The sequence below is a fragment of the Devosia sp. J20-27 genome, assembly GCF_055808595.1.
The window spans coordinates 2769493-2883599 of sequence record NZ_CM147875.1; the positions used below are offsets into that span (position 1 = coordinate 2769493).

The 114107-nt window shown below is 64.0% G+C and carries 102 protein-coding genes, 6 tRNA genes and 2 pseudogenes (2 of these 110 only partly in view); 66 read left to right on the forward strand and 44 right to left on the reverse strand.

Going from position 1 to position 114107, the window contains the following annotated elements:
• The 7 genes from AC0L4C_RS13705 to AC0L4C_RS13735 form a co-directional block, all read right to left on the reverse strand.
• On the reverse strand, window positions 1-410 hold the beginning of the coding sequence (locus tag AC0L4C_RS13705) for a sugar ABC transporter ATP-binding protein (RefSeq protein WP_473400207.1). 1162 nt of this gene lie to the left of the window's left edge; 410 of the gene's 1572 nt are visible here — the first part of the coding sequence; the start codon lies at window positions 408-410; the stop codon falls past the left edge of the window.
• Window positions 411-504: 94 nt separating this feature from the next.
• Window positions 505-1452, reverse strand: a complete 948-nt coding sequence (locus AC0L4C_RS13710) for a substrate-binding domain-containing protein (RefSeq protein WP_473400208.1) — start codon at window positions 1450-1452, stop codon at window positions 505-507.
• A gap of 258 nt (window positions 1453-1710) precedes the next feature.
• Complete coding sequence (locus AC0L4C_RS13715; RefSeq protein WP_473400209.1) at window positions 1711-2919, reverse strand: L-talarate/galactarate dehydratase; 1209 nt, start codon at window positions 2917-2919, stop codon at window positions 1711-1713.
• A 147-nt stretch (window positions 2920-3066) separates the two neighbouring features.
• Window positions 3067-3141: transfer RNA gene (locus tag AC0L4C_RS13720), tRNA-Glu, on the reverse strand.
• 54 nt (window positions 3142-3195) lie between these two features.
• Window positions 3196-3270: transfer RNA gene (locus AC0L4C_RS13725), tRNA-Glu, on the reverse strand.
• A 56-nt stretch (window positions 3271-3326) separates the two neighbouring features.
• On the reverse strand, window positions 3327-3791 hold the full coding sequence (locus tag AC0L4C_RS13730) for a D-Ala-D-Ala carboxypeptidase family metallohydrolase (RefSeq protein ID WP_473400210.1): 465 nt from the start codon (window positions 3789-3791) through the stop codon (window positions 3327-3329).
• A gap of 119 nt (window positions 3792-3910) precedes the next feature.
• On the reverse strand, window positions 3911-4330 hold the full coding sequence (locus tag AC0L4C_RS13735; RefSeq protein ID WP_473400211.1) for a VOC family protein: 420 nt from the start codon (window positions 4328-4330) through the stop codon (window positions 3911-3913).
• Between the two features lie 215 nt (window positions 4331-4545).
• Between AC0L4C_RS13735 and AC0L4C_RS13740 the strand changes: the two genes are divergently transcribed.
• From AC0L4C_RS13740 to AC0L4C_RS13755, 4 genes are all read left to right on the forward strand, one after another.
• Window positions 4546-5166, forward strand: a complete 621-nt coding sequence (locus AC0L4C_RS13740; protein WP_473400213.1) for a cold-shock protein — start codon at window positions 4546-4548, stop codon at window positions 5164-5166.
• A gap of 85 nt (window positions 5167-5251) precedes the next feature.
• Window positions 5252-5722: a DUF192 domain-containing protein gene (locus tag AC0L4C_RS13745; RefSeq protein ID WP_473400214.1), complete on the forward strand. Its 471-nt coding sequence runs from the start codon at window positions 5252-5254 to the stop codon at window positions 5720-5722.
• 145 nt (window positions 5723-5867) lie between these two features.
• Complete coding sequence (locus AC0L4C_RS13750) at window positions 5868-6308, forward strand: ArsR/SmtB family transcription factor (protein WP_473400215.1); 441 nt, start codon at window positions 5868-5870, stop codon at window positions 6306-6308.
• Between the two features lie 195 nt (window positions 6309-6503).
• Window positions 6504-6695, forward strand: coding sequence for a hypothetical protein (locus AC0L4C_RS13755; RefSeq protein WP_473400217.1), 192 nt, complete (start codon window positions 6504-6506; stop codon window positions 6693-6695).
• Window positions 6696-6740: 45 nt separating this feature from the next.
• Here the strand turns inward: AC0L4C_RS13755 and AC0L4C_RS13760 are convergent.
• Both AC0L4C_RS13760 and AC0L4C_RS13765 read right to left on the reverse strand, forming a co-directional pair.
• Window positions 6741-6816: transfer RNA gene (locus AC0L4C_RS13760), tRNA-Arg, on the reverse strand.
• Window positions 6817-6849: 33 nt separating this feature from the next.
• Window positions 6850-7935 (reverse strand): LacI family DNA-binding transcriptional regulator, encoded by a 1086-nt coding sequence (locus tag AC0L4C_RS13765; RefSeq protein ID WP_473400218.1) that lies wholly within the window; start codon window positions 7933-7935, stop codon window positions 6850-6852.
• 165 nt (window positions 7936-8100) lie between these two features.
• Between AC0L4C_RS13765 and AC0L4C_RS13770 the strand changes: the two genes are divergently transcribed.
• From AC0L4C_RS13770 to AC0L4C_RS13810, 9 genes are all read left to right on the forward strand, one after another.
• Window positions 8101-9339: an ABC transporter substrate-binding protein gene (locus AC0L4C_RS13770; protein WP_473400219.1), complete on the forward strand. Its 1239-nt coding sequence runs from the start codon at window positions 8101-8103 to the stop codon at window positions 9337-9339.
• A 224-nt stretch (window positions 9340-9563) separates the two neighbouring features.
• The gene (locus AC0L4C_RS13775) at window positions 9564-10403 is read left to right on the forward strand and encodes a carbohydrate ABC transporter permease (RefSeq protein WP_473403523.1); all 840 of its coding nucleotides are present in this window, start codon (window positions 9564-9566) and stop codon (window positions 10401-10403) included.
• Complete coding sequence (locus AC0L4C_RS13780; protein ID WP_473400220.1) at window positions 10400-11323, forward strand: carbohydrate ABC transporter permease; 924 nt, start codon at window positions 10400-10402, stop codon at window positions 11321-11323. Before AC0L4C_RS13775 ends, AC0L4C_RS13780 begins: the two co-directional genes overlap by 4 nt.
• 6 nt (window positions 11324-11329) lie before the next feature.
• Complete coding sequence (locus AC0L4C_RS13785) at window positions 11330-12409, forward strand: ABC transporter ATP-binding protein (protein WP_473400221.1); 1080 nt, start codon at window positions 11330-11332, stop codon at window positions 12407-12409.
• A 133-nt stretch (window positions 12410-12542) separates the two neighbouring features.
• Window positions 12543-13289, forward strand: a complete 747-nt coding sequence (locus AC0L4C_RS13790) for a sugar phosphate isomerase/epimerase family protein (protein WP_473400222.1) — start codon at window positions 12543-12545, stop codon at window positions 13287-13289.
• Between the two features lie 12 nt (window positions 13290-13301).
• The gene (locus AC0L4C_RS13795; RefSeq protein ID WP_473400223.1) at window positions 13302-14045 is read left to right on the forward strand and encodes a sugar phosphate isomerase/epimerase family protein; all 744 of its coding nucleotides are present in this window, start codon (window positions 13302-13304) and stop codon (window positions 14043-14045) included.
• A 3-nt stretch (window positions 14046-14048) separates the two neighbouring features.
• The gene (locus AC0L4C_RS13800) at window positions 14049-15188 is read left to right on the forward strand and encodes a Gfo/Idh/MocA family protein (protein WP_473400225.1); all 1140 of its coding nucleotides are present in this window, start codon (window positions 14049-14051) and stop codon (window positions 15186-15188) included.
• Window positions 15189-15414: 226 nt separating this feature from the next.
• Window positions 15415-16470 carry a sugar phosphate isomerase/epimerase family protein gene (locus AC0L4C_RS13805; protein WP_473400226.1) on the forward strand — a complete coding sequence of 352 codons (1056 nt, stop codon included), beginning with the start codon at window positions 15415-15417 and terminating at the stop codon, window positions 16468-16470.
• Window positions 16471-16480: 10 nt separating this feature from the next.
• Complete coding sequence (locus AC0L4C_RS13810) at window positions 16481-17632, forward strand: Gfo/Idh/MocA family protein (protein ID WP_473400227.1); 1152 nt, start codon at window positions 16481-16483, stop codon at window positions 17630-17632.
• Between the two features lie 56 nt (window positions 17633-17688).
• On the opposite strand, the gene AC0L4C_RS13815 is transcribed toward AC0L4C_RS13810, so the two are convergent.
• Together AC0L4C_RS13815 and AC0L4C_RS13820 are read right to left on the reverse strand one after the other, a co-directional pair.
• Window positions 17689-17994 carry an ETC complex I subunit gene (locus AC0L4C_RS13815; protein ID WP_473400228.1) on the reverse strand — a complete coding sequence of 102 codons (306 nt, stop codon included), beginning with the start codon at window positions 17992-17994 and terminating at the stop codon, window positions 17689-17691.
• A 29-nt stretch (window positions 17995-18023) separates the two neighbouring features.
• A tRNA-Pro gene (locus AC0L4C_RS13820) sits at window positions 18024-18100 on the reverse strand.
• 102 nt (window positions 18101-18202) lie between these two features.
• On the opposite strand from AC0L4C_RS13820, the gene AC0L4C_RS13825 reads away from it, so the two are divergent.
• Window positions 18203-18955, forward strand: coding sequence for a phosphatase PAP2 family protein (locus AC0L4C_RS13825; RefSeq protein WP_473400229.1), 753 nt, complete (start codon window positions 18203-18205; stop codon window positions 18953-18955).
• On the opposite strand, the pseudogene metC reads toward AC0L4C_RS13825, so the two are convergent.
• Window positions 18943-20127: pseudogene (gene metC, locus AC0L4C_RS13830) on the reverse strand (cystathionine beta-lyase). The gene AC0L4C_RS13825 and the pseudogene metC sit on opposite strands and share 13 nt — an antisense overlap.
• A 222-nt stretch (window positions 20128-20349) precedes the next feature.
• Here metC and AC0L4C_RS13835 point away from each other — a divergent pair.
• From AC0L4C_RS13835 to AC0L4C_RS13855, 5 genes are all read left to right on the forward strand, one after another.
• Window positions 20350-21381, forward strand: a complete 1032-nt coding sequence (locus tag AC0L4C_RS13835) for an amino acid ABC transporter substrate-binding protein (protein WP_473400230.1) — start codon at window positions 20350-20352, stop codon at window positions 21379-21381.
• Window positions 21382-21495: 114 nt separating this feature from the next.
• A complete protein-coding gene (locus AC0L4C_RS13840) occupies window positions 21496-22686 on the forward strand; it encodes an amino acid ABC transporter permease (RefSeq protein ID WP_473400231.1) in 1191 nt (396 codons plus the stop codon).
• 9 nt (window positions 22687-22695) lie between these two features.
• Window positions 22696-23820 (forward strand): amino acid ABC transporter permease, encoded by a 1125-nt coding sequence (locus tag AC0L4C_RS13845; protein ID WP_473400232.1) that lies wholly within the window; start codon window positions 22696-22698, stop codon window positions 23818-23820.
• A 2-nt stretch (window positions 23821-23822) separates the two neighbouring features.
• Window positions 23823-24623 carry an amino acid ABC transporter ATP-binding protein gene (locus tag AC0L4C_RS13850; RefSeq protein ID WP_473400233.1) on the forward strand — a complete coding sequence of 267 codons (801 nt, stop codon included), beginning with the start codon at window positions 23823-23825 and terminating at the stop codon, window positions 24621-24623.
• Between the two features lie 78 nt (window positions 24624-24701).
• Window positions 24702-25760 (forward strand): transporter substrate-binding domain-containing protein, encoded by a 1059-nt coding sequence (locus AC0L4C_RS13855; protein ID WP_473400234.1) that lies wholly within the window; start codon window positions 24702-24704, stop codon window positions 25758-25760.
• Window positions 25761-25762: 2 nt separating this feature from the next.
• Here AC0L4C_RS13855 and AC0L4C_RS13860 read toward each other — a convergent pair whose 3' ends face one another.
• Both AC0L4C_RS13860 and AC0L4C_RS13865 read right to left on the reverse strand, forming a co-directional pair.
• Window positions 25763-26473: an alanyl-tRNA editing protein gene (locus AC0L4C_RS13860; protein ID WP_473400235.1), complete on the reverse strand. Its 711-nt coding sequence runs from the start codon at window positions 26471-26473 to the stop codon at window positions 25763-25765.
• Window positions 26470-27522, reverse strand: coding sequence for a cysteine synthase A (locus AC0L4C_RS13865; protein WP_473400236.1), 1053 nt, complete (start codon window positions 27520-27522; stop codon window positions 26470-26472). Before AC0L4C_RS13865 ends, AC0L4C_RS13860 begins: the two co-directional genes overlap by 4 nt.
• A 326-nt stretch (window positions 27523-27848) precedes the next feature.
• Between AC0L4C_RS13865 and AC0L4C_RS13870 the strand changes: the two genes are divergently transcribed.
• The gene (locus tag AC0L4C_RS13870) at window positions 27849-29117 is read left to right on the forward strand and encodes an MFS transporter (RefSeq protein WP_473400237.1); all 1269 of its coding nucleotides are present in this window, start codon (window positions 27849-27851) and stop codon (window positions 29115-29117) included.
• A gap of 76 nt (window positions 29118-29193) precedes the next feature.
• Here AC0L4C_RS13870 and AC0L4C_RS13875 read toward each other — a convergent pair whose 3' ends face one another.
• Complete coding sequence (locus AC0L4C_RS13875) at window positions 29194-30606, reverse strand: cryptochrome/photolyase family protein (protein ID WP_473400238.1); 1413 nt, start codon at window positions 30604-30606, stop codon at window positions 29194-29196.
• Window positions 30607-30805: 199 nt separating this feature from the next.
• On the opposite strand from AC0L4C_RS13875, the gene cysD reads away from it, so the two are divergent.
• Both cysD and cysN read left to right on the forward strand, forming a co-directional pair.
• Window positions 30806-31717 carry a sulfate adenylyltransferase subunit CysD gene (gene cysD, locus AC0L4C_RS13880; protein WP_473400240.1) on the forward strand — a complete coding sequence of 304 codons (912 nt, stop codon included), beginning with the start codon at window positions 30806-30808 and terminating at the stop codon, window positions 31715-31717.
• Window positions 31717-33630, forward strand: coding sequence for a sulfate adenylyltransferase subunit CysN (gene cysN / locus AC0L4C_RS13885; RefSeq protein WP_473400241.1), 1914 nt, complete (start codon window positions 31717-31719; stop codon window positions 33628-33630). The genes cysD and cysN overlap by 1 nt, the downstream gene beginning before the upstream one ends.
• A gap of 435 nt (window positions 33631-34065) precedes the next feature.
• Here cysN and AC0L4C_RS13890 read toward each other — a convergent pair whose 3' ends face one another.
• The 5 genes from AC0L4C_RS13890 to AC0L4C_RS13910 form a co-directional block, all read right to left on the reverse strand.
• A complete protein-coding gene (locus AC0L4C_RS13890) occupies window positions 34066-34443 on the reverse strand; it encodes a hypothetical protein (RefSeq protein WP_473400242.1) in 378 nt (125 codons plus the stop codon).
• A gap of 432 nt (window positions 34444-34875) precedes the next feature.
• Window positions 34876-35172 (reverse strand): hypothetical protein, encoded by a 297-nt coding sequence (locus AC0L4C_RS13895; protein WP_473400243.1) that lies wholly within the window; start codon window positions 35170-35172, stop codon window positions 34876-34878.
• A gap of 685 nt (window positions 35173-35857) precedes the next feature.
• The gene (gene cydB / locus AC0L4C_RS13900) at window positions 35858-36862 is read right to left on the reverse strand and encodes a cytochrome d ubiquinol oxidase subunit II (RefSeq protein ID WP_473400244.1); all 1005 of its coding nucleotides are present in this window, start codon (window positions 36860-36862) and stop codon (window positions 35858-35860) included.
• The gene (locus AC0L4C_RS13905) at window positions 36852-38261 is read right to left on the reverse strand and encodes a cytochrome ubiquinol oxidase subunit I (protein ID WP_473400246.1); all 1410 of its coding nucleotides are present in this window, start codon (window positions 38259-38261) and stop codon (window positions 36852-36854) included. Before AC0L4C_RS13905 ends, cydB begins: the two co-directional genes overlap by 11 nt.
• Window positions 38262-38400: 139 nt before the next feature.
• Window positions 38401-38622, reverse strand: coding sequence for a hypothetical protein (locus tag AC0L4C_RS13910; RefSeq protein WP_473400247.1), 222 nt, complete (start codon window positions 38620-38622; stop codon window positions 38401-38403).
• Window positions 38623-38839: 217 nt separating this feature from the next.
• Here AC0L4C_RS13910 and AC0L4C_RS13915 point away from each other — a divergent pair, with 217 nt between their 5' ends.
• Window positions 38840-40375, forward strand: a complete 1536-nt coding sequence (locus AC0L4C_RS13915; RefSeq protein ID WP_473400248.1) for a cation:proton antiporter domain-containing protein — start codon at window positions 38840-38842, stop codon at window positions 40373-40375.
• Here AC0L4C_RS13915 and sugE read toward each other — a convergent pair.
• From sugE to AC0L4C_RS13950, 7 genes are all read right to left on the reverse strand, one after another.
• A complete protein-coding gene (gene sugE, locus AC0L4C_RS13920) occupies window positions 40364-40684 on the reverse strand; it encodes a quaternary ammonium compound efflux SMR transporter SugE (protein WP_473400249.1) in 321 nt (106 codons plus the stop codon). The two genes, AC0L4C_RS13915 and sugE, sit on opposite strands and share 12 nt — an antisense overlap.
• Before the next feature lie 123 nt (window positions 40685-40807).
• Window positions 40808-42367 (reverse strand): hypothetical protein, encoded by a 1560-nt coding sequence (locus AC0L4C_RS13925; RefSeq protein ID WP_473400250.1) that lies wholly within the window; start codon window positions 42365-42367, stop codon window positions 40808-40810.
• 139 nt (window positions 42368-42506) lie between these two features.
• Window positions 42507-42582: transfer RNA gene (locus AC0L4C_RS13930), tRNA-Asn, on the reverse strand.
• Window positions 42583-42676: 94 nt separating this feature from the next.
• Entirely contained in the window at window positions 42677-43291 is a 615-nt protein-coding gene (gene mobA / locus AC0L4C_RS13935; RefSeq protein WP_473400251.1) for a molybdenum cofactor guanylyltransferase, read from the reverse strand.
• On the reverse strand, window positions 43288-44535 hold the full coding sequence (locus tag AC0L4C_RS13940; RefSeq protein WP_473400252.1) for a benzoate/H(+) symporter BenE family transporter: 1248 nt from the start codon (window positions 44533-44535) through the stop codon (window positions 43288-43290). Before AC0L4C_RS13940 ends, mobA begins: the two co-directional genes overlap by 4 nt.
• Window positions 44502-44575, reverse strand: a tRNA-Cys gene (locus tag AC0L4C_RS13945). The genes AC0L4C_RS13940 and AC0L4C_RS13945 overlap by 34 nt, the downstream gene beginning before the upstream one ends.
• Window positions 44576-44706: 131 nt before the next feature.
• On the reverse strand, window positions 44707-45138 hold the full coding sequence (locus AC0L4C_RS13950; protein ID WP_473400253.1) for a BA14K family protein: 432 nt from the start codon (window positions 45136-45138) through the stop codon (window positions 44707-44709).
• Window positions 45139-45327: 189 nt separating this feature from the next.
• Here AC0L4C_RS13950 and AC0L4C_RS13955 point away from each other — a divergent pair, with 189 nt between their 5' ends.
• The 5 genes from AC0L4C_RS13955 to AC0L4C_RS13975 all read left to right on the forward strand — a co-directional run bounded on the left by AC0L4C_RS13955 (window position 45328) and on the right by AC0L4C_RS13975 (window position 52490).
• Complete coding sequence (locus tag AC0L4C_RS13955; protein WP_473400255.1) at window positions 45328-45984, forward strand: protein-L-isoaspartate O-methyltransferase family protein; 657 nt, start codon at window positions 45328-45330, stop codon at window positions 45982-45984.
• Window positions 45985-46131: 147 nt separating this feature from the next.
• Window positions 46132-47496 carry a TolC family outer membrane protein gene (locus tag AC0L4C_RS13960; RefSeq protein WP_473400257.1) on the forward strand — a complete coding sequence of 455 codons (1365 nt, stop codon included), beginning with the start codon at window positions 46132-46134 and terminating at the stop codon, window positions 47494-47496.
• 264 nt (window positions 47497-47760) lie between these two features.
• A complete protein-coding gene (locus AC0L4C_RS13965) occupies window positions 47761-48522 on the forward strand; it encodes a PopZ family protein (protein WP_473400258.1) in 762 nt (253 codons plus the stop codon).
• Between the two features lie 125 nt (window positions 48523-48647).
• Window positions 48648-51488, forward strand: a complete 2841-nt coding sequence (locus tag AC0L4C_RS13970) for a valine--tRNA ligase (protein ID WP_473400259.1) — start codon at window positions 48648-48650, stop codon at window positions 51486-51488.
• A gap of 3 nt (window positions 51489-51491) precedes the next feature.
• A complete protein-coding gene (locus tag AC0L4C_RS13975) occupies window positions 51492-52490 on the forward strand; it encodes a CorA family divalent cation transporter (protein WP_473400260.1) in 999 nt (332 codons plus the stop codon).
• Window positions 52491-52499: 9 nt separating this feature from the next.
• Here AC0L4C_RS13975 and AC0L4C_RS13980 read toward each other — a convergent pair whose 3' ends face one another.
• On the reverse strand, window positions 52500-52733 hold the full coding sequence (locus AC0L4C_RS13980) for a hypothetical protein (RefSeq protein WP_473400261.1): 234 nt from the start codon (window positions 52731-52733) through the stop codon (window positions 52500-52502).
• A gap of 43 nt (window positions 52734-52776) precedes the next feature.
• On the opposite strand from AC0L4C_RS13980, the gene ilvD reads away from it, so the two are divergent.
• Genes ilvD through AC0L4C_RS13995 form a run of 3 tightly spaced genes read left to right on the forward strand, consistent with a single transcriptional unit; the run spans window position 52777 to window position 55844 of the window.
• Window positions 52777-54501 (forward strand): dihydroxy-acid dehydratase, encoded by a 1725-nt coding sequence (gene ilvD / locus AC0L4C_RS13985; RefSeq protein ID WP_473400263.1) that lies wholly within the window; start codon window positions 52777-52779, stop codon window positions 54499-54501.
• Complete coding sequence (locus tag AC0L4C_RS13990; RefSeq protein WP_473400264.1) at window positions 54488-55327, forward strand: tetratricopeptide repeat protein; 840 nt, start codon at window positions 54488-54490, stop codon at window positions 55325-55327. The genes ilvD and AC0L4C_RS13990 overlap by 14 nt, the downstream gene beginning before the upstream one ends.
• 28 nt (window positions 55328-55355) lie before the next feature.
• The gene (locus AC0L4C_RS13995) at window positions 55356-55844 is read left to right on the forward strand and encodes an NUDIX domain-containing protein (protein ID WP_473400266.1); all 489 of its coding nucleotides are present in this window, start codon (window positions 55356-55358) and stop codon (window positions 55842-55844) included.
• Here AC0L4C_RS13995 and xth read toward each other — a convergent pair whose 3' ends face one another.
• The 3 genes and pseudogenes from xth to AC0L4C_RS14010 form a co-directional block, all read right to left on the reverse strand.
• Window positions 55845-56624 carry an exodeoxyribonuclease III gene (gene xth / locus AC0L4C_RS14000; RefSeq protein WP_473400267.1) on the reverse strand — a complete coding sequence of 260 codons (780 nt, stop codon included), beginning with the start codon at window positions 56622-56624 and terminating at the stop codon, window positions 55845-55847.
• Between the two features lie 38 nt (window positions 56625-56662).
• Window positions 56663-57763, reverse strand: a complete 1101-nt coding sequence (locus tag AC0L4C_RS14005; protein WP_473400268.1) for a serine hydrolase domain-containing protein — start codon at window positions 57761-57763, stop codon at window positions 56663-56665.
• A 73-nt stretch (window positions 57764-57836) separates the two neighbouring features.
• Window positions 57837-58194, reverse strand: a pseudogene (locus AC0L4C_RS14010) (HesB/IscA family protein).
• 49 nt (window positions 58195-58243) lie between these two features.
• Between AC0L4C_RS14010 and AC0L4C_RS14015 the strand changes: the two are divergent.
• From AC0L4C_RS14015 to AC0L4C_RS14070, 12 genes are all read left to right on the forward strand, one after another.
• Window positions 58244-59434: a deoxyguanosinetriphosphate triphosphohydrolase gene (locus AC0L4C_RS14015; RefSeq protein ID WP_473403524.1), complete on the forward strand. Its 1191-nt coding sequence runs from the start codon at window positions 58244-58246 to the stop codon at window positions 59432-59434.
• 58 nt (window positions 59435-59492) lie between these two features.
• Complete coding sequence (gene argS, locus AC0L4C_RS14020; RefSeq protein WP_473400269.1) at window positions 59493-61238, forward strand: arginine--tRNA ligase; 1746 nt, start codon at window positions 59493-59495, stop codon at window positions 61236-61238.
• A gap of 106 nt (window positions 61239-61344) precedes the next feature.
• Complete coding sequence (locus tag AC0L4C_RS14025; RefSeq protein ID WP_473400270.1) at window positions 61345-63849, forward strand: SPOR domain-containing protein; 2505 nt, start codon at window positions 61345-61347, stop codon at window positions 63847-63849.
• 64 nt (window positions 63850-63913) lie between these two features.
• Window positions 63914-64711 (forward strand): segregation and condensation protein A, encoded by a 798-nt coding sequence (locus AC0L4C_RS14030; RefSeq protein WP_473400271.1) that lies wholly within the window; start codon window positions 63914-63916, stop codon window positions 64709-64711.
• Window positions 64711-65385, forward strand: a complete 675-nt coding sequence (scpB, locus tag AC0L4C_RS14035; RefSeq protein WP_473400273.1) for an SMC-Scp complex subunit ScpB — start codon at window positions 64711-64713, stop codon at window positions 65383-65385. Before AC0L4C_RS14030 ends, scpB begins: the two co-directional genes overlap by 1 nt.
• Window positions 65382-66482 (forward strand): ABC transporter ATP-binding protein, encoded by a 1101-nt coding sequence (locus tag AC0L4C_RS14040; protein ID WP_473400274.1) that lies wholly within the window; start codon window positions 65382-65384, stop codon window positions 66480-66482. Before scpB ends, AC0L4C_RS14040 begins: the two co-directional genes overlap by 4 nt.
• Window positions 66483-66534: 52 nt before the next feature.
• Complete coding sequence (tatA, locus tag AC0L4C_RS14045; RefSeq protein ID WP_473400275.1) at window positions 66535-66747, forward strand: twin-arginine translocase TatA/TatE family subunit; 213 nt, start codon at window positions 66535-66537, stop codon at window positions 66745-66747.
• A 41-nt stretch (window positions 66748-66788) separates the two neighbouring features.
• On the forward strand, window positions 66789-67586 hold the full coding sequence (tatB, locus tag AC0L4C_RS14050; protein ID WP_473400276.1) for a Sec-independent protein translocase protein TatB: 798 nt from the start codon (window positions 66789-66791) through the stop codon (window positions 67584-67586).
• 2 nt (window positions 67587-67588) lie between these two features.
• Window positions 67589-68428 carry a twin-arginine translocase subunit TatC gene (gene tatC, locus AC0L4C_RS14055; RefSeq protein ID WP_473400277.1) on the forward strand — a complete coding sequence of 280 codons (840 nt, stop codon included), beginning with the start codon at window positions 67589-67591 and terminating at the stop codon, window positions 68426-68428.
• 15 nt (window positions 68429-68443) lie between these two features.
• Window positions 68444-69769, forward strand: a complete 1326-nt coding sequence (gene serS / locus AC0L4C_RS14060) for a serine--tRNA ligase (RefSeq protein WP_473400278.1) — start codon at window positions 68444-68446, stop codon at window positions 69767-69769.
• Between the two features lie 28 nt (window positions 69770-69797).
• The gene (surE, locus tag AC0L4C_RS14065) at window positions 69798-70562 is read left to right on the forward strand and encodes a 5'/3'-nucleotidase SurE (protein ID WP_473400279.1); all 765 of its coding nucleotides are present in this window, start codon (window positions 69798-69800) and stop codon (window positions 70560-70562) included.
• 510 nt (window positions 70563-71072) lie between these two features.
• Window positions 71073-71906 carry a peptidoglycan DD-metalloendopeptidase family protein gene (locus AC0L4C_RS14070; protein WP_473400280.1) on the forward strand — a complete coding sequence of 278 codons (834 nt, stop codon included), beginning with the start codon at window positions 71073-71075 and terminating at the stop codon, window positions 71904-71906.
• A gap of 55 nt (window positions 71907-71961) precedes the next feature.
• Here AC0L4C_RS14070 and AC0L4C_RS14075 read toward each other — a convergent pair whose 3' ends face one another.
• The 3 genes from AC0L4C_RS14075 to AC0L4C_RS14085 form a co-directional block, all read right to left on the reverse strand.
• A complete protein-coding gene (locus tag AC0L4C_RS14075; RefSeq protein ID WP_473400282.1) occupies window positions 71962-72501 on the reverse strand; it encodes a hypothetical protein in 540 nt (179 codons plus the stop codon).
• 101 nt (window positions 72502-72602) lie between these two features.
• On the reverse strand, window positions 72603-73586 hold the full coding sequence (locus AC0L4C_RS14080; protein WP_473400284.1) for a hypothetical protein: 984 nt from the start codon (window positions 73584-73586) through the stop codon (window positions 72603-72605).
• Window positions 73586-74461 carry an ATP-binding protein gene (locus tag AC0L4C_RS14085; RefSeq protein ID WP_473400286.1) on the reverse strand — a complete coding sequence of 292 codons (876 nt, stop codon included), beginning with the start codon at window positions 74459-74461 and terminating at the stop codon, window positions 73586-73588. Before AC0L4C_RS14085 ends, AC0L4C_RS14080 begins: the two co-directional genes overlap by 1 nt.
• Before the next feature lie 194 nt (window positions 74462-74655).
• On the opposite strand from AC0L4C_RS14085, the gene yajC reads away from it, so the two are divergent.
• The 4 genes from yajC to AC0L4C_RS14105 all read left to right on the forward strand — a co-directional run bounded on the left by yajC (window position 74656) and on the right by AC0L4C_RS14105 (window position 78865).
• Window positions 74656-75012, forward strand: a complete 357-nt coding sequence (yajC, locus tag AC0L4C_RS14090; protein WP_473400287.1) for a preprotein translocase subunit YajC — start codon at window positions 74656-74658, stop codon at window positions 75010-75012.
• A gap of 92 nt (window positions 75013-75104) precedes the next feature.
• Window positions 75105-77645 (forward strand): protein translocase subunit SecD, encoded by a 2541-nt coding sequence (secD, locus tag AC0L4C_RS14095; RefSeq protein ID WP_473400289.1) that lies wholly within the window; start codon window positions 75105-75107, stop codon window positions 77643-77645.
• A 3-nt stretch (window positions 77646-77648) separates the two neighbouring features.
• On the forward strand, window positions 77649-78038 hold the full coding sequence (locus tag AC0L4C_RS14100) for an Mth938-like domain-containing protein (RefSeq protein ID WP_473400291.1): 390 nt from the start codon (window positions 77649-77651) through the stop codon (window positions 78036-78038).
• A complete protein-coding gene (locus AC0L4C_RS14105; protein WP_473400292.1) occupies window positions 78035-78865 on the forward strand; it encodes a phytoene/squalene synthase family protein in 831 nt (276 codons plus the stop codon). Before AC0L4C_RS14100 ends, AC0L4C_RS14105 begins: the two co-directional genes overlap by 4 nt.
• 12 nt (window positions 78866-78877) lie before the next feature.
• On the opposite strand, the gene trmFO is transcribed toward AC0L4C_RS14105, so the two are convergent.
• Both trmFO and AC0L4C_RS14115 read right to left on the reverse strand, forming a co-directional pair.
• Window positions 78878-80263: a methylenetetrahydrofolate--tRNA-(uracil(54)-C(5))-methyltransferase (FADH(2)-oxidizing) TrmFO gene (trmFO, locus tag AC0L4C_RS14110; RefSeq protein WP_473400293.1), complete on the reverse strand. Its 1386-nt coding sequence runs from the start codon at window positions 80261-80263 to the stop codon at window positions 78878-78880.
• A gap of 69 nt (window positions 80264-80332) precedes the next feature.
• Window positions 80333-80893, reverse strand: a complete 561-nt coding sequence (locus AC0L4C_RS14115) for a type 1 glutamine amidotransferase domain-containing protein (protein WP_473400294.1) — start codon at window positions 80891-80893, stop codon at window positions 80333-80335.
• Between the two features lie 69 nt (window positions 80894-80962).
• Here AC0L4C_RS14115 and AC0L4C_RS14120 point away from each other — a divergent pair, with 69 nt between their 5' ends.
• Window positions 80963-81538, forward strand: coding sequence for a glutathione S-transferase (locus AC0L4C_RS14120; protein ID WP_473400295.1), 576 nt, complete (start codon window positions 80963-80965; stop codon window positions 81536-81538).
• A gap of 86 nt (window positions 81539-81624) precedes the next feature.
• On the opposite strand, the gene AC0L4C_RS14125 is transcribed toward AC0L4C_RS14120, so the two are convergent.
• The 4 genes from AC0L4C_RS14125 to uvrA form a co-directional block, all read right to left on the reverse strand.
• Window positions 81625-82299: a hypothetical protein gene (locus AC0L4C_RS14125; RefSeq protein ID WP_473400296.1), complete on the reverse strand. Its 675-nt coding sequence runs from the start codon at window positions 82297-82299 to the stop codon at window positions 81625-81627.
• Window positions 82300-82448: 149 nt separating this feature from the next.
• Entirely contained in the window at window positions 82449-82598 is a 150-nt protein-coding gene (locus tag AC0L4C_RS14130; RefSeq protein ID WP_473400297.1) for a DUF1127 domain-containing protein, read from the reverse strand.
• 207 nt (window positions 82599-82805) lie between these two features.
• Window positions 82806-82952 (reverse strand): hypothetical protein, encoded by a 147-nt coding sequence (locus AC0L4C_RS14135; RefSeq protein ID WP_473400298.1) that lies wholly within the window; start codon window positions 82950-82952, stop codon window positions 82806-82808.
• Window positions 82953-83086: 134 nt separating this feature from the next.
• Window positions 83087-85993: an excinuclease ABC subunit UvrA gene (uvrA, locus tag AC0L4C_RS14140; RefSeq protein ID WP_473400299.1), complete on the reverse strand. Its 2907-nt coding sequence runs from the start codon at window positions 85991-85993 to the stop codon at window positions 83087-83089.
• Window positions 85994-86444: 451 nt separating this feature from the next.
• Here uvrA and AC0L4C_RS14145 point away from each other — a divergent pair, with 451 nt between their 5' ends.
• Complete coding sequence (locus AC0L4C_RS14145) at window positions 86445-86954, forward strand: single-stranded DNA-binding protein (protein ID WP_473400300.1); 510 nt, start codon at window positions 86445-86447, stop codon at window positions 86952-86954.
• Between the two features lie 76 nt (window positions 86955-87030).
• Here AC0L4C_RS14145 and AC0L4C_RS14150 read toward each other — a convergent pair whose 3' ends face one another.
• The gene (locus AC0L4C_RS14150; RefSeq protein ID WP_473400301.1) at window positions 87031-87555 is read right to left on the reverse strand and encodes a hypothetical protein; all 525 of its coding nucleotides are present in this window, start codon (window positions 87553-87555) and stop codon (window positions 87031-87033) included.
• Window positions 87552-89852 carry an efflux RND transporter permease subunit gene (locus AC0L4C_RS14155; RefSeq protein WP_473400302.1) on the reverse strand — a complete coding sequence of 767 codons (2301 nt, stop codon included), beginning with the start codon at window positions 89850-89852 and terminating at the stop codon, window positions 87552-87554. Before AC0L4C_RS14155 ends, AC0L4C_RS14150 begins: the two co-directional genes overlap by 4 nt.
• A 271-nt stretch (window positions 89853-90123) precedes the next feature.
• On the opposite strand from AC0L4C_RS14155, the gene gyrA reads away from it, so the two are divergent.
• From gyrA to AC0L4C_RS14235, 16 genes are all read left to right on the forward strand, one after another.
• The gene (gene gyrA, locus AC0L4C_RS14160) at window positions 90124-92937 is read left to right on the forward strand and encodes a DNA gyrase subunit A (protein WP_473400303.1); all 2814 of its coding nucleotides are present in this window, start codon (window positions 90124-90126) and stop codon (window positions 92935-92937) included.
• A 92-nt stretch (window positions 92938-93029) separates the two neighbouring features.
• Window positions 93030-93647 carry a LysE family translocator gene (locus AC0L4C_RS14165; protein ID WP_473400304.1) on the forward strand — a complete coding sequence of 206 codons (618 nt, stop codon included), beginning with the start codon at window positions 93030-93032 and terminating at the stop codon, window positions 93645-93647.
• Between the two features lie 1035 nt (window positions 93648-94682).
• Window positions 94683-98135, forward strand: a complete 3453-nt coding sequence (gene dnaE / locus AC0L4C_RS14170; RefSeq protein WP_473400305.1) for a DNA polymerase III subunit alpha — start codon at window positions 94683-94685, stop codon at window positions 98133-98135.
• Between the two features lie 177 nt (window positions 98136-98312).
• Window positions 98313-99080 (forward strand): 30S ribosomal protein S2, encoded by a 768-nt coding sequence (gene rpsB, locus AC0L4C_RS14175; RefSeq protein WP_473400306.1) that lies wholly within the window; start codon window positions 98313-98315, stop codon window positions 99078-99080.
• A 77-nt stretch (window positions 99081-99157) separates the two neighbouring features.
• Window positions 99158-100081 (forward strand): translation elongation factor Ts, encoded by a 924-nt coding sequence (gene tsf, locus AC0L4C_RS14180; protein ID WP_473400307.1) that lies wholly within the window; start codon window positions 99158-99160, stop codon window positions 100079-100081.
• Between the two features lie 105 nt (window positions 100082-100186).
• Entirely contained in the window at window positions 100187-100900 is a 714-nt protein-coding gene (gene pyrH, locus AC0L4C_RS14185; protein ID WP_473400308.1) for a UMP kinase, read from the forward strand.
• Window positions 100901-100927: 27 nt separating this feature from the next.
• A complete protein-coding gene (gene frr / locus AC0L4C_RS14190) occupies window positions 100928-101488 on the forward strand; it encodes a ribosome recycling factor (protein ID WP_473400309.1) in 561 nt (186 codons plus the stop codon).
• Window positions 101489-101519: 31 nt separating this feature from the next.
• A complete protein-coding gene (locus AC0L4C_RS14195; RefSeq protein WP_473400310.1) occupies window positions 101520-102281 on the forward strand; it encodes an isoprenyl transferase in 762 nt (253 codons plus the stop codon).
• Window positions 102278-103162 carry a phosphatidate cytidylyltransferase gene (locus AC0L4C_RS14200; RefSeq protein WP_473400311.1) on the forward strand — a complete coding sequence of 295 codons (885 nt, stop codon included), beginning with the start codon at window positions 102278-102280 and terminating at the stop codon, window positions 103160-103162. The genes AC0L4C_RS14195 and AC0L4C_RS14200 overlap by 4 nt, the downstream gene beginning before the upstream one ends.
• A 74-nt stretch (window positions 103163-103236) precedes the next feature.
• Window positions 103237-104346, forward strand: coding sequence for an RIP metalloprotease RseP (gene rseP / locus AC0L4C_RS14205; protein WP_473400313.1), 1110 nt, complete (start codon window positions 103237-103239; stop codon window positions 104344-104346).
• Between the two features lie 345 nt (window positions 104347-104691).
• Window positions 104692-106701, forward strand: a complete 2010-nt coding sequence (gene bamA / locus AC0L4C_RS14210; protein WP_473400314.1) for an outer membrane protein assembly factor BamA — start codon at window positions 104692-104694, stop codon at window positions 106699-106701.
• Between the two features lie 89 nt (window positions 106702-106790).
• Window positions 106791-107813: a UDP-3-O-(3-hydroxymyristoyl)glucosamine N-acyltransferase gene (gene lpxD, locus AC0L4C_RS14215; RefSeq protein WP_473400315.1), complete on the forward strand. Its 1023-nt coding sequence runs from the start codon at window positions 106791-106793 to the stop codon at window positions 107811-107813.
• A complete protein-coding gene (gene fabZ / locus AC0L4C_RS14220) occupies window positions 107813-108295 on the forward strand; it encodes a 3-hydroxyacyl-ACP dehydratase FabZ (protein ID WP_473400316.1) in 483 nt (160 codons plus the stop codon). The genes lpxD and fabZ overlap by 1 nt, the downstream gene beginning before the upstream one ends.
• Window positions 108296-108306: 11 nt before the next feature.
• Window positions 108307-109107 carry an acyl-ACP--UDP-N-acetylglucosamine O-acyltransferase gene (lpxA, locus tag AC0L4C_RS14225; RefSeq protein WP_473400317.1) on the forward strand — a complete coding sequence of 267 codons (801 nt, stop codon included), beginning with the start codon at window positions 108307-108309 and terminating at the stop codon, window positions 109105-109107.
• On the forward strand, window positions 109108-109929 hold the full coding sequence (gene lpxI / locus AC0L4C_RS14230) for a UDP-2,3-diacylglucosamine diphosphatase LpxI domain-containing protein (protein WP_473400319.1): 822 nt from the start codon (window positions 109108-109110) through the stop codon (window positions 109927-109929).
• 4 nt (window positions 109930-109933) lie between these two features.
• On the forward strand, window positions 109934-111049 hold the full coding sequence (locus tag AC0L4C_RS14235) for a lipid-A-disaccharide synthase (protein WP_473400320.1): 1116 nt from the start codon (window positions 109934-109936) through the stop codon (window positions 111047-111049).
• Here AC0L4C_RS14235 and gltA read toward each other — a convergent pair.
• Window positions 111046-112335 (reverse strand): citrate synthase, encoded by a 1290-nt coding sequence (gene gltA, locus AC0L4C_RS14240; RefSeq protein WP_473400321.1) that lies wholly within the window; start codon window positions 112333-112335, stop codon window positions 111046-111048. The two genes, AC0L4C_RS14235 and gltA, sit on opposite strands and share 4 nt — an antisense overlap.
• Window positions 112336-112489: 154 nt before the next feature.
• The gene (gene gltX, locus AC0L4C_RS14245; RefSeq protein WP_473400322.1) at window positions 112490-113905 is read right to left on the reverse strand and encodes a glutamate--tRNA ligase; all 1416 of its coding nucleotides are present in this window, start codon (window positions 113903-113905) and stop codon (window positions 112490-112492) included.
• 87 nt (window positions 113906-113992) lie between these two features.
• Between gltX and AC0L4C_RS14250 the strand changes: the two genes are divergently transcribed.
• Window positions 113993-114107, forward strand: partial view of a ComEC/Rec2 family competence protein gene (locus AC0L4C_RS14250; RefSeq protein WP_473400323.1) — the 5' portion only. Its footprint extends 1988 nt past the window's final position; 115 of the gene's 2103 nt are visible here — the first part of the coding sequence; its start codon is at window positions 113993-113995; its stop codon lies beyond the right edge, outside the window.

A 114107-nucleotide genomic window follows, 5' to 3' on the forward strand; every position in this document is an offset into this window, starting at 1 on the left:
GCGATGATCGTTGCGGCTTCCTCATGCATCTTGCGCCAGTCGATGAGGCCGAAAGCGCCGGTGGGGGCACGGCCAATGAAGATGTTCTCGGCGATCGAGAGCGTCGGGATCAGGCTGAGTTCCTGATAGATGGTGACGATGCCGGCGCGCTTGGCGGCGTCCGGGCTCGATGGCCGATAGGGCGCGCCCGCAAAGGTGATGCGGCCGCTCGAGGGCGGCTGGGCGCCCGAGAGGATCTTGAGCAGCGTCGACTTGCCGGCGCCGTTCTCGCCGAGCAGGCCGAGGATCTCTCCTGCCCGGACATCGAGCGAGACATCGTCGAGGGCGGTGACGCCGGAAAAATGTTTGGAAATGCCGGACACTTCGAGCAGTGCCGGCGTAGGTTGATTGACGGTGGCTGTCGCAGCCATCGGCCCCTCCGAATTCGAGACGACGCCTGACCGGGGCATCAACCGCGGTCTGCTTGCACAGACCGCGGCGACACCCCGACCAGCGGGAGGCGACTTACTGGGCTTCGCCGAGACGCTCGGCCTTGTCCAGGTTGTCCTGACCGATCACGATGGGCGTGAGCAGCACCAGCTTTTCGGCTGGCTCGGTCTTGTCGGTGGCGTAGGCGACGGCGATCTTGACGGCGGTACGCGACTGTTCGCCGGGGAACTGCTCGACGGTGCCGGCCAGCTTGCCGTCGCGGACGGCGACCAGAGCTTCGGGCAGGGCGTCGAAGCCGTAGATCTTGACGTCGGTGAAGCCGCGGGCAGCACAGGCTTCCACGGCGCCGAGGGCCATGTCGTCATTGGCGCAGATGATGGCATCAGGCTTGCCGTTGGCGGCGAGGCCGGCCTCGGTGACCGACAGGCCCTGATCACGGGCGAAGTTGGCCGTCTGCTCGAAGATGATCTGGTACTTGTCCGCCATGCCGTCGAGGACGTTGTGCACGCCCTTGTTGCGGTCGATGGCCGGGCCGGCGCCGGGCTGGCCCTGCAGGTGGAAGATCTTGGCGCCATTGGGGAAGGCATCGACCAGAGCCTGTGCCTCGGCTTCGCCGCCCTTGACGTTGTCGGCGCCGACATGGGCGAGAATGCCTTCGACGCCGTCAACGCGGCGGTCGATGGTGACGACCGGGATGCCGGCCTGAACGGCCTGCTCGATCGCCGGCGCCAGGGCGTTGACGTCGAGCGGCGAGATGACGATGGCATTGACCTTCTGCACGATGGCCGCCTCGATATCGGCCGTCTGCTTGGGCGCAGAGTTCTGGCCATCGCTCTCGATGAGATTGACGCCCGATGCCTCGGCCTCGGCCTTGATCTGGTTGAGCATGTGCACAAAGAACGGGAAGCCCAGGCTCGGCACCGAGCCGAGGATGGTGAGCTTGTCCTGCGCGAAAGCAGCGGGCGCAGCAGCGGCCATAACCGTCAGTGCGACCGAAGACATCAGAAAACTGCGTCTATTCATGGGATTGTCCTCCTCCAAAAACCTGGACGCGTGGCTGAGCTTGGTCGCGTCTGGCCATCACGTCGCGGGAAAGCTAAACCGTAGCAAACGTTTGCGCAAGCACTAACATGTTAGCATTTAGGTGCGGTACGTACGTCAAATGGCGTCCGGGCCAGCCGGCCGCTGGTCCCGCAGAGGCGAACAGCGGACGCCGAACGCAAACCGCTTCACGGTCACATGGCCGGGCCGAGCCGGCGACAGTGCCGCCAGCCCATGCAGCTATTTCCGCTTGCCAGTTTCGCAGCTGTCGACGGTCCAGGCGCGGGCCTGGTCGCTGATGGTGAAGCCGAGGCCGGGGCGGTCGGAAACGATCATGCGGCCGTCCCTGATCTCGAGATGTTCGTTGAACAGCGGGTCGAGCCAGTCGAAATGTTCGACCCAGCTGTCATGGGCATAGGCGGCGGCGAGGTGGAGGTGGATCTCCATGGCGAAGTGCGGCGCCATGTTGAGATAGTTCTGCTCGGCGATGGTGGCGATCTTGAGGAACTGGGTGATGCCGCCGACGCGCGGCGCATCGGGCTGGATGAAATCGACGGACCGGTGCTCGATCAGCGACAGATGTTCCGCGACGCTGGTCAGCATCTCGCCCGAGGCGATGGGGGTGATCAGCTGGGCGGCGAGGCGGGCGTGACCCTCGACGTCATAGGCATCGAGCGGCTCCTCGATCCAGACGAGGTTGAACTCCTCCATGGCCCGGCCGACGCGTTCGGCGGTGGGACGGTCCCATTGCTGGTTGGCGTCGACCATCAGGGCGACACGGCCGTCCACCGCCTTGCGGACGGCGTCGAGGCGGGCGAGGTCGGCCATCGGGTCGGGCTGGCCGACCTTGATCTTGATGCCGCCGATACCGGCTTCGATGGAGGCTTCGCAATTGGCCAGCAGCTCGTCGGTGGGGGTGGAGAGAAAGCCGCCCGAAGTGTTGTAGCAGCGGACCGAATCCCGCCGGGCGCCGAGCAGCTTGGCCAAGGGCAGGTCGGCGCGCTTGGCCTTCATGTCCCAGAGGGCGACATCGAAGGCGGCGATGGCCTGGGTGGCGAGGCCGCTGCGGCCGACCGAGGCGCCGGCCCAGATCAGCTTGTCCCAGAGGCGCGCGATATCGTTGGGGTCCTCCCCGATCAGGCTGGGGGCGATCTCCCTGGCATGGGCATAAAGGCCGTAGCCGCCGGCACGCTTGGAATAGGAAAAGCCGATGCCCTTGTGGCCGCGCTCGCTTTCGATCTCGGCAAAGAGCATGGCCACTTCGGTGAGCGGCTTCTGCCGCCCGGTGAGCACCTTGGCGTCACTGATCGGGTTTTTCAGCGGCAGCAGGATGAGCGAGAGCTTGATCCAGGCGATGCGATCGGTGGTGGCGACGCCGGGTGGCAGGCCCGCGAGACGTGCTGCCGCCGGAATGCCGGACGCTGAAGTGGTCGTGCCGGTATCGGCCATGGTGTGCTCCTCCTCGAGTAGGGCGCTACCGTAGTGGGATGGAGCGCCAATGCGAAATGCGACCTAGGGCTATTTCGAGGATGCTGCACATCAAAAAGGAAATGTGCCCGCAAGGTGTGGTGTAGGCACTGGCAAGAGGGGGGAAGTTGGCGCGCCCAAGGGGAATCGAACCCCTGTTCCCGCCGTGAGAGGGCGGTGTCCTGACCGCTAGACGATGGGCGCGGATCAAGCTCTTCAATGTGCGCAACCTAGCCGCTCTCGATGAGCGAGGGAAGGTGGCGCGCCCTAGGGGAGTCGAACCCCTCTCTGCACCGTGAAAGGGTGCCGTCCTAACCGATAGACGAAGGGCGCTAAGCGCGTGGTCCGTATAGGGGTGCTTCGCCGACGATGCAAGGGGGTTTTGACGCTTAACAGCCAGAGAATGTGACGGGCTTGTTCCAGCCCCGCGGCCGGGCGCGGACATCGATGTGGATGAAATTGCGGCCCGGATAGCAGCCGAGTCCACCGACAGCGCTGGTTCGCTTGGCGAAGGCGATCAGCTTCCGCTTGTCGACGCCGGGGATGTAGAAATCGGCGGCCATGCACTTCATGTGATAGGAGTTGTCGGTGCCGCCGACGCTGGCATTGTGGAACGGGTCGCGGTAGCCGGAGTTCATGACGATCTTCTTGCCGAAGTGGCCCTCGAACTCCCAGATGGCGAAGCGCAGCTTGGGCGTGAGGCAGAAGGCGTTGACCTTGCTGGAGGTGACGTAGGTGCCAAAGCTCTGCTTGAGGCCGCGATAATCCTTGCTGCCGGACGACGCGAACATGGCAAAGGGCAGGCAGCCGCTCAGCATGAGCGCAGCGCCGAGCGCCACGAGCATTTTCTTCATTGTCACTTCCCCGGCGCGACTGCACGCCCTGCTGTGCAAGGCAATGCCCGCCCTGCAACAGGCGGGAAAATAGCGCCGGGGAGGCTAAGGGCAGACTAACCCGACTGGTAAACGGGTGGTTACCAGCTGCCGGTGTTGGGCATGGAGGCCCAGGGCTCGGCGGGGGGCAGGGCGTCGCCCTTCTGCAGGATCTCGAGCGAGATGTTGTCGGGCGAGCGGATAAAGGCCATGTGGCCGTCGCGCGGCGGGCGGTTCACGGTGATGCCGAGCTTCTGCATCTTCTCGCAGAAGGCGTAGATGTCATCGACTTCGTAGGCGAGGTGACCGAAATTGCGGCCGCCGGTATAGACTTCGGGATCCCAGTTGTAGGTGAGTTCAACCGGGCAGTCGGGCTGGCCGGGAGGGGCGAGGAAGATCAAGGTGTAGCGGCCCTTCTCGTTCTCGATGCGGCGGACTTCTTCAAGTCCGACGGCGTCGCGATAGAATCGCAGGCTGGCGTCGAGGTCGGTGACGCGCACCATGGTGTGGAGATACTTCATAACAGGCCTTTCATACGGGATTGCCGGGTGACGAAACGGTCGCCCGATAGATGGATATTCCCGCGCCGTGGCGGCGAGATTTCAACAGGGTGCAAAAGCGACAACTAAATTGCAACGACTCCTTAACTTTTGGAAGTGAATCGGCCAAGGTGCTTTCAGTCTTGTGGGCGTACCTCGTTTAGCGGCGGGGACAGTGTACGAAAAGGCGTAGGGCTATGGGGGCCAAGTTCACAGCCGAGGATGACGAGTCCGCTCGCGCATACGAGAGTGGCACCGACAGTGGTGCCGGGGTCGATGCGGGACATATCGATGCGGGCATGGACGTCATCGAGGTGGTTGGCGCGATCAAGTGGTTCGATGTGGCCAAGGGCTTTGGCTTCATCATTCCCGATGACGGGCGGCCCGATGTGCTGCTGCATGTCACCTGCCTGCGCCGCGACGGCTACCAGACTGCCTATGAAGGCGCCCGCGTTGTCTGCGAGGCGCTGGCCCGCCCAGGCGGCCTGCAGGCCTTCCGCATTCTCTCGATGGACGAATCGACGGCCCGTCATCCGGCGCAGATGCCGGCAGCGCGCACCCATGTGACGGTAGAGCCGACCAGCAAGCTGGAGCGGCTCGAGGTCAAGTGGTTCAACCGCATCCGCGGCTTCGGCTTCCTGTCGGCGGGCGAAGGGGCTCCGGATGTGTTTGTGCATATGGAGACGCTGCGTCGCTTCGGCATTACCGAATTGCGTCCCGGCCAGTATGTGCTGGTGCGTTACGGCAACGGGCCCAAGGGTCTGATGGTGGCCGAGATCCGGCCGGATGGCTGGGGCGACGCGCCAAGCTCGCACTAGGCAAATTCCTTAACCTGCGATTGACTAAGGGGCGCCGCACTTGTCTTGTGGCGGCCCGTGTTGTTGTCGTCTTGGACCCGTTCAAATGCTTGCCTTGTTTGGTCGTTCTGCAGCCTTGGTTCGTGGCCTGGGCATTGTCGTTGCCGTCCTCCTCGGCCTCGTGCCGCTGGCGGCGTGCAGCAGCGACGACCGGCTGGTGATTCACACCTCGACCGGGGACTATCCGTTCACGATCGAACTGGTGGATACGCCCGAGGGGCGGCAGAAGGGGCTGATGTTCCGGCAATCGCTCGACGCCAATGCCGGCATGCTGTTCGACTTCAAGCGCGAACAGGTGACGAGCTTCTGGATGCAGAACACCCTGATCCCGCTCGACATGATCTTTGTGGCGCCCGACGGGGTGGTCAAGACCGTGCATGTCAACGCCAAGCCGCTGGACACGACCTCGATCTCGTCGGAAGTGCCGGTGCAGTTCGTGCTGGAAATTCCCGGTGGCCGCTCGCTGGAGATCGGGCTCCAGCCGGGGGACCGGATCGCGCATCCACGGATGCGCTAGGCGCGACTCCGGCGGCTGCCGCGAAGGGGATGCAGAGGGTTGTGGATGCGCGGCGTGTCGCGCGGCTTTTGCGGCCGGTGCAGCTTGACTCGCATCGGGCCGATCGGGAGTGTTGCTCGCGTAACGAACACGCTACGGGAAGCAGATGACGCCCGCCAAACAGTTCTCCGCGCTTGCCGACCCGACCCGCTGCCGGGTGATCGAATTGCTGACGGACCGGCCGATGCCGGTGCATGTGCTCACCGCTGCCTTCGCGATCAGCCGGCCGGCGATCTCGCGGCATCTGCGCGTGCTCAAACAGGCGGGGCTGGTCAAGGAGATCAAGCAGGGCCGGGAAAACGTCTATTCGCTGCAGCCGCAACGGTTCAGGCCGATGCTGGCCTGGATGGAGCAGCAGGCGGGGCAGGCGAGGGCGGCGCCTGCCGCAAAGACCGCCAAGGCGGCGCGCTTGCCGCGTGCCGTGGTCAAGCCATTGCCCAAGGCCGAGCTGGTCGCCGTCGACATCGTCAAGACCATTGCGCCCAAGGTGCGCCCGAAGCCCGTGGCCAAGCCGCCGGCATCGCATATGCAACTGGACCTTTTCTAGCCGGTTCACGACGTCGCTGCGCCGATTGCTGCATACTGTCGGCTGATCACCGCCATCCGTTCAAGCATGCCGCGACAAGGCGGCGGGCCTCTCGCGCCGAAGCGACGGCGACGGCGCGCTGTCAATCATAAGTTTACCCAATGATTGTCATTGTTGCCGAACGTTGCTAGCCCTCACCGCGGGAGGCGTTGCCAGGTGATTGTTTTACTTCTCGCTACGTTCGTCGTTGCCTTGACTGTGCTCACATTTGCCGCTGCTTGGGTGGCCGACGTGACGGGCATGTTCAGGACGCTCTACATCAAGCTACCGTACCGGCAGGTGTTTCGGGCGACACGCTGGGGTGCTGCCGGCGCGGTCACCTTGCTCGTGGCCGAGATGGTCAGCTAGTGCGGGGTGCTGGCTTGCCTGCGGATATTGGGCAGGACCGGCGGTTGGCGACCTCGGCAGGAATCGAACCTGCGACCAATAGCTTAGAAGGCTACTGCTCTATCCGCTGAGCTACGAGGCCGTGGGGACCGTTTAGCCTATGTCGCGCCGCTTGTCAGCGCAGTGATCTGGTGCTGTCTCGCACAATCAGATCCGAACGCAGCGTAATGCGCCGCGGCGCGCCGGGTGCAGCGGCCCCTTCAAGGATGTCGATCAGGGATTCGGTGGCCAGCCGGCCGATCTGCTCGCGCGGCTGGCGCATGGTGGTCAGGGCCGGCGAATAGTGCTCGGCGATCATGATGTCGTCAAAGCCCATCACGGAGATATCCTCGGGCACCTGGACCCCTTGCTGGTGGAATCGGGAGATCAATCCGATGGCCATTTCGTCGTTGGCCGAGAAGATCGCCGTGGGGCGCTCCTCAAGACGGAGGAACGCGTCGGCGGCAGCGTAGCCGCTGGGCATCGAATACGCGCCGTGCACCAACCACTCGGCCCGTACCTCCAGCCCGGCGCGGCGCATGGCGTTCTTGAAGCCGATAAAGCGCGGATTGGGCTTCTCGTCGCGAGACGGGCCGATGATGTGGCCGATCCGGGTGTGGCCCAGCCCGATCAGATACTCGGTCGCCCGCTCGGCGGCCTCGACATTGTCCATGAGGACCGCTGCGACGTCGGGCTTGGGAATCTCGTCAAAGGAGACCACCAGCGGCACGTGACCCTGGGCATTGGCGAGCACCTGGAGCAGGGAGGTATCGACGCCGCCGTCAAACAGCAGCAGTCCGTCGGCCCGGCTGGAGAGGAAGTAGTCGTTGAGCAGTTGCGTGGCATTGCCGGCAAAGCGATTGGCGACAAGCAGGCCATAGCCGCGCGTCGCGGCTTCGTCGACGACGGCATCGAGCATGGTCGAGTAGAACGGATTGCCGATGTCGGGAAGGGCGATGAGGATCGTCCGCGCGGCGCGCATGCGCAGGGACCGGGCCGCCTGATTGATGGTGTAGCCAGTCTCGCGAACGGCCATGGTGACGCGTTCGCGCGTTTCTTCGGAGACGCGATCGGGGCTGCTCAACACCCGGCTGACGGTTGCGGTAGACACGCCGGCGTGACGCGCAACGTCCTGAATTGTCGGATTTTTCTTCGTCGTCACCATAGTCTGGAGCGCTCCCTCCGTCGTCGCCCCGGGACACATGTAAATCGAACTTGACATGCGTGCAAGGAATGTCTGAAATGCATGCAATCGATTGCAAGGGTCCGAGGGACATTCCGATGTAATCGATTACATAAGATCCGGGCGCAGTTATCGAGGCTGAGACCTGTGGCTGAATCTTTCGCAGGAGCATCCGCTCCACGTGATCGTTGGGAGGACTAACATATGAAGAAACTTGTGTCGGTTGCGGCATTGATGACCGCTGCCCTGCTTGGCAGCACGGCCGTTCGCGCTGCTGACGTTGAAGTCATTCACTGGTGGACGTCCGGTGGCGAACAGGCCGCCGTTTCCGTTTTCGCCCGCGAGTTCGACGCGCTCGGCGAAGACAAGTGGGTCGATACCGCCATTGCCGGCGGCGAGAACGCCCGCTCGGCAACGCTGCAGCGTATTCTCGGTGGTGATCCCCCGGGCGCCGCTCAGTTCAACCCCGGCCGTCAGTATGAAGAACTGATCGCCGGCGGCATGCTGCTCGACCTGACCGACCTCGCAAAGTCGGAAAACTGGGAAGGCATCATTCGCCCGGCCTCGATTTCGGCAGCTTGCCTGGTCGATGGTCACTGGTGGTGCGTGCCCGTCAATATCCACTCGTGGAACTGGGCCTGGGCCTCGGTCCCGGCTTTCGAGAAGGCCGGCGTGCCGCTGCCGAACAGCTTTGACGAGTTCCTTGCTGCCGCTCCGAAGCTCCAGGAAGCCGGCGTGATCCCGTTCGCCATCGGCGGCGAGTCGTGGCAGATCTCGGGCGCCTTCGGCGTGCTGCAGACCTCCATGCTCGGCGTTGAGAAGCGCGAGAAGATCATGAAGGACAAGGACATCGAGCTGGCCAAGGCAGAGATGCCGGCAGTGTTCACCAAGTGGCGTGAGTTCAAGCAGTATAGCGACGAAGGTTCGGCGAACCGCAACTGGAACGACACGACCAATCTCGTCGTGACCGACCAGGCCGCCCTGCAGATCATGGGCGACTGGGCTCGTGGCGAGTTCGGTGTGGCGGGCGAAAAGCCCGGCGTGGACTATGCCTGCCTTGCACTGCCGACATCGCAGCCGACGGTGACCACCGGTGGCGACATCTTCCTGTTCCCCAAGCAGTCGGACCCGGCTGTTGAAGCGGCTCAGCTGAAGATGGCTTCCATGATGATCAACCCGCAGGTCCAGGCGCTGTTCAACAACGCCAAGGGTTCGATGCCGGTCCGTGCCGACGTCGACATGTCGCTCGCCGACGACTGCATGAAGAAGGGTCTCGAGATCATCGGCAATGAAGCCAATGTGGCTCAGGACGCCGGCCGCTGGCTGTCGAACGACACCACCGGCCAGATGAACGACCTTGCAGCGCAGTTCTGGGCCGACGACTCCATGTCGGTCGATGACGCGGTCTCCAAGTACGTCGAAATCCTGCAGAACGCCGACTAATCGGTCTATGCTGACCGGGTGGCGCCAGAAATGGTGCCGCCCGGTTGTTTTTATCCGCGTTACCGGTTGCGCAATCATTCCGGGGCCGGGCCGTTCAATCAGGCGGGGAGTGAGCCATGACCCAGATCGCCCAATCCGGCGATAGCGCTGCCGAGTACGTGGCTGGAAGCAAGCCGCGCACGCGCAGACGCTTCAACTATCAATCCGTGATCGGAACGACGCCGATGATCGCCACGGCGGTCGGCGTGTTTGTGATCTGCATCATCTTTTCGATCATCTGGTCGTTCACGAACTCCAAGCTGTTCCCGAACTTCAATTTCATCGGCTTTGATCAGTACGAGCGCCTGTGGCGCACCGACCGCTGGATCATTTCGGTCCAGAACGTCTTCGTTTACGGCGTTCTGTCGATCGGCCTGGGCATGGTGTTCGGTTTTCTCCTCGCAGTGTTCATGGACCAGCGGATCAAGCAGGAAGACCTGTTCCGTTCGATCTTCCTTTACCCGTTTGCCATGTCGCTGGTGGTGACCGGACTCGTCTGGCAATGGATGTTCGACCCCAACCTGGGCATCCAGTCCGCCGTGCGCGAACTGGGCTGGACCGGCTTCGAATTCGCGCCGCTGGTGAAGTCGGAGACGGCGCTTTACGGCGTGGTTCTGGGCGGCATCTGGAACGGCGTCGGCGTGACCATGGCGATCATGCTGGCAGGTCTGCGCGGCGTGGACTCCGAGATCTGGAAAGCCTCGAAGATCGACGGCATTCCAGCCTGGAGAACCTATCTGTTCATCGTCCTGCCGATGATGCGGGGCGCCATTGCGACCTCGTTCGTGCTGCAGGCCACCGGCGTGGTTCGCGTGTTCGACATCGTCATCGCCATGACCCAGGGCGGGCCGGGCGTCTCCACGCAGATGCCGGCAATCTACGTCATTCAACACATTACCGACCGCGTGAACGTGGGGCAGGGCATGGCTGCAGCCACGATGATGCTGGTTCCGGTCATGGTCCTGATCTCCCTGCAGTACTTCCTGCGGTGGCGGTCCAATCGCAAGGCGGCCCGGGCATCATGAGCAGCGAAGCCATTTCTTCAGGCGCCATGGGCGCCACGCAGGCGACCGGGCCCAGCGGTCCGCGCCCCACAAAGATCACGATCTCGCGCATCGGCGTCTACGCCTTCCTGGTGCTCGCGGCGCTGTTCTTCCTGATGCCGCTGTGGGTGATGGTTGTCACCTCGCTCAAGGGCATGCCGGAAATCCGCCTCGGCCATCTGTTCAACTGGCCGTCCGAGATCACCTTCGAGCCATGGCTCAAGGCCTGGGATACGGCCTGTACCGGACGCGACTGCAACGGCCTCAAGCCCGGGTTCTGGAACTCGGTCAAGATCACGGCCCTGTCGGTGCCGGTATCGATCGTGATCGCCATGATCAACGGCTACGCTCTCAGCTTCTGGCGCTACAAGGGATCGGAACTGCTGTTCGGCGTGCTGATCTTCGGTGCCTTCGTGCCGTACCAGGTGGTGATCTATCCGCTGATCATCGGCCTTTCCAAGGTCGGCCTGTTCGCCACGCTGCCGGGCATCGTGATCGTCCATACCATCTTCGGCATGCCGATCCTGACGCTGCTCTATCGCAACTTCTTCGCCTCGCTGCCGGCCGAACTGTTCAAGGCGGCACGTGTCGATGGCGCGGGATTCTGGGGGATCTTCTTCCGCATCATGTTGCCGATGTCGGTGCCGATCACCGTGGTGGCGATCATCTTGCAGACGACGGGCATCTGGAACGACTTCCTCTTCGGCACGGTGTTCGCCGGGCGCGAAAACATGCCGATGACAGTCCAGCTCAACAATATCGTCACCACGACGACGGGTATCCGCGAATACAACGTGAACATGGCAGCGACCATTCTCACGGCTGCGGTGCCGCTCGTGGTCTATTTCATCTCAGGAAAGTGGTTCGTACGCGGCATCGCTGCCGGTGCGGTCAAGGGGTAATCAGCGATGCAGCACAGTGTTTCCATCAAGGACCTGAGTCTCAGCTTCGGGCATGTGAACGTCCTCAAGTCACTCGATCTCGACATCGCCCAGGGCGAGTTCATCGTGTTGCTCGGGCCGTCGGGCTGCGGCAAGTCGACCTTGCTCAACTGCATCGCCGGCCTGCTGGATGTGTCGGAAGGGCAGATCTTCATCGGTGGCAAAAATGTCACCTGGGAAGAGCCCAAGGACCGTGGCATCGGCATGGTGTTCCAGTCCTACGCGCTTTACCCGCAGATGACGGTAGAGCGGAACCTCAGCTTCGGCCTGCGCGTGGCGCGAATGAAGAAGGAAGAAATCGATCGCCGCGTGAAGCGGGCGGCCGAGATCCTGCAGATCGAACCGCTGCTAGAGCGCAAACCGGTGGAACTGTCGGGTGGCCAGCGCCAGCGCGTTGCCATCGGCCGGGCCCTGGTGCGTGACGTCGATGTCTTCCTCTTCGACGAGCCGCTGTCGAACCTCGACGCCAAGCTCCGCTCGGATCTGCGCGTCGAGATCAAGCGGCTGCATGCGCGGCTCAAGAACACCATGATCTACGTGACGCACGACCAGATCGAGGCGATGACGCTGGCCGACCGGATCGCCATCATGAAGAACGGCGTGATCCAGCAGCTGGCTGATCCGCACACGATCTACAACAAGCCGGTCAACCTGTTCGTTGCCGGTTTCATCGGATCGCCGTCGATGAACTTCCTCAGCGGCTCGCTGGACGGCACGGCCTTTGCCACCGAGAACACCTCGATTCCGCTGGGCGGCTACCAGTTCGCCAAGGCGGCGAGCGGCAAGACCGACGTAGTGCTGGGCATCCGGCCGGAGCATATCGCGGTGGGCGAGGATGCCCGCAAGATGCCGTTCCAGTTCGAGAGCGAGATCGAGATCGTCGAGCCGATGGGCGCCGACACGATCGCCTGGACCAAGCTGGGCGGGCAGTCGATCACCTTCCGTGCGGCTTCGGAAGTCGCGCTGGCTCCGGGCCAGAAGGTGACGATCGGCTTTGATCCGGCGCGTGGCTCGGTGTTCGACAGCAAGAGCGGCGATCGTCTCTGATCGGTGTGAGGGGCTCACCTTACCCCGCGCGTGGATCACTGGTTGAGACGCGTGCGAGCGTCGCATCATGTCAGCTTTCGACCCGCCCCGGCCCTCAGCCCGGGCGGGTCACTTTCAACTTAAGAGGCAATCCATGGATTTCTCATATCAGCTCTACAGCTCGCGCAATTTCCCGCCCATCGATGAAGCGCTCGGGCGCGTTGCCAGGATTGGCTACAAGCAGGTCGAGGGATTTGGCGGACTGTACGAGGATGCCGCCGGGCTTGCCGCCAGCCTGAAGAAACACGGGCTCAGCATGCCGACCGGCCATTTCGGCCTGGCACAGCTCAAGGATACGTCGACCGCGCTCAAGACGGCGGAGACGCTGGGCATGAAGGTGCTGTACTGCCCCGCCATCCCCAAGGAAGAGCGGTCGCAGGGTGAAGCCAAGTGGGTGGAGCTGGGCGAGACCCTGGCCGAGCTGGGCGAGACCTTCCGCAAGAACGGCTTCGGCTTCGGCTGGCACAACCACGATTTCGAGTTCAAGGCGACCGAGAACGGCAAGCTGCCGATGGACATCCTGCTGGCGACCGCGCCCAACAACGACTGGGAAATGGATGTCGCCTGGGTGGTGCGTGGCGGCCACGACCCGATCGAGTGGCTGAAGAAATACGGGGCGCGGATCAATGCCGTGCACGTCAAGGACATCGCACCGGCCGGGCAGAATGCCGACGAGGATGGCTGGGCCGATGTCGGCCACGGCACCATCGACTGGCCGGCCCTGCAGGCGGCGATCAAGTCGCACACCAATGCGCGCTACTGGGTGATGGAGCACGACAATCCGTCTGACGACAAGCGGTTTGCCGAACGCTCGTTCGCCGCTGTCAGCGCCTGGAAGTAAGAGGAAACGAAAATGGATATCGGATTTCAGCTGTTTTCCGCGCGGAACTATCCGCTGGCGGACGTGCTCAAGAAGGTTGCGGCCCTCGGCTACAGCCATGTCGAAGGCTATGGCAGCCTCTACACCGATCCGGCTGCGCTCAAGGCGATGCTCGACCAGAATGGCCTGACCATGCCGACGGCCCATGTGGGCCTCGACGATCTGGCCGACAGCGCAAAGTCGCTCAAGCTCGCCGAGACGCTGGGGATCAAGGTGATCGTCTGCCCGTGGCTGGCGCCCGATCAGCGACCGACATCGGCGGATGGCTGGAAGGCGTTCGGCGAGAAGCTGCAGACGATCGGCAAGCCCTATCAGGATGCCGGGCTGACCTTTGGCTACCACAACCACGACTTCGAGTTCGCGACCTATGACGGCCGCTACGCGATGGACATCCTGCTCGAGGCGGCCCCGGCCGTGAATGTCGAGGCCGACGTCGCCTGGATCGTCCGCGGCGGTGCCGATCCGGCGCCGTGGCTGGAACAGAACGGCGACCGCATCGTCGCCATCCACGTCAAGGACATCGCCCCTGCCGGCGAGAACAGCGACGAGGACGGCTGGGCGGATGCAGGGCAGGGCGTCGTGCCGTGGAAGAGCTTGTGGCAGATCGCCCAGACCAAGACCAAGGCGCGCTATTTCGTCGCCGAACACGACAATCCCAACGATATCGACCGGTTCGCCAGGCGTTCGATCGCGTTCATCAAGTCTCTCGGAGCATAAATCATGGCCAAGACCTATGGCGTCGGCATCATGGGCGCCGGCAATATTTCGGCTGCCTATCTGCGTCTCGCACCGCTGTTCAAGAATCTGGAAGTGCGCGGCGTTGCCGACGTGGTTCCGGCCGCGGCGCAGAAGCGGGCGGATGAGTTCAACGTGCCGGCGCAGACGCCGGACGAACTGCTGAAGAACTCGGAAATCGACGTTGTCGTGAACCTCACGGTGCCGGCGGCGCACTACCAGGTGACGACGGACATCCTGTCGGCCGGCAAGCATGCCTATTCGGAAAAGCCGTTCGTGCTGTCGGTCGAGGAAGGCAAGGCAATCAAGAAGCAGGCCGACGAGCGCAAGCTCAAGGTCGGCTCGGCGCCGGACACCTTTCTGGGCGGCGCGCACCAGCAGGCGCGTGCCATCATCGACTCGGGCAAGGTCGGCAAGATTGCGTCCGGCACCATGCACGTGCTCAGCCGCGGCATGGAGCACTGGCATCCGAACCCGGACTTCTTTTTCCAGGTGGGCGGCGGACCGATCCTCGACCTCGGGCCGTACTACATCACCGACCTGATCAGCCTCGTCGGACCGGTCAAGCGGGTGACCGCCTTTACCGGCATGGCGCGGGCCGAGCGCGAGGTGACGGCCGAAGGCCCGTTCAAGGGAACGATGATCAAGGTCGGCACGCCGACCACGATCCATGCCGTGCTGGAACTTGCGAACGGCGCCATCATCACGCTGGGCACCAGCTGGGACGTGTCGAGCCACGGGCACCACAATATCGAGCTCTACGGCACGGAAGGCTCGGTCTATGTGCCCGATCCGAACTTCTTCAACGGCGAAGTGACCATCACTGACCGCGCCGGGACCAAGGAGATCGTGACGCCCTGGGATCACCCGTTCGGCAAGGCCAACCAGGATCTCGACAAGCCCAATCCGCGAGCCAACTACCGCAATGCCGGCCTGAGCGACATGATGGATTCCATCGAGACCGGCAAGAAGGCGCGTTGCGACATCGACGTGGCGCTGCATGCGATCGACGTGATGACGTCGATCCTGAAGGCTGGCGAGACCGGGCAGGTGATCACGCTGTCGACGACCTGCGAGCGTCCGGCGGCGCTCGGACCGGACGAGGCGCGGGCGCTGCTGCGCTGAGCCTGCAAGACGTATGGAGAGGTCCTCGGCGTGCCACGCGCGAGGGCCTTTTCTTTCCGGCCAACATCTTGCCCTGCCTTGACAGTTCGGAGGGCGCGGTGAAGGTTGTCACTGACATGTTAGCGGCCTTGGCCGCAATGCAAATCCCTGCCTTGCGGCGGGTGAGGTACGTACACATTCGAACCGGCGCAAAGCCGACAAGCGTCATGCGAGGAGGATCGTTTCCATGAAGACAATCAAGGGCCCAGCCATTTTCCTGGCGCAGTTCGCCGGCGATGCGGCGCCGTTCGATACACTGGACAATATCTGCAAGTGGGCCGCCGACCTTGGCTACAAGGGCGTGCAGATCCCGACCTGGGTGTCGAGCTTCATCGACCTGGAAAAGGCGGCGACGTCCAAGACCTATGCGGACGAGCTGAAGGGACGCGTTCAGGCAGCGGGTGTGGACATCACCGAGCTGTCGACCCACCTGCAGGGCCAGCTGGTTGCCGTGCATCCTGCCTATGACCACGCCTTTGACGGCTTTGCGGCGCCCGAAGTGCGCGGCAACCCGAAGGCGCGGACCGAGTGGGCTGTGCAGCAGCTCAAGTGGGCGGCGCAGGCCTCCAAGAATCTCGGCCTGACGGCCCATGCGACGTTTTCGGGCGCGCTGGCCTGGCCCTATCTCTATCCGTGGCCGCAGCGCCCGGCAGGGCTGGTCGAGGAAGCCTTCGACGAACTGGCGCGCCGCTGGCTGCCGATCCTCAACGAGTTCGACACGAACGGCGTGGATGTCTGCTACGAAATCCACCCGGGCGAGGACCTACACGATGGCGTCACCTACGAGATGTTCCTCGAGCGGGTGAAGAACCATCCGCGCGCCAACCTGCTGTACGATCCGAGCCATTTCGTGCTGCAGCAGCTGGATTACCTGCAGTACATCGATTTCTACCACGAGCGGATCCGGATGTTCCACGTCAAGGACGCCGAGTTCAATCCGTCCGGCAAGCAGGGCGTCTATGGCGGCTTCCAGTCCTGGGTGAACCGGGCCGGGCGCTTCCGGTCGCTGGGCGACGGGCAGGTGGATTTCGCCGGCATCTTCTCCAAGCTGAGCCAGTACGGCTTCGATGGCTGGGCGGTGCTGGAGTGGGAATGCGCCATCAAGTCGGCGGAGCAGGGCGCGGCCGAAGGGGCACCGTTCATTGCCAGCCACATCATCGAAGTCACCGAGAAGGCGTTCGACGATTTTGCGGCATCGGGCACCGATACGGCCGCCAATCGCAAGATGCTCGGCCTGAGCTAAGGGGGACAAAATGGCAGAGAACGGATCGCCCCGCATTCGGCTGGGCATGGTGGGTGGTGGTACGGGCGCCTTTATCGGCTACGTGCACCGGGTGGCGGCGCGGATTGACGGCGACTATGACCTCGTGGCGGGGGCGCTGAGCTCGAACCCGCAGACGGCGCTGGAATCGGGCAAGAATCTCGGGCTGGCGGAAGATCGCATCTACACCAGCTACGAGGACATGGCGGCCAAGGAAGCCGCTCGTCCGGATGGCATCCAGGCGGTGTCCATCGTCACACCGAACCACGTGCACTTCGGTCCGGCCAAGGCCTTTCTCGAGGCCGGCATTCACGTCATCTGCGACAAGCCACTGACCTCGACGATCGAGGATGCGCGGGCGCTGGCGGCGATCAAGCCGAAGAATGGCGCCAAGTTTTTGCTGACCCACAACTATACCGGCTACCCGCTGGTGCGGCAGGCGCGCGACCTGATCAAGTCAGGCGCGCTCGGCAAGATCCGCGTGGTGCAGGTTGAATATCCGCAGGACTGGCTGACCGAGGCGGCCGATCCCGGTAACAAGCAGGCATCGTGGCGCACCGATCCGAAGCGTTCCGGCGCCGGCGGGGCCATTGGCGATATCGGCACACATGCCTACAATCTGGCGCGCTATGTCACAGGGTTGCAGACCGAAGCGGTGAGTGCCGACCTGCAGAGCTTCGTCGAGGGCCGCGAGCTCGACGACAATGTGCATATCCTGCTGCGTTTTGCGGGTGGTGCGCGTGGCATGCTGTGGGCCAGCCAGGTGGCGGTGGGCAACGAGAACGGCCTGCAACTGCGCGTCTATGGCGAAAAGGCCGGCCTCGAGTGGCGGCAGGACAATCCGAACTACATGTGGTTCACCGAGTTCGGGAAGCCCAAGCAGTTGCTGACGCGGGGCGGGGCGATTTCGGCGCCGCCGGCTGCCTCGATGAACGTGCGCATTCCGGGCGGCCACCCTGAGGGCTATCTCGAAGCCTTTGCCACGCTCTACAGCCAGTTCGCGGCGATCATTCGCGGCGATGGCCAGGACTATGCGGACCTGCTGCCGACGATGGCCGATGGCGTTGAGGGCATGGAGTTCATCATGGCGTCGGTGAAGTCGAGCCAGAACGATGGCAAGTGGACCAGGTTCAGCGAAGTCTAAGGCCTACCGCAGTGCGAAAACACGAAGGGCGCCGATGGCGCCCTTTTTCATTTCCGTCAGTGCGTCCAGGGTGACTTGCGGTCGGAGCGGAAATTGTCGGTGTAGCTGGAGCGCTTGGGCGTAGGGATGTGCTCGGGCTGGACCGAGTAGGCGAGACCGTTGCGCTGGGCGTAGGCCTCGGCCTCTTCGAGCGTATCGAAGGTGAGGCGGACCTGCTGCCGGGTATCGGTGGAGGAGGTGTAGCCCATCAGCGGCTCGATCTGCTTGGCCGTTGCCGGCTCATGAACGAGAACCCAAAGGCGGGAATTGCCGCGGCCGGACTGCATGGCATTGGGTGCCGGGCGGAAGATACGTGCGGTCATGACCGAGAGATCCTCGTCTTTATCCAAAATGGTCGGGGCAGAGTGATTCGAACACTCGACCCCCGGTTCCCAAAACCGGTGCTCTACCAGGCTGAGCTATACCCCGAACATGATCCATTCCGTTACCCAGTCGCGCGGCAAAGGGCAAGCGAAAGCGCGGCAAATTGCGTGAGTTGACGCGGTTGCGGAAAGCGGTGAGTTAAGGATCATGTTCGATCTGTCCAAACCCTGGCCCTGGGGGCTCAATCGCGCCACCTGGTGGCAATTTGCGATTGCCTTCGTGCTGGTGCTGGGTGTGGTGGTGTGGTTCGACCCCGCAATATCGGCGTTTATCCGGGGCTGGCCGGAGCCGGTCATCGCTTTCCTTCAGGCAGTCACCGACTATGGGAAGTCGGACTGGATTCTCTATCCGGCGCTGATTTTCACCCTGCTATGCGGCGGGCTGGCGCTGCTGATCCGGAAGCGGGCGCCTGGACTGGCGCTGCGGCAGATGACCGGTGTTTATGCGTTCATATTCGTCGGCGTGGGGCTGCCCGGACTGCTGTCCAACCTCATCAAGCGGGGAATCGGCAGGGGGCGGCCGGAGCTGTTCGACGAGGTGGGGCCGCTGCATTTCACCAATTTTATCAACGACTACACCGCGCAGAGCTTTCCCTCCGGGCACACGACGACGGCATTCGCCTTCGCCTTCGTGGTCGGGTTCATGAGCCCGAGATGGTTTCCCTGGCTTTTGCTGGCGGCGATGGTAGTCGCCCTGTCGCGCGTTGCCGTGGGCGCGCATTACCCCACCGATGTGCTGGCGGGAATCATCGTCGGGACGCTCGGGGCCTATGCGGTGCGCGGGTTCTTTGCCTCGCGCCGCTGGGTGTTCGCCTCCCGCCCGGACGGGACCATCACGATGCGTCGCCTCTCCGGTGTGCTGCGGCTGATGCGGTCGCGCCGTCGGGGTCAGGCGAAATAGCGGGCCAGACCGGCCGCCAGATCGGCCCGTAGATCCTCGAGCCCTTCAAGGCCCACATGCATGCGCAACATGGTGCCTTCAATGGTCCATTCGACCGCGGTGCGCGCCTTTTCCGGGTGGATGGGGAGCAGCAGGCTTTCGTAGCCGCCCCAAGACCAGCCCATGCCGAACAGGTTCATGCCGTCGACCATGGCCGCGAGCTTTTCGCGCGGGCGGGATTGCAGGGTGAACGAGAAGACGCTGCCCGAGCCGGTGAAGTCGCGCTGGAACAGCGCGTGATCGGGATGGGTGGGGAGGGCAGGGTGGAAAACCTCGAGAACGCCCGGCTGAGCCTGCAGCCAGGTGGCGAGAACCAGAGCGTGCGCGCCATGTTCCTTCATCCGTACCGCGAGTGTGCGGAGGCCACGGGCGGCGAGATAGATGTCATCGGGCGAGGCGCAAATTCCCAAAGCGAGCTGGGTTTCGCGCAGCTTCTTCCAGCTGCGCTCGTTGGCCGACACGGTCCCGAACATGGCGTCGGAGTGCCCCACGAACATCTTGGTGCCGGCATGGCATACCAGATCGGCTCCCAGATCGAGTGGACGGTGGTTGAGCGGCGTGGCCCAGGAGTTATCCACAATTACATAGGCGCCGGTTTTTCTGGCCGCCGCGACAATGGCGCGCAAGTCCTAAATCTCGAACGTCAGCGAGCCGGGGCTTTCGACAAAGATGGCCCGGGTCTTTTCGGTGATCAGTGCTTCAATGCCGGCCCCGATGCGCGGGTCGTAGTAGCGCGGCGTCACGCCGAGCCGCGACAGGACGCTGTTCGAAAAGCGGCGTGTCGGCTGGTAGGCGCTGTCGGTGATCAAGATGTCGTCACCGGCCTCGACCACGGACATCAAGGCGGTCGAGATGGCCGCCAGGCCTGAGGGGCAAAGCACTGTTCCGGCTGCAGATTCGAGCGCGGTCACGAGGTCGGCAACGGAACTGTCCGAGGGGTTGCCGGTGCGGCCGTAGTCGTAGCGCGGGGCGGAGTAATCCTCGAGGGCGTCGAGGGTTGGGAAGAGGATCGTGGAGCCGCGGTAGACCGGCGTGTTGACGAAGCCAAACTGCTGTTCAGGGTGGCGACCGGCGTGGGTCAGAAGGGTCTCCAGCGACGGCTTGGAGGTGCCGTTCTTGTTCAATTCAGTCATGCGTCAACCCCTGCCCATAATATGTCCATGCTGCAAATCTGACCAAAACTTGGTCACAATCGCTGCCCTAATCCAGCCATAGTGCTTGACGTTAGCGTCGTAAGCCGCTTCGATGCATACCAGCATCACTCTCGCCGTCCAAGGCGGAGGTGCCTCCGGGGCAGTTGAACATTATTCAATTGCTGTCCGTTCATAGGTTCAGAAACAAAAAAGGCAGGCTAAATGTCAAAGGTTCTCCTCTCGATCGCGCTGGCTGCAGGGCTGGGCGTTACAGCCACGGCTGTACAGGCTCAGACAGCGACGTCGGCAACCCTCGATGCCGTAAAGGCCAAGGGCTACATCCAGTGTGGCGTGACCGGCGGTGTGCCGGGCTTCTCCGCGCCGGACTCGAGCAACAACTGGACAGGCCTGGAAGTTGACTATTGCCGCGCTCTTGCAGCTGCGATCTTCAACAATCCGGACAATGTCCGTTACACCCCGCTGACCTCGCAGGAACGCTTCACTGCGCTTTCGGCCGGTGAAATCGACGTGCTGTCGCGCACCACGACCTGGACGATGAGCCGCGATACGCAGCTGGGCATCAGCTTTGTCGGCACCATGTTCTACGACGGCCAGGGCTTCATGGTCCGCAAGGCCGACGGCATCGCCTCGGCGCTCGACCTGAGCGGCGCGGCCATCTGCATCGAGTCCGGCACCACGACCGAGCTCAACGCAGCCGACTACTTCGCGGCCAACAAGATGGAATTCAACACCGTCGTGTTTGTCGACCAGGACGAAGTCGTGAAGGCCTACGAAGATGGCCGTTGCGACGTCTACACCACTAACTCGTCGGCTCTTGCTGCCGAGCGTTCCAAGTTCGCCAACCCGGCCGATCACATCATCCTGCCGGAAATCATCTCCAAGGAGCCGCTCGGCCCCGTGGTGCGTCAGGGCGACAGCGGCTGGTTCAACATTGCCCGCTGGACCTATTTCGCACTGCTCGAGAGCGAGGAACTGGGCGTGAGCCAGGCGAATGTCGACGAAATGCTCGGCTCGGACAATCCGGCCATCAAGCGCCTGCTCGGCGTTGAAGGCGACTTCGGTACGCCGCTTGGCCTGACCAAGGACTGGGCTTACCAGATCGTCAAGCACATCGGTAACTACGGCGAGTCCTATGACCGTCACGTCGGTCCGGCAACGGCCATTGGCCTCGAGCGCGGCCTGAACGCCCTGTGGCGCGACGGCGGCATCCAGTACTCCCCGCCGATCCGCTAAGAACGACTCTGGCCCGGTGTCACGTTGATGCCGGGCCACCTCGTCCGAATATCGAGACAGCCTGCAGCGGTCCCGATCCTAAATTCGGTCTCTTGGGCAGAGGACTGAGCGAGCATGGCAGCTATTGAAGGCGGGCGTGATACACCGCCGCGGACTAACTTTCTCAACGATCCGGTCATTCGCGGGATCTTCTATCAAGTACTTGTCGGCGCGCTGGTCGTCGGCTTTCTCGCCTGGATCGTGAACAATACGGCGGTCAACCTCGCCGCACAGAACAAGACAACCGGGTTCGACTTCCTGTGGAAGACGGCCGGTTTCAACATCAGCTTCTCGCTGTTCCCTTTCGACCGGACGTCGTTCTACTGGCAGGCCTTCCTCGTCGGCCTGACCAATACGATCCTCGTGGCGATTGTCGGCATCTTCTTTGCGACCATTCTCGGGTTCACGATCGGCATTGCGCGCCTGTCTTCGAACTATCTGGTGTCGCGGCTGGCGACCGTCTACGTCGAGACGATCCGCAACATCCCGCTGCTGCTGCAACTGTTCTTCTGGTACTTCGCGGTGCTCAAGGCGATGCCGGCGGTCCGGGATTCCTTCGAACTGCCGTTCGATATCTTCATCAATCAGCGCGGGCTGTTCGTTCCCAAGCCGCTGGTGGATGACCAGTTTGCCTTTGTCTGGGTGGCGCTGCTGGTCGGCTTTGTCGGCTGGTATCTGCTCGGCCGCTGGGCGAGGCTCCGCCTCGAAAGTACCGGCAAGCGCTTCCCCGCGTTCATCACCGGCCTTTTCGGGCTGATCGTGCTGGTGGCGCTGGTCTGGCTGCTGAGCGGCGCGAGCATCTCGTTCGAGCCACCCGAACTGAACCGCTTCAACTTCAAGGGCGGCATCGAGCTGCCACCCGAACTGGTAGCGCTGGCATTCGGCCTCTCGATCTATACGGCCTCGTTCATTGCCGAGACGGTGCGCGGTGGTATCCAGTCGGTCAGTCATGGCCAGACCGAAGCCGCCGCCGCGCTGGGGCTCAAGGATGGCGACCGCCTGCGTCTGGTGGTGGTGCCGCAGGCCATGCGGGTGATCATTCCGCCGCTGACCAGCCAGTATCTCAACTTGACCAAGAATTCCTCGCTGGGCGCGGCTATCGGCTACCCGGAACTGGTGAACGTGTTCACCGGGACGACGCTGAACCAGACGGGCCGCGCGATCGAAGTCATTGCGCTGACCATGCTGGTCTATCTCGTGCTGTCGCTGGGAACTTCGGCGATCATGAACTGGTATAACGCCCGTGTGGCGCTGGTCGAACGGTAGGAGCGCGCCATGACAGACTTTGCTTTCGTGCGCTCCGAGATGTCGGAGGCCAAACCGGCCCCCGGGCGACAGAGCGGTGCCATCGCCTGGATGCACAAGAACCTGTTTGCGACGGTGTCGGATTCAGTGCTGACGGTGCTGGCAGTGCTGTTCCTGCTCTGGGTCATTCCGCCGCTCTACGGCTTCCTGATCGGCAGTGCCGTGCCGCCGGGCGGGACAGTGGAAATGTGCCGCGTCGAAAATGTCGGCGCGTGCTGGGCCTATATCGCCAGTGAAATCGAGTTCTTCATCTACGGTTTCTATCCGATGGCGGAGTACTGGCGGCCGAACCTGGTGTTCGCGCTGCTGGCCGTGCTCGGGGCGCCGCTGCTGATCCCGAAGGTGCCGTACAAGGTCCTCAACGCCATCCTGTTCTTCGTGGTGTTCCCGATTGCGGCCGTGGTGCTGCTGAGCGGTGGCGTGTTCGATCTGCCGTATGTGCCGACCGAACAGTGGGGCGGCCTGCTCGTGACACTGATCATCTCGGTGGTCGGCATCTCGGTGTCACTGCCGCTGGGCATCCTGCTGGCACTCGGGCGGCAATCGCAATTGCCGATCATCAAGACGCTCTGCATCGCCTTCATCGAACTGGTGCGCGCAGTGCCGCTGATCACGGTGCTGTTCATGGCCTCGATCATGCTGCCGCTGTTCATGCCGCAGGGCATGACGGTGGACAAGCTGGTGCGGGCGCTGGTCGGCGTGACGCTGTTCTCGTCGGCCTATATGGCGGAAGTCGTGCGCGGCGGCATGCAGGCTATCGGGCGCGGCCAGTACGAGGCCGGGCAGGCGCTTGGGCTCGGCTACTGGAAGCGGACGGCGTTCATCATCCTGCCGCAGGCCCTCAAGCACGTGATCCCGGGGATCGTGGGCAACTTCATCGCACTGCTCAAGGACACCTCGCTGGTCTACATCGTGGGCATGAAAGACCTGCTCGAGGCGGTCAAGACCAAGAACGACGCGATCGAGTGGTCGTCCCCGACGCAGTCGGTCACGGGCTACATCTTCGCAGCCTTCGTCTTCTGGGTGATGTGCTTTTCCATCTCACGCTATGCCCGTTTCTGGGAAAACCGGCTCAACACCGGGCACAAGAGGTAGTTATGACAGACGTTTCCTCATCTGCGGCCGACCGCAATATCGACCGCCAGAAGATGACGGTCAGCCAGACCGAAGTCGCGATCGAAATCATCGGCATGAACAAGTGGTTCGGCGAGTTCCACGTGCTGCGCGACATCGACCTGAAGGTGATGCGGGGCGAGCGTATCGTCATTGCCGGGCCCTCGGGCTCGGGCAAGTCAACGCTGATCCGCTGCATCAACCGCCTGGAAGAGCACCAGCAGGGCCAGATCATCGTCAACGGCATCGAACTGACGTCCGATCTCAAGCGGGTCGACGAGGTGCGGCGTGAAGTGGGCATGGTGTTCCAGCACTTCAACCTCTTTCCGCACCTGACGATCATGCAGAACCTGACGCTGGCGCCGATCTGGGTCCGCGGCATTCCCAAGGCGGAAGCCGAGGCAACTGCCATGAAATATCTGGAGCGCGTGAAGATTCCGGAGCAGGCCCAGAAGTTCCCGGGCCAGCTCTCGGGTGGCCAGCAGCAGCGTGTGGCGATCGCCCGCTCGCTCTGCATGAACCCGGAGATCATGTTGTTCGACGAGCCGACGTCGGCGCTTGACCCGGAAATGGTCAAGGAAGTGCTCGAAGTGATGATCTCGCTCGCCGAGGACGGGATGACCATGATCTGCGTGACACACGAAATGGGCTTTGCCCGGCAGGTGGCCAATCGCGTCATCTTCATGGACCAGGGGCAGATCATCGAGCAGAACGAGCCCGAACAGTTCTTCTCCAATCCGCAGCACGAGCGGACCAAGCTGTTCCTCAGCCAGATCCTGCACTAGTCACATCTTCCTGAGCCCGGGGCGCCTTGACCCGGGCACCGTCCGCCGAAATAGTGCCGGCGCGACAGGGAGATTTGCGTGCAGGGAAGACGGGCAGCGCTGACGGGCGCCAGGACACTGGCCGCCATGTGCTTGATGACCATGATGTCCGGGACACAGGTGCTGGCGCAGGACGTGGCGCCGGCCGGCCCGACACTGGCCGATGTGCAGTCCCGCGGTCACGTCATCTGTGCCACCAGCGATCCACTACCGGGTTTCGCGCAGGCGGGAGCCGACGGGCTGTGGTCGGGGTTTGACGTCGATTTTTGCCGCGCAGTGGCGGTGGCCATATTCGGCGATCCGACCAAGATGGAGTTCGTGCCGCTGTCAGGCGACAGCCGGTTCGCACAGTTGCAGACCGGCGAGGTAGACCTGATCGCCCGCAACGCGCCGTGGACGATGCGGCGCGACACGGGGTACGGTGCCAACTATGTCGGCACCTCTTTCTTTGACGGGCAGGCCTTCATGGTGCCGCAGTCGCTCGGCGCCGTATCGGCCTACGAACTCGACGATGTGCGGGTCTGCGTCCTCGACGGACCGGAAGAACTGGCGGCCATTCGCGAGTTCTTTTTTACCACGCAGGCGACCTACTCGGAGGTGCTCTATGAGGACCGCGAGGACCTATCCGTCGCCTACCAGTCGGGTCTGTGCAACGCGGTGTCGGCGCCGGCGAGCTGGCTCAACGCCATCCGCAAGAGCCTGCCCGAGCCAGCGACGCACCGCATCCTGCCGGAGCGCATTTCCAAGGGCGGCTTCGGGCCGGTGGTCCGGTCGGGCGACGACCAGTGGTTCAAGATCGTGCAGTGGACGCTGTTCGCCTTGATCGATGCCGAGGAAGCCGGCGTCACCAAGGACAATATCGGCTCGCTGTCGGCGGCCAAGACGCACCGGATCCGCAGGTTATTGGGGCTCGAGGGCGTCTATGGCCCGGGTATTGGCCTGCCGCCAAAGTTCATGGCCAACGTGATCCGCCAGGTCGGCAATTACGGCGAGATATTCGACCGCAATTTCGGGCCGGATACCGGGGCCGCCGTGGTGCGGGGGCAGAATGCGCTGTGGAGCAATGGCGGGCTGCTCTATGCGCCGCCGGTCGAGTAGCGTCAGGCGAAGAGCAGGCTGACGCGGCGGTTCTGGGCGCCCTTCTTTTCGATCTTGCCCAGCTTGAGCGGCCCGATTTCGCGGGTGTTGCGCACATGGGTGCCGCCGCAGGGCTGCAGGTCGACATCGCCGATGCGAATGAGCCGGACGCGCCCCTGACCCATGGGCGGTTTCACCTTCATGGTCTTGATCAGAGCGGCGTTTGCCGCCATTTCGGCGTCACTGATCCACTCGGCGGTGACATCGTGATGGCCCGCCACCATGGCGTTGAGCTGATCTTCAAGCGCCTGCAGGTCGGCCGGCACTTCGGGCATGTCGAAATCGAGGCGGCCTTTTTCTTCGCCAATTGAGCCACCGGTCACCGGGAACGGGAAGACAACGGAGAGCAGGTGCAAGGCGGTGTGCATGCGCATCAGGCGCAGCCGGCGGTCCCAGTCGAGATGCAGAGTGACTGACTGGCCGGTTTGCAGGCCATGGTCGGCGTCCGCCGGGACATGGACGATTGCCGTCTTGTCGCCGTCAGGATGGACGACAGAGGCAAGGCTCAGCGCGCCACCGATCCACTCGATCCGGCCGGTGTCGGCGGGCTGGCCGCCGGATGCAGCATAGAAGATGGTCCTGTCGAGGACGATGCCACCTTCGGGCGTGATCGCCGTGACGGTGGCATCGAGGGTCGTGGCGTAGGAATCGTCGCGAAAGACGAAGTCGGTCATGCAGCAGGCTCGGGCTCGATAACGGACTGCCAGTCTATAGCCGGCGCTTCCTCCAGCCAATGCGGCACTGGCAGGTCCTTGGACTTCAGAAATTCGGGGTTGAACAGTTTCGACTGATAGCGATTGCCGTAGTCGCAGAGGATGGTGACGATGGTCTTGCCAGGCCCGAGGTCGCGGGCCATGCGGACCGCGCCGGCGACATTGATGCCGGATGAGCCGCCGAGGCAGAGGCCTTCGTGCTCAAGCAGATCAAAGACGTAGGGCAGGGCTTCGCTGTCCGGGATCTGGTAGGGATTGTCGATGGTCAGGCCTTCGAGATTGGCGGTGATGCGACCCTGACCGATGCCCTCGGTGATCGAGTTGCCGGCGGATTTGAGCGCACCGTGAGCATAGTACTCATAGAGCGCCGCGCCTTCGGGGTCGGCGAGGCCGATCCGGACATCGGGGTTTTTGGCACGCAGCGCGGTGGCGACGCCGGCGAGCGTGCCGCCGGAGCCGACGGCGCAGATGAAACCGTCGATCTTGCCACCGGTCTGTTCCCAGATCTCGGGGCCGGTGGACTCGATATGGGCCTGGCGGTTGGCGACGTTATCGAACTGGTTGGCCCAGACGGCGCCATTGGGCAGCTCCCGCGCCAGCTTGTCGGCAAGGCGGCCGGAGATGCGGATGTAGTTGTTGGGATTGCGGTAGGGCTTGGCGGGCACCTGGATGAGTTCGGCGCCGAGCAGGGTCAGGGCGTCCTTCTTTTCCTGACTCTGGGTTTCGGGGATGACGATGACCGACTTGTAGCCCAAGGCGTTGGCGACCATGGACAAGCCGATGCCGGTATTGCCGGCCGTGCCCTCGACGATGGTGCCACCCGGCTTCAGCAGGCCCTTCTTTTCGGCATCGCGAATGATCCAGAGCGCCGCCCGGTCCTTGACCGACTGCCCGGGATTGAGGAACTCAGCCTTGCCCCAGATATCGCAGCCGGTCGCGTCGGAGACGCGGTTGAGGCGGATGAGCGGGGTGTTGCCGATGGCCGAGATGACGTCGCGATGGTTGGTCATGAAATTCCAAGCGTGGCTGTTTGAGCCTGGAAACTAAGGTCATGACGGTGTCGTGCCAAGGCCGAAGCAGCGGAATGGTAAGGCGTTTTCCAGCAGGGCAGCGCCGGGGCATGAAGCTGCAAGGTCGGGGTGGAATCGAGAATGACGTGGCTTGAGATGAGCTGAGGAGGGGCTGGGGATCGGGAGCATCGGCAAATAGTCGTACTTACATATCCACTACCGCGGCTATCATAGTCACCTGGCGGTCCAAAAACTCCTTTCCGCACCTTCGACCATTTCTCTGACTTCGACAGCTGGCTCTGGTTGTCGCCATTGTTCCGGCACGCATGTCCACTTCCCGCAAATCGCCGCCGCTTTCAGAACTGACGCCCCGGCAGGTGCAGTGGATTCTCGGCGGGGCGGCGATGACCCTGTCCACCATGCCCGGGCAGACCAATTTCATCGCTCAGTTCAATACGTCGATCCGCGAGACGTTCGGGCTGTCGCATGGGGAGTTCGGCGGCATCTACACGATTGCCACGCTGACCAGCGCCTTCTGCCTGATCTGGGCGGGCACGCTGGTGGACCGGTTCAGTTCGCGGCTGCTGGCGTTGATCTCGATTGCCGGACTGGCGATCACTGCGCTGGCCATGGCCGGACTGGGGCACGTGGTGCTGCTCGTCGTGGCACTGGCGGCCCTGCGGTTTTTCGGCCAGGGCATGCTGGCACATATCGCGATGACGACGATGGCACGCTGGTTCAACCGTTTTCGTGGCCGGGCACTGTCGTTTGCGGGGCTTGGCTTCACCATCGGCGAGGCGGCGCTGCCCTTCACCATTACCATTGCCATCCTGACGTTTGGCTGGCGCGAAGTCTGGTTCGGGACGGCCTGTGTCCTGCTGGCAGTGCTTGCGCCGCTCATCTGGTTCCTGTTGCGCGATCCGCCGGACGGCAAGAAGGCCATTGCCAGCGGCAAGGTGAACCCGGACGGGCCGGGCGCGACCCTGTTGACGGGCGGCGGCTGGACGCGGGGCAAGGTGCTCAAGGATCCGCTGTTTTATGCGATCATTCCTGGGATCATGGCGCCACCGGCCATCGGTACGCTCTTTATCTTCCATCAGGCGCATCTCACCGATCTCAAGAGCTGGGACCTGACGGTGTTCACCGCCTCCTTTGCGTTCCTGTCGCTGACCAACGCCACCACCAGCGTCTTCGCCGGATTCCTGGTCGACCGTTTCGGTGCGTGGCGGCTGATGCCGTTCGTGCTGCTGCCGCTGGGGGGCGCCTGCATCCTGATCGGGACGCTGAACGCGCAGATTTATATCCCGCTGATCTTTGTGAGTTTCGGCCTGACCATGGGCATGATGGGCCCGATTGTCGGTTCGCTCTGGGTGGAGATCTACGGCACCACCCATATCGGTGCTATTCGCGCCGTTGCTTCGGCCGCGCTGGTGGCTGCCTCAGCGGTGGGGCCGGGGATCGCCGGGGTGCTGATCGATGCGGGGATCGATCTGGATGCGCAGGCCTTCGGATACGCTGTCTATTGCGTGCTCGGCGCCGTCGCCTACTGGCTGCTGCAGCCCACGTTCGGCAAGCGTTCGGCCGCCTTGAGCTGAGCGGCGACGGAGCTGTCGGGCGGTCTGCCGGTGCTTGGCACAGACCTTCGAAGAAAGGTGTGCCGGATATCTGGTGCTACAGGGCTTGGAAGGCATCCAGCGCCCGTTGCCGGGAGGACTTGAGATCGACGATGGGCCGTGGATAGGTGGTTCCCAGCGCGACGCCGGACTTGCGGAGCACATCAGCAGGGGCGGCGGCCGGGTCCTGAATGAACTTGTCCGGCAGGTTCGCCAGTTCCGGGACCCATTGGCGGACATAGGCACCGTCGCCGTCGAAGCGCTCGCCCTGCGTGACCGGATTGAAGATGCGGAAATAGGGTGCGGCGTCGAGCCCGGATCCGGCGACCCATTGCCAGTTCCCGGGATTGTTGGCGATGTCGGCGTCGAGCAGGCAATCCCAGAACCAGGCCTCGCCCTTGCGCCAGTCGACCAGCAGGTTCTTGGTCAGCAGTGACGCGGTGAGCATGCGGACGCGGTTGTGCATATAGCCAGTCTGCCAGAGCTCGCGCATGCCGGCATCGACGATAGGGAAACCGGTCTGGCCGCGCTGCCAGGCGCCAAGAGCGGCCGCCTCGTTCTGCCACTGGAACCCGGCGAACTTTGGCTGCATGGGTGCCGTCGCGATGTCCTCGCGGTGATAGAGCTGATGATAATTGAAGTCCCGCCAGGTCAGCTCCTTGAGGAATTTCTCGACGGCGCCGGCCGAGCGAGGCGAGCGATGGGCGTGCAGTTCGGCGGCGTGCCAGAGCTGGCGCGGCGAGACTTCGCCAAAGGCGAGGTGCGGCGACAGTCTTGACGTCACGTCGCGGGCGGGAAGATCGCGGCCGTCGGGATAGTGGACGATGTCGTCAGACAGAAAATCGGCCAGCTTGTCCTGGGCAGCGGCGCTGCCGATCTGCCAATGTGCGCCCAGCTTTGCGGTCCAGGCCGGCTCCTCGTAAGCAGCATCGACCGGTTCGACTTCGGTTACCGGTCGGCTGGCCGGCCTTGGCGCGGGCAGGGGCCGTGGGATGGGCTTCTGCCGCAGGGTGTTCCAGAACGGGGTGTAGACCGAATATGGCTTGCCCTGGCCGGTTGCGATATCCCAGGGCTCGACCAGAACATTGGCGCCAAAACTGGTTGCGCCGATGCCGCTCGCCAGGCAGCGTGCCTTGATAGCGGCGTCGATAGTGCATTGGGCCGGCGCGTAGCGACGGTTCCAGAACATGGCAGCGCCGTTGTGCCTCGCAAGGGCGTCGAAGACCGTTAACTCGGCAGGGCCGCGGCGGACTTCGAGGCTGATGCCGAGGCTGGCGAGATCAGTCGAGAGCGATTTGAGGCTGTGGTGCAGCCACCACCGCGAGGCAGCGCCGGGCCGGCGGAGGATCTCATCGGTTTCTTCGACATAGAGCGCGTGCACTGGCAGGCCGGTGTCGATCGCGGCGCTCAGGGCGGGGTTGTCGGCGATGCGGAGGTCATTGCGGAACCAGACAAGCGCAGATTTGGCCATGAAATAGTTTTCCGTTCCTCGGGACTTGTGGGCGCAGTCGATCCTAGCGGAGGAGCCGGGGCCGAACACGTTTGCTGTGCCCGGTAGGTACGCGCAAAGCTTCGAAAAAGTTCACCTTTTCCGCACCGGGGCGGGTCTTGCTGGCACCGTTTGCACGGCGTATTTGCAGGTCTTCGATCCGATTGGAAGTCATAGCCGCATGACCGCGACGCGCACGCTCAGCCACCTCAAGGCCCTCGAATCCGAGAGCATCGAGATATTCCGAGAGGTCGCGGCGAGCTTCGAGCGCCCGGTGATGATGTACTCGATCGGCAAGGATTCCTCGGTCCTGCTGCACCTGGCGCGCAAGGCGTTCTTCCCCAGCCGCATCCCGTTTCCGCTGCTGCACATCGACACGACGTGGAAGTTCAAGGAAATGATCAGCTTCCGCGACCGGATGGCGGAAGAGCACGGCTTCCAGCTGCTGGTGCACACCAATGCCGAGGGCAAGGCCAACAATATCAATCCGTTCGATCACGGGTCGTCGCGCTATACCGACATCATGAAGACACAGGCGCTGCGGCAAGCGCTGAACGCCGGGCGCTATGACGCGGCGATCGGCGGCGCGCGACGTGACGAGGAAAAGAGCCGCGCCAAGGAGCGCATCTTTTCGCACCGCAATGCCAGCCATGCCTGGGACCCGAAGAACCAGCGCCCGGAACTCTGGCGCGTCTATAATACGCGGCTGGCGCCGGGCGAGAGCATGCGGGTGTTCCCGCTCAGCAACTGGACCGAGCTCGATATCTGGACTTACATCTATTCCGAGGGGATCGAGATCCCTTCCCTCTATTTCGCACGCAAACGGCCGGTGGTGCAGCGCTCGGGAACGCTGATCATGGTCGATGACGGACGCATGCCGCTGGAGCCTGGCGAGACGCCGGTCGAGGACATGGTGCGGTTCCGGACGCTTGGCTGCTATCCGCTGACGGGCGCGATCCGGTCCGATGCGTCGGACCTGCCGTCGATCATCATGGAAATGCAGGCCAGCCGTACATCGGAGCGCGAGGGCCGGCTGATCGACAGCGACCAGGCCGGGTCGATGGAAAAAAAGAAGCAGGAGGGGTATTTCTGATGACGACCGCGAGCGCCATTGCCACTCCCAATACCGATCTCGACCTGTGGCTGAGCCAGCAGACCGACAAGGGGCTCCTGCGCTTCCTGACCTGTGGCTCGGTGGACGACGGCAAGTCGACGCTGATCGGCAGGCTGCTCTATGACAGCCAGTTGATCCTCGATGACCAGCTGGCGAGCCTGCGCAAGGAAAGCTGGAACCGGACCACCGGCGACGAGGGCATCGACTTCTCGCTGCTGGTGGACGGGCTGACGGCCGAACGCGAGCAGGGCATCACCATCGATGTGGCCTACCGGTTCTTTTCGACCGACAAGCGCAAGTTCATCGTTGCCGATACGCCGGGCCACGAGCAATACACCCGCAACATGGCGACCGGCGCCTCGAACGCCGACCTCGGCATCGTGCTGATCGATGCGCGCAAGGGCGTGTTGACGCAAACACGACGCCACAGCTTCATCCTGAGCCTGATCGGCGTCAAACACGTGGTGCTGGCGGTCAACAAGATCGATCTCGTCGACTACGACGCCGATGTGTTCAACGCCATCGAAGCGGAATACCGGGCGTTTGCCAAGGATCTGGGCTTCGAGACGCTGGCGGCCATCCCGGTATCGGCCCTGCGCGGCGACAACATCCTCACCAACAGCACCCAGACGCCCTGGTTTTCCGGCCTGCCGCTGGTGCCCTATCTCGAGACCATCGAGGTGGCGAGCGATCGGACCAGCCAGCAGATGCGGTTCCCGGTGCAGTGGGTGAACCGTGCCAGCCTCGATTTCCGCGGTTTCTCGGGGACGGTGGCGTCGGGCATCGTCAAGGTCGGTGACGACGTGCTGGTGGCAGCATCACGCAAGCCGGCCAAGATCGCGCAGATTGTCACTATGGACGGTGAGCAGAGCGAGGCGATTGCCGGCGAGGCCGTGACGGTGGTGCTCGACCGGGAAGTCGATATCTCGCGTGGCGACGTGCTGACGCATCCGGGCGAGACGCCCGAAGTCTCCAATCAGTTCCAGGCGCGGGTCGTCTGGATGGCCGAGGAGCAGGCGTTGCCCGGCCGATCCTACCTGCTCAAGATCGGCTCGCAGGTGGTGCCGGCCTCGATCACGTCGCTGAAATTCCGCACGAACGTCAATACGCTCGAGCAGAGCCCGGCCAAGACGCTGGACCTGAACGAAGTCGGGACGGTGACCATCGCCACCGACAAGCCGCTGGTCTTCGACAGCTATGCGACGAATGGCCAGACTGGTGCCTTCATCCTGATCGACCGGATTTCCAACGCCACGCTGGGCGCCGGGGTGATCGATTTCGGGCTGCGCCGGGCGCAGAATCTCTCCTACCAGTCGTTCGACGTGAACCGGCAGGTGCGCGGCCGGATGAAGGGACAGGAGCCGACGATCGTCTGGTTCACCGGGCTTTCCGGCTCCGGCAAGTCGACGATTGCCAACCTGATCGAGAAGCGACTGACGACCGACGGGCGGCATTGCTACATTCTGGATGGCGACAACGTGCGGCACGGGCTCAACAAGGACCTTGGCTTCACCGACGAGGCGCGGGTGGAAAACATCCGGCGCGTCGCCGAAGTTGCCCGGCTGATGGCCGATGCCGGTCTGATCGTCCTCTGCTCGTTCATCTCGCCCTTCCGCAACGAGCGCCGGCTGGCGCGCGAAGTGGCGGGCGATATCACCTTCCGCGAGGTGTTCGTCGATACGCCGCTCGAGCTGTGCGAGGCGCGCGATCCCAAGGGCCTCTACAAGCGGGCACGGACCGGCGAGATCAGGAATTTTACCGGCGTCTCCAGCCCCTACGAAGCGCCAACCGACGCGGACATTGTGCTGGACGGGCGGACGAAGGGCCCGGCGGAGCTGGCCGAGGAGCTCTACGAGCAGTTGTTCGGCTGGGAGTCGAGCTACTCGATCTAGGGGTTGGGGCGAAATATCGCGCTGCGGCCGGCGCTCGCACTGTGGGGGCGGCTGCGACTGATGCCGGACGGCCTGAAATGGGGACAGATATGACGGCTGCGATATGGTCGCTAGGATCAATCGCGGCGGCGAGATCGAAGTGACGATCGCTGCGGCTCTGGCGTTCGCTGAAAAATGCCAAGGACAATTTTGCCGGCGCCATGGACAATGCCGAACCTGAGGTGACGGTGGGATCGGGGCCGACCGGAGCGTTTTACGAGGTCCGGCTGCCGGTGGCATCAAGCGAGAACGCCAACGCCATTTGTGCGGCGATCAGGTCGGCGGGCGTCGGGTGCTACGTGGCTGCTGGAGGCTGATGTCTAGCCTCACCTAACCCTCGGTGGACCTCGGTCGGCGCGGGAACTCTTCCGCGCCGATCGAGCTAGCGCAAGCAGATTACCTGGACATGCCGCCCCAGGACTTCTTCTCGGGGCAGGATCCCGGCGAGGTGCTCGAAACTTCGACCTTGCCGCGGATTCCGTCGCCCCGTACCCGCTTCCACTCGGTTGTCGTGCAGTAGCCGGCGTCGTTGACGGAGCCAACGATCGAGCCGAACGGGAGGCAGAAGCCGTCGGCGCCCGCGTTGCCCGCTTGCTGGAAGCCCGCCAGATTCAGGCAGGTACCGAAATATGTCGTACCGTCAGGACCGGCTCCACCGGGGGACTGGTAGGTGTAGGTCTTCTCGTGATGGTGGTGGTGATAGCCGCCCGCCATCGCCGGGATGGCAACCGACACGAGCCCCAGTGCGACAACCGCCCCGGCAATCAAACTCATATTACGCATCTTACTTACCTCAGAGTTGCTAGGCGGCCGCCGCTTCCGCCCTCCTCCGATGTCCCGAAATGGAACATCTGCGTGTCATTTAAGGACGTAAATCTGTGGAAAACAAGTGAACAAGTAATGAATAGTTAACCAGCGGCCGAATCGAGGCCAGGCTAAGGGCCTGGTGTGACTTGGGAGTTCCGCAGGAAAGCGGTGTCAAGCCTCTGTGACGTGATACGCTGGGCCAGCTGCAAGCTGCAGCAGCCGTGTTTTGGGTCGCATTGCTGAATCCAGCATGGCGGTCGCAGGTGCGAGCAAGGGGCGGACAGGCCGGCGCAATGACTGGCCGATAACGTGCGATGAGTCTCGGGCGATCGATGAAAGGCCCCACGAAGGGAGCCTTTCAAACTGATGGTTTTGCGTCGCTACAGGGGTACTTGAACCCTAGGGGCAGGAACTGCCCTGGACTGGTGCATGCCAATCGACAATTTCGACGATCACGACATGGGGGGTCCACTCCCAGAAGGGCTTATTTTGGTTCTCTGGGGCGTTCTTGGTGGCTGCCAGGGAGGCTTTGGCTGTCTCCTTGGCGGTCTCCTTCAAGTCAAGCTTTCCGGTCTGGTGCACGGCGATGTCAGGGACATCGCCGTCGAGCGTTACATAGGTAAATTTGTTGGTCGAAACAGGCTGGGCGAGTGTGGCGAGATTGCCTGAGCTTGCGCAGAGGCCGTTGGCCTGCATGGCGTCATGCCATTTGTGCTCGGGGTTCGAGCAGAGTCCCAACTGCCGGCCGCCGCCAAGGAAGCCTGATCCAACCCCCGTTGTGGCGATGCCCGTTCGGCTGACGGGTGCGTCATTGGGAGTCACAATTTCTGGAAGATTCTGGCAACGCTAGAGATTGGTGGCGAAAGAAGCGGACGTCGAGAGCAGGCTGACAACAAGGGCCAACGCCAACGTGGACTGAATACGCATAGTTACTACCTCAAATAAACAATGAGGCAGCCGCCGCTTCTGGCCTCCTCCAATGTCCCGATATGGAACATCTGAGTGTCATTTAGGGACAGATTTTTGTGGAAAACAAGTGGACAAGTAACGTTTGGTTAGTCCTGAGCCGAATCGGCGTGCTGTTAACCACGTGATCTGATGCGTGTTTTTGTGTGAACTGAGCGTCAAGCGCTTTCGGTGACGCACGGGAGCCGAGTTCTGGGAGCTGTTGAAAAGCAGGCCTTTGCGGCACGCACGCGCGGTCTGGCCCGCCAAGTCAAACCGGGCCGGCACTACATGGCATTACTGATGCGGTGGATGGCGCTCAGGCGCCGAGCGCGAGCTTGATGGCGTAGCCGACGAGGGTGACGCAGAGGACCCCGGCGGCCCAGAGGGCGACGAACCAGAGCAGGCGCCGGGGCAGGGAGGGGCCGGCCGCCATCTAGTGGTAGCCTTCCTCCGGGTCGACCTTGCCGCGGAAGACCCAGTAAGCGTAGCCGGTATAGGCGAGGATGATCGGCACGAGGACCAGGGCGCCGACGAGCAGGAAACTCAGGGACGAGTCCGGTGCCGCCGCCTCGGCAATGGTGAGGGCGCCCGGCACGATGTAGGGGTAGAAGCTGATGCCGATGCCGACAAAGCTCAGCACGAAGATGCCCAAGGCCGAGAGGAACGGCAGCAGGTGCCTGTCGTTGTTCAGGCCCCACCAGAGCGCCGCGGCGCATATGGCGAGCAGCAGCGGGACCAAAGCCGAAAAGAAGGCGGTCGGAAAGCTGAACCAGCGGTCGAAATAGACCGACCGCAGGAATGGCGTCCAGAGGCTGACGGCGGCAATGGCGACCAGAGTTGCCACACCGGCAATCAGGGCGATGCGGCGCGATTTCTCCTGCAGCGCTCCGGTGGTCTTGAGGTTGAGCCAGGTGGCGCCGAGCAGGGCGTAACCGACGGCGACCGCTACGCCGGTGAGGATTGAAAAGGGCGTCAGCCAGTCCCACCAGCCGCCGGCATAGCTGCGGTCGGCGATCTGGATGCCCTGGACGAGCGCACCCAGAGCAATGCCCTGCATGACGGCCGCAACGGTCGAGCCGCCGGCAAAGCCCCATTCCCAAAGAGCCTTCCAGCGCTTGGTACGGAAGCGGAACTCAAAGGCGACGCCACGGAAGATGAGGCCGAGCAGCATCAGGATCAGCGGCATGTAGAGCGCCGGCAGGACAGTGGAGTAGGCCAGCGGAAAGACCGCCATGAGGCCGCCGCCGCCCAGCACCAGCCAGGTCTCGTTGCCGTCCCAGACAGGGGCAATCGAGTTGGTCATGATGTTGCGATCACTGTCTTCCGGAAACAGCGGAAAGAGGATGCCGATGCCGAGGTCGAAGCCGTCGAGGACGACATAGGCGAGGACGGCGAAAGCAATCAGGCCGGCCCAGATGGTGGGGAGATCAATGGGCATGGCCGGGCTCCGCGTCTTCGATCTGCTGGGCAGGGGTGATGCCGGAGGCGCGATGCGGCCCCTCATGTGACGATCCGTCGTCGCCTTCGGGGCGTCGGCCAAACAGGCGGAACAGGTAGAAGACGCCGGCGCCAAAGACGATGAAGTAGACGATGATGAAGGCCAGCAGCGAGGCGCCGACGGCCGGGGCGGCGACCGGCGACAGGCTGTCGGAGGTGAGCAGCAGGCCATAGACCGTGAAGGGCTGGCGGCCGACCTCGGTGGTGTACCAGCCGGCGAGGACGGCGATGAAGCCGGAGGGGCCCATGGCGACGGCCGCACGGTGCAGCCAGGGGCTGGCATAGAGCGTCTTCTTCCAGCGGGCCCATAGCGACCAGAGACCGACACCCAGCATCAGAAGGCCTAGGCCAACCATGATGCGGAAGGTAAAGAACGGGATCAGCGCGGGTGGCCGTTCGTCGGCCGGGAAGGCCTTCAGGCCCTTGACCTCGGCGTTGAGATCGTGGGCGAGGATCAGTGAGCCGAGCTTGGGGATCTCGATGGCGTAGCGGGTTTCCTCAGCCTGATCGTCGGGAATGCCGAAAAGGATCAGCGGAGCGCCAACATGCGTCTCGTAGTGACCTTCCATGGCCGCGATCTTGGCCGGCTGGTGCTCGAGCGTATTGAGGCCGTGCATGTCGCCGGCGAGGATCTGCAGCGGCGTAACGAGCGCGGCCATCCACATGGCCATCGAGAACATGATCTGTGCCTGCCGGTTGGTGCGTTCCCGCAGGAGATGCCAGGCGCCCACGGCGCCCACGGCAAACGCCGTCGTCAGGAACGCGGCGAGCACGGTATGCACGAGGCGGTAGGGGAAGCTGGGGTTGAAGATGATGGCCAGCCAGTCTTCGGGGACGAAGTTGCCGTTGGCGCCGATGCCGTAGCCGGCGGGCGTCTGCATCCAGCTGTTCGCCGAGATGATCCAGGTGGCCGAGACCAGCGTACCCAACGCCACCATGGCGACGGCGAACATATGCAGCCCGTCGCCCACGCGCTTGCGGCCAAACAGGGCAATGCCGAGGAAACCAGCCTCGAGGAAGAAGGCGGTCAAAACTTCATAACCCATCAACGGCCCGATGACGGCGCCGACACGTTCCGAGAATACCGACCAGTTGGTGCCGAACTGGTAGCTCATGACGATACCGGAAACGACGCCCATGCCGAAGGTGACGGCAAACGGGGTTTTCCAGTATTCGAAGAGTTTGAGGAAGGCGGGTTCCTTCTTCCACAGCCACAGCGCGTTGAGCACGGCGAGGAAGCTGGCAAGCCCGATAGAGAATGCCGGAAACAGGAAGTGGAACGAGACCGTGAAGGCGAACTGGATCCGGGCCAGCAGCTCTGCGCTGAAATCAAACGGCATAGTACCACTCCATGCTTTGAGTGAAGCATAGGCCGATTACTTAAGTCGTGGCAGTTGCCGGTTGGTCGCGCGACAGGTTGACGCTGCAGGTGACTGCAGGTGTCGGAGTATAGAGCTGCAGCGGCGGGAGGGCAGGCCGCTACAGCTTGTCCTTGATCAGCACACCAATGGCGATGCCGACGAGCAGGGCGCAGCCGGCAACCGGCAAGGGCCAGCCATAGGCGAGCAGGGTGACCAGCAGGCCGGCCACACTGACGGGCAGCAGGTAGAAGCGAAACAGGTTGCGCGGCGGCTTGCGCACGCGGCGCACCTGGTCAGGACCAAGCTCGAGGACGATGGGGTCGGTATGGGCGTCAGTCATGGCTTGATGTTTCGGAGCGCAATGCGGGGAAGTTGTGGCGAGGCGGCTCTACAATGACAATCGGCATCGGGGAGGCTAACGTTGCTCGAGAGCCTAGCCCGACCAAGCGATTCCGAGGAAACCGCAGCTTGAGATCAGTCACGCAGCCGCCGAAGTCATCTGTCTGCCGTCATAGCCGGCGCACCGCCTCAACTCGGCTTTTCGGGCTTCGGCACTGATGGACGGCGTGCATGCTGCATTTCCGCTGGTTCAGGTGGCGGCAATTATCGTGATCGCGGTTCTGGCAGGCCTGGGGCTGCGGCACCTGAAACAGCCGCCTCTGGTTGGCTATATCCTGGCCGGCGTGATCCTCGGCCCCACGGGCGTCGGGCTGATCGGCGACAGCGAGGGCGTGTCGGCCCTCGCCGAGATGGGCGTGCTGGTGCTGCTGTTCTTTATCGGCACGGAGCTGTCGCTGAAGGCCTTCGTGGCCACGCTGCGACCGGCGCTGACGGTGGCAGCCGGGCAGCTCGTCGCGGCCATGATGATTGCGGCGCTCATCATGCTGGCGACCGGATCGACCCTGGCGGAAGGCGTGGTGCTCGGGTTCATCCTGGCGCTGTCGAGCACCGTGGTGGCCATGAAAATGCTCGACGAGATGGGTGCCTTGCGGCGCACGCCGGGCCGGATCGCGGTGGGCGTGCTGATCGCGCAGGATATCGCGGTGGTGCCGATGCTGATCCTGGTGTCGTCGCTGGGCGACGGGGGGACGCTCGACCCCGTTCAACTGGTGCTCAAGATCGCCGTGGCCGTGGGGCTGCTGGTGATGCTGCTCTGGTGGCTGGGACGCACCACCAAGGTCAAGGTGCCGTTCGACAAGCAGATCGGCGACGATGTCGAGTTGCTGGCCCTAAGTGCGCTGGCGCTGTGTTTCGGAGCGGCAGCGATTTCCGGCGTGCTGGGGTTGTCACCGGCCTATGGGGCGTTCGTGGTCGGGCTGGTGATCGGCAATTCGACGCTGCGCAACCGGGTCATTCCGGTGATCGAGCCAATCCAGAGCGTGCTGATTGTGGTGTTCTTCCTCTCCATCGGCCTCTTGATCGACCTCGACTTCGTCTGGGCAAACCTGGCGATGGTGGCCGCTTCGGCGGTGCTGGTGATCATCGCCAAGACGGTGCTCAACGTGCTGCTGCTGCGCGGCGCCGGGTTCGACCGCGAGACGGCGCTGATCGGCGGCCTCTCCATGGCCCAGATCGGCGAATTCTCGTTCGTGCTGGCGGCGGCCGGGCTGGCGGCCGGGGCGATGGGCAGCGACATCTATCGCCTGTCGATTGCGGTGACGGCGATTACGCTGCTGATCTCGCCGGCCTGGGTGTCGCTGATGCACCGGCTGGAACAGTTCCGGCTGGGCGACTACGCGTCCTATCGTGACGCGCTGTCGACTGCCTATGCCGATGAAATCGGCAATGTGCGCAAGGGCCTCTGGTGGGTGCGGGTGCGCTACCGGGCGTGGCGTGCGGCGCAACAGGCGCGGAACGCGGCGCAGACCGAACTTGGCGACATGCCCAATCTCCCGCCGGACAGTGCCCCGCCGCAGCCGCCGGCCGACGATCTGCCGGACGACATTGTCGCGGAGACGTCAGAGCCCCCGGAGCTGTCAGAGGTGCCGGCCGTGCCGGAGCCAGCCTCCAACGGTCCGGCCGCTCCGGAAAAGAAGCCGGCCCGGAAGCGGCCGGCGGCGCGCAAGCCATCGCCGGGCGCTTCAGGTCGCTGACGACACCTGCATCAGCACAAGGCCGGCCACGATCAGCACGGCCGCAAGGATGCGTGTGAGGCTGGCCGGCTCGCCGAGCACGGCGATCCCGACGATGAACGCCCCGACGGCGCCGATACCGGTCCAGATGGTATAGGCGGTTCCCAGTGGCAGGGTCCGCATGGCGATGGAGAGCAGTCCAAAGCTGCCGATCATGGCGACAAGGGTGACGACGCTGGGCAGCAGGCGAGAGAAGCCGTGCGACTGCTTCATGGCAAAGGCCCAGACAATTTCGAGTAGGCCGGCAACGACAAGATAGATCCAGGACATGCTGATCTCCTGATGGAAATCGGGCCGTCCCGCATGTTGCCCAGAGGTGGGGCAGGTCGTCCTGCGTGGCTCTGGATACAGGAAGTCTGGCGGGGCACAAGCCCGGTCCCGCTCACAAAGTGGCTATTGACGGTACATGCCGGCAGCGGCCCGGAGGGCCGTAATGTGGTCAGCGGGGCGGTCCCAGGCGTCGCTGGTTTCAGCCCAGTAGAGGCTGTGGGTGAAAAAGCGCGAGTTGAAGGGGCCGTGCCGGATCTCGACCTGCCGGTCGAGGATGGCGTCGCCAAATCGCTCGACGCCGGATACCGGACCGCCGATCGGGTCCCCAAACAGGAACAGCAGCGGATCGAAATCGTCGTAGATGTTGGTCCAGCGGACGGCGCTGAACACCGCGGCATGATGGGCGACCCGGTGTCCGGTCTCGTCAGTGTAGATGGCGAGGTGCCGGTCATTGTAGGGCTGGGGCGGGGCGGTGGGCAGGACCCGCTGCTTCTTCATGCGATCGAAGTCGGCTTCGCTTTCGGTCAGCAGGAACTGGGCGCTCGAGAGCGGCGAACCGAGCGCCACGAAGTCGCTGACCTTCCAGCCGGCTGGGGTTGCGGGACGATCATCCGTTGCGGAGCGGGCAGCTTGCTGGCGGAGCGCGTTGAAAGCCTGCCATTGCATGGCCTGATAGGTGGCGACGCTCTCGGCCGTCCACGCGCCCGGCGTCTGGTCCGCAGCAAAGCGGTCGACGGCCTGCAGGGCATCGGCAGCGGCTGGGGAAGGCGGATTGTCCTTGGTCGGGCCGACGGTGCGCCACAGGATATGCAGCAGGTCATAGGCCAGCACAGATCCAAGCGAGTGCCCGATGACCACGACGCGGTCATATTTGGGATCGTCATGCAGGGCCTGCAGCAGTTGCAGGCCGCGGTTGCGCACCACCTGACGGCTTTGCACCGTCTCGGTATGCGCGCTGAGATAGCTGGCAGCGTCACCAAAGAACGGCAGCAGGAAGTGCGTCGCGAGGTAAAAGAGGATCAGGATGGCGATGGCGGCCCAGGCCGCCGGGTTCTCGGAGTAAATGCCGATCACCGCAGCGGCGGTGATCGCGAGGCTCAGCGGTGCTGGAACACGTCCCAGTACGGCGAGGCGCCGCGAAAATTTCGGCAGCAGCAGGACGAGGAGCGCCAGCATGGCTGTCGAGATCCAGGGCAGGGCCCGGCGTTCCGCCAATGGCCCGTACCAGTCGCCGTTCAGCAGTGATGGCACAGCCAGCGCCAGCATCAGGGACAGCAGAATGACCACCAGCGACATGACCCAGAACAGCGTCCACGGCCAGCGCATGCGCGCGGGGACCTCGGCGGGGTCGATCCAGAGCAGGCGGCGCATCCAGCGGATCAGATTGCGCCAGGGTGAGTCGTTGAGCAGGTCGGCGTAGTAGAGTTCGAAGAAATCGGTGCGGCGGCCACGATGTTCGGGCGTGGTGAAGCGTTGCAACTCGAACAGGCCGCCCTTGTCGTCGGGGACAATCCAGGCGTCGCGGCCTTCGCCGGCAATCTCCTCTAGCGGCCCCAGTTCGGGATTGTGTCGCCACAGCACCTCGACGAAGTCGCGGATGGCGCCCATCGGGCGATGTGCGCCCTGGCCATGGACGACGACCACGGCCTGGCGGCGGATCGGTGCGCCACCGTTCGCCGTCATCTCTGGTTCTTCGGCAGATGCCTGCAACGCTACAGTTCCCCGTCAGCCGAAAGCTGGTGCTTTCCGGAGCATAGACCAAGCATGGCCATATGCACCCCGTGAAGGGTGGTGCGCCAACTCATTTCTCTGGGAAAATGAATGGCTCCGCGAGTAGGACTCGAACCTACGACCCAGCGGTTAACAGCCGCTTGCTCTACCAACTGAGCTATCGCGGAACACGATAGCCTCTCGACGAGGCAGCGCCCGTTTAGCGGGTTGAGTTTGGTTTGCCAAGCCCGAATTTGTCCGAGACCGCAGCTTGTTGGTTTCTCAGGTGTCGCGGGCGCGGCGCTGCAGGGCGAAGAGGTCGTCCGGAGTATTGGCATTGGCGAACGGATCGCCGCCGGCATGGGGCGGGAAGGGGACCTCGCCTGCGCCAAGGCTGTGCGCCAGGCGCTTGAGGCTGTGCGGGGCGGTGCCGGCGCGCACGGCGGCGGGAAGGGTGGCCACGGCGTCGAATCGCCAGACCGAGCTGGTGGGGTAGGGCTGACCGGCATGGGTGGCGATGGCGGCCGGGGCGGCGCCAAGGCCGGCGCGGAGGCGCTGCAGGTAGTCGGGCGGCAGGAAGGGCGTATCCACGGCGGCCAGAATCAGCTGATCGGGTGGACTTTGCTGCGCCGCGGCCCAAGCCACGGCAGCAGCGAGGCCAGCCAACGGTCCGCCATAGGTCGAGTCGAGGTCGGCCAGCGCGATCTGGCCGGGCAATGGAACGAGACCGGTCGGCACAGCGGGACCGTGTGACAGCAATTTGGTGTCGGCACCCTCAAGGACGGCGGCGACGCGGTGCAGCAGAGGGATGTCGCCGACCAGCAGGTTGGCCTTGATGACGCCGCCCATGCGCTCGCCACGGCCGCCAGCCAGGATGACGGCGACCGTGCCGCTCATTGTCTCGATTTCCAGCGGAGCAGCAGCAGAAGGGCAATGCCGGCAACGAGGCCCCAGAAGGCGGCGCCGACGCCGAGGATGGTGATGCCCGAGGCGGCCGTGACGAAGGTCAGGATCGCCGGCAGGCGATCGTCCTCGCTGGCCAGCGCATTGCCGAGTGCGCCGCTGAGGCTGGAGAGCAAAGCGAGTCCGGCGACCGCCTGGATCAGAATGGGTGGCGAAGCCGAAATGAAGGCGGCGGCGACACCGGCCAGCAGGCCGAGGACGAGGTAGACGACGCCCGCCGCCACGGGGGCGACCCAGCGGCGGGCGGGATCGGCATGGGCTTCGGGACCGGCGGTAATGGCGGCGGTAATGGCCGCCAGGTTGACGGCATGGCCGCCGAACAGCGCCGTCACGGCACTGGCGAGACCGGTTATGACGAAGAGCGGCGCAGGCACGACGGGATAGCCGTTGGCCTTCATGACCGCGATGCCCGGCAGGTTCTGCGAGGCCATGGTGATGACAAACAGCGGCACGGCAATGCGGACAAAGCCATCGACGGTGAACACAGGCGGCACCAGTTCGAGGCCGGGCATGCCGCTGTCGAGGGCGCCGGGCGGCAGATTGGTGGTCAGCGCCAGAACGATGATGGTCACGAGCACGGCGAAGGGCACGGCGTAGCGGCGGAAAAAGACAACGCCGAGCGCCCAGGCGAGGACGATGGGCAAAGCCAGGGCCGGCTCGGCCTCGACGGCCTTCAACGGGGCGAGACAGAGGGTGAGCAGAATGCCGGCCAGCATGGCATTGGCGATGCTGGACGGGATGGCGGACACGGCCCGGGCGAAGGGTTTCCAGATGCCGGCGAGGATGACCAGCACCGCGGCCATCAGGAAGCCGCCCGTGGCGACGCCAAAGCCGCCGTCGAGGGCGCCAAGCGACAACAGAAACGCCGCGCCGGGCGTCGACCAGGCAAAGCTCAGCGGTGTGCGGGCGCGCCACGCAATGACGATGTTGAGCAGGGCCGCGGCAAGCGACAGGGCGAAGAGGCCGGAGGCAGCCTGCGCCGGACTGGCGCCGATGGCCGCAAAGCCGGCGAGCAGCAGGGCAAAGCTGCTGGCATAGCCGACGAGCGCGGCAAGGACCCCGGCGAACACTGGCTGCAACGCATCCACCCGACTGGTGTTGGCGCTGTGCTGGTCCATGATCCCTGCATCGATATGGAAGAAGTTGGAGGCCACGTCCGGAATCGAACCGGAATACACGGATTTGCAATCCGCTGCGTAACCACTCCGCCACGTGGCCTCAACGACGGGGGGTCTTATGGCAGATGAAGTGTTTCTGCAAGCTTACTGCCGTGGAACCCGCCGCAAAAAAAGCAGGGCCCCACAATACGCGGGGCCCTGCCTGTCTCGCCTGGGTCGCCAGTCCAGAGATCAACGCCAGTAGGGTGAAACACACTCCCGGCGCGGCCCGTTGTAGGGCTGGAAGGTGTTGTCCGAAGCCCGGTAGGAGCGGTAGTGGTCCTCGCACCAGCGGACATGCGACGAGGACGAGTGGTAGCCACGATCCCCGCGCGTGCCAAAGCTGAAGGAGAAGGCGGCCTGCGGGAACCAGAAGCCGTTGTAGAACCGGAAGCCGGGCCGGCGGTCGCGATAGCCGCGGTGGCCGTTGTAGTAGTACGAGTTCCCGCGACGCTGGAAGTGGTCGCGGCCGCGGTCGTAGCTGTTGCCGGTGCCAAAGCTGAAGCTGAACTGGGCATTCTGGATCTGAGCCGTATTGTTCCAGGATGCCGCCTGCGCGGGCAGCGCGCTTACGGCAAGGGCGAGCACTGCTGCGGTGCAGGCCGATACAAAGAGGTTTTTCATTGGAAGCGTCCTTGTTGTCGTTTCTTTCCGCCAGGAAAGGAAACGCAGCCGGATAAAGTTCGATCCAGGGCTCCATTAAATGTTGGTAACGTTGGCAAGCGGAGGCAGCTGGCAGGTCGCAGTGGCTTGAACGAGGGGCGTAGCGGGCGTAAGGGACGAGCAACAAATGAGTGCCAGGGGTGGTAGAGAATGGTCGACTTCGAACGTGCGCGCAAAGCCATGGTGGACAACCAGTTGCGGACCAGCAACGTCACCGACCGGCGCGTGCTGACTGCCATGCTGACGGTGCCGCGCGAGGCTTACGTCCCTGCCGACCGGCAGGCGCTCGCCTATATCGACGAGGCGCATGAGCTTGGACACGGCCGCGCGCTGCCGGCTCCCGCGCCATTTGCCAAGCTGGTGCAACTGGCCGACATCCAGGCGACCGATGCCGTGCTCGACGTGGGCGTGGGGACGGGTTACTCGGTCGCCGTGCTGGCCGAACTGGCGCACGAAGTGGTGGGCGTCGAGAGCGATGAAACCCTCGCCGCGCAGGCCCGGAAGACGCTGGCGGACGCCAATGTCGATAATGCCGAGATCGTCGTCGGCCATTTCGACGCGCTGGCACCGGGGAGCCGGAACTTCGACGTCATCATCCTGGAAGGCGCCGTCGACGATGTGCCGCCATCGCTGTTCAACCTGCTGGCCGACGGCGGACGCCTGGCGGCGCTGATCCGGCGTGGCCCGGCAGCGGTCGCGCATCTCTTCGTCAAGAGCGGTGACAGCGTCAATTCCCGCGCCGAGTTCAATGCCAGCCTGCCGCCGCTGGTGGCGGCGACGGAAAAGACCGAGGCGTTTGTATTCTGACTGTCCGTAACTGACTGCAGCACTGCGAGTGTTGCGGTGCAATCACGGTGGCGCCGAATTTGTACATGAAAACGTCGCACGCCTTGTCCATTCATATTGTTAACCCCATTTGCCCGGCTTAGGGTCCGTGGGTCGGAGGTTGTGACTATGAAGTTTTCGGGGGCGTTGCGCGCTAGCGCACTGGCGTTGGTCCTGGCTGCGGTGCCGTTGACGGCTCAGGCCGAGACATTGAGGCAGGCCCTCGAGTCCGCTTATTCGAACAATCCCAACATCATGTCGGCGCTGCTGAGCGTGAAGGCTTCGGCCGAGAGTATCGCTCAGGCCAAATCGGCCAAGCTGCCGCGGCTGGATTTCAATTCCACCCTGGGCACGTCGATTGCAGTCACCAAGGGCACATCGATAGTGTCGGATCCGGCGCTGAAGCTCAGCCTGGGCTACTCGCAGAACCTCTTCGACAACTTCAAGACAGAAGCGAATATCGAAGGCGCCCGGGCGTTGACCGAGGTGTCCAAGTATACGCTGAGCAACGAAGTCCAGAACGTGCTGCTGTCGGCCGTGCAGGCCTACATGAACGTGGTCCGCGACCAGCGGCTGGTGCAGTTGCGGCAGGACAACGTGGCGTTCTTCCAGGCGCAGGTGGACAGTTCCGACAACCGGCTGCGGCTGGGCGAGGGCACCAAGATCGACGTGTCGCAGGCGCAGACGCGGCTTGCTGCCGCACTGGCATCCTACAAGTCTGCGCAGGCGTCACTGCAGACCAGCGAGGCCAGCTACGAGCGCTGGATCGGTCACAAGCCCAGAAACCTCTCCACTGATTTCAAGTTCGGCGGCGTGCTGCCCAAGTCGATCGAAGACGCGACGATGTCGGCGGACGAGAACCATCCGGCCATTCTGTCGGCGCGTGCGGCCATCCGCGCGGCACAGGCCAGCACCGACGCGGCACAGGCCGCGTTCGGCCCGTCGCTGGGGCTGTCGGCTTCGGTCTGCGGCTATGGCTGCTTTGCTGCCGATCCGCTGCAGGGCGGCTTTACAGGCAGCGTCGGGCTTTCGCTGTCGGTGCCGATCTACCATGGCGGCAATCTCGGGGCGACCGTCCGCAAGGCCAACATCAACCAGATCAAGAGCGAAGTGGATGCGCTGTCGGCCCGCGACCAGGTGCGGGAAGCAGTGATTTCGTCGTGGAGCACGCTGCAGAACGCCACCGCCCAGATCGAGTCGGCCAATTCGGCCGTGGCCTCGGGGCAGCTGGTGGTCGAAGGGACCGTGCAGGAGCGCGATGTCGGGCAGAGAACGACGCTGGACGTGCTGAACGCCCAGGCCGAACTGACCTCGGCGCGCGAGGGCCTGATTTCGGCGACGACGAGCAAGGTCATCGCGTCATTCGCGCTGGTGGCGGCCGCCGGCCGTCTGACGCCCGGCGAGCTTGGCCTCAATGTCGAAGTCAAATCGGCTGACGGCTATATCGCCACCGTCGAGGACGTCTGGCAGGAACTGCGCGCCATCGACGAGTAAGCTGACGGTTACGCAATTGTGACGAGGCGCTGGCCAAGGCCGGCGCCTTTTGCGTGTCCGGCAGGCCTCACGGGCCGATGAGGCCACAAAGTTCTGGGGAAGAGGGCTTTGAGGGCAGGCGACCGGTTCGCAATGGCGGCCGTCTCGGCTTACAGTGATCACTGACGAATCAGCTGTTTAGCCCTGCAAGGTGATCGCAGCCTTGACCGTCGCGGCAGAAGATGTGAGGCCTTTATGAACAAGCCGGCGCCCAAAGAGCCCTCGATGGACGAAATCTTGTCGTCCATTCGGCAGATTATTGCCGATGACGATGCGGCCGGGACGCCGAAGAAGCCAGCCGGCCTGGGGACGTCTCCACTGGTGGCGCCGTCGCCGCCGGTCCGCCCCGCGCTGACGCCCCGTCCGCCAGTTGCCGTCGAGCCGGAGCCCGATCCCGAACCGCTGGCGCTCTCGGCTGAGCAGATCGTGACCGAGGACGACGAGGAGGAGGCGCCGGGCGCACTCAGCTTCGACCAGATCATGGGTGGCGCTGCGGCCGAGGCGGCTGACACGCCTGCCATGGGTCGCGCCGAGCTGATCGATCCGGATGACGTGTCGTTCGAGAGCGAGCCGGAGCCGGAACGCGAAGAGGATCCGATGGCGATGTTCTCTGTCGGGATGGATGACGAGCCGGAAGCGCCTGCTGAGGTCGCGGTGCCGGAGCCGGAGATGCCGCCACCGCAGGCCGCAGCACGCCCGGCTCCCAGACCGCAGCCCACGGCCGCACAGGCCGCGCCCATGCCGGATCCGACGCTGTCGAGCGACATGGCAGACGAGTTGCTCGATACGACGACGCAGTCGGCCGTCAAGAGCACGCTTTCGCGTCTCAATGGCATGTCGATGATCGGTTCGGGCGTCACGCTCGAGGCGATGATGCGCGAAATGCTGCGGCCAATGCTCAAGGAATGGCTCGACGAGAACCTGCCGTCGGTCGTCGAACGCATGGTCGAGCGCGAAATCTCCCGGATCTCGCGCGGCGGAGAGTAGGCGCTGGCCGCGACGTGGCCGTTGACTTTGGGTCTGCGCCTTTGCTTTAGACCATTACCGAATTCTGGAAGGCCCGACCGGCACCGCAGGGTGTCGCGCGACGGGCCATTGCTGCTGGACAGATCATGCTCGAGAAAACCTACGAACCCGCCGCGGTGGAAGATCGCATCTACCAGAGCTGGCAGGACGCCAAGGCGTTCGTCGCCGGTGCAGGCGCCAAGCCGGGGGCGGAGACGTTTTCGATCGTCATTCCACCGCCTAATGTGACCGGTTCGCTGCACGTCGGGCACGCGCTCAACAATACGATCCAGGACATCCTGATCCGCTTCGAGCGCATGCGCGGCAAGGATGTGCTGTGGCAGCCGGGCACGGACCATGCCGGCATCGCCACGCAGATGATCGTCGAACGCAAGCTGATGGAGCAGCAACTCCCCAGCCGACGCGAAATGGGACGTGAGGAATTCCTGCGTCGGGTGTGGGAATGGAAGGCCGAAAGCGGCGGCACCATCCTCAACCAGCTCAAGCGTCTCGGCGCCTCGGCCGACTGGTCGCGCGAACGCTTCACCATGGATGAGGGCCTCAGCGAGGCCGTGCGCAAGGTGTTCATCACGCTCTACGAGAAGGGCCTGATCTATCGCGCCAAGCGGCTGGTGAACTGGCATCCAGGGCTCGAGACGGCCATCTCGGACCTCGAGGTCGAGAACATCGAGACCGACGGCAAGATGTGGCACCTGAAATACCCGATCGAAGGGTCCGACGAAAGCATCGTGGTGGCCACGACGCGACCCGAGACGATGCTCGGCGACGCGGCGGTTGCCGTGCACCCGGATGACGAGCGCTACAAGGGCCTGATCGGGAAATATGTCATCCTGCCGCTGGTGGGCCGGCGCATCCCCATCGTGGGGGATGAGTATGCCGATCCCGAGTTGGGGTCGGGCGCGGTCAAGATCACACCGGCACATGACTTCAACGACTTCGAGGTGGGGGTGCGCCATCACCTCAAGCCGATCAACATCCTGACCACGAATGGTCGGATCAACGGCATTGCGCCCAAGGAATACCGCGGGCTCGACCGCTTCGAGGCGCGCGACCGGATCGTTGCCGATCTCGACGCCATGGGCGTGCTGGTCTGGGTCGAAGAAAAAAAGATCATGGTGCCCTATGACGAGAAGAGCAAACAGATCGTCATCGAGCCGTATCTGACCGACCAATGGTTCGTGAAGGCCGAAGTGCTGGCCGAGCCCGCGCTGGCATCGGTGCGCGAGGGCCGCACCAAGTTCGTGCCGAAGGCCTACGAGAATACGTTCTTTGCCTGGATGGAGAACATCAAGCCGTGGTGCATTTCGCGCCAGCTGTGGTGGGGCCACCAGATTCCGGCGTGGTACGGCCCGCGGGTCAATACCGACCCCGATTTCGGCAAGCTCGATGCCGGTCCCAAATGCTTCGTCGCGGCGAGCGAGGACGAGGTCAAGGATCTGGCACGCGCCTACTATGGCAAGGCCGTGGAAATCCACGACAGCGGGCTGACCTCCACCGCTTACCAGCAGCTCTTTGTCGGCTTTGAAGCGGCGCAGCGCGACCGTCTGGATGCCGCCAAGTGGGCGCAGCTCAAGCAGAACGACCCGTTTGCCGAGCTGCGCGACAGCAAGGTGCCCCTGCATCGCGACGAAGACGTGCTCGACACCTGGTTCTCGTCGGCGCTGTGGCCGTTCTCGACCATGGGCTGGCCTGGCGATACGCCGGAGCTAAAGAAATACTACCCCACCGACGTGCTGGTCACCGGCTTCGACATCATCTTCTTCTGGGTGGCCCGGATGATGATGATGGGACTGGAGTTCACCGGCACCGAGCCGTTCCATACGGTCTACATGCATGCGCTCGTTCGTGACGAGAGCGGGCAGAAGATGAGCAAGACCAAGGGCAACGTCATCGACCCGCTGGTGCTGATCGACGACTACGGCGCCGACGCGACGCGCTTCACGCTGGCGGCCATGGCGGCACAGGGTCGCGACATGCGGCTGGCGATCACCCGGGTCGAGGGTTACCGCAACTTCGTCACCAAGCTCTGGAATGCCGCGCGCTTCATGGAAATGAATGCCTGCCAGCGCGTCGCCGGATTTGACCCGAGAGCTGCCCAGCTGCCGGTCAACCGCTGGATCGTCGGCTCGACATCGCGCGCGGTGGCGGCAGTGACCCGCCAGCTCGAGGACTACAAGTTCAACGAAGCGGCCAATGCGGCCTATGACTTTGTCTGGGGCACGTTCTGCGACTGGTACCTGGAACTGGCCAAGCCGGTGCTGCAGGGTGAGGACGAGGCGGCGAAGGCCGAAACGCAGGCGACCGCGGCCCATGTGCTCGACGATATCCTCAAGCTGCTGCATCCGTTCATGCCGTTCGTCACCGAGGAGCTGTGGGCCGAGACCGGCAAGATCGGCCCGGCGCGCGAAAACCTGCTGATCGTCTCGGACTGGCCGGTCGGCGGGTTCGAGGATGCGGCGGCCGACGCCGAACTCAGCTGGCTGATCGAAGTCGTTTCGGCCATCCGGTCGGTGCGCACCGAGATGAACGTGCCGGCAGGCGCGAAGATTCCGCTGATGATCATCGGGGCCGGCGCCGATACCGGTACGCGCGTCGAAAGCCAGTTGCAGACGCTGATGCGGCTCGCCCGGCTCGACAGCGTCGACTACGGCACCGATGCGCCCAAGGGATCGGCGCAGATTATCGTCGGCGAGGCGACCTTCGCCCTGCCGCTGGCGGGGGTCATCGACATTTCGGCTGAGCAGGCCCGGCTCACCAAGGAAATCGGCAAGGAAGCCAGCGAGATCGAAAAGATCGACCGCAAGCTGGGCAACGAGCAATTCGTCGCCAAGGCCCCGGCCGAGGTTATCGAAGAGCAGCGGCAGCGCCGGCAGGACGCGGTCGACCGGCAGGAGCGGCTGGGCGCCGCCCTCAAGCGCCTGAGCTAGGCCATGGCCACCCAGCCGGCGAGCAACGCGCGTCCGCCGGTGACGGACTGGATGACCGTGGTCGTGTTCGACGGCCGGGGCGGAGTGCGGGAGCTGTCGGAGACCGAAGAGGCTGATTTCACGGTGCCGGCGCGTGGCTATGCACTGGTAGCGGGCAATCTGCGCGCCCCAGAATTCAAGGTCTGGCTGCGCAAGGAGATCGGCGACTTCAATGCCGAACTGCTGATCGTGCCGAGTACGCGGACGCGCTGCACGGTGCTCGACGACCGCGCCATGGTGGTGCTGCGGGTGGCGCGGCCCGGCGCCGAACCGGAAGATGTCGGCCGGCAGTTGCTCAGCCTGATGATCGAAAAGGGCAGGGTGATCGTCGCATCCGAGCTCAACATCATCGACCTGCTCGGACTGAGCCAGTGGCAACAAACGCATCATGCGCCGCAATCGCCGGCGGACCTGGTGGCCCGGCTGGCGCTGCGGGCGGCCGATCGCCTCGAACCGCTGATCGAACGCATGGGCGACAATCTCGACAGCGTCGAGGAAGTGCTGATGATCGGCAGGCGGGAGAATGTGGGCGGGCGGCTGGCCCGGCTGCGGCGCACCCTGATTCAGTTGAGGCGTCTCGTATCGCCGCAGCGCGACGTGCTCAATACACTTGAAATCGAAGAGCTTTCCTTCCTCTCCACGCGCGACCGGGCGCGACTGCGGGAGGCCTCGGCACGCACGGCCCGGCTGGGTGACGAGTTGCAAAGCCTCTCCGAGCGCGCCGTGCTGGTGCACGAGCAGATTCTCGACACCCGCGCCGAGCAGATGAACCACACCATGCTGGTGCTGGCAGCCGTCACGGTGGTGTTCATGCCCTTGACGGTGATCAGCGGCATCCTGGGGATGAACGTGTCCGGCATTCCGTTCCAGGAGGGCCCATGGGGCTTCTGGCTAGTGACAGCGGGCCTTGTCGGTCTGGCCGTCGGACTGGTGCTGTGGATGCGACGGCGGAAGTGGCTCTAGCCTCGCCGATCACATGCTCGTGTTGTTTTTGCCACACCGCCATTGAATCCGGCTTGCCTTGCCCGGGATCAACCATTTGCTGACGACCATCGCCACAATCTCACCTGAAACGGGGACGAGGACGGGTGTCATCGGGCGGGAGAGTTCAGCAGACAGTGGGTCAAATGGCCGGCTGCCGAACGAAAACTGTGCTCTCTGCCCTTGTGCCTTGACCGGTGCGCCGACAATAAGAACGCTTCTCATCTGAGCGTCATAGATAGCGCGATCCGGCAAGGGGAACGGGAATATGGATAGCAATTACGTCGACAAGTCGCGGCTTCCGAGCCGCCATGTGACCGAAGGGCCGGAGCGCGCGCCGCACCGCTCGTATCTTTATGCAATGGGTCTCACCGACGTACAAATTCACCAGCCGCTGGTCGGCGTGGCGACGGCCTGGAACGAGGCGGCGCCCTGCAACATCTCGCTGCAGCGCCAGGCGCAGGCCGTCAAGAAGGGCGTTGCCGCAGCGCGTGGCACGCCGCGCGAATTCACCACGATCACCGTCACCGACGGCATCGCCATGGGCCATGCCGGCATGAAGTCTTCGCTGGCATCGCGCGACGTCATTGCCGACTCAGTCGAACTGACGATGCGCGGCCACTCCTATGATGCGCTGGTGGCCATGGCTGGTTGCGACAAGTCGCTGCCGGGCATGATGATGGCGATGATCCGCCTCAATGTGCCGTCGGTGTTCATCTATGGCGGTTCCATCCTGCCTGGCCGCTTCCGCGGCCGCGACGTGGTGGTGCAGGACCTGTTCGAGGCTGTCGGCCTGCATTCCGTGGGAAAGATGGATGACGAGACGCTCGACGAGCTCGAGCGCGTCGCCTGTCCGTCGGCCGGATCCTGCGGTGGCCAGTACACGGCCAATACCATGGCAATGGTCGCCGAGGCGATCGGCCTGGCGCTGCCCTACAGCTGTGGGGCTCCGGCGCCCTACGAAATCCGCGACGCGTTCTGCTCGGCTTCGGGCGAACAGGTCATGGAACTGCTCAAGCAGAACCTGCGGCCGCGCGACATCGTCACCCGTCGGGCATTCGAGAATGCGGCGATGGTTGTGGCCGCGACCGGCGGCTCGACCAATGCGGCGCTGCATCTGCCTGCCATGGCGCACGAGGCCGGTATCGATTTCGATCTCTTCGACGTCGGCGAGATCTTCAAGAAGACGCCCTATATCGGCGACCTGAAGCCGGGCGGGAAGTATGTCGCCAAGGACATGTTCGAAGCCGGCGGCATTCCGCTGGTGATGAAGGCGCTGCTGGATGGCGGCTATCTGCACGGCGACTGCATGACGGTGACCGGCAAGACGATTGCCGAAAACCTCGAGAAGGTGAAGTGGAACGAGAACCAGGACGTCATCCGTCCGACCTCGAACCCGATATCGCCGACGGGCGGCGTGGTGTCGCTGCGTGGCAATCTCGCGCCAGATGGCGCCATCGTGAAGGTGGCGGGCCTCAAGAACCTGCGCTTTGTCGGTCCGGCGCGCGTCTTCGACAACGAGGAAGCCTGCTTCGAGGTCGTCAACAAGCGTGAGTACAAGGAAGGCGAAGTGCTTGTCATCCGCTACGAGGGCCCCAAAGGTGGTCCGGGTATGCGCGAGATGCTGTCGACGACGGCGGCGATCTACGGCCAGGGCATGGGCGACAAGGTCGCGCTCATCACCGATGGCCGGTTCTCGGGTGCAACGCGCGGCTTCTGCATCGGCCATGTCGGGCCGGAGGCTGCCGTATGCGGGCCGATCGCGCTGGTCGAGGACGGCGATATCATAACGCTGGATGCCACGACCGGAGAGATCTCGGTCAACGTCACCGAAGAAGAATTTGCCAAGCGCAAGACGCGCTGGGCGCCGCGCGAGACCGAATATGGCTCGGGCGCAATCTGGAAATATGCCCAGCTGGTAGGGGCAGCGCGTTACGGCGCGCTGACCAATCCCGGCGCCAAGGGCGAAAAGGAGCAGTATGCGGACATTTAGGGCCATCACCCTGAACTCCGTCGCGGCGGGGCTGGCGATCGCTTGGGCGATCGCGGCCCAGCCGCTCGCGGCGCAGGAGGCGATCGTGAATGCGGCCGCCCCTGCCCAGACGGCGGTCGACGCCGCACTGAACATGGCCAATATTCTCGATGGTGCCGGTGGTGGCATCTCCAGCTCCGATCTGATGTCGGTGCTGGAAGAGGCGGCCGCGCAGGGCCAGCCGACGGCGCTCTGGCAGCTTGGCCTGATGTACGAGAACGGCGAGGGCGTGCAGCAGGACAGGGTCCGGGCCTTCGGCTACTTCAACAAGATTGCCGCCGAACATGCCGATGCGGCACCCAAGGGCGTCGATTCCGACATTGTGGCGCAGTCCTTCGTCAAGGTCGGCGAGTATTATCGCGACGGCCTGCCGGAGGCCGGGCTCAAGCCCAACCGCACGGAATACGAGCGGCGCGTGCAGCACGCGGCCACCTATTTCGGCAATGCCGATGCACAGTATCTGCTGGGCGAACTCTATACCGATGACCAGGCCCTCGGCGATATCCCGAAGCTCTCCTATCGCTGGCTGACCATGGCCGCCCGCAAGGGCCAGGCGCAGGCGCAGGCACGGCTGGGCGACATGGTCTTTAATGGCGAAGGCGTCGCCGCCAACCCGGAAGAGGGCCTGATGTGGCTCACCGTGGCCAGCCGCCGCGTCGCCGGGACGATTGACGAAGCATGGGTCAACGAACTGCTGCAAAATGCGATGTCGGTCGCCACGCCGGAGCAGCGCACCAAGGGCATCGAGCTGGCCGACACACTCGGTCCGAGGTTTGGCGGCCTTTGAGACGCCTGGTCCGGGTAGTCCTGGGCGCATGACCGATTTCTCGGAAAGCTGGCTGGGGCAGATGCGCCAGCTGATCGGCAGCCGGCTGGTGCTGATGCCGGGTACGCGCGTGGTCATCGAGCGCGATGACGGTACGATTCTGCTCGATCACCGCGCCGACTTCCGCATCTGGGCGCTGCCCGGTGGCGCCGCCGAGGTTGGCGAGGCACTTGAAGACACGATCGTCCGGGAAGTCGCCGAGGAGTGTGGCCTTGTGCTGCATGCGGTAACGCCGTTCGGCTTTGCCAGCGACCCCAGGAGCGAAACGACAACGTTCCCGAACGGCGATGTCACCCAGAATTTCTCGCTGATGTTCACGACGCGACATTTCGCGGGTACGCCGGTGCCGCTCGACGGGGAATCCATCGGTTACCAATGGTGCGATCCTCGGGCTTTGCCGGAGATGGTGCCGAACCACCGGCGCAGTGTCGAAGCCTGGCTGCGCTGGAAGCACAGCGGCGAGTTCCAGCTGATCTAGCTAGAAGGTGAATTCGCCTTCGACCGGGACATGGTCGCTCGGGCTGTCGAGGCCGCGGACGTCGCGGTGCACGGTGACATCCTCGAGGCGGTCGGCGGCCTGCGGCGAGAGCAGCAGGTGATCGATGCGGATGCCGGCATCACGGCGCCAGGCACCGGCCTGGAAGTCCCAGAACGTATAGCTGGGCTCGTCGGTGACGGCACGCACGCCATCGGTGAGGCCAAGATTGGTCAGCGCCCGCCATTTAGCCAGGCTTTCTGGACGGTAGAGAGCATCGCCCCACCAGTTCTCGGCATTCTTGGCGTCGATAGCGGCGGGTATGATGTTGAAGTCGCCCAGCAGGATGAAGGGTTCCTCGAGCTTCAATCGCTCCTCGACGAAGGCGATCAGGCGGTCCATCCAGCGCAACTTGTAGGGAAACTTCTCGCTGTCGACCGGATTGCCGTTGGGCAGATAGATGCAGCAGACGCGAATGGCGCCGCCCTCGACCGAGAAGACGCCCTCGATCAGGCGGGACTGTTCATCGGTGTCGTCCCCGGGCAGACCACGGGTGACTTCGTCGAAGCGGATTTTGGAGAGGATGGCGACGCCGTTCCAGCTCTTCTGGCCAAAGGTCTCGACATTGTAGCCAAGCGCCTCGATTTCGGCGCGCGGGAATCCCTCGTCGATCGACTTGATCTCCTGCAGGCAGACGATGTCCGGGTCTTCCTGCTTGAGCCAGTTGAGCAACAGCCCGAGTCGGGCCTTGATTCCGTTGATGTTCCAGGTGGCAATGCGCATGGTGCCGACCCTAGCCGGGGCAGCGCCATGCAGCAATATCAGCCATAGACCGCATCACGGATATCTTCGCGGAAGGGGCCGTTGCAGCCTTCCGGCGCGGTATTGGTGCAGACGAGGACGGTGAGGCGATTGGTGGGGTCGATGATCCAGTTGTGGCCCCAGGCGCCGCCCCAGTCGAGCGTGCCCACGGGGCAGGGGCTTCTCGCCGCTGCCGGATCGTCGATCATGGCGCCGATGAGGGTGAAACGCTTGCCGGCGTCGCTGTCGCGGCGCGGCAGATCGCCGATCTGGTTGGTGAAGGCTTCGGCAACGGTGGCAGGCTTCAGGAAGTTGCTGTTGCCGTTGTAGACTTCCAGCATCTTCATGACGTCGTCGGCGGTGCCGCAGGAGCCACCGCCGCCCGACTGCGGGGCGTCGGCGCGGAAGATGCGATCGACGTGGAAATTGGTGCCCTGCAGATTGTCCTCGGTAATGCGGGCCGGCGGGACGACCGGAGCGGCGGGCGGATTGCCGTTGGCGTAGTTCGCGGTGACGCGGGTGGCATCGGTCGGGGTGAAGCGCCAATCGACCATGCCCAGTGGGCCGGCGACATATTTCTGCACGGCTGCCTCAAGCGTCGATCCGTTGATCGCGGCGACAACGCCGCCGAGGACGTCGATGCTGGTGCCATAGGCCCAGCCGGTGCCGGGAGCAAAGAGGAGAGGCGCCTTGGCCAGACGGCGCAGATTTTCTTCCAGAGAGATGAAGGGGCCCGACATGCCCGGCGACACGTCGGCCGGCACGGTATCGTAGGAGAGGCCGGAGGAGTGGCTGAAGAGCTGGCGAAGCGTGATGGGCCGGACGGTACCGTCCGGGCTCGCCGGCGTGAAATAGGGCAGGTACTCGGTGACCGGATCGTCGAGCTTGAGCAGTCCCTCTTCCATCATCCGGAGCGCCGCGGTGGCGACGATGGGCTTGGTTACCGAGGCCAGGCGCCAGATAGCGTCACGCTCGAGTTTGCGGTTCGTATCGCGGTCGGCAAGGCCGGCCGTACGGGCGTAGACCTCTTTGCCATCCTTGTTGACCAGAATGACGCAGCCGACGATGCGATTGACCAGCGCAGCGTCGATTGCTGCGTCTACACGTTCCTTGAGACCCATGAAGCTCCCCCTCGTTGCAGTCGAGGCTAGAGCGCAATGCCTTGAAACTCAATAAGACTTGTGAATCGATCGATCAGGACGCGACGGCAAAGCTGGTGCCGCAGCCACAGCCGGCGACCGCATTGGGATTGCGGATTTCGAAGGACTGGCCGATCAGGTCGTCGACATAATCGATCTCCGAGCCGCCCATGAATTCCAGAACTCAGGGCATCGATCAGCACCGTCGCCTCATCCTTGGACAGCACCAGATCATCGGCGGCAGGGGTTTCCTTGACCAGCTTGTATTCGTACTGGAAGCCCGAGCAGCCACCACCAGAAACCTGGATGCGCAGCACGGTGCCGGCGCCTTGCTTGGCCAGCACCTTGGCGATGCGGCGGGCGGCACGGTCTGTCAAAACGACATCTTTTGGTGCTAGAGCAGCTTCGGTCATAAGGGGCCTTTCTTCGCGACGGGAAAAGCGGCGCGATCCGGTAAATCTAATATCGTCGAGTGACGATGAAAAGGGTCTAGGTTCGGAAATGGGCGAACAGGCGATTTATGCCTCCGATCCTGCGCAAAGCCGCGGGCGGCTTCATGGCACTTCGCAGAGCCCGACACGCTCGGAATATCAACGGGATAGAGACCGGATCATCCACTCTACGGCGTTCCGGCGGCTGCAATACAAGACCCAGGTATTTCTCCACCACGAGGGGCAGCATTTCCGCACCCGGCTGACGCATACGCTCGAAGTGAGCCAGATGGCGCGGTCGCTGGCGCGGGCGCTGCGGCTCAACGAAGACCTGGCAGAGGCTGTCGCGCTGGCCCATGACCTCGGGCACACACCTTTTGGCCACGCAGGTGAACGCATTCTGGACGACAGAATGGCGCCGTTCGGGGGCTTCGACCACAACATGCAGGCGCTCCGTGTGCTGACCATGCTGGAGAACCGCTACGCCGAACATGACGGGCTCAACCTCACCTGGGAAGCGCTCGAGGGCATCCTGAAGCATAACGGGCCGGTTACCGATCCGGCGGGGCTGGCAGAGCTGCCGACGCCGGGCGATCTGGAGCCGTCGACGCATGCCAGCCTCGAAGCGCAGGCGGCGGCGATCGCCGACGACATTGCCTACAACGCACATGACATCGACGACGCGCTGCGGGCCGGGCTGATCACGCTGGACGAACTGCGCGAGGTGCCGCTGGTGGGGCCGCTGGTGCAGGAGGTGGAGGTGCGCTGGCCGCAAATCGAGCCCAATCGCAAGGCGCACGAAGTGCAGCGCCGACTGATCACCAGGGCCATCGAGGATGTCATTGCGACGACCGAGGCCGGGCTGGCCGAGGCGAGACCACAGACTGTCACCGACGTCCGGCGGGCCGGGCGAACCTTCGTGCGGTTCTCGGACCAGCTGGCGGCAGACGAGAAGCGGCTCAAGGCCTTCCTCATGCATCGGGTCTATCGCCACGAGGTGGTGATGGCGCCGGTACGGGACAGCCAGCAGGTGGTTGCGGACCTGTTCGATGCCTATCTGGCCGACGGCGCCATGCCGGGACACTGGGCCGAGGCCTACCGAAGCGCCCCGGACCGGACGGCGCAGGCCCGCATCGTCTGTGACTTTGTCGCGGGCATGACCGACCCCTACGCCATGGAGCAGCACGCGGCGCTGTTTGACGGAAATGGCCGTATAGGCTAGGGCGACGTCGGCTTTTCATCGGTGCCTGTGGCGCCGGGTTGTTGGAAGAAACAGATCAATGGACGTCTTCGCCATCTTTGCCGGCCGGGTTTCGGCCGCCCTCACGTCGCTCTATCCCGAAGTGACCGAGGAGGCGCTGGCCCGCCTGGTGGTGGAGCCGCCGCGCGACCTGGCGCATGGCGACCTGTCGAGCAATGCGGCGATGGTGGTGGCCAAGCCGTTGGGCAAGAACCCGCGCGAGATCGCGACGGCGTTGGCCGGTGCGTTCAAGGACGATCCGGATGTGGCGTCGGTCGAGGTGGCGGGCCCGGGATTCCTCAATTTCCGGCTGGCCGGACCAATCTGGTACGCCGTGCTGCGCTCGATCGCCGAGCAGGGTGGCGACTATGGCCGCTCGAATGTCGGCAAGGGCGAGCGGGTCAATATCGAGTATGTCTCGGCCAACCCGACCGGGCCGATGCATGTCGGCCACACGCGCGGCGCCGTTTTCGGCGACACGCTGGCCGCGCTGATGGAATATTCCGGTTACGATGTGACGCGCGAGTACTACCTCAACGACGCCGGCAGCCAGATCGATACGCTGGCCCGGTCGACGCTGCTGCGCTACCGCGAGGCGCTGGGCGAAAGCATCGAGATACCGCCCGGATTCTACCCGGGTGACTATCTGGTGCCGGTCGGCGCAGCGCTGGCCGCGGAGTTCGGCGATAGCCTCAAGAACAGGCCCGAGACCGAGGTGCTGCCGCTGGTCAAGGAGCGGGTGCTGGTGGCGATGCTGGCGCTGATCAAGGCAGATCTGGGCAAGCTCAATATCCATCACGACGTGTTCTTTTCGGAGCGGACGCTGCACGGACAGGGCAAGGAGATCGACACCACGCTCGACTGGCTGCGCAGTGAGGGCATGGTCTACCAGGGCCGGCTGGAGCCGCCCAAGGGCAAGACGCCGGACGAATGGGAAGATCGCGAGCAGACGCTGTTCCGCGCCACCGATTATGGCGACGACGTCGACCGGCCGCTGATCAAGTCGGATGGCAGCTATACCTATTTTGCCGCCGACATTGCCTATCATCGCGACAAGTACCTGCGCGGTTTCAAGCACATGATCAATGTGCTGGGCGCCGATCACTCGGGTTATGTGTCGCGGCTGAAGGCTGCGGTGAAGGCTGTGTCGCAGGGCGAAGCCGACATGGACGTCAAGATCTGCCAGCTGGTGCGGCTGATGAAGAACGGCGAGCCGTTCAAGATGAGCAAGCGCTCGGGCGATCTGGTGACGCTGGCCGATGTGGTCGAGGAGGTCGGGGCCGACGCTGTGCGGTTCATGCTGACCTATCGTCGCAACGATGCGGCGATGGATTTCGACTTCGCTCTGGTCAAGGAGCAGACCCGGGACAATCCGGTGTTCTATGTGCAGTACGCGCATGCCCGGGCCTGCTCGGTGTTCCGCAATGCCGAAAAGGAGATGCCGGGGCTGGATCAGTCCGCTACGGCGCTCAGGGATGCCGAGATCGAATTGCTCAGTTCGCCGGCCGAGGCGGAGCTGATCCGGGTGCTGGCACAGTGGCCGCGGACCGTGGCGCAGGCGGCGGTTTCGCACGAGCCGCACCGGGTCGCATTCTATCTTTATGAGGTGGCCGCCGCGTTCCACGGCTTCTGGGCAAAGGGCAAGGAAGATGTTGGCTTACGCTTTGTTAACGTCGACAATCCAAAACTGACAATTGCTCGACTCGCACTGGTAGGGGCAGTGCGTCAGGTTCTCGTCAACGGGTTGGGAATACTGGGGGTATCGGCGCCAGCCGAGCTTTCATAATTCCGGCGCATTGGTGTGATGTCTGGCCCGCTACGCTCGGCGGGGGTCGTGCGGGGACCGCTTAAATAGAGGGCGCTGCACGCTTGTGACAGCGATACCGCAACCGATGTCTGACAGCCAGGAAAAGTCCGACGACCTGATTGCCGAACTGGCCAAGCTCATGGCCAGCAACGCGCAGAGCGGCGAACCAGAGGCCAAGCCCGCCCTGAAAATGACGCCGCTCAGCCAGGCGGCGACGGCCCCGGGTCCAATCCGTATCCCCGGAATGGCGCAGCCGAGTGCGCCGACGACGCCGGCGCCTGCCGCTGCACCTGCCCCGGCAGCGAGCGCAGCGCCGGCCGAGAGCAAGCCCGCAGTATCCCCCATTCGCATTCCCGGCATGAGCCAGGCAGCGCCGCAGCCGCAGGTCGACCGGCCGGCGCCTTCGGCTCCGACAGGTTCGTCGCCGGCAAGTTCCTCGCCGGCAGGTCCCGCACAGACAGCCTCCACACAGTCAGGTCCCGCGCAGTCAGGTCCCGCGCCGGTCAAATCTGCCGGGTCGCAGTTCGATTTCGGCAAGCCGCCCGGCGTGGCGCCGGTGTCGACCGAGCCGATGAGCAACTGGCAGAGTCGTGAGGCTCCCAAGCCGGCCCCGCAGCCGCAGAACGAGCCACTGCTGAGCGTGCCGCTGAAATCCGCGCCAGCCGAACCAAGAGCAACGGACGAGCATTCGGCGGATTCTCCACCGGTTCAGCCCCAGACCCGGCCGGAGCCGGCGCCTGCTGCGCCAGCGGAACGTCCGGCAGCACCGGTACATGCGCCGATTCCGACCCCCGCCGCGCATTCGACCACGCCCAACAACGCGCCAGCGGGCGACAGCTTCGATTTCGACTTCGGCTTTGGCAGCGATGCGGAGCAGGCCGAGCGACACGAGCCCGAGCAGAGCCAACCGTCGCCTCAGCCGCGGCCAGAGGCGCCTGCACATGATCCGATCGCCGACCTGATCACCGCCGAACTCGACGGCGACGAGTCGTCCGACACGGTAGAGTACGAGGATGTGAAGCCGGAAGAGCCGGCCAAGCCGGCCGCGCCGACACCTGCTGTCGCGCCACCGATCCGCACCTATTCCAGTCCGCAGCAGGCGCCCGTGCTGGTGGCCAAGCCCGCCGGGACGCGACCGGCGGCTGCGCCGGCAGCCAATCCGGCCCCGGGCGCGACGCCACGCAAGGAGGGCGAGCGCTTTGCGGTTGCCCCCGTGTTCGGGCTGGGCAGCAAGCTGGCCGCCCCGCAGCCGGCAGCACGTCGCGAGCCCGATCCGATGGACGAGATCGAGAGCCTGATCGGCGAGGCCGTGCGCGTCGAACTGACGCCCAGCGAGAAGGCGCCGACCGTTACCCCGGCCGCGCCGCCGCCGCAGAGCAAGGCGACCCCTGTGGTGCCGCCGCTCAATACGGCGTTTGCGCCGCGCCGCACGCAGATCAAGGACCGCGAGCCGCAGGTGCAGTCGGCCGAAGACGCCATCATGGCTGCCGCGGCGGCTACCGGCGCCAATGTCGACCATCTGGAGGCGGAGGACCGCCGCCCGGTCAAGCGGATGAAGGTGAAGCCACCCAAGTCGCGCCGGGCATCGAGCGGGTCGCGTCAGCTGATCGGTCTGGCCGTTGCCGGCACGTTGCTGCTGGCGGCAGGGCTTGGTCTCTACTGGGTGCTCGGCATGGGCCGGAGCGACCCGGGTTCGGCACCGGTGCTCACGGCAGATGGCGAGTCGGCCAAGCAGCCGGCGCCGGTAACAACCACTGCGGAAACGGCGGAGCCGGCAAGTTCGGGGCTGTTCGACCAGTTGCAGGGCACGGTCGATCCGGACCCGGCCGAAACGCTGGTATCGCGTGATGAAACGGCCGGTGCGACGCCGACAGAGGTAACCCGCGTTGTGGGCGAAGTTGCTCCCGAGGATACCGAGGGCGGACTGGCCAACCGCAAGGTGCGGACCGTGACGGTGCGGCCGGATGGCACGATCGTGCCGGGTGACGAAGCCGTTGCCGGCAACGAAGTGCTGCCGGTGGATCGGCCGACTGTCCCTGATCTGCCCGGTGGCGATGCAGAGCCTTCCGCCTTGCTGGCCGATACGCAGACGGCATCGATCGAGCCGGACGCCATTGCGGCAGCGATCACCGGTGAGACGCCGGTGACGGCAGAGGTTGATCCGAACGTTTCGGCCCTGGTGGCCAATACGCCGCGCACCGTGGATCCGACGATTACCGCACCGGTGCCGATGCCCCGGCCGACCGACCGCAGTGCCATGGTCGGTGGCGGCAACCAGCCGGTCGAGCTGACCCCGCTGGCGGCTGCGCCGCAGGTGCAGACATCGTCGAGCTCGGATGGCAATGCTGCGGCCTATGTGCAGCTGTCGTCGCAGCGCAGCGAGGGCGATGCCCAGGCGGCCCTGCGGAATGCGCAGTCGCGCTATGGCAGCCTGATGCAGGGCAACAGCCTCGAAATCCAGCGGGCCGATCTGGGACAGAAGGGCATCTACTATCGCGTCCGTCTGCCGGCATCGTCGCTGCAGGAAGCAACCTCGATCTGCGCATCGATCAAGGCGAATGGCGGCGACTGCTTCGCCACCGGCAGCTGACGCCGTCAACTTGACGCTGACAGGGCGAGGGGCCAAGGTCCCTCGCGACAACTAGGCAGCGGCAATGGCTACTCCCCCCACCGACTGGTTCGAGCCGCCGGCTGAAACGCCTGCCGACGAAGTGCTCTATGTCGATGTCACCGGCTATGAAGGTCCGCTCGACCTGCTGCTCGACCTGGCACGGCGGCAGAAGGTCGATCTGTCGCGCATTTCGGTACTGGCACTGGCCGAACAGTATCTGAGCTTTATCGAGACGGTGCGGGAAAAGCGCATCGAGGTGGCGGCGGACTATCTGGTGATGGCGGCCTGGCTTGCCTATCTCAAGAGCCGTCTGATGGTACCGCAGGCGGCCAGCGACGACGAGCCGAGCGGCGAGATGATGGCGGCGCTGCTGCAGTTCCGGCTCAAGCGGCTGGAGGCAATGCGCAACGCCGCCAACCAGTTGATGAACCGGCCGCGCCTCGGGTTGCAGGTGTATGTGCGCGGCATGCCCGAGCCGATCACGGTGGAGCGGCGCAATCTCTGGGACGCCAGCCTCTACGACCTGCTCAAGGCCTATTCGGTGCAGCGCGAGCGCGGCATTCCGCAGGACTATCATCTGACCGAGCGCACCGTATGGTCCTTGCAGGAGGCGCGGGACATCCTGAAGCGGCTGATTGGCGATAGCATGGACTGGGTGCCGCTCGATGCCTATCTGACACAATATCTGGCGACGCCGGAGCAGCGGGTGACGGCCATGGCCTCGAGCTTTGCCTCCAGCCTTGAACTTGTGCGGCAGGGCCACGTAGAACTGCGCCAATCTCTGGCTTTCGGCCCGCTGTTCGTACGGCGGCGCCAGGATGAGCGCAAGGACGAGAGTTGATGGCCGACGACGAGACCGATGAGGTCGAGCACTACGAGATTGCCGAACGCAATGTCCGCATTGCGGAAGCGTTGCTGTTCGCCTCGGCCGAACCGTTGGGCAGCAGCGACTTCGCCACGTATCTGAGCGAGGGCGCCGACATCGAGGCGGTGATGGAACAACTGGCGCGGCGCTACGAGGGCAGGGGCGTCACGCTGGTGCGGCGCGGCGACAAGTGGGCGTTCCGGACGGCTGAGGACCTCGGGTTCCTGCTGCGGCGCGAGGAGAGCGAGAGCCGGACACTGTCACGGGCGGCGCTCGAGACGCTGTCGATCATTGCCTATCACCAGCCGACGACCCGGGCCGAGGTGGAGGAGGTGCGCGGCGTGGCCACGGGGCGCGGCACGCTCGACCTGCTGATGGAGGCAGGCTGGGTGAAGATGCGTGGCCGCCGCCGTACGCCGGGACGGCCGGTGACCTACGGCACGACGGACGGTTTTCTCGACCATTTCGGGCTGGAGAGCCTCTCGGACCTGCCGGGGCTGGATGAACTCAAGGGCGCCGGGCTGTTGTCGAACCGGCTGCCGCCGTCCATGCAGGTACCGCTGCCGTTCGACGGTCCGCTGCGCGACGACGAGGATCCGCTCGATCCGGACGATATTTCGGGCGACGACGAGACCGAAGAGACGGCATGACCAATCCCAATGAATTGACCGGCTGGGGCCCACGCGGCACGTCCGGCGTCAGCTTTGCTGCCGGCATCAGCTTCGAGAATGTCGACGTGGCGCTGGGCGACCGGCCGGTCCTCGACAGGTTCCAGCTGGCGCTGAAGCCCGGCGAGATCGTGTGTCTGCTCGGCGAGTTGGGTTCGGGCAAGTCGACGATCCTGCGGGTGGCATCGGGCATCCAGCGGATCGATGGGGGCGTGGTCAGCATCAACAATCGCGTGGTGTCGGGTCCGGGGGTGCATGTGCCGCCGGACCAGCGCGGCATCGGCCTGATGTTCCAGGATTTTGCGCTGTTTCCGCATCTGAGCCTGCTCGAGAATGTGACGTTCGGGCTCAAGAAGCTGGGCAAGGCCGCGGCACTGGCGCAGGCGCGGGCGGCGCTCAAGCGCGTCGGGCTCGAGGACCGGGAGGCCGACTATCCGCATATGCTGTCGGGCGGCCAGCAGCAACGGCTGGCACTGGCGCGTACCGTGGCGCCGCGGCCGGGTATCCTGATGCTGGACGAGCCGTTCTCAAGCCTGGACGCACGATTGCGTGAGAGCGTGCGCAGCGAGACGCTGGCAGTGCTGCGAGAAACCAACGCCACGACCATCATCGTCACGCACGATCCCGAGGAGGCGATGCTGCTGGGCGACCGGATTGCGCTGCTGCGGGCCGGGCGGATCGTGCAGATCGACAAGGCGACGTCGATTTATGCACAGCCGATTGATCTCAGCGCCGCCCGTTTCTTCTCGCCGCTGAGCGAGATCACGGCAACGGTGCGGGGCGGACGGGCGGTAACGCCGCTGGGCGACGTGGCGGCGCCGGGCCACCAGGACGGCAGCGAGGTCGTCGTGGCGATCCGGCCCGTCGGGGCGCTGGAAATGGCGATCGGCGGCACCGGGGTGCCCGGACGCGTGGTGGCCAAGCGCGGCGCCATCGGCATCGATCTCTGCGAGGTGAAGGTGGCCGGGATTGACCATCCAATCGGCATCCGGCAACCATCCGACCGGCAACTGGTGCCTGGGTGCGACGTTTTCCTCACCCTCAATCGGGAACACGTCCTTGTGTTTGCCAAGGATTGAACCTATTTCTGCCCGTTAGTGATAGCGTACGTCTTTCTGGAGGAATTCTGCCATGCACGCGCCAGGCATTTGGGGCATCATCGTCGTCGCCGTCGTCGTCATTCTATTGTTCGGACGCGGCAAGATTGCCGGAATGATGGGTGAAGTCGCATCCGGCATCAAGTCGTTCCAGAAGGGGATGCGCGAAGAGGACAAGCCCTCGCCGCAGCTCGACGCGAACGCACAGGTCAACGCCACGCGCGAGACCGAAAAGAAAGACGTCTGACCTACCGGGTCAACGTCAGCCGCATCTAGGGGTAATCGTCGATGCTGGGTGTCGGCTGGACTGAAATGCTCTTGATCGGGGTGGTGGCGCTTATCGTCATCGGCCCGAAGGAGCTACCTGCTGTCATGCAGAAGATCGGCAGGTTTGCCGGTTCAATCCGCAAGATGGGGCAGGATTTTCAGCGTGAGCTGAACAAGACGACCGGCCTCAACGAGGTCAAGAATCTGCGCGCCTCGATCACGGCGCCGCTCAAGGCCACCACGGACGCCATCCGCAAGGAATTCAACGCGACGACCGCTGCGGGCGCCGTTGAACCGTCGGGAGCGCTCAAGCCGACCGATCCGAAGTCGGAGAGTGTCGTCGACGAGATCCATGCCGCCGCCGGTATGAAGACGCCACCGCTGACGCCGGCTGCAGCGATGAAGGCCGCCGTCGCCAAGTCGATCGAATCCGCTCCGGTGCCGGCGGCTGAGCCCGTTGCTGCCGCAGCGACTACAGCGGCGGCTGCCAAACCGGCACCGAAGGCGAAAGCCAAGACTGCGTCCAAGGCCAAGGCACCGGTCAAGGCAGCCGCGGCGACCACCAGCGCACCTCCGAAGGCCGCCAAGGCCAAGGCCCCGGCAAAGCGGGTAGCCAAGCCCAAGGCGACGCCGGCCCCCAAGGCCGAGGTGGCGGCCAAGCCGGTGGACAGCCCCGCTCCAGTCGAGGCCATTGCGCCGGTCAAGAAGCCAGCGCCGCGCAAGACTGCTGCAAAAACCGCTGACACGGGCGCCGTGCCCGCCAAGGCGCCGGCCAAGCCGCGCGCCCGGCGGACGCCTGCTGCCGGAAAGACGACCTGATCATGGCCGAGCAACCCAAACTCACCGGTCCTGCGACCGAGGAGGAACTCACCGGCAGCGAAGCGCCGCTGCTCGATCATCTGATCGAACTGCGCAAGCGGCTGATCCGGTCATTGCTGGTGCTGTTCGGGCTGCTGATCCTGTGTTTCTTCTTTGCCAGCGGCATTTTCGATGTGCTGGTGCAGCCCTATCGCGAAGCCGTGGCGCCGCAGCCGGTGGAACTGATCTACACCGCGCCGCAGGAATTCTTCTTCACCCAGCTCAGCCTTGCCTTCTTCGGGGCGCTGTTCCTCGGCTTCCCGTATCTGGCGGTGGAAGTCTACGGCTTCGTGGCGCCGGGGCTCTACAAGAAGGAACGCCAGTCCTTCATTCCCTATCTGATTGCCACCCCGATCTTTTTCCTGCTGGGCGCGGCGATGGTCTATTTTGCCGTGCTGCCAATGGCGTTGCGCTTCTTCCATTCGATGGAGACCTCAGAGATCAACATGCTGGTCAAGGTCAGCGAGTATCTCGGGCTGGCCATGACGCTGATCCTGGCGTTCGGCGTCTGCTTCCAGCTGCCGGTGATCCTCACTCTCCTGGCGCGCATCGAACTGATCAATTCCGGCCAGCTGGCCAAGGGACGGAAGTACGCCATTGTCGGCATTCTGGGTGTGGCGGCGTTCATCACGCCACCCGATCCGATCAGCCAGATCGGTCTTGCGATGCCGATGTACCTCCTCTACGAACTCTCGATCCTGTCGGTGAAGTGGGTGGAGCGCTCTCGCGCCAAAGCCGAAGCCGCGCAGGCGACAGACGTAGCCACAACGACCGAAGAGCCGGCTGAGAAGACCGGCGCCTAACGCCGGGACTTTCCCATGTTCGACATCAAGTGGATCCGAGCCAACGCCGAGGCGTTCGACGCTGCACTGGCGCGCCGCAAGGGCGTGGCCGTACGCGCCCAGGACCTTATTGAGCTCGACGAGCGCCGCCGCGCCGTCATCACCGCCCTCAACGAGATGCAGGAGAAGCGTAATGCCTCCTCCAAGCTGATCGGCCAGGCCAAGGCGCAGAAGGACGAGGCCAGGGCGCGGGCGCTGCTGAGCGAAGTGGCCGGGCTCAAGGACGGCATCCAGGCCGGCGAGGCCGAAGAGCGGGCGCTCGAGGCCGAGCTCAAGTCGCGGCTGCTTGAGATTCCGAACCTGCCGCTGGACGAGGTGCCGACCGGTGCCGACGAGCACGACAATGTCGAGTATTTCGGCCGCAACGGGGCGCCGCAGACGGCGGCGCAGGTGCGCCCGCCCAAGCCGGCCTTCGCGTTCGCGCCCAAAGAGCATTTCGAGACCGGCGAGGCCATGGGCCAGATGGACTTCGAAGTCGCCGCCAAGATCGCGGGCAGCCGCTTCGTGGTGCTGAAATCGCATCTGGCGCGGCTGGAGCGGGCCATCGGCCAGTTCATGCTCGATCTGCATGTGGACGAGCACGGCTATACCGAAGTGCTGCCGCCGCTGCTGGTCAGGGACGAGGCGCTCTATGGCACCAATCAGTTGCCGAAGTTCGAGGAAGACCTGTTCTTCACGCCGCATGGCGAGAGCCGGCTGGCGTTGATCCCGACGGCTGAGGTGCCGCTGACCAATTTTGTGCGCGAGTCCATTCTGGCGGCCGAAGACCTGCCGCTGCGGCTGACGGCGCTGACGCCGTGCTTCCGTTCGGAAGCCGGATCGGCGGGGCGGGATACGCGCGGCATGCTGCGCCAGCATCAGTTCAACAAGGTCGAGATGGTGGCGATCACCACGCCCGAGGCCTCCGGCGACGAGCATGAAAAGATGCTTTCGGACGCCGAGGACGTGCTCAAGAAGCTCGGGCTGCATTATCGCGTGATGACGCTGTGTACCGGCGACATGGGGTTCGGCAGCCAGAAGACTTACGATCTCGAGGCATGGCTGCCCGGGCAGGGCGCCTATCGCGAAATCTCGTCGGTTTCGACCTGCGGTGATTTCCAGGGCCGCCGGATGGATGCACGCTTCCGTGATGCGGATGGCAAGGTCCGTCATGTTCATACGCTCAACGGCTCCGGTGTAGCCGTTGGCCGGGCGCTGATCGCGGTGATGGAGAACTACCAGCAGGAGGATGGCTCGATTGCCATCCCCGAGGTATTGCAGCCCTATATGAAGGGCCTCACGTCCATCGGGGCAAAGTCCTGACCGGCACTGTGCGGAGGGGGAGAAGTGCATGCGCATCCTGATCACCAATGATGACGGCGTCGACGCGCCGGGCATAAAGGTGATGCAGGAAATCGCCCGCGAGCTCTCCGACGACGTCTGGGTGGTTGCTCCGGATGGCAATCAGAGCGGGGCGGCGCACCGCTTCACCTTCGGGCGCGAACTCAGCCTCGACAAGCGCGGCCCCAAGGTCTTTGCCGTGGTGGGCGGCTCGCCGGCCGACTGCGTGGTCGCCGGCATGACCCATATCTGCGAGGATCTGCTTCCCGACCTCGTGCTTTCGGGCGTCAACAACGGCCAGAACCTGGGCGACATCATCAATTGCTCGGGCACCGCGGCAGGCGCGCGCGAAGGCGCGCTGCAGGGGGCCGTCGGCATCGCCATGAGCCAGGCCTTCGACTATCAGGCCGGTGGCGACCTGAAATGGGACGTGGCCCGGCGCCACGGCGCTCAGGTGGTCCGGACGGTGCTGGCAGCCAAACCCGACGGGCAGAGCTACTTCAACGTCAACTTTCCGTTCTGCGCGCCCGAGGCGGTCAGCGGCATCCGGGCGGTGCCGTACCAGCGCTTCTCGCGCTCGCCGATGCGCTACTATCCGAGCGACAATGGGGGCGGGAAGTTCTTCATCGCTATTCCCGAGACGCCGATGCCGCTCGATGACGACCGCGATTTCAAGCTGGTCATGCATGGCACCGTGATCTCGGTCACGCCGGTCGGCCTGCAGGCCAGCGATATCGGCCTTGCCGAGGCTCTCGACGGCACGCTGAAGCTCTGACTTCCGGCGGTTTCGGCTGCCTGACCGGTAACCTTAGCGCTTCCTGAATTGGTCCTTCGAAAAAACGTGCAATTCGCATCGCACTTAAGTCAGTTTTTACCTTAACGCCGCATAGTCGCTTCCATTGAGTACCTGCGTACGAGTGGATTGATGTGTGATCGCGTGACGGGTAAGGCCCTGAAAGTTGCTGCAATAGCCGGAATGTTTGCCGGCGCTGCAGCGTTGTCTGGATGTACTGCCCTGGGGACCCAGGCGTTCGGTGACCGAACTGTTACCGGTTCGGTCAGCCAGAGCAGTTCCGGGAACCTTGCCCAGCCAATGCCCAAGAGTTTGGGTGCGAGTTCGGCGCGAGTGGCATCCGGTCCTTTTATTCCACCCTCCAATATTGGCGGCGGTTCGCCGGGCACCCTGGTGACCGGAGTTGCCGGCTCGTCCGGCGGTGGAACGATGGGCTCAGTTTCGACCGAAGATTTGCCTGTGCTTGCGTCATCAAACAGTGGGAACGCTCAAATGTCCGCTCAACCCCAACTCGCCCCCGCCGCTGTGGCGCCGAAAACCGTGCTGGCGAGCACATCGGCATCCACGTCGACACCCGGTCTGGTGTCGGTACCGAGCGATGCCTACGTCCACGTCATTGCCTCAGGCGAGTCGCTCTATACGATCGCCCGGCTCTACAATGTCACGGCGCAAGGCCTGGTCTCGGCCAACGGCCTCGCATCGCCCGACAAGATCTTTGTCGGACAGAAGATCATCATTCCGGGCATGAAGGGCAGCGGAAGCGGCAATGGCGCCGTCAGCCCGACGATAGCCGCCAAGCCGGAGCAGAAACCCACTCAGGCCGCCAGCAAGTCGCCGACGGTGGTGGCCGAGGTCACGTCGAACGACTCGACGCCGATCGCCAGCCCCAAGCTGCTGGAGACCAATACCCCGGTGAACAAGCCGCTGGTGCAGCCCAAGGCCGAGCCGAAGCTGTCGGGCGCCGACAAGTTCCGCTGGCCGGTCAGTGGCCGCGTGATTACCGATTTCGGCAATTCCAAGGGCACCGGCATCAATATCGAGGCGCCGGAAGGCGCGGCGATCCGCGCTGCCGAGAACGGCCAGGTCATCTATGTCGGCTCGGGCGTCGAGGGCTATGGCAATCTGATCCTGATCCGGCACCCGAACGGTTACGTGTCGGCCTATGCCCACCTCCGGGACATGAGCGTGGCCAAGGGCGATGTCGTCAGCCGCGGCGACAATATCGGTTCTGCCGGAACCACTGGCGGCGTCTCCCGCCCGCAATTGCACTTCGAGTTGCGCAAGGGTGCGACCCCGGTCGATCCGGTGCCGCTGCTGGCCAGCTGATCCATCCAGACTGCAGATACAAAAAAGGGCGGCTCCTGCGAGCCGCCCTTTATCGTTACTGGGCTGCCGGCGCTTCGGGCGGGGCCTCTGCATCGGCCGCCGGGGCATCTGCGGCAGGAGCCTCGGACGCAGCCGCGCCGGCGGCAGCCTGTGCTGCCTCGACGAAGGCCTTGGCCTCCGGCACGGCGGCCTCGCAGACGTCCTTGGTGTAGCTGTTTTCGGCGCGGGCGAACGGATCGAGGACGCGCGTCGTATATTGCGTGGTCAGCTGGTTGAACTGCTGTTCGCTGAAGTTGGCGGCCTTCATCGAGGTGACGATGGTGGCAAACAGGATCTGGCTCTTTTCGGCCTCGGCAGTGGCGCCGGGCTTGTCGCCGGCCATGTCGGCGGCGCGCGAGGTCAGGCTGAAGGCAATTGCACACCAGAAATCGCGGTCACCGGTCGGAGAGATCGACTCGATGGGCGGCAGCTCGACGGGCGCTGCCGCTGTGGCAGCCGGAGCCTGATCGGCAGGTGCAGCCGGGGCTGCGTCCTGCGCAAGGACGGGGGCTGCCCCCAGCAGCGTGGTGAGGACGAGGGCTGACACGAGGCGCATTTGGCGCTCCTTCTTGTTGGATCGGACGCGACGCTATCGGGTTCGGCCGACGAGCGCCACCTTGGCTTGGCAACTCGGCAGCGCCTGACCTGTTCCCGACCTCAGACGACGAAGGCGCGCACCGAGTGACGCACGACCAGCGGTTGCGCCGGATCGATGGTGATGGCAGTGGCCACGCCACGGCTGTTGATCGGGTTGGGGCCGGCCGAGGTCGCGGTGTTGAGATCGAAGGCGGAGGCCAGCGGTTCGAGGCCGATGCCGCGGAACTGGTTGTTCCAGGGTTCGCCACCAATGCCGCCATCGGTGTGCCAGATGTGCAGCGAGGGCAGCAGGCTGCGGTCCCAGTCCAGTTCGAAGCCGGTGCCTTCGTCGAGATAGGTGCCGGTCAATGGGCCGCGCATGCCGCAGAGCTGCACCAGCCGGTCGGCGCGGGGCGAGAGCGGGACGTGGCTGAAGTCGATCGTGCCGCCGTCGCGCTGCGGCACGGCAGACAGGTCGGAGAATTCGGTGTTGCCGTGCGCGGCCTGGCCGGGATGGACGATGCCGAAGGCGAAATCGGCGTCCAGCTTCAGACGGCCGGGCGTTTCGGGCAGGCGGAAGTTGGGATGCAGGCCCAGCGACAGCGTCGCGTTGTGGCGGGCAAAGATGCGCAGGGTGAAGTCGATGGCGGCCTCGCCATCGCGGCCGGCGACCGTGCGCTCGAGGCGCAGCACGGGACTGTCGGGGGCGTAGTCGAGCGACAGGGTGACACTCTCCCCGGTGGTGTCGGTAATGGTCCAGTCCGCATCGCCGGAGGGACCGTGCAGCGGATGCTGGACGGGATGGGTCATCAGCCTCGCCCATTCGGGCGGTGCATCGGCAATCGGCCGGCCACCGCCGAAGGGAATGCCGACGAAATCGCCGCCGAGCTCGCGCAGGTGTCCAATTATCGAGGTGTCCGTGACGGTGCCCATCCACGGGGCGCGGGCAAAGGGGGTGAAGGCGCCGTTCGGCAACTGGAAGAAGCAGCTGTCGAGCATGGCGGCGGTGGCCAGTACCCTGGCCTCGCCGTGCGACCAGCGGAGGGTATGGGAGGAGTTGGTCATCAGACGGACTTTCCTTGTTCACCGGCGAGATTGCGCACGAACTGAATGGCGACGCGGCCGGAGCGGGCACCGCGGGTGGCGGCCCATTCGATGGCTCGGGCGCGCAGTGTTTCGTCGTCGATCGCGAGGCCGTATTCGTCGCAATAGCCGCGGATCATGGCCAGGTAGGTGGGCTGGTCGCAGTTGTGGAAGCCGAGCCAGAGGCCGAAGCGATCCGAAAGCGAGACCTTTTCGTCGACGGCTTCGCCGGGGGTGATGGCGGTCGAGCGCTCGTTTTCCACCATGTCGCGCGGCATCAGGTGGCGGCGGTTGGAGGTGGCGTAGAACAGCACATTGTCCGGCCGGCCCTCGAGGCCGCCGTCGAGGATGGTCTTGAGCGACTTGTAGCTGGTCTCGTCCTTGTCGAAGGACAGATCGTCGCAGAAAATGATGAAACGGGCGTCCTCGCGGGAGATCAGGCGCATCAGCCGGGGTAGGGCCTCGATATCCTCGCGGGCGATCTCGATGAGGATCAGCCGGCCGATGCCGGGTTCGCCAAGGCCGTTGATGTGGGCGTGCACGGCCTTGACCAGCGAGCTCTTGCCCATGCCGCGGGCGCCCCACAGCAGGGCGTTGTTGGCCGAAAAGCCGCGGGCGAACTGCAGCGAGTTCTGCAGCAGGATATCGCTGACGTCGTCGATGCCCCTGAGCAGGTTGAAGGGGACGCGGGAGACCCGCGGCACCGGCAGCAGGCTGCCCGCGGCGGCGTCCCAGTGATAGGCGTCGGCATCGCCAAGGGCAGGGGGTGGCGCCGCCGTGGCGGGCGAAAGGGCTTCCAGGCTTTGGGCAATGCGGGCCAGCGAGGCGGCGATGGCTGCCAGGGTTTCGTCGCTCATGTTCGGTGGATAATCCCGCGGCGAAACAGGCCCGATTTGCCGCATTGAATGCCTTTGCAATCGCGGGGGGCCAACTGTATAGTCCGCGCGATTTTGTGCCGGGTGGGCCTGCCCATAGCCGGAACGGTCCCCTATATGGGGCAATCTCCGGCAATTTGACAAGCCGAAGCAACTCGACAGCAAGGAGTGACTATATGTTCGTGACTGCAGCCATCGCGCAAGAAGCAGGGGCCGGTGCGCCGGGAATGGGCGCAGGTGATCTGATCGTGCAGTTTGCACCGATCCTCCTGCTTGTGGTCATCTTCTGGTTCCTGATCTTCCGCCCGCAGCAGAAGCGGATGAAGGCACAGCAGGCCATGCTGGCCGCGATCACGCGTGGCGACACCGTCGTCACCAGCGGCGGCATCATCGGCAAAGTGACCAAGGCTGTCGACGGCGAGGACCTGGAAGTGCAGATCGCCGATGGCGTCCGCGTCAAGATGGTCCGCGGCATGGTGACCGACGTGCGGTCGAAATCGACCCCGGTCAACGACAACGCCGCCAAGTCCTAGGGGCTGGCGCAGCTCTGATCGAACGTCTAGAAGCGCCCCAAAAGGGCGCTTCGTTTCATTGCCCCTATGCCGTTTAACAGGACCTGTTCCAGATGCACTTCTCCCCGGTTCGTACAGCGATCATCCTAGTCGTCGCGTTGTTCGGGGTGCTGCTCGCGGTGCCCAACTTCCTGTCCAAGGATACGCTGTCGGCCTGGCCGGACTTCCTGCCCAAGCAGCAGATGGTGCTGGGCCTCGATCTGCAGGGCGGTTCGCATCTGCTGCTGCAGGTCAACCGCGAGTTGATCATCACCGAGCGGATCAAGGAAGTGCGGCGCGATGCGCGCAGCAAGCTGGCGAACGAAAACGGCATCGGCAACATCATCACCACGCTGGACAACGGCATTGCGGTCGAACTGACCGACCCGACCCAGCATGACGCAGCCATGGCTGCGCTGCAGACGCTGCAGAACAACATCAATGGCGGGCTTGTGGGCGGCGGGGTGCCGGAACTTGCATTCGCCGACGGTGCTGACGGCAAGATCAACGTCACACTGACCGACGCCGGCGTGGTCGAGCGCATGTCGGCGCTGGTGTCGCAGTCGATCGAAGTGATCCGCAACCGTATCGACGAACTGGGTACCACCGAACCGACGATCCAGCGGCAGGGCCAGGATCGCGTGCTCGTGCAGGTGCCGGGCTTCGGCGACTTCGAACGGCTGAAGGAAATCATCTCGCGCACGGCGCGGCTGACCTTCCACCTCGTGCATCCGACGATGTCGGCGGCGCAGGCGGAGGCGCAGGGCGTTCCGGCCGGCTATTACATCTTGCCCAGCGCCGACGGCGGCAATGAACTGATCAACGAGAATGTCGAACTGGGCGGCGAGTTGCTGACCAATGCGCAGCCGGGATTTGACCAGCAGACCTCGCGGTCGGTGGTCAGCTTCCAGTTCGATACGCGCGGCGCCATCACGTTCGGCCAGATCACCTCGGCCAATGTGGGCAAGCGCTTTGCCATCGTGCTCGACAACCAGGTGATCACCGCACCGGTCATCCAGCAGGCGATCACCGGCGGTTCGGGGCAGATCTCGGGCAATTTCACACCAGAGACGTCCAACGACCTCGCCGTGCTGCTGCGCGCAGGCGCGCTGCCGGCAACGCTCGATATCGTCGAGGAACGCTCGGTTGGGCCGAGCCTGGGTGCCGACAGTATCCAGTCCGGCGTGATCGCCGGCATCATCGGCGCCATCGCCGTGCTGACGTTCATGATGATCGCCTATGGCCTGTTCGGCGTGTTTGCCAATATCGCCGTGATGCTCAACGTCGCCCTGATCCTCGGGGCGCTGTCGATGCTGGGCGCGACGCTGACCCTGCCGGGTATTGCCGGCATCGTGCTGACGGTGGGCATGGCGGTCGACTCGAACGTGCTGATCTACGAGCGCATCCGCGAGGAACTGGCGGCCGGCCGATCGGTGGCTTCGGCCATCGACACGGGTTTCCAGCGTGCCATGGGCACCATTCTCGATGCGAACATCACCACGCTGATTGCAGCGGTGGTGCTGTTCTTCCTCGGCTCGGGGCCGGTGCAGGGCTTTGCCGTGACGCTGGCGCTCGGCATTCTGACGACGCTGTTCACCGCCTACCTCATCACCCGCATGCTGGTGTCGCACTGGTACCGCTGGAAGCGCCCGAAGAAGCTTAAGGTGGCGCTGTTCCGGTTCATTCCCGATGGCACCAAGATCCCGTTCATGGGCTGGCGACGGTTTGCCATCACCTTCTCGGTGGTCACGTCGATCCTGTCGCTGGGCTGGTTCGGCATTCACGGGCTCAATCTGGGCATCGACTTCAAGGGCGGCTCGGCCATCGAAATCCGCTCCACCAGCGGCGAGGCCGACCCCGGCAAGGTTCGACAGCTGCTGTCGGGTCTCGATCTGGGCGAAGTGCAGGTGCAGGGCTTTGGTACGCCCGAAGACCTGCTGGTCCGCGTGCAGACGCAGGAAGGCGGCGACCAGGCGCAGCAGGTGGCCGTCACCAAGGTGGTCGATGCGGTTACGGCAGAAGGCTACGAGAGCCGACGAACGGAAACGGTTGGGCCGACAGTGTCGTCCGAGCTCGCCTGGACGGGTATCATCGGCCTCAGCGTGGCGTTGCTGGGCATCCTGATCTACCTGTGGTTCCGCTTCGAGTGGCAATTCGCGGTAGGGGCGATCGTGGCCACGGCGCATGACGTGGTGCTGACCGTTGGCCTGTTCGCCTTCAGCGGGCTGGAGTTCAACGCGTCCAGTATCGCGGCGATCCTGACCATCGTCGGTTATTCGCTCAACGATACCGTGGTGGTCTATGACCGGGTGCGGGAATACCGGCTCAAGTACAAGAAGATGAACCTGAGCGAACTGATCGACCTGGCGATCAACTCGACGCTGCCACGCACCATCATGACCTCGGTGACGACGTTCATCGCCCTGATGGCACTGGTGATCTTCGGCGGCGAGGTGATCCGCAGTTTCACCGTGTCGATGGCCTGGGGCGTGTTCGTGGGTACCTACTCGTCGATCTTCATTGCCGCGCCGATCCTGATTTTTTTCAACCTGAAGTCGCGTGCCGACGTGGCCGAGACGTCAGTTGAAAAGCGCGCGGACGGAGCCTCAGTCTAGGTCGTGGCTGAACCGGGCGAGGGGTTCTACCCCTACCAGGCGCAGATCGACGCCTATGGCAATGGCGGCTTCCGCTTTGCCGAGATGTCGCATCGCGGCAGCCTGCTCTGCCTGCCGACCGGGATGCATGCCTGGCCGGTGACCCGGTTCTCGGACATCTCGCTGGAAAATCTGCAGCCGGTGTTCGATGCCGCCGACGAGATCGACGTGCTGCTGGTCGGGCTGGGCATGGAGATTGCCGGTTTCGATCCGGCAATTCGGGCTGCGCTGCGGGAGCGCAGGATCATCGTTGAAGCGGTGGCGACCGGCGGAGCGGTGCGGACCTACAATATCCTGCTGGGGGAGAAGCGGGCCGTCGCCGCGGCGCTGATCGCCGTGGACTCGGTGCGATGAGCCACGTCGCCGAGTATCTCAAGGCGAACGACAGGGACCGCTACTTTGCGACGCTGGTGTTGCCGGAAGCGTCGCGCGAGGCCGTGCAGGCGCTCTACGCCTTCAATGCCGACGTCGCGACGGTGCGGGACCGGGCGCGCGAGCCGGCGCCGGGTGAAATCCGGCTGCAGTGGTGGGTGGATGCTCTGAAGGGCGATGGCCACGGTGCTGTCCTGCAGAACCCCATAGCCGAGGCATTGCTGACCGCCATCGAGCGCTACAGCCTGCCGACGGGGCCGCTGCAGCGACTGGTGGCGGCGCGGCGTTTCGATCTCTATGACGATCCGATGCCGGACATTCCGACTTTCGAGGGCTATGCCGGCGAGACGGCCTCGGTGCTGTTCCAGCTCGCGGCGATGATCCTCAACCAGGGCGAAGAGATCGAGACCGGCGATGCGGCAGGGCACCTGGGCGTGGCGCAGGCGCTGATCGGCCATATGCGCGCCTTCGGGCTCAATGCGGCGCGCAGCCGGATTTTCCTGCCGTGGTCGATCTTTGCCGCCAATGGCGTACGTGAGGGTGAACTGTTTGCCGGACAGGTGAGCGAGGGACTGCTGGCCGGCTATGCGCAGGTGATCGATCTCGCCCGCGAGCATCTGGACAAGGCCACTGCGGCGATTGCAGCATTGCCCAAGCGGCTGCGGCCGGCGTTCGCACCGCTTGCGCTGCAGCGGCTCTACCTCCGGCAGGTCGAGAGGCAGGCGGAGACGCCGCTGGCGCCGCCGCTCGAGACTGCCGACTGGCGCAAGATCGCGGCGCTCACCTTCTGGACGTTCCGCAACGGCTGAGTGCCGGGTGCATCAGGCCCAGGTCATGATGTCGGCGAGAGCGCGGTCGCTGACCGCCTTCTTCTTGGCCAGGGTCTTGTCGGTCGATTTCCAGCGGCCGACATGGCCTTCGGGCTTGGACACCGAAACCGGCGGCAGCAGACCGAAATTGACATTCATGGGCTGGAAGCTGCGCGGACCGGGGTCGCCGTCGGCGGCGAGATGCCCGCCGGTGATGTGCTCGATCAGTGCGCCCATGGCCGTGGTCGGCGGCGGCGCGGCAAGGCTCTGGCCATGGAAGTCGGCAGCGGCCATGCGGCCGGCCATCAGGCCCATGGCCGCACTCTCCACATAGCCCTCGACGCCGGTGATCTGGCCGGCGAAACGCAGCCGTGGATCGGCCTTGAGGCGCATTTCTCTGGTCAGCACTTTGGGCGAATTCAGGAACGTGTTGTGGTGCAGGCCGCCCAGACGGGCGAACTGGGCGTTCTGCAGGCCCGGGATCATGCGGAAGATCTCCGCCTGCTTGCCGTATTTGAGCTTGGTCTGGAAGCCCACCATGTTCCAGAGTGTGCCTAGGGCATTGTCCTGCCGCAGCTGGACGATGGCATGGGACTTGATAGTCGGGCTGCGCGGGTTGGTGAGGCCGACGGGCTTGAGCGGCCCGAAGCGCAGCGTTTCACGGCCGCGTTCGGCCATCACTTCGACCGGCAGGCAGCCGTCGAAGTAGGGGACGTTCTCCCACTCGTGGTAGACGTGCTTTTCGCCGGCCAAGAGGGCATCGACAAAGGCATTATACTGCGCTTCGTCCATCGGGCAGTTGATGTAGTCGGCGCCGTTGCCGCCGGGCCCGACCTTGTCGTAGCGCGACTGCTTCCAGGCGATGTCCATGTCGATGCTCTCGGCATGGATGATCGGGGCGATGGCATCGAAGAACGCCAGCTCCTCCTCCCCGGTCAGCGACTTGATGGCTTCGGCCAGCGCCGGCGAGGTGAGCGGGCCGGTGGCCACGACGACATTCTGCCAGTCGGCCGGCGGCAGGCCGGCGATCTCGCCCAGTTCGATGGTGATATTGGGATGGCCGTGAAGGGCCGCCGTAACGGCATCGGAAAAACCGTCACGGTCGACGGCGAGCGCGCCGCCGGCAGGCAGCTTGTGCTTGTCCGCTGCGGCCATGATCAGCGAGTTGCAGCGCCGCATCTCTTCGTGCAGGAGGCCGACAGCGTTGTGCTGGTGGTCGTCCGAGCGGAAGGAGTTGGAACAGACCAGTTCGGCAAAGCCGCTGGTGTGATGGGCTTCGGTCATGCGCTGCGGGCGCATTTCGTGCAGGATGACGGTGGCGCCGGCATTGGCGGCCTGCCAGGCCGCTTCCGAACCGGCCAGACCGCCACCGATGATGTGTATGGGTTGATTGTGCATGCGCGGCAGATAGCAAGGGCCGGTCTGCCGCGCAATGCGGCTCTATGGTCTGGAGCGATCAGCGCCGGTTCAGGCGGCCTGACGCTGGTGCGGCCCCTCGAGCAGTTCTTCGGCAATCTTGTTGCAGAAGGCCTCGAGATCGTCGGGTTTGCGGCTGGTGACCAGACCCTGGTCGGCCACCACTTCGCGATCGTGCCAGTTGCCGCCGGCATTGATCACATCGGTCTTGACCGAGGGGTAGGACGTGACGTCGCGGCCGCGAACGATGCCGGCTTCGACCAGTAGCCACGGCGCATGACAGATGGCGGCCACGACCTTGCTCTGGTTCCAGAAGCCCTTGACGAAGTCGATGGCAGAGGTCTCGACACGCAGCAGATCCGGGTTGATCTGGCCGCCGGGAAGCACCAGCCCGTCGTAGTCGTCGGGCGTCACCTCCGACAGCACCTTGTCGACGTCGACGGCGCGGCCCCAATCGTCCTTGTCCCAGCCCGTGATCGAGCCGGACTTGAGCGACACGACGTCCACCGATGCGCCGGCCTGTTTGAGGCGGGACAGCGGGACTTCCAGTTCGGACTGTTCGAAGCCGTTGGTAGCGAGGATGGCGATACGTTTACCGGTGAGGTCTTGCATGATGGTCTCCATTGCTGATGGGATAGATGGGCAACGAGGCGCGTGGCGCCCGGTTCCGGGACGTGTGCAATGACGATCACGCTGTGGGGACGTCTGAACTCTGCGAATGTGCAGAAGGTGGTCTGGGTGCTCGAAGAGCTTGGCCTTGCCTATGAGCATGTGCCGGCCGGCGGCGCGCATGGCGGGACCGACGGCGCGGCATTCCTGGCAATGAATCCCAACGGGCTGGTGCCGGTGTTGCGGGATGGTGACCTGACCTTGTGGGAGAGCCACGCCATCGTCCGCTACCTGGCGGCGCAGTATGGCAGCGGCCTGCTATATCCGCTGGCGGCGGCGGAGCGTGCCATAGCCGACCAATGGACGGACTGGACGGCGACGACCTTTCAGCCCGCCTGGATCAGCGTCTTCTGGCTGCTGGTGCGGACGCCTGAAGCGGACCGGGACGCCGAGAAGATTGCCAGCGCCGTCGCGGCCACGGTGCGTTGCCTCGAAATGATGATGCGCGGCTGGCAAAGTCGCGGTTCCTGGGCGGCGCCGACTTCGGCTATGCCGATATCGTGGCGGGAACGGCGATGTACCGGTGGGCGACCATGCCGATTGAGCGACCCAAGCTGGTCCATGTCGATGCCTGGCATGGCCGGCTGAAGCAACGGCCGGCGTTCCAGACGGCGATCTGCCGACCCTATGACGAGCTGGTGGGGCGGCTGGCGTTCTAGGCGCGGCGTCCGGAGCTATTCCTCGAGCCAGGGGAAGCCATCGGGGTTGGCCCGGGCGCGGTCGAAGGCGTCGTCACCATGGCCGCGGATCCGCGAGAGCAGGGGGAAGTCCTTGGGTCTCACCGCGAGCCTGGCCAGTGGCGTAACGCTCGTGGGGCTTGCCCACTGGGCGATCTCGACAGCTCTTCCGTCGAGCGTCGCCGTGGCTTGTTGCACGAACGAGTCGCGTGGCAGGAAATAGAGCATCCCGGCGCTGAAGGGCTCGCGCAGGCGCGCGGCGCGGCTGACGGAGAAGAAATAGTACGGATCGCCTGCGCGGCCCTCATCTGGAAAGCGGACGCAGGAATTGATCAGCGACATCTGGTGCGCCTGCCGATCGAGAATGGCGAAGTACATCGGCCACAGCCCGTCGGAGGCAGCGTAGACGGCGTTCTGGTCGCCGAACGGCTGCACGTCGTCGGCCTTCCGCGTCTCGAACCTCTTGATATCGGGATTGCCGGAGCCGTGCAGCAGCACCGGGCGGGTGTCGGCGATGTGGCAGGCAAACTCCCAGCGTGGCGCCTCGAGGCGGTAGTCGATGAGTTCACCCGTGCCGGCAACGCTGTCGAACAGGCGGTCGAACGCTGCGCGCATGGCAGAATCGGCCATCATGGCCGGACGCGGTTCCAGAAAATGGGGGATGCTTGCCATGCCGAACTCCTGCCGCAGGTGGGCCGGACGCTAGCAATGGGGCCGGTGCGGGGCAATCGGTGTGCCTGCCCGGAAAACCAAAACACCCGCTAGCTGTTCAGCAAGCGGGTGTTCGGAGCGGTGTTGTCTCGCAGTCAGGCGTCGAACCGTTAGATGGTCCGGGCATGATCGCGGGCAATACGCTGAATGTCAGTGCGGCTGATGCCCAGATCGGTCAGCTGACGATTGTCGAGCGAGGCGAGCTCACGGACGGTCTGCTGGTAGGCGGCCCACTTTTTCAGTGTCGTGCGAATACCCATTGGAATTCTCCTTTCGTTTACAAGACCAGAGATAGTGCTGTTCGAGAGCAATGAGCAGGGGTTGTTTCAACACAACCCGTCTGTCGTGGACGCATAGCTCATTGTGGCGGCGTTCATCGGGAATTAAGAATCGCTCCGGAGGCCAAAAGCAAAGCGGCCGCTGCGGTGGGGTCGCAACGGCCGCTCTCGAATTTGGGCGCCTTGGCGTCAGCGATCGAACAGGCCACGGGTCATCTTCTGGAAGTCCGTGCCGGAAAGCCCTAGAGCTTCGCGGGTTGTGGGGACTTCCATCTCCCGCAAGGTCTGTTTGATGTCGACCAGCCGCTTGACGCGCCAGACCGCTCGCACAAACATTTGCGTATCCCTTCCGTCGTTCACGACGCCCGGAAGATGGGTTGATTTGGCGGGCAGCGCTACGCCCTTAGTCTCATTCAAGCCATGCGCTGGACGCAGAGCGCGCCCCTCAATCCGTCACAATCGAGGGTTTGTCACTCCGCCGCGCTGCGCTGGGGGCGGCGTTCCATGATCTCCTTGAGGAAGCGGCCGGTGTGCGAGCGCGGGTTGGCGGCGATGTCCTCGGGGGTGCCGATGCCGACCACTTCGCCGCCGCCATCGCCGCCTTCGGGTCCCATGTCGATGACCCAGTCGGCGGTCTTGATGACCTCGAGATTGTGCTCGATGACCACCACGCTGTTGCCGGTATCGACCAATTCGTGAAGCACTTCCAATAGCTTGGCTACGTCATGGAAGTGCAGGCCGGTGGTCGGTTCGTCGAGCATGTAGAGCGTGCGGCCGGTCGCGCGCCGGGACAGTTCCTTGCTCAGCTTGACGCGCTGCGCCTCGCCGCCCGACAGGGTGTTGGCCGGCTGACCGACCTTGACGTAGCCGAGGCCGACACGCTGCAGGGTGGCAAACTTGTCGCGGATCGAGGGGACGGCCGAGAAGAAGTCGACCGCCTCGTCGATGGTCATGTCGAGCACGTCGGAGATCGAATTATTTTTGAATTGTACTTCCAGCGTCTCGCGATTGTAGCGTTTTCCTTTGCAGACATCGCAGGTGACGTAGACGTCGGGCAGGAAATGCATCTCGATCTTGAGGACGCCGTCGCCCTCGCACTTCTCGCAGCGGCCGCCCTTGACGTTGAAGGAGAAGCGGCCGGGGCCGTAGCCGCGCGACTTGGCCTCGGGCAGGCCGGCGAACCACTCGCGCATCGGGGTGAAGGCACCGGTATAGGTGGCCGGGTTGGAGCGCGGCGTGCGGCCAATGGGGGACTGGTCGATGTCGATGACCTTGTCGAGCAGTTCGAGGCCGGTGAGGTGGTTGTGCGGTGCCGGATTGACCCGGGCGCCGTTGAGGCGCCGGGCAATGGCCTGGTACATGGTGTCGATCATCAGTGTCGACTTGCCGCCGCCCGAGACGCCGGTAATAGCCACGAACAGGCCGAGAGGCACGTCGACGGAAACGTCCTTGAGGTTGTTGCCGGTGGCTCCGTCGAGATGCAGCTTGCGCGCCTTGTTGGGCTTGCGACGCTCGGCCGGAACCTCGATGCCCATGCGGCCCGAAAGGTAGGCGCCGGTGATCGACTCGGGATTGCGGATGACGTCCTCGGGCGTCCCTTCGGCCACGATATGGCCGCCATGCACACCGGCGCCGGGACCGATGTCGACGACATAGTCGGCGGTCAGGATGGCGTCCTCATCGTGCTCGACGACGATCACCGTGTTGCCCAGGTCGCGCAGTCGCTGCAGCGTTTCGAGCAGGCGGGCATTGTCGCGCTGATGCAGGCCGATCGAGGGCTCGTCGAGGACGTAGAGCACGCCGGTGAGGCCCGAGCCGATCTGGCTGGCCAGGCGGATACGCTGGCTTTCGCCGCCCGACAGGGTGCCGGAATTGCGTGCCAGGGTCAGGTAGTCGAGGCCGACGTCGTTGAGAAAGCCGAGACGCTCGCGGATTTCCTTGAAGATGCGCTCGCCGATCTGGCGCTGCGTATCGGTGAGCTTGGCCGGCAGTTCGGCAAACCATTCGGCGGCGGCGCGGATGGATTTCTCGCTGACCTGGCCGATATGGATGCCATCGATCTTTACCGCCAGGGTTTCCGGCTTCAGCCGATAGCCGTCACAGGCGACGCAGGGCGCCGAGGACATGTATTTTTCGATTTCCTCGCGCATGCCGGCACTCTCGGTCTCCCGGTAGCGGCGTTCGAGATTGCCGATGACGCCCTCGAAGGGCTTGGAGTTCTTGTAGGTGCGCAGGCCATCGTCATAGACGAAGTTGATCGATGTCTTGCCGGTGCCATAGAGCACGGCGTTCTTGACCTCGTCGGACAGGTCTTCCCAGGCGGTGCCGGTGGAGGCGCCGTAATGCTTGGTCACCGCCTGCAGCGTCTGCAGATAGTATGGCGCCGAGGTTTTCGACCAGGGCACGATGGCGCCATCGCGTAACGACAAGGTTACGTCCGAGACGATCAGATTGGGGTCGATCTTGGCTTCCGTGCCCAGGCCGTCGCAGACCGGGCAGGCGCCGAACGGGTTGTTGAACGAGAACAGGCGCGGCTCGATCTCGGCAATGGTGAAGCCTGAGACCGGGCAGGCGAACTTTTCCGAGAAGGTGATGCGGCGGGGAACGCCGTCGGTGCCGGGATCGTCGGCAAACTCGGCCAGAGCGATGCCGTCAGCCAGCTTGAGCGCCGTCTCGAAACTCTCGGCCAGCCGCCCGGCGATGTCGGGGCCGACGACAATGCGATCGACCACGACCTCGATGTCGTGCTTGAGCTTCTTGTCGAGGGCAGGGGCCTCCTCGATGTCGTGGAACTCACCGTCGATCTTGATGCGCTGGAAACCGCGGCGCAGCAGGTCGTTGAGTTCCTTCTTGTACTCGCCCTTGCGGCCGCGCGCGATCGGCGCCAGCAGGTAGAGGCGTGTGCCCTCCTCGAGCGCCATCACCTTGTCGACCATCTGGCTGATGGTCTGGCTCTCGATGGGCAGCCCGGTGGCCGGGGAATAGGGTACGCCGACGCGGGCGAACAGCAGGCGCAGGTAGTCGTAGATCTCGGTAACGGTGCCGACGGTGGAGCGCGGATTGCGGCTGGTGGTCTTCTGCTCGATGGAAATCGCAGGCGACAGACCCTCGATGGTCTCGACGTCGGGCTTCTGCATCATCTCGAGGAACTGGCGGGCATAGGCCGACAGGCTCTCGACATAGCGGCGCTGACCCTCGGCGTAGATGGTGTCGAAGGCGAGCGAGGATTTGCCGGAGCCGGACAGGCCCGTCATGACGATCAACTGGTCGCGCGGCAGGCGCAGGTCGATCGACTTGAGGTTATGTTCCTTGGCGCCGCGAATGACGATTTCGCGGTTCGGATTGGCGGGGGCAGCTTTCGGCGAGGCTTTGGCCATAGAAGTTCCATCGGTTGGCGCGCCAGCATACAGCCGGAAATGTGCCAAGGCGTGTCAGGGTTTCACAGAAGGGACGGTTCGCATCCAGAAAATGGTGACCTTCGATCCGTTCTGCAAGCTAAACACACGCAGCCCGGCCTTGTCACCAGAGCAGAACTGCACCGGTCCGTGAGGCTGCAGAACATAAACAGAACGAACGAGAGTCGGTCAAGCGCGCTGCCGCTGGACGCCCCACTGTACGGGTTGCATCCTGGACGCGTGTGCGCATCTCAGGCCTTGACTTTTGTCTGCCGGATGAGAACATTTGCGGAACATCATGAAGCTGTGGGCGGCGCTGTTTGTGACGCGCGGCACGCGGTCAATCTCTATAAGATGCGCCCATCAGTGAGGTAGGACGTGCGTGACCGGTTGGAACCGGAACGCCGGTCCGGAAAAGTGAAAAGGACAGGCCATGGCTGGCAGTGTGAACAAGGTCATTCTCGTAGGCAATCTGGGCAACGAGCCGGAAGTGCGCAACCTGCCGTCGGGCGGCAAGGTGGTGAACCTTTCCGTGGCGACGTCGGAGAGCTGGCGCGACCGCAACACCGGCGAGCGCAAGGAACGCACCGAATGGCACCGGGTGGTGATCTTCTCGGAAGGTCTGGCCAAGGTCGCCGAGCAGTATCTGCACAAGGGCTCCAAGGTCTATATCGAGGGTCAGTTGCAAACCCGCAAATGGCAGGATCAGTCCGGCCAGGACAAGTACTCGACCGAAGTGGTGCTGCAGGGCTTCAACTCGAACCTGACCATGCTCGACGGTCGCGGCGACGGCGGCGGCGACAATGCAGGCTATGGCGATCGCAGCGGCGGCTTCTCCGGTCCGCCGGCGGCCCGCAATGAAGGTGGTGGCGGCGCGCGTCGTCCGTCGGCCAATGCGCCGGCGTTCGAGTCCGGCGGCATGGATGACGACATACCGTTCTGATCGGCAAAACCGAAGAGAATGCGAAAACGGGCGGCCATGGGCCGCCCGTACTTGTTCCAGCCGATGCAACCGGCGCTTACTTGGTGAAGGGCACCGAGGCGCGCATGCTGTCGCCGGTGGCGTTGAACACGACATTGAACTCGACATTGATCTTGCCGCTGTTGAGCGCGATCTGGGCCGAAATCGTCATGTCGTTGCCCTCCTTGTCGGTCTCTCGCTCCTTGAGGTTGAAGACCAGGCCCTTGCCCGACTTCTTGCCGATAGCAAGGCCGTTGAAGGTGGCGTTGGAGGTCATGGCAGCCTCGAAACGGCGGGCGCTGTCGTTGTAGGCGAGCGTGCCGCTCACCGAGAGCGCCGTACCGGCCAGCGAGCAGCGGCCGGAATAGTTGACCTTGTCCGAGTTGCCGGGCGTCAAAGCGAGGCGGCAGACGACCGTCTCCTTTTCGGCGCCGATCAGCTCGCCGCGGCCCTTCCAACTGCCGATATAGGATTGCAGCAGTTCCACGTCTGCCCTGGCCGCCATGGCCGGGGCCGAGAACAGTGCCGCGGAAAACAGACCTGCGAGCGCGAGAGAACGCGACAGGGGTCCGAATGACTTCATTTCTTTAGGCCTCCAAGCGGGTGAAAGAATCGCCCCCCGGCGACGAGCAAAGCCGGGAGGATAAAAAGATCCCCGAGCAGAGCAAGAGCGAGGGTTATCACAAACAACGAACCAAACAAAGCAACCTGCGGCAGTTCCGAGAACGCCACGATGGCGGTGCCGGCGCACAGGATGATGGTTGTAGCAATGATGGCGCCCCCAATCCGTTCCAGCGTGCGCTTGACCGCGTCCAGGTGGTTGAGGCCCTGCTCGCGCCGCTGGCTGACATAGTGGGAGAGGAAGTGGATGGTGTCATCCACGGCAATACCAAAGGCAATGGTCAGGGCCAGCACCGTTGTCAGTTGCAGCCCGGCGCCGCTCAGCCAGAGATAGGCTTCGGTGCCCAGGATCGGGAAGATGTTGGGCACTATCGACACGAGGGCGATGCGCCACGACCCGAAGGCGAGGCCGATGATGATGAGGTTGACCAGCACGCTGCCGGTCAGCGCCATCTGCAGATTGCGCACGATGTTGTCGGTGGCAAAGGTGGTGAGGATGCGGAAACCGCCGATCTCGGCGTCCGGCATGTTGGCGGCCGCGAGGTCGGCATTGACGCCTTGCACCAGCACCTTGAGGTCGTCGGACGAGATGATGGTGGGCATGAAGCCGGTCACCAGCGCCTGGGTCCCGTCATCGGTGACGAAGCGGCGCTTGAGGAAGGGCCCGACGGCGTTGAAGATTTCGTCGCGGCTGAAGCCGGAATCCGAATAGTGCCGGAACGCTGCGGCCGAGATCACCTTGTTCTCGCCGAGCCGGGCCTCAAGGATGTTGTGCACCGTCTCGATACGGGCGAAATCCTCGTCGCCGACATCCGCCAGCCCCTGCTTGAGCGGGACACGGACATAGAGCGGCGCGACACCACCCACACCTTCATCGATCTGCTCGGCGGCCGTCAAAGCCGACGAATCCTGGGCCATGACCTCCTCGAAGGAGAAATGCGGCTGGATCAGGAAATAGGGGATGATGAAGAGGATCGTCGTGGTGATGCCGAGGATCGAGACCGTGCGGCCGAAACGGGTGGCCAGGAACCAGGAGAGCGGCACCGGGGCCATCAGCGCCATATTGGGCGCCTTGGGCGCCTTGAAGCCGAGCCTGAGCGCCAGACGCAGCAGCAGCGGCAGGAAACACATGATGCCGACAAAGGCGAGGATACAGGAGATGACGCCGGCGATGGAGAACTCGGTGGTGCCCTGGCCGGGGGTGAAGCCCAGCGATCCGAAGGCGATCAGCGTGGTCAGCAGGCTGAGCGAGGCCGCGGGGCCGACATGGCTCAGGGTATGGGAAATGGCGGCCTTGGGGTCCATGCCGTCCCGCCAGTAGGCGAGCCAGTTGAAGATGAAGAACAGGCTCTCGGCAAAGCAGATCACCAGCACCAGCGTGGTGACGATGATGGTGAGGAACGAGAACGAGCCGAAGATCGTGAGCACGATGCCCATGGTCCAGACCACGGAAATGAAGGGCGTCGCGGCGACCAGCAGCGCCGCCCAGATGGAGCGCAGGCTGAAGAGCGCGATCAATGCGCCGAGGCCGAAGCCGTAGACGGTGAACTTGATCTGGTCGTCGACGGCGGCATTGAGCATTTCGCCGGTCCAGATCGGCGGGCCGGTCAATTCGACGTGGATATCGTCGCTGTCATACTGCGCCTTGAGCTCGTTGAGGCCGGCGATCATCGACTTGATGCCGGCGCCCTTGGTGAGTTCGGGGTCGGGGAAGACGATCATCACCACGCCGGACAGGTCCGGGTTGATGAGATTGCGCATCATCGGGTCGTTCTGCTGCAGATCGGTCATCGCCGCAGCGACCTGTTCGGGCGTGGTCATGCCCTCGGGAACGGCCGGCTCGGTGCCGCCCGACCCGTTCGGCTTGCGCAGGGCGAAGGGCGACAGGGTCCCCGCGGCATATTCGTTCAGCGCCAGCTCGAGCGCCATTTCCCGCATCGTTTCAAGTACCTGCGGGTCGGTCATGTTGGGTGACTGGACGAGCAGATAGATGTCGTTCTCGAAGGTGCCGAAGGTATCGGCCATGCGCTTGTAGGCGTCGTATTCCTGGCCCGAGTTCTTGTAGACGCGCAGCAGGTCGCCATCGACGCTGGCGCGCGGCACGTTCCAGACCGCGATCATGGTGAGGATGATCAGCAGCGCCGCGACGATACGCGGATACTTCAGGGTCAGGACGCCCAGGCGGTCGAGGCCAAAGCCGATCGAGTGGCCGGTCGAGAGTCGCTCGCCGAGCCGCTTCATCATGCTACCAGTTGTCAAAGACTCTTCCCCGTCGTCGTCCGAATTGCCGCGGGATTACTAAGGCGTCGGGGTGCTTTCGTCCAGTTACGGGCACAGAATAGGGCGTCCGGAGCCGATTTTCGTCTGTCAGCGGCAAAAACTGCGGCGATTTTGCTGCCTTGGCGGTATGATTGGCCCTGCAAGTCACCTAAATGTGTGAGTTGCCGAGAGCCGGCGGCGGCAGGAGTCGCACGGCGCAACGGAATCAAGTAAGCCCGGCGAAACAGGGCCAGACCCGGAAAAGGTTCGCGTGACAGACAAGCCAGAAGACCAGGCGGGCGCGCCGCCGCCGCCGTCCGATATCGTTCCGATCTCCATTACCGACGAGATGCGCAAGTCGTATCTCGATTACGCCATGAGCGTGATCGTCAGCCGGGCGCTGCCCGACGTGCGCGACGGGCTCAAGCCGGTGCACCGGCGTATTCTGTTCTCGATGCACGAGCAGGGCTACGAGTGGAACCGGCCGTATCGCAAGTCGGCCCGCGTGGTCGGCGATGTCATCGGTAAGTACCACCCGCACTCGAACGATGCGGTCTACATGTCGCTCGTGCGCATGGCGCAGGAGTTCTCGCTGCGCGTGCCGCTGATCGACGGGCAGGGCAATTTCGGCTCGGTCGACGGCGATATGCCCGCCGCCATGCGCTACACCGAAGTGCGCATGGAGCGGGTGACCGGCTCGATGCTCGAGGACCTCGACAAGAACACGGTCGATTTCAAGGACAATTACGACGCCTCCGAGCGCGAACCGACAGTGCTGCCGGCGCGCTTCCCGAATCTGCTGGTCAATGGCGGCGGCGGTATCGCCGTGGGCATGGCGACCAATATCCCGACCCACAATCTGGGCGAGGTGATCGACGCCGTGCTCATGATCATGGAGCAGCCGGGCGCCACGGTCGAAGAACTGATGCAGGTGATTCTCGGCCCCGACTTCCCGACGGCGGGCATCATCCTGGGCCGCTCGGGCATCCGCCAGGCCTATGAGACGGGCAGGGGCTCGATCCTCATCCGCGGCAAGGTGCATACCGAGGAGCTGCGCAAGGAACGCGAAGCGCTCATCATCACCGAGATCCCGTATCAGGTGAACAAGCTCACCATGATCGAAAAGATCGGCGAACTGGTGCGCGAGAAGCGCATCGAGGGCATCTCCGACGTGCGCGACGAATCCGACCGTCACGGCATGCGCGTCGTGATCGAGCTCAAGCGCGACGCCGTGTCCGACGTGGTGCTCAACCAGCTCTACCGTTTCACCCAGCTGCAGGATTCGTTCGGCTGCAATTTCGTGGCGCTCAACGGCGGCAAGCCGGAGCTGATGAACCTGCGCGGCATGCTGACGGCGTTCATCGACTTCCGCGAGGTCGTGGTGACGCGGCGCACGCGCTTCCTGCTCAACAAGGCGCGCGACCGCGCCCATATCCTGGTCGGCCTGGCCGTGGCCGTGGCCAATGTGGACGAGGTCATCGCCCTGATCCGCACCTCGCCCGACCCGGCGACGGCGCGCGAACGGCTGATGGCGCGCGACTGGCCGGCCCATGACGTGGCGCCGCTGATCGCGCTGATCGACGATCCACGCCACAAGATCCAGGACGACGGGACGTTCAAGCTGTCGGATGAGCAGGCCCGCGCCATTCTGGCGCTGACGCTGTCCCGGCTTACCGCGCTTGGCCGCGACGAAATCGGCGAGGAGCTCAACGGGCTCGGCACCGATATTTCCGAATATCTGGACATCCTTCGCTCGCGCGAGCGGGTGATGGCGATCGTGCGCGAGGAACTGGTGGCCATTCGCGACCAGTACGCCACGCCGCGCAGGACCTCGATCGACGAGGCGGCCGGCGACTTCGACGACGAGGACCTGATTGCCCGCGAGGACATGGTGGTGACCGTCACGCATGGCGGCTACATCAAGCGCGTGCCGCTCTCGACCTACCGAGCGCAGCGCCGCGGCGGCAAAGGCCGCTCGGGCATGTCGACGCGCGACGAGGATTTCGTCGCCCGGCTATTCGTTGCCAATACGCATACGCCAGTGCTGTTCTTCTCGTCCAAGGGCCTCGTCTACAAGATGAAGGTCTGGCGGCTGCCGATCGGCGAGCCGCAGGCGCGCGGCAAGGCACTGATCAACCTGCTGCCGCTCGATCAGGGCGAACGCATCACCTCGATCATGCCGCTGCCCGAGGACGAGGGCGACTGGCAGAAGCTCGACATCATGTTCTCGACACTGCGCGGGACGGTGCGCCGCAACTCGCTCGCCGATTTCGTCGACATCCGGCAGAACGGCAAGATCGCCATGAAGCTCGATGACGGCGACGGCATTGTCGACGTGGCCACCTGTTCGGCCAGCGACGACGTGCTGCTGACGACGGCTCTGGGCCAGGCCATCCGCTTCCAGGTCGATGAAGTGCGCGTCTTCAAGGGGCGCGATTCGACCGGTGTGCGCGGCATCCTGCTGGCCGAGGGCGACAAGATCATCTCGATGGCGATCATCCATCACTTCGACGCCGATTCCTCGGAACGGGCGGCCTATCTCAAGATGAGCCGTGCGGTGCGCGGCGAAGGCGAGAGCGAAGAGACCGCTGCTGATGATGCCGAAGAAGCGGTGGCCGGTGAACTCGACCAGGAGCGCTACGCGGCCATGTCGGCGGCCGAGCAGTTCATTCTCACCATTTCCGAGAATGGCTACGGCAAGCGCACGTCCAGCCACGAGTACCGGATCACCGGGCGCGGCGGCAAAGGCATCGTCGCCATGGCGGTCAACAAGCGCAATGGCCCGCTGATCGGCTCGTTCCCGGTCGAGGATGCGGACCAGATCATGCTGGTGACCAATGGCGGCCAGGTGATCCGGGTGCCGGTCGATGCCGGCCCGGACAACCGCATCCGCATTGTCGGCCGCTCGTCGCAGGGCGTCACGGTGTTCGATACCGCTGACGGCGAGAAGGTCGTCTCGGTCGAGCGCATCGTCGAACCGGAGGCCGATGACGAGGAACTCGAGGCGGGAGCGGACGGCGCGGGCACTGCCGATGGCGAGGCCCCGGAGGCACCTGACGCGCCGGAGACACCGCCGTCGGAGTAACCGTTCAGTCAACGGATAGTTCTTTCAATTTCCGTTGAAATGGTGGAATGATCTCAGGCGAGCACATTGCTTGCCTGAGGCTGGAGGCCGCCATGATCGATCCTGGACTTCTCCTTCCCTATCTGCTGGCCTGCCTGCTGTTCTCCATCGTCCCGGGGCCATCGGTGACCGTGGTGGTGGCCAATTCGCTGGCCGGCGGCACACGCGCCGGCCTGCTGACCATCCTGGGCACCGAGATCGCCATGCTGGTGATGGTTACCATTGTGGCGCTCGGGCTGGAGGCTGTGATGACGCTGGTCTCCGAGGCCTTCATGGTGATCAAGCTGGTGGGGGCGGCCTATCTGATCTGGATCGGCTGGAAGATGTTCACGACGTCGGGCCGGCTGCATCTGCAGGCGGGCGAGCGCCTGCCGACCTCGAGATATCTCTGGCAGGGCGCGGTGGTGAACCTTTCCAATCCGAAGACGCTGCTGTTTCTCGGCGCCTTCCTGCCGCAGTTCATCGATCTGTCGCGTCCCGCCTTCGAGCAGATCATGGTGCTCGGGCTGATCGTCATGGCCGTCGCCACGGCATCGGACAGCGTCTATGCCGTACTGGCCGGCAGCGCCCGGCAGGTGCTGACTGCCGCACGGGTTCGGCTCGTCAGCCGCGTCTCCGGCGCGATCCTGATGGCCGGCGGCGTCTGGCTGGCGCTGCTCAGGAAGGCGTGACCGAGGTCGGAGGGTGACGATGGCTGCCGCCGTCTGCCCGTCTGTCGCGCCGTACATCTCTCTCACCCCTCATGGTGGGCCTCCTCGTGGTGAGCCTGTCGAACCACGAACCACGAGGGGCTGCATCGGAGCCCGACCCTGCGGCACACCCGACCTCGTCCTTCGACAGGCTCAGGATGAGGTCTCTCTGCTAAGGTTGCACATGGTCTACCCCCCACCGCCGTCATCCCGGCGCCGGCCGGGACCCAGTAGACGCCAGCGCCTCCATTATTCACCAGCCTCACCGTCACCCTCCCCCTCGCGGGGGGGGGGGGGAGGGCCGGGTGGGGGGGCGAGAGCCACGATGGGTCATTCATCCCACCGATATCACTCGCGCGCCGACGACAGCGGCAAGCCACTGACGCAGCAGGATGATCCAGCCCCATCATCAAACTTGTCCCCGCTCTCACCGCTCGGCGTAATCTCCTCCCATCTCCCCGCGACGGACGGGAAGCGCGACGAACGCTTGCGGAGGGGACTGCCGGGAGGGGGAAGGGAGTCGTCTCACGCCCCTGGGCCAGGCGCACGGAGTTGAAAAGGGGCGGCAAGTCGGGCTCCAGTCTCCCGAAGCGCGGGACAATGCCACAAAACCCGGTTCCCCGAGGCGGCTACCGTCTCGTTATTATCATACCCAGAGACGGCAAGCGCCTCGGGGCCCGATCCACCACACACCAACCGGAGGCGGCAACGCCGGCCGGGCGGAGAGGCATGCGCAACAGCAAGGATAACGGGCACAAGCGAGGCGCATTAACGGTTGATTTACGGTTACACCGATGTCGCTCGACATGAACAGAAAGAGAACATATAAGAACGGAATAGCAACTGTGGAGGTTCCGATGCTCTCTTTCGTCAAAGATCTGCTGGCATTCCTGGTTCTCGGCGGCTTTTCCGTCGGTTCGCTTACATGGATGGATATTGCCGCCCGACTCGTGTGACGGCTGTGGATTGACACCCTCGTGAGTTGGCCGCGGCCTGCACACGGACTAGGAACGGTACATGGCTGGCCCCGGATTCATTCACCTGCATGTTCACTCCGGCTACTCGCTGCTCGAGGGCGCCCTGCCGCTCGAAAAGCTGATCGCGCTGGCCAAGGACGACAAGCAGCCGGCGATCGGCATTGCCGACACCAACAATCTCTTCGGTGCACTGGAATTCTCCGAGAAGGCCTCGGGGAAGGGCGTGCAGCCGCTGATCGGCACAGAACTCGCCATCGATTTCGGTGGCGAGGAGGGGCGGCCGAACGAGCGCGGGCCAACGGCCAAGAACGCTGTGGTGCTGATTGCGGCGACCGAGAGGGGCTTCGGCAATCTGTCGCGGCTGGTGAGCAAGGCGTTTCTCGAAAGCGAGAGCGGCCAGACGGCGGCGAGGCTCGAGTGGCTCGACCGCGACAGTCTCGAGGGCATCATCTGCCTCTCGGGCGGGCCGGAGGGGCTGGTCGATCCGTACTTTGCCAACGGGCTGGACGGGCACGCGCATCTGCGTCTCGATACTTTGCGCGACCTGTTCGGGGACCGGTTCTACATCGAACTGCAACGACACGGCCGGCCGCAGGAAGCGATCAACGAGGCCAAGCTGATCGACTACGCCTACCGGCACGGTGTGCCGCTGGTGGCCACGAACGAGCCCTATTTCCCTGCCGCCGACGATTTCGAGGCGCATGACGCGCTGCTGGCCATTGCCGGCGGCACGGTGCTGGCGCAGACCGAGCGCCGCAAGCTCACCGACCAGCACTACTTCAAGAGCCGCGCCGAGATGATGGCGCTGTTCGCCGACCTGCCGGAAGCGCTCGAGAACTCGGTGGAGATCGCGCAACGGGTCAGTTACCGGCCGAAAAAGCGTGATCCCGTGCTGCCGAAATTTGCCGCCGCGCCCGGTCTCGACGAGCAGGAGGCGCTCGATGCGGAAGCCGCCGCGCTGGCCGACATGGCACGCGAGGGGCTCAAGAAGCGCATTGCCAGCAGCGGCATTGCCGCCGGCTGGACCGAGGAGCGCTACTGGGAACGGCTGGAGTTCGAACTCGGCATCATCCAGAAGATGAAATATCCGGGCTACTTCCTGATCGTGGCCGACTTCATCCAGTGGGCCAAGCAGCAGGGTATTCCCGTCGGCCCCGGCCGCGGCTCGGGTGCCGGGTCGCTGGTGGCGTTTGCCACCACCATCACCGATCTCGATCCGCTGCGCTACAACCTGCTGTTCGAGCGCTTCCTCAATCCGGAACGCGTGTCGATGCCGGACTTCGACATCGATTTCTGCCAGGACCGGCGCGAAGAGGTGATCCGCTACGTCCAGCGGAAATACGGCTTCGACCAGGTTGCCCAGATCATCACCTTCGGAACGCTGCAGGCCCGCGCCGTGCTGCGCGACGTCGGCCGGGTGCTGCAGATGCCCTATGGCCAGGTGGACCGGATCTGCAAGCTGGTGCCGGCCAATCCGGCCGATCCGTGGTCGATCGAGCGGACGCTCAAGGAAGTGCCGCAATTGCGGCAGATGGCCGACGAAGACGAGATGGTGGCGCAACTACTGGCCGTCGGGCAGAAGCTGGAAGGGCTGTTCCGGCATGCCTCGACCCACGCTGCCGGCATCGTCATCGGCGATCGGCCGCTGCAGGATCTGGCGCCGCTCTACCGCGATCCGCGTTCGGACATGCCGGTCAGCCAGTACAACATGAAGTGGGCGGAGGCTGCCGGGCTGGTCAAGTTCGACTTCCTCGGTCTCAAGACGCTCACCACCATCCAGCGGGCCGTGGCGATGGTGAACCGTAACCATCCGGGTACCGATCTGCGGATCGAGGATATCCCGCTCGACGATCCCGACACCTACAAGCTCTATCAGCTTGGTGACACCGCCGGCGTGTTCCAGGTGGAAGGGCAGGGCATGCGTCGGGCCCTGATCGACATGAAGCCGGACCGCTTCGAGGACATCATTGCCCTGGTGGCGCTCTATCGACCTGGTCCGATGGACAACATCCCGCTGTTCAACGATCGCAAGCACGGTCGCGAGAAGGTGGAATACCCGCACGAAGCACTGAAGAGCGTGCTCGACGAGACCTATGGCATCATCGTCTATCAGGAACAGGTGATGCAGATCGCGCAGATCCTGTCGGGCTATTCGCTCGGCGAAGCCGATCTGCTGCGCCGCGCCATGGGCAAGAAGATCAAGGCCGAGATGGATGCGCAGCGCGTGCGCTTCCAGGAGGGCGCGGTCACCTACGGTCTGAAAAAAGGCCAGGCCGACACGATCTTCGACCTGCTCGCCAAGTTCGCCAATTACGGTTTCAACAAGAGCCACGCGGCGACCTACGCGTTGGTCTCGTACCAGACGGCCTATCTGAAGGCGCACCATCCGCTGGAGTTCTATGCGGCGACGATGACGCTCGACATGGGCAACACGGACAAGCTCGCCGAATTCCGTGGCGATGCGAAAAAGCACGGCTATCCGCTGATCCCGCCCTGCGTGAACCGGTCGATCGATGTGTTCGACGCCCGCGACGGCAAGATTTTCTACGCCATCGGGGCGGTCAAGGGGGTCGGGCAGGCAGTTGCGGAGCATATCGTGAAGGCGCGAGGCGACCGGCCCTTCGCCGATCTTGCCGATTTCGCCACCCGGGTGGATCCGCGCATCATCAACCGCCGCACCCTCGAGACCATGGTCAATGCCGGCGCCTTCGACCTGCTGGTGCCCAAGCGCGAGCAGGCCTTTGCGGCGATCGACTCGATCATCGGCACGGCGCAGCGCACCAGTTCGAACGCCAGCGACGGCATCACCGACATGTTCGCGTCCGATAGCCCGGAGCCGATCAAGCTGACGCAGAATGTCACGACGTGGCGGCCGGAAGAGCGGCTGGAGCGGGAACGTGCCGCCATCGGCTTCCACCTGTCAGGGCATCCGCTCGACCAGTTCACCGAGCTGTTCGAGCGGCTCAAGGTCAAGAGCTGGTCCGAGTTCGAGCGGGCGGTCAAGGAACTGGGCGCCAGTGCGGGCAAGCTCGCCGGCACCATTTCGTCGCGCAACGACCGGCGGACGCGCAAGGGCACGCCGATGGCGATCATTGCGCTGTCGGACGCCACCGGCAGTTTTGAAGTCATCGCCTTTTCCGAGCAGATCACGCAGTTCTCTGATGTCCTGACCACCGGCAAGTCGGTGATCCTCAGCGTGGAGGCCGACGAGCGGCCCGATGGCATCGGGCTGCGGCTGATTGCGGCCGAGCCGATCGAGAAGGCGGCCGAGCGGGTCGGCAAGGAGTTGCGGATCTATGTCGAGGCCGACAAGTGCATCGGTCCGATCCACTCGCAGCTCCAGCCGGGCGGGGAGGGGCATGTGGTCTTTGTCATCCCCAAGGGGCCGGCCAAGGACTACGAGATCGACGTTCCCGGCCGTTTCCGGCTGACGGCGGAACTGGCCGGTGCCGTCAAGGCGCTCAACGGCGTGGTTGACGTGCGGCTCAACTGAACTGAACGCCTTGCATAACGGGCGTTTTTCGCCTATATGCCGCCTCGCGTCCGGTGCATCCGGCGCAAATTCACACGCAAGGCTGGCGCTCCGATACTGATTTCGGCTGCTCCGTCCGGTGGCGGGAAACCGCTGCGACGTCTTGCGGAGGCACAACCGGTAAAGGAGAATTGCCCCATGGCAATGCCCGATTTCTCTATGCGTCAGCTGCTCGAAGCCGGCGTCCACTTCGGCCACCAGAAGCATCGCTGGAACCCGAAGATGGAACGCTTCATCTTCGGCGTTCGCAACGACATCCACATTCTCGACCTGAGCCAGTCGGCGCCGCTGCTGCAGCGCGCCCTGCAGCTCGTGTCCGACACCGTTGCCGATGGCGGCCGCGTGCTGTTCGTGGGCACCAAGCGCCAGGCCGCTCCCGTGGTCGCCGAAGCTGCCCGCCAGTCGGCGCAGTACTTCGTCAATTCCCGCTGGCTCGGCGGTACGCTGACCAACTGGCAGACGATCTCCAACTCGATCGCCCGCCTGCGCGCGCTGGAAGCCCAGGAAGCCGAAGGCTTTGAAGGCCTGACCAAGAAGGAGCGCCTGCTCCTTGATCGGGAGCGTGAGCGTCTCGAGCGTGACCTCGGCGGCATCAAGGACATGGGCAACCTGCCCAGCCTGCTGTTCGTCATCGATACGAACAAGGAAGCCAACGCCATCAAGGAAGCCCGTCGTCTCGGCATTCCGGTGATCGCCATCGTCGACACCAATTCCGATCCCGACACGGTGGATTTCCCGGTGCCGGGCAATGACGACGCCAGCCGTGCCCTCGAGCTCTACTGCTCGCTGGTCTCGAAGGCGGCCATCGACGGCATTTCGCGCTCGTCGGCCGGCCGCGGTGCCGACCTGGGTGCTGCCGAACAGGCGCCCGAAGAGCCCGTGCTGGCAGCCGACGCCGCCAACTAAGCCGGCTCGCCGGTTCAGCACTGATTTCAATGATATTGGCGGCTCCTGCGGGAGCCGCACCATGAGGTGATCCGCAGATGTCAATCACAGCTCAGCAGGTTAAGGAACTCCGCGATGCCACCGGCGTCGGGATGATGGACTGCAAGAAGGCCCTGGCCGAAACCAATGGCGACATGGACGCCGCAGTCGACTGGCTGCGCACCCGTGGCCTCGCCAAGGCCGCCAAGAAGGCCGGTCGCGTGGCCGCCGAAGGTCTGGTCGGCGTCAACATCGAAGGCACCAGGGGTGCCATCGTTGAAGTGAACTCCGAAACCGACTTCGTGGCGCGCAACGAGCAGTTCCAGTCGATCGTGGGCAATGTTGCCAAGCTGGCCATCGAGGCGAATGGCGACGTGCACGTGCTTTCGGAAATGCCGTATCCCGGTTCGGGCCGCTCGGTTTCGGGCGAACTCACCGATGCCATCGCCAAGATCGGCGAGAACATGAACCTGCGCCGTTCGGCGGTCATCGAAGTGTCCGATGGCGTCATCGGCAACTATGTCCACAACTCGGTCAAGCCGGGCATGGGCAAGCTGGGCGTGATCGTGGGCATCGAGTCGACTGGTGACAAGGACGTGCTGGCGAACCTGGGCAAGCAGCTCGCCATGCACATCACCAATACCTCGCCGCTGTCGGTGTCGCCGGACGACATCGACCCGGAAATCGTGGATCGCGAGCGCGCGATCTTTGCCGAGCAGGCACGCGAGTCCGGCAAGCCGGCCGAGATCATCGACAAGATGGTCGAAGGCCGCGTGCGCAAGTATTACGAGGAAGTCACGCTGCTGGCGCAGACGTTTGTGATCGACGGCGAGAGCAAGGTTGCCGACGTGGTCAAGGCCGCCGAGAAGGACGCCGGGGCCCCGATCAAGATCACCAAGTTCGTGCGCTACGGGCTGGGTGAAGGCATTGCCAAGGAAGAAAGCGACTTCGCGGCCGAAGTTGCAGCCACCGCAGGCGTCTAACCACTTTTATCGGGGCGCAGTGCTATCCACTGCGCCCCGAAATGCACTAACCTCGCGCCGGCGTTTCCGGATTCGGTCGCCGAACAGCATACGAGGGGTCGGCCAATGGCCAAATCCGACTACAAGCGGATTCTACTGAAGGTGTCCGGTGAAGTGCTCGCCGGTGACCAGTCTTTCGGCATCGAGCCGCAATTCCTGAACGCAGTTGCCAAGCAGATCGTGGATGTGGCGCGCACCGGCGTGCAGATTGCCATCGTCATCGGCGCCGGCAACATCTTCCGCGGCATGGCCGTTGCCGCCAAGGGCGCCGACCGCGTCACCGGCGACGTGATGGGCATGCTGGGCACGGTGATCAACTCCCTTGCCCTTGGCGACGCCATCGAACAGCAGGGCCAGAAGGTCAAGGTCTATACCAGCGTGCCGATGCCAACCGTGGCCGACACGTTCACGGCCCGCGACGCAGCGGCTGCCCTCCGGGACGGGCACGTAGTTGTCTGCTCGGGTGGTACCGGCAATCCGTTCTTCACCACGGACACGGCCGCTGCCCTCAAGGCCATCGAGCTGCGCTGCGATGTGCTGCTCAAGGGCACCAAGGTGGACGGTGTCTATTCCGAAGATCCCAAGAAAAATCCCGCGGCCCAACGGTACGAGACGATCAGCCATGAAGAGGTGATCGCCCGGAACCTCAAGGTCATGGACACGGCAGCCTTCGCCCTTGCCCGGGACAATGGCTTGCCCATATTGGTTTACGCGCTTGACGACAAGGAAGGCCTGATGGGCGTCCTCGTCGGCAAGACCAGAAGTACGCGCGTCGGCTGAAACCGACGCCACCGAGGAGTATTTTCCATGGCACAGACCTTTTCGCTCGATGAGCTCAAGTCCCGCATGCAGAAGTCGATTCAGTCGCTCAAGGACGAATTGACCGGTCTGCGTACCGGCCGCGCCAGTTCCAGCCTGCTGGAACCGGTGCAGGTGGAAGCCTATGGCGGCAAGATGCCGCTCAACCAGGTGGCAACGGTGACCGTGCCGGAAGCGCGCATGCTGAGCGTCCAGGTCTGGGACAAGAGCCTTGCCGGTGCTGTCGAGAAGGCCATCCGCAATTCCGGTCTGGGTCTCAACCCGGCGTCCGAAGGCACGGTGATCCGTGTGCCGCTTCCCGAACTGAACGAAGAGCGCCGCCGCGAACTGACCAAGGTTGCGCACAACTATGCCGAGCAGGCCCGAGTCGCGGTGCGGCACATCCGGCGCGATGGCATGGACCTGCTCAAGAAGCTTGAGAAGGATGGCGACATGTCGCAGGACGAGAGTCGCAAGAATTCCGATCTGGTCCAGAGTGCCACCGACGAGGCCGTCTCCGAGGTCGATTCGGTGGTGGCGCTCAAGGAACAGGAAATCATGCAGGTCTAGTGCCACCTGCAGCCGCCCGGGAGGGCAACCGATGTCCATTGACCCCGCCACCAGTCGTCGGCCGAGCCAAGCGCTCGGCCTGAAGATTCCCGGGCATATCGGGGTCATTATGGATGGCAATGGCCGCTGGGCGAAAGCCCGCGGCAAGGCGCGGACCGAAGGTCACATCGAGGGCGTCAAGGCGCTGCGACGGATGGTCGAGCTCTGCATCACCTATGGCGTCGCCAACCTGACCGTTTTCAGCTTTTCCTCGGAGAACTGGAGCCGTCCCAAGGACGAGATCAACTTCATCTTTGGGCTGCTGCACCGGTTCGTGGCGTCTGACCTCGCCAAACTGATCGCCAACAATGTCAGGGTACGGATCATCGGCTCCCGCGAGGGGCTCGAGGAGTCCCTCATCCGGCTGATTGCCGAGGTAGAGGCCAAGACCGCGCAGAATACCGGTCTCAACCTGATGGTGGCCTTCAACTACGGCGGCAAGGCCGAGATCGTCGAGGCGGCGCGGCATCTGGCGCGCGAAGTCGCCGCGGGACGGATGCGGCCGGAGGACATCACCGAGGAGGCGATCGCGGCGTCGCTCTATACGTCGGGCATTCCCGATCCCGACCTGATCATGCGGACCAGCGGCGAACAGCGCGTCTCCAATTTCCTGCTCTGGCAGGGGGCCTATGCCGAACTGGTGTTCGTCGAGGAAAACTGGCCAGATTTCGGCGAGGCGTCGTTCCTTGCCGTTCTCGAGGACTACTCGGCACGCGAACGGCGTTTTGGTGACATCGAGGCGAAGCCGAGGTGAGTTCCCAGGATCAGCCGCCCGAATTCACGCCTTTTGCGAAGCGGTCCTGGACCGATCTCGGCCCCCGGGTGGTTTCTGCCTTGGTGCTGCTGGTGCTCACCGTGGCCGGGCTCTATTTCGGCGGCTATGCCTTTGCGGCCGTTGTCGGCGCGGCATTTGCCGGCTGCTACCGCGAATGGGAGCGGATGGTAACGCTCAAGCCGATCACACCCGTTGGCGGCGTGCTGATCGGGCTGATTGCGCTTTCGGGACTGCTCTATCCGCCCTTTGGCATTGTTTCGAGCGTCATCGCCGTGGCCCTGGCTTGCGTCATCGCCGTGGTGGATGACCGGACGACCGCGGCCTGGCGCTGTGCCGGACTGATCTGGTTCGGACTGGTGATTGCCGCGGTGCTGCAGATCCGCGGCGAGTTGCTGTGGAACGTGCCGGGCGCTACGGACAGGGGGTTCTGGGGCGGGGTTTTCCTTGGGACGGTCGTCTGGGCCACCGATACCGGGGCCTATTTCACCGGCCGACAGGTGGGCGGCGAAAAGCTGGCGCCCGATATCTCGCCCTCCAAGACCTGGTCCGGGGCGCTGGGCGGGCTCGCCATCGGCACCCTGGCCGGACTTGTCCTGTGGCTGATCGTCGTGCCGGCATCGCCCTGGTGGATCGGGCTGCTGCTTGCCGCGGCGACGAGCGTGGTGGGGCAGGTGGGCGACCTGACCGAGAGCGCCATCAAGCGACGGTTCCGCATCAAGGATTCGGGCGACATCATTCCCGGACATGGCGGCTTGATGGATCGACTTGATAGCACCACTTTTGGGGCGTTGTTTCTGTTCGCCATTGGCGTCGCCCATGTCGGGACCGACGCCGTGGCGCATGGATTCCTCGGCTGGTAGCCTTGCCGCACGGCAGTTGACCGGTCTTCAATGATTTTGGCGCCTAATGGCGTGGCGCTGCACAGGAAGCACTTATGGATTTCATCTTCTGGCTCTTGTCCTACGTGGTTCCCTTTCTGGTGGTGCTGACCATCATCGTGTTCGTGCACGAAATGGGGCACTACCTCGTGGCGCGCTGGAACGGCATTGCCATCCAGGCCTTTTCCATCGGTTTTGGCCCGGAACTGGTGGGGTTCAACGATCGCCACGGGACGCGCTGGAAGCTCTCTGCGATCCCGCTCGGGGGCTATGTGCGCTTCGTGGGCGACATGAACGCGTCGAGCATGCCCGACGATGATGCCATTGCCAAAGCCGGGCCGGATCTGGCGCCAAAGCTGTTCGTCAACAAGGACGTCTGGCAACGGATTGCCGTCGTTGCGGCCGGCCCGATCGCCAATATCCTGTTCACGTTCCTCATCCTCTATGCGCTGCTGCTCGGCTATGGCCGCTACACCCTGCCACCGGTCATCGATGGGGTCACGGCGGGCAGCGTGGCGGAGTTGGCCGGGCTTCAGAGTGGCGACCGCATCGTTTCCGTCGACGGCTTCGAGGTGCGAGGTTTCGAGGATTTTCAACGGCTTGTGGCGACAGCGCCGGAGCGGACGGTATCGATTGTCGTCGACCGCAACGGCAGTGACCGGACGATCCAGCTGGTGCCAGAGGCTGCCAGCACGACGGACCGGTTCGGCAACGAGCATCGCATTGGCAGGATCGGCGTCTCCAAGGACGTGCAGCAATCGGACGTCCAGCTCTATCGGCCCGACCCGGTCGAAGCGGTAGGCATGACGTTTGAAGAGATCCGCTTCATCATGGACCGCACCGTGGCCTTTCTGGGCGATTTCTTCGTCGGCCGGGGCGATGTCGAGCAACTGGGCGGTCCCGTCAAGGTTGCCAAGGTGTCCGGGGAAGTGGCAACGCTGGGCGTGATCGCCCTGATCAACCTCATGGCGCTGCTGTCGCTCAATATCGGCATCTTCAACCTGCTGCCGATCCCGATGCTCGATGGCGGCCACTTGGTCTACTATGGCATCGAAGCGGTTCGCGGCCGTCCGCTCAGCCAGAGGGTGCAGGAAATCGGCTTCAGATTCGGTCTTGCCATCGTCTTCACGCTGATGGCGCTGACGCTGGTCAACGACATCTTCTAGGGGGGCGCGGCAAGATTAATTCGGGCCGTCGAGGGTGCGCCGTATTTCCCGTTAATGCCTGACTAACCTAGGTTTTCAGGGTGTTGCAGGAATACACGGGCGCCAATGTTTCGCTAACCGCATCGGTGCTTGCAGCTTGCCCGTGGTTAAAAATCCAGTAAAAGCTAGTGATGGAGTTAGCTGGGGTGGCTGTGCATGGCCGATTCTCCAGCTCGGTCGCACCGAGGCAATAAGAATATGATGAACATTACCAAGCTCATGCGCGGCGCACTTCTCGCGTTGGCGGTCCTGCTTGCAGCCCCAATTGCGGGAGCAGGCGTTCCGCTCGTTGGGTCCACCCAGGCGATGGCCCAAGCCCGTGAGCAACTCATATCCTCCGTGCTTTTCGAGGGTAACAGGCGCTTTTCCGATAAGAACCTGCTGGCGATGGTCGATCTGGCAAGTCGGGGGACTTTCAGCCAGAGCCGTCTCGAGTCCGATATTGAAAGCATCCGGCTGGCCTATGCCAACGAGGGCTTCACCCGCATCAGCGTGACGGCGCGGACCGAGGCGACGCAGGGCGACCGCATCCGCGTGACGTTCGTGATCAACGAGGGTGACCGCGCGGGCATCGCTGCGATCAACTTCGCCGGCAACAACGCCATCGGCACCGGTAACCTCAAGGGCGTCATCCGGACGCGCGAGACGCACCTGCTGAGCTGGCTGTTCAAGGACGACTCCTACACCGAGCAGAAGCTGGCGCTCGATAAGGAACTGATCCGTCTCTATTACGCCAACCATGGCTATCCCGATGCGGTGGTGACCTCGGCCGTTGCCGAGTATGACGCCGGCCGCAACGGCTATTTCATCAACTTCACCATCAGCGAGGGTGAAAAGTACGATTTCGGCAGCGTTGCCATCGAGACCAGCATTGCCGGTCTGAATGCCGATGCGCTGAAGCCGTCGATCCGGACCCGAGAGGGCGGACGCTACACCTATTCCGATCTGGCCAAGACCCAGGCGGACATGGCTTTCGAAGCCACGGCGCAGGGTTATTCCTTTGCCGACGTACGGCCGCGCCTTGATCGTGACGCTGCAAACCGTCGCTTCAACGTCACCTACCTCGTCGACGAGGGGCCGCGGGTCTATGTCGAACGCATCAACATCACCGGCAACGACAAGACGCGCGACTTCGTCATCCGTCGCGAGCTGGACTTTGGTGAAGGCGACCCCTTCAACCGCTCGATGGTGCAGCGCGGCAAGACCAATATCGAGGCTCTGGGCTTCTTCGAGACCGTCGATATCGGCCTCGAGCCGGGTTCTGCTCCCGACAAGGTCGTGATCAACATCGCTGTCACGGAGCAGTCCACGGGCGACTATGGCGTCACTGCCGGTTACTCGACCGCCGATGGTATCCTGGGTGAAGTGTCGCTGACCGAGCGGAACTTCCTCGGTCGTGGCCAGTATCTGCGTGCCGCCATCGGCGCGACGGGTGGTGGCAAGACCTTCGACTTCTCGTTCACCGAGCCCCGGTTCATGGGTCTCCGCGTGTCATCGGGCATCGATCTCTACTACCGCACGGTCGATGAGACGGCGACGAACTTCTATGGTTCGACGGCCTATGGCGGGCAGCTCCGCTTCGGCGCACCGGTCACCGGTGACCTGTCGCTCGGCGTGTTCACCGGCCTGGAACTGAAGTCGATTGTCGACAACAACCCTGATGACTCCAATCTGGTCAATGATGGTCAGACCCTGAACAAGGCATGGCTCGGCTACTCGCTGACCTATGACGGGCTGGACGATCCGAAGAAGCCGACCGAAGGTCTCTATGCGACCTTTACGCAGCAGTATGTCGGCTGGGACCACAACTACCTGAAGACTGAGGCCAAGGCGCGCTACTATCTGCCGGTGCTGCAGGATACGGGTATCCGGACGAGCCTTCGTGCTACGGCCGGTATGCTGAACGACTTCAGTGGTTCGGGCGTGCATCCTCTGGAGGCCTATCAACTCGGGCCGACCTTCGTTCGCGGCTTTGAGAACCGTGGTATTGGTCCGCGGCTTGCCACTGGCGAAGCCATTGGGTCAACCTGGTACGTCGGTGGTTCGGCTGAAGTCGAATTCCCGATCCCGGTTCTGCCTGAGAATTACGGCCTGAGCGCCGCCCTTTGGGCTGATGCTGGCTATGTCGGTGGCGTCGGCGGCAATCTTGCTGCGGATCCGGCCAGCACCGACAATCCGCTGAAGGCGTCGGTGGGTGCCTCCCTGATCTGGGACAGCCCGTTCGGTCCGCTGCGTGGCGATGTCGGCTACGCGATCAGCAAGGCCACGGCAGACCGTACTCAGGTCTTCCAGCTGACCCTGCAGTCGCTGCTCTAGACGAACGCTTGCCCGGAGGCTCCGGGCGTGAAACAAGATTACAAACCGCGGTAGTTGAACCGCGGTTTGTTTTTTGTTGAATTGCGACGATGGTCGATACCCGCTTCCACTCCTTCCCAAAGACCTATGCGCTGCAGGCCCTTGTGGGCGTGCTGCCGCGTTCGGTTGCCGTTGAAGATGCACGGGCGGCGGATTTCGAGGTCGAGGGGGCAGAGGAGCTTGCCGTTGCCGGCAGGGGCCATGTCGCGCTGGCGGCCCACAAGAACTACCTGGCTGACCTGAAGGCGACGGCGGCCGGAGTGGTGATCGTTTCCGCTGCGCTCAGGCAAGACGTGCCGGCGACGAGCATTGCCATTGTCGACGATCATCCGCACGAACTCTTCGCCGACATTCTCGACGCCCTTTATCCGGCCAGTACGCGTGGCGGGGTCGGGCGTGTCGGTGGAACAGAGCCGCTGCTGGAGGCTGACGTTTTCCTGGAACCCAATGTGGTGCTGGGGGCGGGCGTCGAGATCGGCAGCGGCACGGTGATCGGCGCCAATTCGGTCATCGGCGCCGGCGTGACACTCGGCCGGAACTGCATCATCGGCAGCAATGTGACCATCGACTGTGCCTATCTGGGTAGCGACGTGGTGGTCCATCCCGGCGCGAGGATCGGCACGGAGGGGTTCGGCTGGCTTGACCATGCCCGATCCAACCGGAAGATCCCGCAACTGGGCCGGGTCATCGTCCAGGACAATGTCGAGATCGGTGCCAACACGACGATCGATCGTGGCGCCCTCGGCGATACGGTGATCGGAGAAGGAACCAAGATCGACAATCTCGTGCAGATTGGCCACAATTGCCAGATTGGCCGTTTTTGTCTGATCGCAGCGCAGACCGGGCTCTCCGGCTCGACCATACTGGAGGACGGTGTGTTGATGGCAGGCGGAACCGGCACAGGTGGGCACTTGACGATCGGCGCGGGTTCAGTTGTCTACGGACGGGCAGGGGTTTCGAAAAGCTGGCCCGCGGGCAGCAAACTATTTGGCGCGCCGGCGCGCGACATCAAAGAATACTGGCGAGAGACCGCGTTTTTGCGGCGATTGATGAACAAGGGAGAACAGCGTTGATGGATACGGTTGCCAGCCCACCCCAGGACCGGACGCTGACGGCGCTCGAGATTGGCGATATCCTGAAGTGCCTGCCGCATCGCTATCCTTTCCTGATGATCGATCGCATCATCGATATCGATGGCGACGAGTCAGCGATCGGCATCAAGAACGTCTCTTATAATGAGCCGATCTTCCAGGGCCACTTCCCCGGCAAGCCGGTGTTCCCAGGTGTGCTGATCATCGAGGCCATGGCGCAGACGGCCGGGGCGATCGTGATCGCGCATGATGCGATCGCCAACGGCAAGAAGAGCATCGTGCTCATGCTGACGATCGACAAGGCCAAGTTCCGCAAGCCGGCGGGCCCGGGCGACCAGATCGAATTCCATATCAAGAAGATCCATCGCCGCCGTACGGTGGGGCGTTATGCTGCCGAAGCCCGCGTCGACGGTGTGCTGATCGCCGAAGCCGAGGTTGGCGCCATGATCGTTCCGGAGGAATGAGCGTGGGGCACATGGAAGTTCATCCCTCCGCCGTCATCAGTGCCGGCGCCCGGCTCGGTGCGAACGTCAAGATCGGCCCCTATTCGGTCGTCGGCGAAGACGTCGTACTCGGTGATGGGGTTGAACTGGTTTCGCATGTGTCCGTCGCGGGCCGCACCACTATCGGCAAAGGCACGCGGATCTTTCCGTTCTCGTCCATCGGGCACCAGCCCCAGGATCTCAAGTATAGCGGCGAGCCGAGCACGCTGACGATCGGCGACAACTGCGTCATCCGCGAAAACGTCACCATCAATCCCGGCACGGCCGGCGGGAACATGACCACTTCGGTGGGCAATAACTGTCTGATCATGGCGTCGGCCCATGTGGCGCATGACTGCGTTGTCGGTAACAACGTGGTGCTGGCGAACTATGTGGGTCTGGCAGGTCACTCCGTGATTGGAGACTATGTCGCCTTTGGTGGCATGTGCGCGGTGCACCAGTTCGTGCGGATCGGCGCCCATGCCTTCATCGGTGCGCAGAGCATGATCGATGGCGACGTGATCCCCTATGGCATGGCGGTGGGCAACCGGGCCCGGCTGGCCGGGCTCAATCTGATCGGCCTGAAGCGGCGGGGCTTTGACCGCGAGTCGATCCATACGCTGCGGGCGGCCTACCGCATGGTGTTCTCCAGCGAGGGGACGCTGCGCGAGCGTGTCGATGACGCGGCACTGCTGTTCAAGAACGAACCGCTGGTGCAGGACGTGGTCAATTTCATCTCCAGTGCCAGCGACCGGCCGCTCTGCCTGCCGCGTAACGGCCAGGCCGAAGAATAGATGGCCGAGCGACTGGCGTTGATCGCCGGGACCGGCGCGCTGGTCCCCGAGGTCATCGCTGCGGCCCGGAAAAAGGGGTTTGAACTCAAACTCCTTACCCTGGGCAGACGCCGGGAGATTGCCGGCTATGTGCCGGTGCGCTTCAGCCTTACCAGCCCGCAGACGGCCGTGGATGCGATCCGCGAGTTCGGGGCGACGGCCTTCACCATGGCCGGCGGCGTGAGCCTGTCTGACGTGGTGCGCGAAGGCCTGGCGAGCTACTTCAGTGGCGCGCCGGCACGCCAATCGCTTGGCGATACGAGCATTTCCGACCTGGTGGCGCGCCTCGAGGAGATGACAGGGGCGCGGCCGATGGGGGTGCACGAAATTGCACCGGACCTGCTGGCGCCGGATGGACTGATTGGCGGACCGCCGCCGACGGAGCTGGTGCTCGAAACGGCGCGGCACGGGCTCGCGCTGGCGCGCCGGGCAGGGTCTCTCGACCTTGGGCAAGCTGTTGTCGTAGCTGGGAAACGAGCCATTGCCGCGGAAGACGTTGGCGGCACAGACGGGCTGCTGCGGCGGGTGCGATGGCTGCGCTGGCGGGGGCTGGTGGCGGACGGCAAGGCGTCGCCGCTGGTGCTGGCGAAGTGTCCGAAGCCAGATCAGCCGCTCTTCATCGACATGCCGGCGATCGGGCCGAAGACAGTAGAAAATGCAAATAAATCAGGGATTTGTGCCATCGCGGTCGAGGCTGGCGGGACGTTGCTGATCCAGCGATCGCAGATCAGGGCCACGGCCGACCGGCTGGGCGTCAGCGTCATTGGCTTGCCCAATGGCTAGCCCGTTGAAACTCTTCATTCTGGCGGGGGAGCCGTCGGGCGACCGGATCGGGGCCGACCTGGTCGAGCGGCTGCAGGCACAGGTGGAACTCGACCTGGCAGGGGTCGGCGGCGAGGCTTTGACACAAAAAGGCCTGCAGTCTGAATTCGATATGAACGAGCTTTCGGTGATGGGGTGGGCCGATGTGCTGCCCCGATTGCCGAAACTGCTGTGGCGGGCCCACACAGTGGCGCGCAAGATCATCTCGTCGCGGCCCGACGTCGCCGTGCTGATCGATGCGCAAGTGTTTTCGTCGATTGTAGCCGGGCAGGTGCACAAGGCGGCGCCGGACATCCCCGTGGTGCTCTATGTGGCCCCGGCAGTATGGGCATGGAAACCGGAGCGGGCAGCGAAGCTGACGCCGAAGTTCCGCGAGGTGCTTTCGGTCCTGCCGTTCGAGCCGATGTTCATGAAGTCGGTTGGTGGTCCCGAAACCACCTATGTCGGGCATCCGGCGCTGGAGCGCTATCTGGCGCGCCGACAGGTGCCGGAGAGTGGACCGGTGCTGCTGCTGCCAGGAAGTCGGGAAGGCGAGTTGCGCCGCCACCTGCCACTGATGCGCGCCGTGGCCGAACAACTCAGGGGTCATGAGCGGGTAACAGGTTTCCTGCTGCCGACGCCGGGCAATCTCAGGCAGCGCGTGGCAGACGAGGTGGCGACCTGGGACGCGCCGGTCGACGTGATCACCGGCGAGGCGGCCAAGAGCGCAGCCTTTGCGACGGGGATCGCGGCAGCGGCGGTGACGGGGACGGTAACGCTGGAACTGGCCCTGGCGGGGGTGCCGATGGCGACGACCTATGTCGCCGACAAGGGGCAGGCCAAGCGCTGGGTGCAGTACAAGGTGAAGTACGCCTCGCTGCCCAACGCGTTGCTGGATCGCACACTGGTGCCCGAGGTGCTCCAGGTCGAACCGAACCCGCAGGCCCTCGTCAAGGAGATTGGCCGGCTGCTGGACGATAGCGCGGCCGCTGACAGCCAGATGGCGGGGTTCGCCGAGATCAGGGCGCTGATGGAAAAAGGGGCGCCAGAGGCGCCCCGTGTCGATCCGGCGGAGCGGATCCTGCGGTACTACAAGCGCTAGCGCTCGCTGACCGGCTTGTAGTCGCGGGCCGGCGCGCCGTTATAGAGCTGGCGCGGGCGACCGATTTTTTTCTGCGGGTCGCCGATCATTTCCTTCCACTGCGAAATCCAGCCGACGGTACGCGCCACCGAGAACAGCACGGTGAACATCGACGTCGGGAAGCCGATGGCTTCGAGGATGATGCCTGAGTAGAAGTCGACATTGGGGTAGAGCTTGCGGTCGATGAAGTACTGATCCTCGAGCGCGATCTTCTCGAGCTCCTGGGCCACCTGCAAGGTCGGGTTGTTTTGCACGCCGAGCAGGTCGAGGACCTCCTTGGCGGTCTTCTGCATCACCGTGGCGCGCGGATCGAAGTTCTTGTAGACGCGGTGGCCGAAGCCCATGAGCTTGAACGGATCGCTTTTGTCCTTGGCGCGCGCCACGAACTCGGGAATGCGGTCAACGGTGCCGATTTCCTTGAGCATGTTCAGGGCAGCTTCGTTGGCGCCGCCATGTGCGGGGCCCCAGAGGCAGGCCACGCCGGCCGCGATACAGGCGAACGGATTGGCGTCGGACGAGCCGGCCAGACGGACGGTCGACGTCGAGGCGTTCTGTTCGTGATCGGCATGCAGGGTGAAGATCAGATCCATCGCCCGCGCGATGGTCGGGTTCACCACATAGTTCTCGGCCGGAACCGAGAAGCACATGTGCAGGAAATTGGACGCGTAATCGAGATCGTTGCGCGGATAGACGAAGGGCTGGCCCACCGAATATTTGTAGGCCATGGCAGCGATCGTCGGCATCTTGGCGATCATGCGGATCGAGGCGATCTCGCGCTGCCGCGGATCGGTGATGTCGGTGCTGTCGTGATAGAAGGCGGCCATGGCGCCGACCACACCGGTCATGATGGCCATGGGATGCGCGTCGCGACGGAAGCCGCGATAGAAGTAGTGCATCTGCTCGTGCACCATGGTGTGGCGCGTCACCAGCTGGTCGAATTCCTTGAGCTGCGATTTGCTGGGCAGTTCGCCGTAGAGCAGCAGGTAGCAGACCTCGGTGTAGGTGCTCTTTTCGGAGAGCTGATCGATCGGATAGCCGCGATAGAGCAACTGCCCGGCATCGCCGTCGATATAGGTGATGGAACTGTCGCAGGCGGCTGTCGAGGTGAAGCCGGGATCGTAGGTGAACATGCCCGTCTTGGCGTAGAGCGACCGGATGTCGATGACGTCCGGTCCGACAGACCCCGACAGTACCGGAAACTCGAAAGTCTCGTCGCCAATAGTCAGTTTTGCCGTGGTGTCGGTCATGCGCAGTTCTCCTTGGCGGCTGAATGTGCCCGCGGAGGAAACGATGCGGGCAAGCCGATGATATAGTGGGCAGGCTGGATCAGGTAACCCCTTTTAGTCGCAGTCTGCAACACATGGGTGAACAGCGCTGACCTAGCCTTATGGGCTGGTCGGGTCAGGCTGCCTGGTCGGACAGTCGGGCCAGTGATTCCTCGCGTCCGATCAACACCATAACCTCAAAAATGCCGGGCGAAATGGTGCGGCCGGTGAGCGCTGCGCGCAGCGGCTGGGCGACCTTGCCAAGCTTCAGTCCCTTGTCTTCGGCAAAGGCGCGGGCGGCCTTGTCGATGGCGGCAACCGACCAGTCGTCGAGGCCCTGCAGGATGGTCACCAGGGCACCGATATTGGCGCGGCTGTCCGGGGTCAGCTGGGCCGCAGCGGCGGCGTCGACCGATATCGGCCGGACAGCGTAGATGAACTGGGCCAGGTCGATCAGTTCGAGCACGGTCTTGGCGCGTGGCTGCAGTTCGGGCAGGGCGGCGAGCACCGTGTCCTTGTTCTGCGACAGACCTTCGCTGTCGAAGGTGCGGTCGAGTTCAATGGCGGTCGCCAGCATGACCTCGTAGAGCCGCTCTGGCGTGGCGCCGCGGATGTAGTGACCGTTGACGTTCTCGAGCTTGACGAAATCGAAGCGCGCGGCGCCCTTGTTGAGGGCGTCGAGCGAGAACCACTCGACCATCTGCTCGGTGGTGAACAGTTCCTCGTCGCCATGGCTCCAGCCGAGGCGGGCCAAGTAATTGCGCAGCGCCTCGGGCAGGTAGCCCATCTGCCGGTACGCCTCGACCCCGAGAGCGCCGTGGCGCTTGGAGAGCTTGGCGCCGTCGGGACCATGGATCAGCGGGATATGCGCCATTTCCGGCACATCCCAGCCCATGCCGTTATAGATGATGATCTGGCGGGCGGCGTTGGTGAGATGATCGTCGCCGCGGATGATGTGCGTGACGCCCATGTCGTGGTCGTCGACCACCACGGCAAGCATATAGGTCGGCGTGCCGTCGGACCGCAGTATGATGAAATCATCGAGGTTCTCGGTCTTGAACACGACGTCGCCCTGGACATGGTCATGGACAACGATCTCGCCGGATTCCGGGGCCTTGATGCGGATGACCGGGGCGACGCCGGCAGGCGCTTCGGACGGGTCACGGTCGCGCCAGTAGCCGTTGTAGCGGGGCGGCTTGCCGGCGGCGCGGGCACTGTCGCGCATCTCGGCCAGTTCTTCGGGCGAGCAGTAGCAGTGATAGGCCTGGCCGCGCGCCAGCAGCTCGTTCGCCACCTGCGCATGGCGCTCGGCACGCGAAAACTGCATGAAGGGTTCGTCATCCCAGGTCACGCCGAGCCACTTCAGACCCTCGAAGATCGCCTGCACGGCGTCTTCCGTCGAACGCTCGCGGTCGGTGTCCTCGATGCGCAGCAGCATCTTGCCGCCGGTGTGGCGGGCAAAGGCCCAGTTGAAGAGGGCCGTCCGGGCACCGCCGATATGGAGGTAGCCGGTGGGTGAGGGAGCGAAGCGGGTGACAACTGGCTTGGCCATGAGCGACCGGGAACCTCGGAAAAGTGGCGTTTTGCTGCCCGACGTGTAAGCATCGTTGGCGGCAAGCGCAAGGGCGGGGCAAGCGCCATGTCCGACGTACTGGCAGGCCCGGAGATCCGACCGACCGATGCGCGCACGCCATCGGTGCCGGTGCGTGCTGCACGGCGTCAGGGTATCAGCGCTCTTTCAACGATAGCAGATG

Coding starts and splice junctions, on each gene's coding strand:
- AC0L4C_RS13710 (WP_473400208.1), bottom strand. CDS start 1,452: ATGAATAGACGCAGTTTTCTGATGTCTTCGGTCGCACTGACGGTTATG.
- AC0L4C_RS13715 (WP_473400209.1), bottom strand. CDS start 2,919: ATGGCCGATACCGGCACGACCACTTCAGCGTCCGGCATTCCGGCGGCA.
- AC0L4C_RS13730 (WP_473400210.1), bottom strand. CDS start 3,791: ATGAAGAAAATGCTCGTGGCGCTCGGCGCTGCGCTCATGCTGAGCGGC.
- AC0L4C_RS13735 (WP_473400211.1), bottom strand. CDS start 4,330: ATGAAGTATCTCCACACCATGGTGCGCGTCACCGACCTCGACGCCAGC.
- AC0L4C_RS13740 (WP_473400213.1), top strand. CDS start 4,546: ATGGGGGCCAAGTTCACAGCCGAGGATGACGAGTCCGCTCGCGCATAC.
- AC0L4C_RS13745 (WP_473400214.1), top strand. CDS start 5,252: ATGCTTGCCTTGTTTGGTCGTTCTGCAGCCTTGGTTCGTGGCCTGGGC.
- AC0L4C_RS13750 (WP_473400215.1), top strand. CDS start 5,868: ATGACGCCCGCCAAACAGTTCTCCGCGCTTGCCGACCCGACCCGCTGC.
- AC0L4C_RS13765 (WP_473400218.1), bottom strand. CDS start 7,935: ATGTCAAGTTCGATTTACATGTGTCCCGGGGCGACGACGGAGGGAGCG.
- AC0L4C_RS13770 (WP_473400219.1), top strand. CDS start 8,101: ATGAAGAAACTTGTGTCGGTTGCGGCATTGATGACCGCTGCCCTGCTT.
- AC0L4C_RS13775 (WP_473403523.1), top strand. CDS start 9,564: ATGATCGCCACGGCGGTCGGCGTGTTTGTGATCTGCATCATCTTTTCG.
- AC0L4C_RS13780 (WP_473400220.1), top strand. CDS start 10,400: ATGAGCAGCGAAGCCATTTCTTCAGGCGCCATGGGCGCCACGCAGGCG.
- AC0L4C_RS13785 (WP_473400221.1), top strand. CDS start 11,330: ATGCAGCACAGTGTTTCCATCAAGGACCTGAGTCTCAGCTTCGGGCAT.
- AC0L4C_RS13790 (WP_473400222.1), top strand. CDS start 12,543: ATGGATTTCTCATATCAGCTCTACAGCTCGCGCAATTTCCCGCCCATC.
- AC0L4C_RS13795 (WP_473400223.1), top strand. CDS start 13,302: ATGGATATCGGATTTCAGCTGTTTTCCGCGCGGAACTATCCGCTGGCG.
- AC0L4C_RS13800 (WP_473400225.1), top strand. CDS start 14,049: ATGGCCAAGACCTATGGCGTCGGCATCATGGGCGCCGGCAATATTTCG.
- AC0L4C_RS13805 (WP_473400226.1), top strand. CDS start 15,415: ATGAAGACAATCAAGGGCCCAGCCATTTTCCTGGCGCAGTTCGCCGGC.
- AC0L4C_RS13810 (WP_473400227.1), top strand. CDS start 16,481: ATGGCAGAGAACGGATCGCCCCGCATTCGGCTGGGCATGGTGGGTGGT.
- AC0L4C_RS13815 (WP_473400228.1), bottom strand. CDS start 17,994: ATGACCGCACGTATCTTCCGCCCGGCACCCAATGCCATGCAGTCCGGC.
- AC0L4C_RS13825 (WP_473400229.1), top strand. CDS start 18,203: ATGTTCGATCTGTCCAAACCCTGGCCCTGGGGGCTCAATCGCGCCACC.
- AC0L4C_RS13835 (WP_473400230.1), top strand. CDS start 20,350: ATGTCAAAGGTTCTCCTCTCGATCGCGCTGGCTGCAGGGCTGGGCGTT.
- AC0L4C_RS13840 (WP_473400231.1), top strand. CDS start 21,496: ATGGCAGCTATTGAAGGCGGGCGTGATACACCGCCGCGGACTAACTTT.
- AC0L4C_RS13845 (WP_473400232.1), top strand. CDS start 22,696: ATGACAGACTTTGCTTTCGTGCGCTCCGAGATGTCGGAGGCCAAACCG.
- AC0L4C_RS13850 (WP_473400233.1), top strand. CDS start 23,823: ATGACAGACGTTTCCTCATCTGCGGCCGACCGCAATATCGACCGCCAG.
- AC0L4C_RS13860 (WP_473400235.1), bottom strand. CDS start 26,473: ATGACCGACTTCGTCTTTCGCGACGATTCCTACGCCACGACCCTCGAT.
- AC0L4C_RS13865 (WP_473400236.1), bottom strand. CDS start 27,522: ATGACCAACCATCGCGACGTCATCTCGGCCATCGGCAACACCCCGCTC.
- AC0L4C_RS13870 (WP_473400237.1), top strand. CDS start 27,849: ATGTCCACTTCCCGCAAATCGCCGCCGCTTTCAGAACTGACGCCCCGG.
- AC0L4C_RS13875 (WP_473400238.1), bottom strand. CDS start 30,606: ATGGCCAAATCTGCGCTTGTCTGGTTCCGCAATGACCTCCGCATCGCC.
- cysD (WP_473400240.1), top strand. CDS start 30,806: ATGACCGCGACGCGCACGCTCAGCCACCTCAAGGCCCTCGAATCCGAG.
- cysN (WP_473400241.1), top strand. CDS start 31,717: ATGACGACCGCGAGCGCCATTGCCACTCCCAATACCGATCTCGACCTG.
- AC0L4C_RS13890 (WP_473400242.1), bottom strand. CDS start 34,443: ATGAGTTTGATTGCCGGGGCGGTTGTCGCACTGGGGCTCGTGTCGGTT.
- AC0L4C_RS13895 (WP_473400243.1), bottom strand. CDS start 35,172: ATGCAGGCCAACGGCCTCTGCGCAAGCTCAGGCAATCTCGCCACACTC.
- cydB (WP_473400244.1), bottom strand. CDS start 36,862: ATGCCCATTGATCTCCCCACCATCTGGGCCGGCCTGATTGCTTTCGCC.
- AC0L4C_RS13905 (WP_473400246.1), bottom strand. CDS start 38,261: ATGCCGTTTGATTTCAGCGCAGAGCTGCTGGCCCGGATCCAGTTCGCC.
- AC0L4C_RS13910 (WP_473400247.1), bottom strand. CDS start 38,622: ATGACTGACGCCCATACCGACCCCATCGTCCTCGAGCTTGGTCCTGAC.
- AC0L4C_RS13915 (WP_473400248.1), top strand. CDS start 38,840: ATGGACGGCGTGCATGCTGCATTTCCGCTGGTTCAGGTGGCGGCAATT.
- sugE (WP_473400249.1), bottom strand. CDS start 40,684: ATGTCCTGGATCTATCTTGTCGTTGCCGGCCTACTCGAAATTGTCTGG.
- AC0L4C_RS13925 (WP_473400250.1), bottom strand. CDS start 42,367: ATGACGGCGAACGGTGGCGCACCGATCCGCCGCCAGGCCGTGGTCGTC.
- mobA (WP_473400251.1), bottom strand. CDS start 43,291: ATGAGCGGCACGGTCGCCGTCATCCTGGCTGGCGGCCGTGGCGAGCGC.
- AC0L4C_RS13950 (WP_473400253.1), bottom strand. CDS start 45,138: ATGAAAAACCTCTTTGTATCGGCCTGCACCGCAGCAGTGCTCGCCCTT.
- AC0L4C_RS13955 (WP_473400255.1), top strand. CDS start 45,328: ATGGTCGACTTCGAACGTGCGCGCAAAGCCATGGTGGACAACCAGTTG.
- AC0L4C_RS13960 (WP_473400257.1), top strand. CDS start 46,132: ATGAAGTTTTCGGGGGCGTTGCGCGCTAGCGCACTGGCGTTGGTCCTG.
- AC0L4C_RS13965 (WP_473400258.1), top strand. CDS start 47,761: ATGGACGAAATCTTGTCGTCCATTCGGCAGATTATTGCCGATGACGAT.
- AC0L4C_RS13970 (WP_473400259.1), top strand. CDS start 48,648: ATGCTCGAGAAAACCTACGAACCCGCCGCGGTGGAAGATCGCATCTAC.
- AC0L4C_RS13975 (WP_473400260.1), top strand. CDS start 51,492: ATGGCCACCCAGCCGGCGAGCAACGCGCGTCCGCCGGTGACGGACTGG.
- AC0L4C_RS13980 (WP_473400261.1), bottom strand. CDS start 52,733: ATGAGAAGCGTTCTTATTGTCGGCGCACCGGTCAAGGCACAAGGGCAG.
- ilvD (WP_473400263.1), top strand. CDS start 52,777: ATGGATAGCAATTACGTCGACAAGTCGCGGCTTCCGAGCCGCCATGTG.
- AC0L4C_RS13990 (WP_473400264.1), top strand. CDS start 54,488: ATGCGGACATTTAGGGCCATCACCCTGAACTCCGTCGCGGCGGGGCTG.
- AC0L4C_RS13995 (WP_473400266.1), top strand. CDS start 55,356: ATGACCGATTTCTCGGAAAGCTGGCTGGGGCAGATGCGCCAGCTGATC.
- xth (WP_473400267.1), bottom strand. CDS start 56,624: ATGCGCATTGCCACCTGGAACATCAACGGAATCAAGGCCCGACTCGGG.
- AC0L4C_RS14005 (WP_473400268.1), bottom strand. CDS start 57,763: ATGGGTCTCAAGGAACGTGTAGACGCAGCAATCGACGCTGCGCTGGTC.
- argS (WP_473400269.1), top strand. CDS start 59,493: ATGGACGTCTTCGCCATCTTTGCCGGCCGGGTTTCGGCCGCCCTCACG.
- AC0L4C_RS14025 (WP_473400270.1), top strand. CDS start 61,345: ATGTCTGACAGCCAGGAAAAGTCCGACGACCTGATTGCCGAACTGGCC.
- AC0L4C_RS14030 (WP_473400271.1), top strand. CDS start 63,914: ATGGCTACTCCCCCCACCGACTGGTTCGAGCCGCCGGCTGAAACGCCT.
- scpB (WP_473400273.1), top strand. CDS start 64,711: ATGGCCGACGACGAGACCGATGAGGTCGAGCACTACGAGATTGCCGAA.
- AC0L4C_RS14040 (WP_473400274.1), top strand. CDS start 65,382: ATGACCAATCCCAATGAATTGACCGGCTGGGGCCCACGCGGCACGTCC.
- tatA (WP_473400275.1), top strand. CDS start 66,535: ATGCACGCGCCAGGCATTTGGGGCATCATCGTCGTCGCCGTCGTCGTC.
- tatB (WP_473400276.1), top strand. CDS start 66,789: ATGCTGGGTGTCGGCTGGACTGAAATGCTCTTGATCGGGGTGGTGGCG.
- tatC (WP_473400277.1), top strand. CDS start 67,589: ATGGCCGAGCAACCCAAACTCACCGGTCCTGCGACCGAGGAGGAACTC.
- serS (WP_473400278.1), top strand. CDS start 68,444: ATGTTCGACATCAAGTGGATCCGAGCCAACGCCGAGGCGTTCGACGCT.
- surE (WP_473400279.1), top strand. CDS start 69,798: ATGCGCATCCTGATCACCAATGATGACGGCGTCGACGCGCCGGGCATA.
- AC0L4C_RS14070 (WP_473400280.1), top strand. CDS start 71,073: ATGTCCGCTCAACCCCAACTCGCCCCCGCCGCTGTGGCGCCGAAAACC.
- AC0L4C_RS14075 (WP_473400282.1), bottom strand. CDS start 72,501: ATGCGCCTCGTGTCAGCCCTCGTCCTCACCACGCTGCTGGGGGCAGCC.
- AC0L4C_RS14080 (WP_473400284.1), bottom strand. CDS start 73,586: ATGACCAACTCCTCCCATACCCTCCGCTGGTCGCACGGCGAGGCCAGG.
- AC0L4C_RS14085 (WP_473400286.1), bottom strand. CDS start 74,461: ATGAGCGACGAAACCCTGGCAGCCATCGCCGCCTCGCTGGCCCGCATT.
- yajC (WP_473400287.1), top strand. CDS start 74,656: ATGTTCGTGACTGCAGCCATCGCGCAAGAAGCAGGGGCCGGTGCGCCG.
- secD (WP_473400289.1), top strand. CDS start 75,105: ATGCACTTCTCCCCGGTTCGTACAGCGATCATCCTAGTCGTCGCGTTG.
- AC0L4C_RS14105 (WP_473400292.1), top strand. CDS start 78,035: ATGAGCCACGTCGCCGAGTATCTCAAGGCGAACGACAGGGACCGCTAC.
- trmFO (WP_473400293.1), bottom strand. CDS start 80,263: ATGCACAATCAACCCATACACATCATCGGTGGCGGTCTGGCCGGTTCG.
- AC0L4C_RS14115 (WP_473400294.1), bottom strand. CDS start 80,893: ATGCAAGACCTCACCGGTAAACGTATCGCCATCCTCGCTACCAACGGC.
- AC0L4C_RS14120 (WP_473400295.1), top strand. CDS start 80,963: ATGACGATCACGCTGTGGGGACGTCTGAACTCTGCGAATGTGCAGAAG.
- AC0L4C_RS14125 (WP_473400296.1), bottom strand. CDS start 82,299: ATGGCAAGCATCCCCCATTTTCTGGAACCGCGTCCGGCCATGATGGCC.
- AC0L4C_RS14130 (WP_473400297.1), bottom strand. CDS start 82,598: ATGGGTATTCGCACGACACTGAAAAAGTGGGCCGCCTACCAGCAGACC.
- AC0L4C_RS14135 (WP_473400298.1), bottom strand. CDS start 82,952: ATGTTTGTGCGAGCGGTCTGGCGCGTCAAGCGGCTGGTCGACATCAAA.
- uvrA (WP_473400299.1), bottom strand. CDS start 85,993: ATGGCCAAAGCCTCGCCGAAAGCTGCCCCCGCCAATCCGAACCGCGAA.
- AC0L4C_RS14145 (WP_473400300.1), top strand. CDS start 86,445: ATGGCTGGCAGTGTGAACAAGGTCATTCTCGTAGGCAATCTGGGCAAC.
- AC0L4C_RS14150 (WP_473400301.1), bottom strand. CDS start 87,555: ATGAAGTCATTCGGACCCCTGTCGCGTTCTCTCGCGCTCGCAGGTCTG.
- AC0L4C_RS14165 (WP_473400304.1), top strand. CDS start 93,030: ATGATCGATCCTGGACTTCTCCTTCCCTATCTGCTGGCCTGCCTGCTG.
- dnaE (WP_473400305.1), top strand. CDS start 94,683: ATGGCTGGCCCCGGATTCATTCACCTGCATGTTCACTCCGGCTACTCG.
- rpsB (WP_473400306.1), top strand. CDS start 98,313: ATGGCAATGCCCGATTTCTCTATGCGTCAGCTGCTCGAAGCCGGCGTC.
- tsf (WP_473400307.1), top strand. CDS start 99,158: ATGTCAATCACAGCTCAGCAGGTTAAGGAACTCCGCGATGCCACCGGC.
- pyrH (WP_473400308.1), top strand. CDS start 100,187: ATGGCCAAATCCGACTACAAGCGGATTCTACTGAAGGTGTCCGGTGAA.
- frr (WP_473400309.1), top strand. CDS start 100,928: ATGGCACAGACCTTTTCGCTCGATGAGCTCAAGTCCCGCATGCAGAAG.
- AC0L4C_RS14195 (WP_473400310.1), top strand. CDS start 101,520: ATGTCCATTGACCCCGCCACCAGTCGTCGGCCGAGCCAAGCGCTCGGC.
- rseP (WP_473400313.1), top strand. CDS start 103,237: ATGGATTTCATCTTCTGGCTCTTGTCCTACGTGGTTCCCTTTCTGGTG.
- bamA (WP_473400314.1), top strand. CDS start 104,692: ATGGCCCAAGCCCGTGAGCAACTCATATCCTCCGTGCTTTTCGAGGGT.
- lpxD (WP_473400315.1), top strand. CDS start 106,791: ATGGTCGATACCCGCTTCCACTCCTTCCCAAAGACCTATGCGCTGCAG.
- fabZ (WP_473400316.1), top strand. CDS start 107,813: ATGGATACGGTTGCCAGCCCACCCCAGGACCGGACGCTGACGGCGCTC.
- lpxA (WP_473400317.1), top strand. CDS start 108,307: ATGGAAGTTCATCCCTCCGCCGTCATCAGTGCCGGCGCCCGGCTCGGT.
- lpxI (WP_473400319.1), top strand. CDS start 109,108: ATGGCCGAGCGACTGGCGTTGATCGCCGGGACCGGCGCGCTGGTCCCC.
- gltA (WP_473400321.1), bottom strand. CDS start 112,335: ATGACCGACACCACGGCAAAACTGACTATTGGCGACGAGACTTTCGAG.
- gltX (WP_473400322.1), bottom strand. CDS start 113,905: ATGGCCAAGCCAGTTGTCACCCGCTTCGCTCCCTCACCCACCGGCTAC.